This window comes from Devosia sp. (assembly GCF_024707125.1).
GTDB lineage: Bacteria > Pseudomonadota > Alphaproteobacteria > Rhizobiales > Devosiaceae > Devosia.
Genome location: NZ_JANQAH010000007.1, coordinates 452,215 through 567,557, shown reverse-complemented (window position 1 = coordinate 567,557; position 115,343 = coordinate 452,215). Strand labels below are relative to the sequence as shown.

Annotated in this window: 105 protein-coding genes, 1 tRNA gene and 5 pseudogenes (2 of these 111 only partly in view); 55 read left to right on the top strand and 56 right to left on the bottom strand. The window is 59.9% G+C overall.

All coding sequences use genetic code 11. From position 1 onward, the window contains the following. The 15 genes from NVV77_RS08000 to NVV77_RS07930 all read left to right on the top strand — a co-directional run. Nucleotides 1–980: the 3' end of an NADP-dependent malic enzyme gene (locus tag NVV77_RS08000; protein ID WP_295411945.1), read on the top strand. Its footprint begins 1,303 nt before the window's first position; the window shows 980 of its 2,283 coding nt (coding positions 1,304–2,283); its start codon lies beyond the left edge, outside the window; it ends in the stop codon at nt 978–980. After that, complete coding sequence (locus NVV77_RS07995; protein ID WP_295411943.1) at nt 980–1,270, top strand: Dabb family protein; 291 nt, start codon at nt 980–982, stop codon at nt 1,268–1,270. Before NVV77_RS08000 ends, NVV77_RS07995 begins: the two co-directional genes overlap by 1 nt. A gap of 57 nt (nt 1,271–1,327) precedes the next feature. Beyond that, nucleotides 1,328–2,299 (top strand): ribose-phosphate pyrophosphokinase, encoded by a 972-nt coding sequence (locus tag NVV77_RS07990; RefSeq protein ID WP_295411941.1) that lies wholly within the window; start codon nt 1,328–1,330, stop codon nt 2,297–2,299. A 58-nt stretch (nt 2,300–2,357) separates the two neighbouring features. After that, a complete protein-coding gene (locus tag NVV77_RS07985; protein WP_295411939.1) occupies nt 2,358–2,756 on the top strand; it encodes a septum formation initiator family protein in 399 nt (132 codons plus the stop codon). A gap of 116 nt (nt 2,757–2,872) precedes the next feature. Then, nucleotides 2,873–3,892, top strand: coding sequence for a pyruvate dehydrogenase (acetyl-transferring) E1 component subunit alpha (pdhA, locus tag NVV77_RS07980; protein WP_295411937.1), 1,020 nt, complete (start codon nt 2,873–2,875; stop codon nt 3,890–3,892). A gap of 7 nt (nt 3,893–3,899) precedes the next feature. Next, nucleotides 3,900–4,301, top strand: a complete 402-nt coding sequence (locus NVV77_RS07975) for a hypothetical protein (RefSeq protein ID WP_295411936.1) — start codon at nt 3,900–3,902, stop codon at nt 4,299–4,301. Between the two features lies 1 nt (nt 4,302). Then, nucleotides 4,303–5,688, top strand: a complete 1,386-nt coding sequence (locus NVV77_RS07970) for a pyruvate dehydrogenase complex E1 component subunit beta (RefSeq protein WP_295411934.1) — start codon at nt 4,303–4,305, stop codon at nt 5,686–5,688. An 11-nt stretch (nt 5,689–5,699) separates the two neighbouring features. Continuing rightward, complete coding sequence (locus tag NVV77_RS07965) at nt 5,700–7,052, top strand: pyruvate dehydrogenase complex dihydrolipoamide acetyltransferase (protein ID WP_295411932.1); 1,353 nt, start codon at nt 5,700–5,702, stop codon at nt 7,050–7,052. Nucleotides 7,053–7,063: 11 nt separating this feature from the next. Then, complete coding sequence (locus NVV77_RS07960; RefSeq protein WP_295411930.1) at nt 7,064–7,702, top strand: SGNH/GDSL hydrolase family protein; 639 nt, start codon at nt 7,064–7,066, stop codon at nt 7,700–7,702. Nucleotides 7,703–7,725: 23 nt separating this feature from the next. Next, entirely contained in the window at nt 7,726–9,165 is a 1,440-nt protein-coding gene (gene lpdA / locus NVV77_RS07955; protein WP_295411928.1) for a dihydrolipoyl dehydrogenase, read from the top strand. Nucleotides 9,166–9,255: 90 nt separating this feature from the next. Further along, the gene (locus NVV77_RS07950; protein ID WP_295411927.1) at nt 9,256–9,855 is read left to right on the top strand and encodes a Gfo/Idh/MocA family oxidoreductase; all 600 of its coding nucleotides are present in this window, start codon (nt 9,256–9,258) and stop codon (nt 9,853–9,855) included. Between the two features lie 68 nt (nt 9,856–9,923). Further along, entirely contained in the window at nt 9,924–10,295 is a 372-nt protein-coding gene (locus NVV77_RS07945) for a hypothetical protein (protein ID WP_295411925.1), read from the top strand. An 88-nt stretch (nt 10,296–10,383) separates the two neighbouring features. Next, nucleotides 10,384–11,337: a lipoyl synthase gene (gene lipA / locus NVV77_RS07940; RefSeq protein WP_295411923.1), complete on the top strand. Its 954-nt coding sequence runs from the start codon at nt 10,384–10,386 to the stop codon at nt 11,335–11,337. Next, complete coding sequence (locus NVV77_RS07935; RefSeq protein WP_295411922.1) at nt 11,337–11,780, top strand: type II toxin-antitoxin system RatA family toxin; 444 nt, start codon at nt 11,337–11,339, stop codon at nt 11,778–11,780. The genes lipA and NVV77_RS07935 overlap by 1 nt, the downstream gene beginning before the upstream one ends. 111 nt (nt 11,781–11,891) lie before the next feature. Continuing rightward, nucleotides 11,892–12,782, top strand: a complete 891-nt coding sequence (locus NVV77_RS07930; RefSeq protein WP_295411920.1) for an alpha/beta hydrolase-fold protein — start codon at nt 11,892–11,894, stop codon at nt 12,780–12,782. On the opposite strand, the gene NVV77_RS07925 is transcribed toward NVV77_RS07930, so the two are convergent. After that, nucleotides 12,779–13,279: a CinA family protein gene (locus NVV77_RS07925; protein ID WP_295411918.1), complete on the bottom strand. Its 501-nt coding sequence runs from the start codon at nt 13,277–13,279 to the stop codon at nt 12,779–12,781. The genes NVV77_RS07930 and NVV77_RS07925 overlap by 4 nt on opposite strands. Then, the gene (locus NVV77_RS07920; protein WP_295411917.1) at nt 13,280–14,476 is read right to left on the bottom strand and encodes a bifunctional 2-C-methyl-D-erythritol 4-phosphate cytidylyltransferase/2-C-methyl-D-erythritol 2,4-cyclodiphosphate synthase; all 1,197 of its coding nucleotides are present in this window, start codon (nt 14,474–14,476) and stop codon (nt 13,280–13,282) included. It abuts the gene before it with no gap. Nucleotides 14,477–14,649: 173 nt separating this feature from the next. Between NVV77_RS07920 and dusB the strand changes: the two genes are divergently transcribed. From dusB to ntrC, 3 genes are read left to right on the top strand one after another with little or no spacing between them, the layout of a single operon-like run. Continuing rightward, nucleotides 14,650–15,651 (top strand): tRNA dihydrouridine synthase DusB, encoded by a 1,002-nt coding sequence (gene dusB / locus NVV77_RS07915; protein ID WP_295411916.1) that lies wholly within the window; start codon nt 14,650–14,652, stop codon nt 15,649–15,651. Beyond that, nucleotides 15,648–16,778: an ATP-binding protein gene (locus NVV77_RS07910; protein ID WP_295411914.1), complete on the top strand. Its 1,131-nt coding sequence runs from the start codon at nt 15,648–15,650 to the stop codon at nt 16,776–16,778. Before dusB ends, NVV77_RS07910 begins: the two co-directional genes overlap by 4 nt. Next, nucleotides 16,775–18,220 (top strand): nitrogen regulation protein NR(I), encoded by a 1,446-nt coding sequence (gene ntrC / locus NVV77_RS07905; protein ID WP_295411912.1) that lies wholly within the window; start codon nt 16,775–16,777, stop codon nt 18,218–18,220. Before NVV77_RS07910 ends, ntrC begins: the two co-directional genes overlap by 4 nt. Here ntrC and NVV77_RS07900 read toward each other — a convergent pair. Continuing rightward, entirely contained in the window at nt 18,217–19,116 is a 900-nt protein-coding gene (locus NVV77_RS07900; protein WP_295411910.1) for a DMT family transporter, read from the bottom strand. The genes ntrC and NVV77_RS07900 overlap by 4 nt on opposite strands. 241 nt (nt 19,117–19,357) lie before the next feature. On the opposite strand from NVV77_RS07900, the gene NVV77_RS07895 reads away from it, so the two are divergent. The 4 genes from NVV77_RS07895 (at nt 19,358) to hflX (ending at nt 24,881) form a co-directional block, all read left to right on the top strand. Then, nucleotides 19,358–21,688, top strand: a complete 2,331-nt coding sequence (locus NVV77_RS07895; protein ID WP_295411908.1) for a PAS domain-containing sensor histidine kinase — start codon at nt 19,358–19,360, stop codon at nt 21,686–21,688. Then, nucleotides 21,689–23,071: a sigma-54 dependent transcriptional regulator gene (locus NVV77_RS07890; RefSeq protein ID WP_295411905.1), complete on the top strand. Its 1,383-nt coding sequence runs from the start codon at nt 21,689–21,691 to the stop codon at nt 23,069–23,071. Between the two features lie 182 nt (nt 23,072–23,253). Then, nucleotides 23,254–23,505 carry an RNA chaperone Hfq gene (gene hfq, locus NVV77_RS07885; protein ID WP_295411903.1) on the top strand — a complete coding sequence of 84 codons (252 nt, stop codon included), beginning with the start codon at nt 23,254–23,256 and terminating at the stop codon, nt 23,503–23,505. A gap of 8 nt (nt 23,506–23,513) precedes the next feature. Next, nucleotides 23,514–24,881 carry a GTPase HflX gene (hflX, locus tag NVV77_RS07880; protein ID WP_295411902.1) on the top strand — a complete coding sequence of 456 codons (1,368 nt, stop codon included), beginning with the start codon at nt 23,514–23,516 and terminating at the stop codon, nt 24,879–24,881. On the opposite strand, the gene mazG is transcribed toward hflX, so the two are convergent. Continuing rightward, nucleotides 24,882–25,694 (bottom strand): nucleoside triphosphate pyrophosphohydrolase, encoded by an 813-nt coding sequence (gene mazG, locus NVV77_RS07875; RefSeq protein ID WP_295411901.1) that lies wholly within the window; start codon nt 25,692–25,694, stop codon nt 24,882–24,884. A gap of 204 nt (nt 25,695–25,898) precedes the next feature. Between mazG and NVV77_RS07870 the strand changes: the two genes are divergently transcribed. Continuing rightward, nucleotides 25,899–26,519 (top strand): hypothetical protein, encoded by a 621-nt coding sequence (locus NVV77_RS07870; protein ID WP_295411900.1) that lies wholly within the window; start codon nt 25,899–25,901, stop codon nt 26,517–26,519. A gap of 631 nt (nt 26,520–27,150) precedes the next feature. After that, nucleotides 27,151–27,831, top strand: coding sequence for a hypothetical protein (locus NVV77_RS07865; RefSeq protein ID WP_295411899.1), 681 nt, complete (start codon nt 27,151–27,153; stop codon nt 27,829–27,831). Here NVV77_RS07865 and xerC read toward each other — a convergent pair. Next, nucleotides 27,788–28,684: a tyrosine-type recombinase/integrase gene (gene xerC, locus NVV77_RS07860; protein WP_295411898.1), complete on the bottom strand. Its 897-nt coding sequence runs from the start codon at nt 28,682–28,684 to the stop codon at nt 27,788–27,790. The two genes, NVV77_RS07865 and xerC, sit on opposite strands and share 44 nt — an antisense overlap. Then, on the bottom strand, nt 28,681–28,860 hold the full coding sequence (locus tag NVV77_RS07855) for a hypothetical protein (protein ID WP_295411897.1): 180 nt from the start codon (nt 28,858–28,860) through the stop codon (nt 28,681–28,683). Before NVV77_RS07855 ends, xerC begins: the two co-directional genes overlap by 4 nt. Nucleotides 28,861–29,047: 187 nt before the next feature. Between NVV77_RS07855 and NVV77_RS07850 the strand changes: the two genes are divergently transcribed. The 7 genes and pseudogenes from NVV77_RS07850 to NVV77_RS21910 form a co-directional block, all read left to right on the top strand. Beyond that, nucleotides 29,048–29,713: a hypothetical protein gene (locus NVV77_RS07850; RefSeq protein WP_295411896.1), complete on the top strand. Its 666-nt coding sequence runs from the start codon at nt 29,048–29,050 to the stop codon at nt 29,711–29,713. 167 nt (nt 29,714–29,880) lie between these two features. Next, a complete protein-coding gene (locus tag NVV77_RS07845) occupies nt 29,881–30,432 on the top strand; it encodes a TnsA endonuclease N-terminal domain-containing protein (protein ID WP_295411895.1) in 552 nt (183 codons plus the stop codon). A 282-nt stretch (nt 30,433–30,714) separates the two neighbouring features. After that, nucleotides 30,715–33,192, top strand: a complete 2,478-nt coding sequence (locus NVV77_RS07840) for a transposase family protein (protein WP_295411894.1) — start codon at nt 30,715–30,717, stop codon at nt 33,190–33,192. Between the two features lie 405 nt (nt 33,193–33,597). Then, the gene (locus tag NVV77_RS07835) at nt 33,598–34,254 is read left to right on the top strand and encodes a hypothetical protein (protein WP_295411893.1); all 657 of its coding nucleotides are present in this window, start codon (nt 33,598–33,600) and stop codon (nt 34,252–34,254) included. Further along, a pseudogene (locus NVV77_RS21915) lies at nt 34,145–34,639 on the top strand (TniQ family protein); the annotation flags it as partial. The gene NVV77_RS07835 and the pseudogene NVV77_RS21915, both read left to right, overlap by 110 nt. Before the next feature lie 213 nt (nt 34,640–34,852). Then, nucleotides 34,853–35,374, top strand: coding sequence for a hypothetical protein (locus NVV77_RS07830; RefSeq protein WP_295411892.1), 522 nt, complete (start codon nt 34,853–34,855; stop codon nt 35,372–35,374). Nucleotides 35,375–35,455: 81 nt separating this feature from the next. Further along, nucleotides 35,456–35,833: pseudogene (locus NVV77_RS21910) on the top strand (TniQ family protein); the annotation flags it as partial. A gap of 690 nt (nt 35,834–36,523) precedes the next feature. Here the strand turns inward: NVV77_RS21910 and NVV77_RS07825 are convergent. From NVV77_RS07825 to NVV77_RS07810, 4 genes are all read right to left on the bottom strand, one after another. Then, complete coding sequence (locus NVV77_RS07825) at nt 36,524–37,708, bottom strand: hypothetical protein (protein WP_295411891.1); 1,185 nt, start codon at nt 37,706–37,708, stop codon at nt 36,524–36,526. A 64-nt stretch (nt 37,709–37,772) separates the two neighbouring features. Next, nucleotides 37,773–40,340 (bottom strand): S8 family peptidase, encoded by a 2,568-nt coding sequence (locus NVV77_RS07820; RefSeq protein WP_295411890.1) that lies wholly within the window; start codon nt 40,338–40,340, stop codon nt 37,773–37,775. Nucleotides 40,341–40,343: 3 nt separating this feature from the next. Then, a complete protein-coding gene (locus NVV77_RS07815) occupies nt 40,344–41,345 on the bottom strand; it encodes an AAA family ATPase (RefSeq protein WP_295411889.1) in 1,002 nt (333 codons plus the stop codon). Between the two features lie 316 nt (nt 41,346–41,661). Further along, nucleotides 41,662–42,492 carry a hypothetical protein gene (locus NVV77_RS07810; RefSeq protein ID WP_295411888.1) on the bottom strand — a complete coding sequence of 277 codons (831 nt, stop codon included), beginning with the start codon at nt 42,490–42,492 and terminating at the stop codon, nt 41,662–41,664. A gap of 390 nt (nt 42,493–42,882) precedes the next feature. Between NVV77_RS07810 and NVV77_RS07805 the strand changes: the two genes are divergently transcribed. Both NVV77_RS07805 and NVV77_RS07800 read left to right on the top strand, forming a co-directional pair. Next, a complete protein-coding gene (locus NVV77_RS07805; protein ID WP_295411887.1) occupies nt 42,883–43,809 on the top strand; it encodes a cation diffusion facilitator family transporter in 927 nt (308 codons plus the stop codon). A 46-nt stretch (nt 43,810–43,855) separates the two neighbouring features. Further along, nucleotides 43,856–44,059, top strand: coding sequence for a hypothetical protein (locus NVV77_RS07800; protein ID WP_295411886.1), 204 nt, complete (start codon nt 43,856–43,858; stop codon nt 44,057–44,059). On the opposite strand, the gene NVV77_RS07795 is transcribed toward NVV77_RS07800, so the two are convergent. From NVV77_RS07795 to NVV77_RS07760, 8 genes and pseudogenes are all read right to left on the bottom strand, one after another. Next, complete coding sequence (locus tag NVV77_RS07795) at nt 44,049–45,746, bottom strand: penicillin-binding protein 2 (protein ID WP_295411885.1); 1,698 nt, start codon at nt 45,744–45,746, stop codon at nt 44,049–44,051. The two genes, NVV77_RS07800 and NVV77_RS07795, sit on opposite strands and share 11 nt — an antisense overlap. Before the next feature lie 9 nt (nt 45,747–45,755). Beyond that, complete coding sequence (locus NVV77_RS07790; RefSeq protein ID WP_295411884.1) at nt 45,756–46,916, bottom strand: L,D-transpeptidase family protein; 1,161 nt, start codon at nt 46,914–46,916, stop codon at nt 45,756–45,758. Nucleotides 46,917–47,081: 165 nt separating this feature from the next. Further along, on the bottom strand, nt 47,082–47,399 hold the full coding sequence (locus NVV77_RS07785; protein WP_295411883.1) for a hypothetical protein: 318 nt from the start codon (nt 47,397–47,399) through the stop codon (nt 47,082–47,084). A gap of 357 nt (nt 47,400–47,756) precedes the next feature. Further along, complete coding sequence (lspA, locus tag NVV77_RS07780; protein ID WP_295411882.1) at nt 47,757–48,227, bottom strand: signal peptidase II; 471 nt, start codon at nt 48,225–48,227, stop codon at nt 47,757–47,759. 327 nt (nt 48,228–48,554) lie between these two features. Beyond that, a complete protein-coding gene (locus NVV77_RS07775; protein WP_295411881.1) occupies nt 48,555–49,643 on the bottom strand; it encodes an NAD(P)/FAD-dependent oxidoreductase in 1,089 nt (362 codons plus the stop codon). Nucleotides 49,644–49,646: 3 nt separating this feature from the next. Further along, complete coding sequence (locus tag NVV77_RS07770; RefSeq protein WP_295411880.1) at nt 49,647–50,249, bottom strand: SCO family protein; 603 nt, start codon at nt 50,247–50,249, stop codon at nt 49,647–49,649. Next, entirely contained in the window at nt 50,246–50,725 is a 480-nt protein-coding gene (locus NVV77_RS07765) for a copper chaperone PCu(A)C (RefSeq protein WP_295411879.1), read from the bottom strand. Before NVV77_RS07765 ends, NVV77_RS07770 begins: the two co-directional genes overlap by 4 nt. 10 nt (nt 50,726–50,735) lie before the next feature. Beyond that, nucleotides 50,736–52,951, bottom strand: a pseudogene (locus NVV77_RS07760) (heavy metal translocating P-type ATPase). 66 nt (nt 52,952–53,017) lie between these two features. Here NVV77_RS07760 and NVV77_RS07755 point away from each other — a divergent pair. Together NVV77_RS07755 and NVV77_RS07750 are read left to right on the top strand one after the other, a co-directional pair. Continuing rightward, on the top strand, nt 53,018–53,449 hold the full coding sequence (locus NVV77_RS07755; protein ID WP_295411878.1) for a helix-turn-helix domain-containing protein: 432 nt from the start codon (nt 53,018–53,020) through the stop codon (nt 53,447–53,449). A 53-nt stretch (nt 53,450–53,502) separates the two neighbouring features. Next, the gene (locus NVV77_RS07750) at nt 53,503–53,952 is read left to right on the top strand and encodes a hypothetical protein (protein WP_295411877.1); all 450 of its coding nucleotides are present in this window, start codon (nt 53,503–53,505) and stop codon (nt 53,950–53,952) included. 17 nt (nt 53,953–53,969) lie between these two features. Here the strand turns inward: NVV77_RS07750 and NVV77_RS07745 are convergent, their stop codons facing one another. From NVV77_RS07745 to NVV77_RS07735, 3 genes are all read right to left on the bottom strand, one after another. Beyond that, the gene (locus NVV77_RS07745) at nt 53,970–54,749 is read right to left on the bottom strand and encodes a murein L,D-transpeptidase family protein (protein WP_295411876.1); all 780 of its coding nucleotides are present in this window, start codon (nt 54,747–54,749) and stop codon (nt 53,970–53,972) included. A gap of 213 nt (nt 54,750–54,962) precedes the next feature. Then, complete coding sequence (locus NVV77_RS07740; RefSeq protein ID WP_295411875.1) at nt 54,963–55,604, bottom strand: thioredoxin domain-containing protein; 642 nt, start codon at nt 55,602–55,604, stop codon at nt 54,963–54,965. Between the two features lie 2 nt (nt 55,605–55,606). Beyond that, the gene (locus NVV77_RS07735) at nt 55,607–56,035 is read right to left on the bottom strand and encodes a disulfide bond formation protein B (protein WP_295411874.1); all 429 of its coding nucleotides are present in this window, start codon (nt 56,033–56,035) and stop codon (nt 55,607–55,609) included. 194 nt (nt 56,036–56,229) lie between these two features. Between NVV77_RS07735 and NVV77_RS07730 the strand changes: the two genes are divergently transcribed. The 3 genes and pseudogenes from NVV77_RS07730 to NVV77_RS07720 all read left to right on the top strand — a co-directional run bounded on the left by NVV77_RS07730 (nt 56,230) and on the right by NVV77_RS07720 (nt 59,897). Further along, a complete protein-coding gene (locus NVV77_RS07730; RefSeq protein ID WP_295411873.1) occupies nt 56,230–57,369 on the top strand; it encodes a multicopper oxidase domain-containing protein in 1,140 nt (379 codons plus the stop codon). 2 nt (nt 57,370–57,371) lie between these two features. Next, nucleotides 57,372–58,565: a ZIP family metal transporter gene (locus NVV77_RS07725; protein WP_295411872.1), complete on the top strand. Its 1,194-nt coding sequence runs from the start codon at nt 57,372–57,374 to the stop codon at nt 58,563–58,565. 266 nt (nt 58,566–58,831) lie between these two features. Next, a pseudogene (locus tag NVV77_RS07720) lies at nt 58,832–59,897 on the top strand (DMT family transporter). 152 nt (nt 59,898–60,049) lie between these two features. On the opposite strand, the gene NVV77_RS07715 reads toward NVV77_RS07720, so the two are convergent. The 5 genes from NVV77_RS07715 to NVV77_RS07695 all read right to left on the bottom strand — a co-directional run bounded on the left by NVV77_RS07715 (nt 60,050) and on the right by NVV77_RS07695 (nt 66,568). After that, nucleotides 60,050–60,982, bottom strand: coding sequence for a hypothetical protein (locus tag NVV77_RS07715; protein ID WP_295411871.1), 933 nt, complete (start codon nt 60,980–60,982; stop codon nt 60,050–60,052). A gap of 44 nt (nt 60,983–61,026) precedes the next feature. After that, a complete protein-coding gene (locus NVV77_RS07710) occupies nt 61,027–63,036 on the bottom strand; it encodes an AAA family ATPase (RefSeq protein WP_295411870.1) in 2,010 nt (669 codons plus the stop codon). A gap of 375 nt (nt 63,037–63,411) precedes the next feature. Next, complete coding sequence (locus NVV77_RS07705; RefSeq protein WP_295411869.1) at nt 63,412–64,203, bottom strand: metallophosphoesterase; 792 nt, start codon at nt 64,201–64,203, stop codon at nt 63,412–63,414. Nucleotides 64,204–64,304: 101 nt separating this feature from the next. Next, nucleotides 64,305–64,514 carry a hypothetical protein gene (locus NVV77_RS07700; protein ID WP_295411868.1) on the bottom strand — a complete coding sequence of 70 codons (210 nt, stop codon included), beginning with the start codon at nt 64,512–64,514 and terminating at the stop codon, nt 64,305–64,307. Continuing rightward, nucleotides 64,511–66,568, bottom strand: a complete 2,058-nt coding sequence (locus NVV77_RS07695) for an AAA family ATPase (RefSeq protein WP_295411867.1) — start codon at nt 66,566–66,568, stop codon at nt 64,511–64,513. Before NVV77_RS07695 ends, NVV77_RS07700 begins: the two co-directional genes overlap by 4 nt. Before the next feature lie 351 nt (nt 66,569–66,919). Between NVV77_RS07695 and NVV77_RS07690 the strand changes: the two genes are divergently transcribed. After that, on the top strand, nt 66,920–67,870 hold the full coding sequence (locus tag NVV77_RS07690) for a hypothetical protein (RefSeq protein WP_295411866.1): 951 nt from the start codon (nt 66,920–66,922) through the stop codon (nt 67,868–67,870). Between the two features lie 425 nt (nt 67,871–68,295). Here NVV77_RS07690 and NVV77_RS07685 read toward each other — a convergent pair whose 3' ends face one another. After that, entirely contained in the window at nt 68,296–69,048 is a 753-nt protein-coding gene (locus NVV77_RS07685; protein WP_295411865.1) for a hypothetical protein, read from the bottom strand. Between the two features lie 782 nt (nt 69,049–69,830). On the opposite strand from NVV77_RS07685, the gene NVV77_RS07680 reads away from it, so the two are divergent. Further along, nucleotides 69,831–71,054: an MFS transporter gene (locus tag NVV77_RS07680; protein ID WP_295411864.1), complete on the top strand. Its 1,224-nt coding sequence runs from the start codon at nt 69,831–69,833 to the stop codon at nt 71,052–71,054. Nucleotides 71,055–71,063: 9 nt separating this feature from the next. Here the strand turns inward: NVV77_RS07680 and NVV77_RS07675 are convergent, their stop codons facing one another. From NVV77_RS07675 to NVV77_RS07650, 6 genes are all read right to left on the bottom strand, one after another. After that, nucleotides 71,064–72,410 carry an MFS transporter gene (locus tag NVV77_RS07675; RefSeq protein ID WP_295411863.1) on the bottom strand — a complete coding sequence of 449 codons (1,347 nt, stop codon included), beginning with the start codon at nt 72,408–72,410 and terminating at the stop codon, nt 71,064–71,066. Nucleotides 72,411–72,626: 216 nt separating this feature from the next. Further along, nucleotides 72,627–73,715 (bottom strand): ABC transporter ATP-binding protein, encoded by a 1,089-nt coding sequence (locus tag NVV77_RS07670; protein WP_295411862.1) that lies wholly within the window; start codon nt 73,713–73,715, stop codon nt 72,627–72,629. Nucleotides 73,716–73,755: 40 nt separating this feature from the next. Next, nucleotides 73,756–74,586 carry a carbohydrate ABC transporter permease gene (locus tag NVV77_RS07665; RefSeq protein WP_295411861.1) on the bottom strand — a complete coding sequence of 277 codons (831 nt, stop codon included), beginning with the start codon at nt 74,584–74,586 and terminating at the stop codon, nt 73,756–73,758. Then, complete coding sequence (locus tag NVV77_RS07660; RefSeq protein WP_295411860.1) at nt 74,583–75,473, bottom strand: carbohydrate ABC transporter permease; 891 nt, start codon at nt 75,471–75,473, stop codon at nt 74,583–74,585. Before NVV77_RS07660 ends, NVV77_RS07665 begins: the two co-directional genes overlap by 4 nt. A gap of 70 nt (nt 75,474–75,543) precedes the next feature. Beyond that, nucleotides 75,544–76,833: an extracellular solute-binding protein gene (locus NVV77_RS07655; protein WP_295411859.1), complete on the bottom strand. Its 1,290-nt coding sequence runs from the start codon at nt 76,831–76,833 to the stop codon at nt 75,544–75,546. Between the two features lie 59 nt (nt 76,834–76,892). Beyond that, entirely contained in the window at nt 76,893–79,211 is a 2,319-nt protein-coding gene (locus NVV77_RS07650) for an alpha-L-rhamnosidase (protein ID WP_295411858.1), read from the bottom strand. Between the two features lie 193 nt (nt 79,212–79,404). Here NVV77_RS07650 and NVV77_RS07645 point away from each other — a divergent pair, with 193 nt between their 5' ends. From NVV77_RS07645 to NVV77_RS07635, 3 genes are all read left to right on the top strand, one after another. Then, nucleotides 79,405–80,418, top strand: a complete 1,014-nt coding sequence (locus NVV77_RS07645; protein WP_295411857.1) for a LacI family DNA-binding transcriptional regulator — start codon at nt 79,405–79,407, stop codon at nt 80,416–80,418. Nucleotides 80,419–80,685: 267 nt separating this feature from the next. Next, nucleotides 80,686–82,098, top strand: coding sequence for a DEAD/DEAH box helicase (locus tag NVV77_RS07640; RefSeq protein ID WP_295411856.1), 1,413 nt, complete (start codon nt 80,686–80,688; stop codon nt 82,096–82,098). Between the two features lie 125 nt (nt 82,099–82,223). Then, on the top strand, nt 82,224–83,288 hold the full coding sequence (locus tag NVV77_RS07635; RefSeq protein WP_295411855.1) for a GGDEF domain-containing protein: 1,065 nt from the start codon (nt 82,224–82,226) through the stop codon (nt 83,286–83,288). 9 nt (nt 83,289–83,297) lie between these two features. Here the strand turns inward: NVV77_RS07635 and aroA are convergent, their stop codons facing one another. The 10 genes from aroA to NVV77_RS07585 all read right to left on the bottom strand — a co-directional run bounded on the left by aroA (nt 83,298) and on the right by NVV77_RS07585 (nt 92,453). Then, on the bottom strand, nt 83,298–84,575 hold the full coding sequence (aroA, locus tag NVV77_RS07630; protein WP_295411854.1) for a 3-phosphoshikimate 1-carboxyvinyltransferase: 1,278 nt from the start codon (nt 84,573–84,575) through the stop codon (nt 83,298–83,300). A gap of 52 nt (nt 84,576–84,627) precedes the next feature. After that, entirely contained in the window at nt 84,628–85,008 is a 381-nt protein-coding gene (locus NVV77_RS07625; protein ID WP_291417662.1) for an iron-sulfur cluster assembly accessory protein, read from the bottom strand. Nucleotides 85,009–85,017: 9 nt separating this feature from the next. Continuing rightward, nucleotides 85,018–85,437: a VOC family protein gene (locus NVV77_RS07620; protein ID WP_295411853.1), complete on the bottom strand. Its 420-nt coding sequence runs from the start codon at nt 85,435–85,437 to the stop codon at nt 85,018–85,020. Between the two features lies 1 nt (nt 85,438). Next, nucleotides 85,439–85,771: an SUF system Fe-S cluster assembly protein gene (locus NVV77_RS07615; protein ID WP_291406135.1), complete on the bottom strand. Its 333-nt coding sequence runs from the start codon at nt 85,769–85,771 to the stop codon at nt 85,439–85,441. A gap of 70 nt (nt 85,772–85,841) precedes the next feature. Continuing rightward, nucleotides 85,842–87,062: a cysteine desulfurase gene (locus NVV77_RS07610; RefSeq protein ID WP_295411852.1), complete on the bottom strand. Its 1,221-nt coding sequence runs from the start codon at nt 87,060–87,062 to the stop codon at nt 85,842–85,844. A gap of 131 nt (nt 87,063–87,193) precedes the next feature. Further along, complete coding sequence (gene sufD, locus NVV77_RS07605; protein ID WP_295411851.1) at nt 87,194–88,402, bottom strand: Fe-S cluster assembly protein SufD; 1,209 nt, start codon at nt 88,400–88,402, stop codon at nt 87,194–87,196. A 6-nt stretch (nt 88,403–88,408) separates the two neighbouring features. Further along, nucleotides 88,409–89,170, bottom strand: coding sequence for a Fe-S cluster assembly ATPase SufC (sufC, locus tag NVV77_RS07600; protein WP_291411723.1), 762 nt, complete (start codon nt 89,168–89,170; stop codon nt 88,409–88,411). Nucleotides 89,171–89,210: 40 nt separating this feature from the next. Then, a complete protein-coding gene (locus NVV77_RS07595) occupies nt 89,211–89,714 on the bottom strand; it encodes a cupin domain-containing protein (protein ID WP_295411850.1) in 504 nt (167 codons plus the stop codon). 1 nt (nt 89,715) lies between these two features. Next, a complete protein-coding gene (gene sufB, locus NVV77_RS07590; protein WP_295411849.1) occupies nt 89,716–91,245 on the bottom strand; it encodes a Fe-S cluster assembly protein SufB in 1,530 nt (509 codons plus the stop codon). Nucleotides 91,246–91,307: 62 nt separating this feature from the next. Continuing rightward, nucleotides 91,308–92,453, bottom strand: coding sequence for a cysteine desulfurase family protein (locus NVV77_RS07585; protein WP_295411848.1), 1,146 nt, complete (start codon nt 92,451–92,453; stop codon nt 91,308–91,310). Nucleotides 92,454–92,738: 285 nt separating this feature from the next. On the opposite strand from NVV77_RS07585, the gene NVV77_RS07580 reads away from it, so the two are divergent. Together NVV77_RS07580 and tyrS are read left to right on the top strand one after the other, a co-directional pair. Then, nucleotides 92,739–93,401 (top strand): alpha/beta hydrolase, encoded by a 663-nt coding sequence (locus NVV77_RS07580; protein WP_035078631.1) that lies wholly within the window; start codon nt 92,739–92,741, stop codon nt 93,399–93,401. Between the two features lie 174 nt (nt 93,402–93,575). After that, the gene (gene tyrS, locus NVV77_RS07575; RefSeq protein WP_295411847.1) at nt 93,576–94,826 is read left to right on the top strand and encodes a tyrosine--tRNA ligase; all 1,251 of its coding nucleotides are present in this window, start codon (nt 93,576–93,578) and stop codon (nt 94,824–94,826) included. A 54-nt stretch (nt 94,827–94,880) separates the two neighbouring features. Here tyrS and NVV77_RS07570 read toward each other — a convergent pair whose 3' ends face one another. Then, nucleotides 94,881–98,153, bottom strand: coding sequence for an AsmA-like C-terminal region-containing protein (locus NVV77_RS07570; protein ID WP_295411846.1), 3,273 nt, complete (start codon nt 98,151–98,153; stop codon nt 94,881–94,883). A gap of 426 nt (nt 98,154–98,579) precedes the next feature. On the opposite strand from NVV77_RS07570, the gene NVV77_RS07565 reads away from it, so the two are divergent. Both NVV77_RS07565 and NVV77_RS07560 read left to right on the top strand, forming a co-directional pair. Further along, nucleotides 98,580–99,059 (top strand): peroxiredoxin, encoded by a 480-nt coding sequence (locus tag NVV77_RS07565; RefSeq protein WP_295411845.1) that lies wholly within the window; start codon nt 98,580–98,582, stop codon nt 99,057–99,059. Nucleotides 99,060–99,143: 84 nt separating this feature from the next. Beyond that, nucleotides 99,144–100,283, top strand: coding sequence for a M23 family metallopeptidase (locus tag NVV77_RS07560; RefSeq protein WP_295411844.1), 1,140 nt, complete (start codon nt 99,144–99,146; stop codon nt 100,281–100,283). 107 nt (nt 100,284–100,390) lie between these two features. On the opposite strand, the gene prfB is transcribed toward NVV77_RS07560, so the two are convergent. Together prfB and NVV77_RS07550 are read right to left on the bottom strand one after the other, a co-directional pair. Further along, nucleotides 100,391–101,513, bottom strand: a protein-coding gene (gene prfB, locus NVV77_RS07555) for a peptide chain release factor 2 (RefSeq protein ID WP_295411843.1) whose coding sequence is annotated in 2 segments (ribosomal slippage) — nt 100,391–101,443 and nt 101,445–101,513 — 1,122 coding nt in all. Because the reading frame shifts where the segments join, the coding sequence is not laid out codon by codon here. 64 nt (nt 101,514–101,577) lie between these two features. Further along, on the bottom strand, nt 101,578–102,081 hold the full coding sequence (locus NVV77_RS07550; protein ID WP_295411842.1) for a peptide deformylase: 504 nt from the start codon (nt 102,079–102,081) through the stop codon (nt 101,578–101,580). A gap of 64 nt (nt 102,082–102,145) precedes the next feature. Here NVV77_RS07550 and NVV77_RS07545 point away from each other — a divergent pair. Both NVV77_RS07545 and NVV77_RS07540 read left to right on the top strand, forming a co-directional pair. After that, a tRNA-Arg gene (locus NVV77_RS07545) sits at nt 102,146–102,222 on the top strand. 142 nt (nt 102,223–102,364) lie between these two features. Then, nucleotides 102,365–102,541, top strand: a complete 177-nt coding sequence (locus NVV77_RS07540; RefSeq protein WP_295411841.1) for a DUF2934 domain-containing protein — start codon at nt 102,365–102,367, stop codon at nt 102,539–102,541. Nucleotides 102,542–102,608: 67 nt separating this feature from the next. Here the strand turns inward: NVV77_RS07540 and NVV77_RS07535 are convergent, their stop codons facing one another. Next, nucleotides 102,609–102,839, bottom strand: a complete 231-nt coding sequence (locus tag NVV77_RS07535) for a hypothetical protein (RefSeq protein WP_295411840.1) — start codon at nt 102,837–102,839, stop codon at nt 102,609–102,611. A 179-nt stretch (nt 102,840–103,018) separates the two neighbouring features. On the opposite strand from NVV77_RS07535, the gene NVV77_RS07530 reads away from it, so the two are divergent. After that, a complete protein-coding gene (locus tag NVV77_RS07530; RefSeq protein WP_295411839.1) occupies nt 103,019–103,627 on the top strand; it encodes a 5'-methylthioadenosine/S-adenosylhomocysteine nucleosidase in 609 nt (202 codons plus the stop codon). Here the strand turns inward: NVV77_RS07530 and NVV77_RS07525 are convergent. Beyond that, nucleotides 103,617–103,943 carry a hypothetical protein gene (locus NVV77_RS07525; protein ID WP_295411838.1) on the bottom strand — a complete coding sequence of 109 codons (327 nt, stop codon included), beginning with the start codon at nt 103,941–103,943 and terminating at the stop codon, nt 103,617–103,619. The two genes, NVV77_RS07530 and NVV77_RS07525, sit on opposite strands and share 11 nt — an antisense overlap. Nucleotides 103,944–104,059: 116 nt before the next feature. On the opposite strand from NVV77_RS07525, the gene NVV77_RS07520 reads away from it, so the two are divergent. Together NVV77_RS07520 and NVV77_RS07515 are read left to right on the top strand one after the other, a co-directional pair. Next, nucleotides 104,060–104,383 carry a hypothetical protein gene (locus NVV77_RS07520; protein ID WP_295411837.1) on the top strand — a complete coding sequence of 108 codons (324 nt, stop codon included), beginning with the start codon at nt 104,060–104,062 and terminating at the stop codon, nt 104,381–104,383. A gap of 203 nt (nt 104,384–104,586) precedes the next feature. Then, a pseudogene (locus tag NVV77_RS07515) lies at nt 104,587–104,943 on the top strand (cell wall hydrolase); the annotation flags it as partial. Here the strand turns inward: NVV77_RS07515 and NVV77_RS07510 are convergent. The 4 genes from NVV77_RS07510 to NVV77_RS07495 all read right to left on the bottom strand — a co-directional run bounded on the left by NVV77_RS07510 (nt 104,943) and on the right by NVV77_RS07495 (nt 108,250). Beyond that, nucleotides 104,943–105,503 (bottom strand): DUF2076 domain-containing protein, encoded by a 561-nt coding sequence (locus tag NVV77_RS07510; RefSeq protein WP_295411835.1) that lies wholly within the window; start codon nt 105,501–105,503, stop codon nt 104,943–104,945. The pseudogene NVV77_RS07515 and the gene NVV77_RS07510 overlap by 1 nt on opposite strands. Before the next feature lie 80 nt (nt 105,504–105,583). Continuing rightward, complete coding sequence (locus tag NVV77_RS07505) at nt 105,584–105,886, bottom strand: EscU/YscU/HrcU family type III secretion system export apparatus switch protein (RefSeq protein ID WP_295411834.1); 303 nt, start codon at nt 105,884–105,886, stop codon at nt 105,584–105,586. After that, a complete protein-coding gene (locus NVV77_RS07500; RefSeq protein WP_295411833.1) occupies nt 105,883–107,418 on the bottom strand; it encodes a flagellar hook-length control protein FliK in 1,536 nt (511 codons plus the stop codon). The genes NVV77_RS07505 and NVV77_RS07500 overlap by 4 nt, the downstream gene beginning before the upstream one ends. Before the next feature lie 88 nt (nt 107,419–107,506). Next, the gene (locus NVV77_RS07495) at nt 107,507–108,250 is read right to left on the bottom strand and encodes a glycosyltransferase family 2 protein (RefSeq protein ID WP_295411832.1); all 744 of its coding nucleotides are present in this window, start codon (nt 108,248–108,250) and stop codon (nt 107,507–107,509) included. Nucleotides 108,251–108,438: 188 nt separating this feature from the next. On the opposite strand from NVV77_RS07495, the gene NVV77_RS07490 reads away from it, so the two are divergent. Beyond that, nucleotides 108,439–109,194 (top strand): FecR domain-containing protein, encoded by a 756-nt coding sequence (locus tag NVV77_RS07490; protein ID WP_295411831.1) that lies wholly within the window; start codon nt 108,439–108,441, stop codon nt 109,192–109,194. Between the two features lie 76 nt (nt 109,195–109,270). Next, on the top strand, nt 109,271–110,035 hold the full coding sequence (locus tag NVV77_RS07485) for an ion channel (RefSeq protein ID WP_295412274.1): 765 nt from the start codon (nt 109,271–109,273) through the stop codon (nt 110,033–110,035). A 1-nt stretch (nt 110,036) separates the two neighbouring features. Here NVV77_RS07485 and NVV77_RS07480 read toward each other — a convergent pair whose 3' ends face one another. The 4 genes from NVV77_RS07480 to NVV77_RS07465 are packed head-to-tail and all read right to left on the bottom strand — an operon-like array spanning nt 110,037 to nt 115,021. After that, a complete protein-coding gene (locus tag NVV77_RS07480) occupies nt 110,037–112,739 on the bottom strand; it encodes a sensor histidine kinase (RefSeq protein WP_295411830.1) in 2,703 nt (900 codons plus the stop codon). Beyond that, nucleotides 112,740–112,982: a hypothetical protein gene (locus NVV77_RS07475; RefSeq protein WP_295411829.1), complete on the bottom strand. Its 243-nt coding sequence runs from the start codon at nt 112,980–112,982 to the stop codon at nt 112,740–112,742. Beyond that, nucleotides 112,957–113,343 (bottom strand): response regulator, encoded by a 387-nt coding sequence (locus NVV77_RS07470; RefSeq protein ID WP_295411828.1) that lies wholly within the window; start codon nt 113,341–113,343, stop codon nt 112,957–112,959. Before NVV77_RS07470 ends, NVV77_RS07475 begins: the two co-directional genes overlap by 26 nt. Nucleotides 113,344–113,398: 55 nt before the next feature. After that, nucleotides 113,399–115,021: a short-chain fatty acyl-CoA regulator family protein gene (locus tag NVV77_RS07465; protein ID WP_295411827.1), complete on the bottom strand. Its 1,623-nt coding sequence runs from the start codon at nt 115,019–115,021 to the stop codon at nt 113,399–113,401. A 186-nt stretch (nt 115,022–115,207) separates the two neighbouring features. Here NVV77_RS07465 and NVV77_RS07460 point away from each other — a divergent pair, with 186 nt between their 5' ends. Beyond that, nucleotides 115,208–115,343: the 5' end (the start) of a substrate-binding protein gene (locus tag NVV77_RS07460; RefSeq protein WP_295411826.1), read on the top strand. The gene runs 1,223 nt beyond the window's last position; only the first 136 of its 1,359 coding nucleotides appear in the window; the start codon lies at nt 115,208–115,210; its stop codon lies beyond the right edge, outside the window.

Genomic DNA, 115,343 nt, shown 5'->3' with positions numbered 1-115,343 from the left:
AGCCGATCATCGATCGGGCACAGGGCAAGAGCAAGCGCATCGCCTTCGCCGATGGCGAAGACGAACGCGTGCTGCGCGCAACCCAGGTGCTGCTTGAAGAGCGGATTGCCCGCCCGATCCTGATCGGCCGTCCGGCCGTCATCGAGGCGCGTATCGAGCGCTTTGGTCTTGGCATTCAGCCGGGCCGCGATTTCGAGGTGATCAACCCCGAAGACGATCCGCGCTACCGCGACTATGTCAGCCTGTTCCACTCGCTGGTGGGCCGCAATGGCGTGACGCCGGACACGGCCCGCACCATCGTGCGCACCAATACGACGGTGATCGGGGCGCTGGCGGTGAAGCGCGGCGAGGCCGATGCGCTGATCTGTGGTCTCCAGGGCCGCTACATCAAGCATGTCCGCGATATCCGCTCGATCATCGGGCTGCAGGACGGCGTGAGCGATGTTTCGGCGCTTTCCATGCTGATCATGCCGCGCGGTGCCTTCTTCCTCGCCGACACCTATGTGAACCAGAATCCTTCCGCCGACGAGCTGGTCAGCATTTCGTTGCAGGCGCGGGATCACCTCAAGCGCTTCAACATCGAGGCGCGCATGGCGCTCTTGAGCTATTCGAACTTCGGCTCGCGCGATGGCGACAGCGCCTTCAAGATGCGCGAGGTCTATGAGAAGCTTAAAGTCGCCGCACCGGACCTCATTGTCGAAGGTGAAATGCAGGGTGACCTTGCGCTCAATTCTGAGCTGCGCGAGCGTTATGTGCCTGAGACCGCACTGAAGGGCGAAGCCAACCTCTTGATCTTCCCCGATCTCGATGCGGCCAACCTTTCGATGACGCTGCTCAAGGAAATGAACAACGCACTGGCTGTCGGGCCGATCCTGATGGGCACGCGGGCGCCGGCGCATATTCTGGCGCCGTCGGTGACCAGCCGCGGCATCGTCAACATGGCGGCCATTGCCGCCAATGAAGCCATCGGAGCCGAGTGATGATCCGTCACACCGTCGTTTTCTCGCTCCAGCATGCGGCCGGCTCGGAAGCCGAGGCGGCCTTTCTGCGCGATGCTCTGGTGCTGGAAGGCATTCCGGGCGTGCAAAAATTCGAGCGCCTGAAGCAGGTGAGCCCCAAGGCTGACTTTGCCTATGGCTTCTCGATGGAGTTCGCCGATCAGGCCGCCTATGACGGCTACAATGTGCACCCGGACCACGTTGCGTTCGTGCGGGACCGTTGGGTGCAGGAAGTCGCGAAATTTCAGGAGATCGACTACGTTGCGCTCTGAGGCTGCGTAGGCTAAGACCGCCGCATAATCCTTACCGCCAAAAGCCGAGGAAGTTCCATGAACCAGATTGCTGTGTTCAGTGGTAGTGCTCACCCCGAGCTGGCTAAGGAGATATGCGCCGATCTCGGCGTGCCGCTGCTCCCGACGCGGGTCAAACGCTTCTCCAACGACTGTATCGAAGTGCAATTGCAGGCCAATTGCCGCGAGCAGGATGTGTTCCTGGTCCAGACGCTCAGTGCGCCGGTTCAGGAGCACCTGATGGAGCTGCTGCTGATGCTCGACGCGGCACGGGGGGCTTCGGCGGCGCGGATTACGGCGGTCATTCCGCACTATTCCTACGCACGCTCCGACAAGAAGGACGCGCCGCGTATTTCTATCGGCGGGCGTCTGGTTGCCGATCTTCTCAAGACGGCCGGCGCCGATCGCGTGCTGACCATGACGCTGCATTCGCCGCAGGTGCATGGTTTCTTCAGCGTGCCGGTTGATCACCTGCACGCATTGCACGAGCTGGCATCGCATTTCCGCCGGTTTGATCTCAGCAATGCGGTCGTCGTCTCGCCTGATCTTGGCAATGCCAAGACGGCTGCTGCCTTTGCGCGCAGCCTCGGTACGCCGGTTGCTGCGGGCGCCAAGGAGCGGATTACCGATACGCAGGTCCGCATCTCGGCCATCATCGGCGAGGTGCGGGGCAAGGATGTCATCATTCTTGACGACGAAATCGCCAGCGGCGGGTCGATCCTTGAATTGCTGAAGCACCTTCGCGCCAATGGTGCGCGCTCGGTGCGGGTCGCCTGCACGCATGGCATTTTTGGTAGCGACGCGGTTGCGCGTCTGGCCGCTGAACCTGACGTGATCGAAATCGTCTGCACCAATACGCTGCCCAACGCGGCACGGCAGGCCCATGTCAAGCTGACGGTGCTATCGGTGGCGCCGGCCTTGGCCGAGGCCATGCGGCGCATCAATAATGGGGAATCGGTCAGCGCGCTTTTCGAGGAAGGCGCGGCCCCCGAGCGGGTCGCGGCGGAATAGCTAAACCGGGTATTAATGCCTTGTACGGCATAGTGAAGGTCCATAGACCGGTCCGTACATGCCCACCAGACTCAAACGCCCACCATTCTGGCGTCCCTTGGCCCTAGCCGTGACACTCCTGGCTTTTCAGGGCTATCTCGGCTATTCGGCCATAAGCGGTCAGTTCGGCATCGAAGGTCGCGACGAAATTCACGCCGATATTCAGGTGCTCAAGGACCGCTCGTCGGCCCTGCAGGCCGAAATCGACAGTTTTCGTCACCGCAATTCGCTGATGAATCCGCGCCATCTCGATCCTGATATCGTGACGGAGCGGGCGAGGGCCCTGCTCAACATGGCCAATGCGGATGACATTCTGATCATGGTCGATCCGGCGACGGGTAAACCGATTTCCGGTAAATTCCAAGAATTAATCGATGATCAGTTAATCAAAATTATCGAAGCGGATTCAACGCTCTAACACCCATTCCAACACGCTCCTGGAGCAATATTATCCGCGGAGCGCTTGCGCTATAGTGCGAGAAGTGGCCTGATCGGGCCAAGCGGCAAATTCCATTTCTACACCGGGAGCCCCCTATGGCGCGCAAGGCGACGGCCACCAAGGCCAAGACGCAGCCCAATGCCCCTCAGTTCACCAACGAACAGGATCTCGAAGCCTTCCGTGAAATGCTGCTGATCCGGCGTTTCGAGGAAAAGGCCGGCCAGATGTATGGCATGGGTCTGATCGGCGGCTTCTGCCACCTCTATATCGGTCAGGAAGCTGTCGTCACCGGCATCACCATGGCCTCGGAAAAGGGCAAGGATGCCCAGATCACCGGTTATCGTGATCACGGCCATATGCTGGTCATGGGCCTCGACCCCAAGGGCGTGATGGCCGAGCTGACCGGTCGCCAGGGCGGCCTGTCGAAAGGCAAGGGCGGCTCGATGCACATGTTCTCCAACGAGCACCGCTTCTATGGCGGCAACGGCATTGTTGGTGCGCAGGTTTCGCTCGGCACGGGTCTGGCTTTCGCCTCGAAGTACAAGGGTGATGGCTCGGTGAGCCTTGCCTATTTCGGCGACGGCGCGGCCAATCAGGGCCAGGTTTACGAAAGCTTCAACATGGCCAAGCTCTGGAAGCTGCCTGTTGTCTTCGTGATCGAAAACAACAAATACGCCATGGGCACCTCGATCGAGCGCGCCGCGGCAACCACCGATTTCTCCATGCGCGGCGCTTCGTTCGATATTCCGGGCGAGCAGGTCGACGGCATGGACGTTCGCATGGTCTATGATGCCGCCAAGCGCGCCATCGAGCATGCTCGTTCGGGGCAGGGGCCGTACATCCTCGAAATGCTGACCTACCGCTATCGCGGCCACTCCATGTCCGACCCGGCAAAATATCGCTCCAAAGACGAAGTGACGAAGTACCGTCAGGAACGTGATCCCATTGAACAGGTCCGGGCGCGTTTGCTTGAAGCTGGTGTGATCACCGAGGACGATCTCAAGAAAATCGAGACCGACATTCGTGCCATCGTCACGGAAGCGGCGGATTTTGCCACCAATGATCCGGAGCCCGATGCTTCGGAGCTGTGGACCGACATCACGATCGAGGCCTGATCTCACGATGAGCATCCTGCTCGGCGTCATCATGCTGTTTGCACTGCTCTCCGCCGTTCTGGCGGCGGGGCAGGCGATCGCCATCAGCCGTTTGGCCGCGGCGAGCGGCCCGAGCTGGCGCGAATGGCTTTTCGGCTGGTGGCGTTTTGAACGCGTCGCCGGCTGGGCTGGTCTCAGCGGCGAAGTGCAGGCTGCCATCTACAAGCGCGCTGTCATTGCCTGCCTGGTCTTCGTGATCCTTGGCCTCATCCTTAGTGGCTGGGCGGTCAACCAGCGCCAGTCCGCGGCGCCCGTTGCTGCTTCTGCCCCGATAAACGATTGGCGCGTGCTGCCCGCCGCGCAATTTGCCGAACAATTCGACCTTCGCCGCGTGGCCCCCATGCCCGGCACTACCATTCTGGAGAGCTGATATGCCCCAAATCCTCATGCCCGCCCTGTCGCCAACGATGGAAGAGGGCAAGCTCTCCAAGTGGCTGGTCAAGGTCGGTGATACCGTCAAGTCCGGCGACGTGCTGGCCGAAATCGAAACCGACAAGGCGACGATGGAAGTCGAATCCGTCGATGAGGGTGTCGTTCGCGAAATCCTCGTGGCCGAAGGCACCGAAGGCGTGAAGGTGAACACCCCGATCGCGCTGGTTCTGGCCGAAGGCGAAAGCGCTGGCGCTGCTCCGGCTGCCGCCCCTGCCGCCGCGGAAGAGCCCGCGCCGAGCATGGTGCAGGCCGAAGCCCCGGCTGCTGCGCCCGCTGCTGCCGTTCCGGCTGCGCCGAAGTTTGAAGCCCAGGCCGATCCGGATCTGCCGGAAGGCGTCGAAATGGTGGAACTGACGGTTCGCCAAGCGCTCAACGAAGCCATGGCCGAAGAAATGCGCGCCAACCCGGACGTTTTCGTCATGGGTGAAGAAGTCGCCGAATATCAGGGCGCCTATAAGGTGACCCAGGGCCTGCTGCAGGAATTCGGTCCGCAGCGCGTCATCGATACCCCGATCACCGAGCACGGTTTTGCCGGTCTTGCAGTTGGTGCGGCTTTTGCCGGTTTGAAGCCGATCGTCGAATTCATGACCTGGAACTTTGCCATGCAGGCAATCGACCAGATTATCAACTCGGCCGCCAAGCAGCTCTACATGTCCGGTGGCCAGGTGACGGCGCCGATGGTGTTCCGTGGCCCGAACGGCGTTGCCTCGCGCGTTGCCGCCCAGCACAGCCAGGACTATTCGGCATGGTACAGCCATGTTCCGGGCCTGACCGTCATCGCGCCCTATAGCGCGGCCGACGCCAAGGGCCTGCTCAAGGCAGCGATCCGTTCGCCCAACCCGGTTGTGTTCCTCGAAAACGAAATTCTCTACGGTTCGACCGGTCTTGTGCCGAAGGTCGATGACTATGTCCTGCCGATCGGCAAGGCCCGCATCGCCCGCAAGGGTGCCGACGTAACCATCGTCTCCTTCTCCATGGGCATGCGCTACGCCACCCAGGCGACGGAAAAGCTGGTTGCCGCTGGCGTCGACGTGGAGCTGATCGATCTGCGCACGCTGCGCCCGATGGACAGCGATACGGTGATCGAGTCGGTCAAGAAGACCGGCCGCCTCGTGACGGTGGAAGAAGGCTGGCCGCAGGGCGGTATCGGCGCTGAACTCGCTGCCCGCGTCATGGAGCAGGCTTTCGATTATCTCGATGCGCCCGTGCTGCGCGTGACCGGCAAGGACGTTCCCATGCCCTATGCCGCGAACCTCGAAAAGCTGGCACTGCCCAATGTTGACGAAGTGATCGCGGCCGTGAACGCCGTGACCTATCGCTCGTAAGGAGACCCGGTATGCCTATCGATATCACCATGCCGGCGCTCTCTCCCACGATGGAAGAGGGCAAGCTCGCCAAATGGCACGTCAAGGAAGGCGACTCTGTCTCTTCCGGTGACGTGATCGCCGAGATCGAAACCGACAAGGCCACGATGGAAGTCGAGGCCGTGGACGAGGGTAAGATCGGCAAAATTCTCGTGGCCGAAGGCACCGAGAACGTGAAGGTCAACGCCGTCATCGCAGTGCTGCTGCAGGAAGGCGAAGACGCCAGCGCCGTCGCCGCTGCCGCGCCGAAGGCGGAAGCGCCCAAGGCTGCACCGGCTCCTGCTGCCGCTCCAGAAGCGCCGAAGGCCGCTGCTCCTGCGCCGGTCGCGACCAATGCTAATTCCGGCTCCAGCGCTCCGGCTGCTGCGGCCAAAGCGCCGGCAAAGTCCGAAGGCGGCCGCGTGTTCGCTTCGCCGCTTGCCAAGCGTCTCGCCAAGGAAGCTGGCATTGATCTTTCGACCGTTGCCGGCTCGGGTCCGAAGGGCCGCGTCGTCAAATCGGACGTGGAAGCTGCCAAGTCGGGCAAGGGTGTGAGCAAGCCTGCTGCCGGTGCTCCGGCTGCTGCCGCTGCGCCTGCGACCGGTATGAGCAAGAACCAGGTCATGGCGCTCTACGAGGAAGGCTCGTACGAAGTCGTCCCGAATGACGGCATGCGTAAGGTCGTGGCTGCGCGCCTGACCGAAAGCAAGCAGACCGTTCCGCACTTCTACCTGACGCTCGATTGCAAGATCGACGCGCTCATGGCTGCCCGCGAACAGATCAATGCCGCCGCGCCCAAGGGCAAAGACGGCAAGCCGGGCTACAAGCTCTCGGTCAACGACTTCGTCATGAAGGCCTGGGCCGTTGCGCTGCAGCGCGTGCCGACCGCTAACGCGACCTGGGCCGGGGACTCGATCCTCTACCACAAGCGTTCGGATGTGGCCGTTGCCGTCTCCGTGCCGGGTGGTCTCTTCACTCCGGTGGTGAAGTCTTGCGACACCAAGACCCTTCGCGAAATCTCGGAAGAGGTGAAGGATCTGGCGACGCGTGCAAAGTCCAAGAAGCTGGCGCCGCATGAATACCAGGGCGGTTCGTCCTCGGTATCCAACCTCGGCATGTTCGGCATCAAGCACTTTGCCGCGGTGATCAACCCGCCGCATGGCACGATCCTCGCGGTCGGCGCCGGCGAAGAGCGCGTCTATCCCGAGAATGGGCAGATCAAGATCGGCCAGTTCATGACCGTCACCCTGTCCTGCGATCACCGCGCCGTCGACGGTGCGCTCGGTGCGGAACTGCTCGGTGTGTTCAAGGGCCTGATCGAAAATCCGGTGATGATGCTGGCCTAGGGGCAGGGCGCATGAAGACCATCCTCGCCTTTGGCGATAGCCTGACCTTCGGGTATTCACCCGAAGGGAATGGCGTTCGTCACGCCTATGAGGATCGCTGGCCGAGTGTTCTGGAAGCCCGGCTGGGTGGCGCCGCACGCGTGATCGCCGAGGGGCTCAACGGCAGGACCACGGCCTTCGACGATCATACGGCTGCCGCAGACCGCAATGGTGTAAGGGTGCTGCCGACCCTGCTCGACACGCATCACCCGTTGGACCTTGTCATCATCATGCTCGGGTCCAATGACATCAAGACCTTCATGACCGGCTCGGCTTTTGCAGCCGCCGCCGGGATGAAGCGGCTGGCCCAGATTGTGCGCACCTATCCCTATAGCCATGGCGGCGTGCCGCAGGTCCTGCTTGTGGCGCCACCGCATTTGGTGCCCTCGCCGTTGAACGGGCCTCCGGCACTAGTGTCGCCGCGCACCGAGGACGACAAACTTTTCGGTTTCTACTACGAGCGTGCCGCCGCTGAAATCGGCGCTCACTTCTTCGACGCCGCGACGGTGGCTCAGGCCGATCCACGCGACGGCGTGCATCTCGATGCTGCCAATACTCGTGCAATCGGCGAGAGCCTTACCCCGCTCGTCAAACAAATTCTGGGTCTCTGACCCGACTATTTCTGGAGGCCCTTATGGCTGACCAATACGATCTTCTCGTCATCGGCGCCGGTCCCGGCGGTTATGTTGCTGCCATTCGTGGCGCGCAGCTTGGCATGAAGGTGGCCATCGTCGAGCGCGAGCACATGGCTGGCATCTGCTCCAACTGGGGTTGTATCCCGACCAAGGCGCTGCTGCGCTCGGCCGAAATCTACGGCCATATGGGCCATGCCAAGGACTATGGCCTGACCGCTGAAAAGTTCGGCTTCGACATCGACGGCATCGTCAAGCGTTCGCGCGCCATTGCAGCGCAGATGAACAACGGCGTGCAGTTCCTGATGAAGAAGAACAAGATCGACATCATCTGGGGCGAAGCCACGATCACCAAACCAGGTGAGATCAAGGTTGCCGCTTCGAAGAAGCCGATCGTGCAGCCGCAGGGTCCTGTGCCGAAGAACGCACTCGGCGATGGCACCTACAAGGCCAAGAACATCATCATCGCCACCGGCGCGCGTCCGCGCGTGCTGCCGGGCATCGAGCCCGATGGCGACAAGATCTGGACCTATTTCGAAGCGCTGAAGCCTGCCACCATGCCGAAGTCGCTGGTGGTCATGGGTTCGGGTGCCATCGGCATCGAATTCGCCTCGTTCTACCGCTCGCTGGGCGCCGAAGTGACCGTTATCGAACTGCTGCCGCAGATCCTGCCGGTGGAAGATGCCGAGATTTCGGCTCTGGCCCGCAAGCGTTTGGAAAAGCGTGGCATCAAGATTCTGACGGAGGCCAAGGTCGCCAAGGTTGAAAAGACCAAGGATGGCATTGTGGCTCATGTCGAGACCAAGGACGGCAAGACCCAGCAGATCGCTGGCGACAAGCTGATCTCGGCCGTTGGCGTGCAGTGCAATATCGAAGGTCTGGGCCTCGAAACGGTCGGCGTGAAGACCGAGCGCGGCGCCATCGTTATCGATGGCTACGGCAAGACCAATGTCGACGGCATCTGGGCCATCGGCGACGTCGCCGGCCCGCCGATGCTGGCGCACAAGGCCGAGCATGAAGCCGTCATCACGGTCGAAAAGATCGCGGGCCTCAAGGTCCATGGCCTCGAAAAGCTCAAGGTTCCGGGCTGCACCTATTGCGAGCCGCAGGTGGCGAGCGTGGGCCTGACGGAAGCCAAGGCCAAGGAAGCTGGTCGCGAGATCAAGGTCGGCCGTTTCCCCTTCGTGGGCAATGGCAAGGCCATCGCGCTGGGTGAACCCGATGGCCTCGTTAAGACCATTTTCGATGCGAAGACTGGGGAACTCCTCGGCGCTCACATGATTGGTGCTGAGGTGACTGAACTCATCCAGGGTTTCGTCGTGGCGATGAACCTTGAAACCACCGAAGAAGAACTCATCCACACCATCTTCCCGCATCCCACGCTGAGCGAAACGATGAAGGAAAGCGTGCTCGACGCTTACGGGCGCGCGCTGAACATCTGAGCCGGCGGCTCCATTCACGCGACGTCATTCGGGCGCCTGCCCGGGTGACACCGACTGCGGGGCGATACCCAAACCAGAGGAGTTATCCACATGGTCAAGGCAATTCAGATCGGCCTCGGACACTGGGGTTTTAGCTGGACGAAGGAAGTTATCCCCAAAGTTCCCACTGTTGAGATGGTGGGCTATGTGGATACCAGCCTCGACGCGACGGCGCGGGTGCAGACTGAACTTGGGATCGACCCAAAACTCTGCTTTTCGAGCCTCGATGAGGCCGCCAAGCACACGGACGCCGTGCTGGCGATCTGTACGCTGCGCACCGAGGCGCACTATCCGGTGGTCAAGCGCTGCCTGGAACTCGGCTACCATGTGATCGTTGAAAAGCCCTTCACCACGACCATTGCCCAGGGCAAGGAACTGGTCGCCCTCGCCAAGGCGAAGGGTAAGGTGCTGATGGTCAGCCAGAACTATCGCCACCAGCCGGCACCGATTGCGGCGGCCAAGCTGATCGCGGAAGGTAAGTTTGGTGCCATGAACATGGTGTCCATCGACTTCCGCCGCCACGGCCCGAGCCAGGGCTATCGCTATTGGGACATGCCCGATCCGCTCTTGGCTGACATGTCGATCCACCACTTCGACCTGATGCGCTACGTGCTCAATGACGAGCCGGTTCGGCTTTCCTGCCGCACCTGAATCCGCCGGGAAGTCCGTTCCATTTCCATCCGAGCGGCGCGGCGCTGATTGAATTCTCCAAGGGCACGATGGTTTCCTATCGCGCCAGCTGGATGAATTCGGGTCCGGTGACGCCTTGGGCTGGCGAATGGGTGATGGATGCGGCCGAAGGCCAGATCCACTGGACTTCGCGCGATCATTTCCGAGAGAAGACCGGTCCGGATGTCGTTACGCTTCAAAAGCTCGACGAGAAGCCGGCGCCGGTGAAGCTGGACGCTGTGGAATTCCCCGATCGACGCGGGACGCTCAATACCATTGCCGGGGTCATCGCTACCGGCAAGGTGCCCGTTGGCTTCAGCTCAGGCGAGGACAATCTTGGCTCGCTGGCGCTGGTGCAGACCAGCATTCTCTCCGCCTCGCGTGGGGGAGACTGGACCGAGATTTCTGAAGTTTTAGGCTAGCGTTCACGCAAGCCTGCTTATCACTAAGGCCGGGTTGAACCGGCTGCTCTTGGGAGCGATATAGGGGCAAGCCCCAGACAGGACTATCATGGTCACGCTCATCGACAATTCGGTTGCAAAACCGCGCCACCCGGAAAAGGCCAATCGGCCCGACAGCATCGTGCTGCGCAAGCCCGACTGGATCCGCGTCAAGGCGCCAGGTTCGCCCGTCTACAAGGAAACCCAGCAGATCGTGCGCGAGAACAATCTCGTCACGGTGTGCGAGGAAGCCGGATGCCCCAATATCGGCGAGTGCTGGAGCAAGAAGCACGCGACCATGATGATCATGGGCGAGATCTGCACCCGCGCCTGCGCCTTCTGCAATGTGCGCACCGGCATGCCGACCGCGCTCGATCTGCATGAGCCGGAAAATGTCGCCAAGGCTGTGGCAAAGCTCGGCCTTGAGCATGTTGTGATCACCTCGGTGGACCGCGATGACCTGGCCGACGGCGGCGCCCAGCACTTTGCCGACGTCATCCTGGCCATTCGCGCCCACACGCCCAAGACGACGATTGAAATCCTGACGCCGGACTTCCTGCGTAAGGAAGGCGCGCTGGAGATTGTCGTGGCGGCCAAGCCAGACGTCTTCAACCACAATCTCGAAACTGTGCCGTCGAAGTACCTCAAGGTGCGTCCGGGCGCACGCTACTTCCACTCGATCCGCCTGTTGCAGCGGGTCAAGGAGATCGATCCATCGATCTTTACCAAGTCCGGCATCATGGTCGGCCTCGGCGAAGAGCGGAACGAAGTTCTGCAGCTCATGGACGATCTGCGTTCGGCCGAAGTCGACTTCCTGACCATCGGCCAGTACCTGCAGCCGACCAAGAAGCACTATCCGTTGCAGCGCTTCGTGACGCCGGAAGAATTCAAGTCCTACGCCACTGTCGCCAATGCCAAGGGTTTCCTGCTGGTCTCTTCCAGCCCGCTGACGCGCTCGTCGCACCATGCCGGCGAAGATTTCGCCGAGCTCAAGGCTGCACGTCTGGCAAAACTGGGTCACTGATGAAGCGGTTCTTCGAGCGGCATGTGCCGCATCTGCCCCGGCCGATGTTCGACATCGTGTCTGACCTTGAGCGCTACCCACAGTTCATCGCCAACTGCAGGGCGATGGATGTGCGTCCCGATCCAGCGGCTCGGGGGCGGGATGTGCGCCTGGCCAAGATGACGCTGAGTTTTGGGCCGATCACCCAGGCCTATACGAGCCGAGTGACGGTTGATCCGGAGGCGCTGACCATAACGGCCAAAGCCGTGGATGGGCCCTTCGCCTATCTCGATAGCGTCTGGAGCTTTGAACCTGAAGGGCAGGGCACCCGCGTACGCTTCGAGATCGACTTCAAGATCTCCAATCCGCTGATTGCGGCGGTTGCTGAACCCGCCTTCGCGGCCAAGCAGGACGAGATCATGCAGGCCTTTGCCGACGAGGCCGATCGGCGCTTCGGCGGCTGACGCCGGGCGCATTTTCCCAATCTTTCCCAGTTGCAGGCACTTGCGCGCCGCGAGAGCCCGCGGCATCGTGTGGAAATTGAGAAAACCTTTTCGCAATTTCGGGGGGAAGATATGCGATTGGTCGGAATGGGCGCCGTCTTGACGGCGCTGTGGGGCTTTGTTGTGCCCGCGAGCGCTGCCGGCATTGTCGAATACGATCTGGAAGCGCCGAGCCCGACGCTGGGACGAACGATACCCTATGCGGTCTACAAGCCCTTTCCGTTTCCGGCCGAAGGCGAGCGTTGGCCGGTGGTCTATCTGCTGCACGGCCTGACCGGCGCGGATGGCGATTGGTTCACCTGGGGGAATCTTGCGCCCATTCTGGACCGTGCCATCGCGGATGGTCGTATCCCGCCGGTGGTCGTGGTGGCGCCGGGGGCCGGCGACAGCTGGTATGTCGACAATCCCGATCCCGGTGGTCTGGGCCTGATCGACACGGCCTTTGCCGTGGACCTTGTTGCGGCCATCGATGCGAGCCTGCCGACGGCGGCTTGTCGCGAAGGTAGGGCGATCGGTGGTGTGTCGATGGGCGGCGCGGGCGCAATCTTACAGGCGATCAACCATCCGCAGACCTATGTGGCGGCGATGAGCTTTTCGGGGGCTCTGCACCGCCCGATGCAACCCAACGATCCAAGGCGCTGGATTCCTGATCTCTATGGAAATGTCTTCGGAACCCCATTCGACACGGCCAGGTTCAATGCGGCCAATGTGTTCACGAAGGCGAACAGCCTGCGGTCGATGGCTGAAAAGCCGGCCTTCTACCTCGCCATCGGGGACAACGATTTTCCCGATCTCATCGAAGCCAATGCGGGTTTCCACAACCTGCTGGTGACCACGAAGGCAGAGAGCAGCCTCCGGATCGGGCCGGGGCGCCACTATTGGGACAGCTGGCAACAAGCCATCTTGCCGGCGCTGGAATGGCTCGCGCCGCATCTCGACAGCACCTGTGGGGCCGGCCGTTAGTCCTGATCGCTCGTCAGCACCTGCATCACCAGCTCCAGAGCCGCGGCAACTGTTGCCTTGCGCACCTCGTCGCGACCGATGTCGCCAAAACGATGTTCGATGACGACGGTGGCGAGATCAGTCGAGACCGCGACATAGACGAGGCCTATCGGCTTCTTCTCGCTGCCACCATCGGGGCCAGCAATGCCGGTGGCCGAAACGGCGATGTCGACGCGGGCTGTGTTGCGAGCGCCGTCGGCCATGGCGCGAGCGACCTGGTTGCTCACGGCGCCATAGTCGTGGATCAGGCGCTGCGGCACCTGGATCATGCGGGCCTTGGCTGTGTTGGAATAGGTGATAAAGCCGCCATAGAGCGCTGCCGAGGCGCCGGGGATATCGGTGAGGGCGGCGGCGATAAGGCCGCCCGTGCAACTTTCGGCGGTGACGATTGTCTTGTTGCTGTCACGCAGCAGGTCGATGATGCGTTTGCCTATGCTGGGCTGAGGGGATTTGGCCATTTACTCATCCCTCGGTACTTCGACGCTTGCACTTGCCATGGCCACGATACCTTCCTCCCGCCCGGTAAAGCCGAGCCTCTCACTCGTTGTCGCCTTGATCGCCACGCGATCTGGCTTGATCCCCAGAGTCTGGGAAATCACAGTGCACATCGCCGGAACGTGTTTGGCAATCCTCGGTGCTTCGCAAACGATGGTCACATCGAGATTGACAATGCGCCCGCCGCGCTTTGCGACGAGGTCGCCGGCATGTTTGAGGAAGACGGTGGATGCAGCACCGCGCCATTGCATGTCCGTGGGCGGGAAATGGACGCCGATGTCGCCTTCGCCGATTGAGCCCAGGATCGCGTCCGTGAGGGCATGGAGAGCCACGTCGGCGTCCGAATGGCCGACTAGTTTGGCCGTGTGCTCGATGCGCACGCCACCGAGCCATACGGCATCGCCCGGCTCGAAGGGGTGAACGTCAAAGCCGGTGCCGACGCGGGTTTCCATGGCCTTGTCTCCTGAAATATGCCGCTCTGCCCGACGAAAGTCTTCCGGATGCGTGATCTTGAAATTGTTGCGGTCGCCCGCGGTCATGGCGACGCGCAGGCCTGCCCATTCGGCGATTTCGGCGTCGTCAGTGAATTCCCTGCGGACGCTCTCGGCCCGCATGTGGGCGGAGAAAATCTGGCCAAAGCGGAAGCCTTGGGGGGTCTGGGCCGCAAAGAGCGTGCGGCGGTCTTCGGTGGTCAGGACCAATTGCCCGTCCGGTGCGCGCTTGACCGTGTCCGTGAGGGGCAGGGTGGGCAGGGCGCCGTCGTGGGAGGCGAGGGCCGATATGACCGCCTCGATCTGTTCGACGGAGACAAAAGGCCGCGCGGCGTCCTGGATCAGCACAAGGTCAGGTCGCGACGCAGCGATAGCCTTGAGCCCTTCGAGGACCGATGCCTGCCGGCTTGGGCCTCCGGCAACGGGCTCACGCAGCCGCTCATTCTCGAGTCCGAGGGCGGCATAGCGTTCCGCGTGGTCCGCATGAATAACCGGCACAACCACGGAAATGGCCGGGTGCGCGAGGAACGCGTCGACGGTGCGCGCCAAAACTGGGCGCCCGCCGACGCGGCGGTATTGCTTGGGTTCGGCAAAATCCCCTGTTTGCGCACGCTCGCCTTTTCCGGCGGCAACAATGATGGCGGCTATGAATTTTGGACGTGTAGACATATAGGCAGGGGAACTCGGACCGTCATTTGTCTGATTGGTCTAGCCTCCACCTTGGCATGCGGCAAGAGCAGCGCTGGTTCCCACCCAGTGAGGGGGCGCTAACAGTTGCGCACCGCCTCAAAATGATTATTGTGCGGGCACCTTGCTTAAATTGACCATTTCAGGGGCAGTCATTGTCGGGTAATGCCTTTACATTGAGCATTGGCGGGCATGCTGTCCGAAACCGCGCCTTCCTTGCCCCCATGGCTGGAATCACCGACCGGCCCTTCCGCGAGATCGCGGAGCGTCATGGCGCGGGCATGGTCGTGTCCGAAATGATCGCCAGCGCCGCGCTTGGTACTGGCCATGTCGATATGGTCCGGAAACTTCGCCGCGCCGGCGACCTGCCGCATATGGTGCAATTGGCCGGCTGCGAGGCCGGCTGGATGGCCGAAGGCGCGCGCATTGCCGAAGGCGCAGGGGCGGACATCGTCGATATCAATTTCGGCTGCCCGGCCAAGCGCGTGACCAATGGCTATGCCGGTTCGGCGCTCATGCGGGTGCCGGACCAGGCGCTTGCGATTGTCGAGGCGGTTGTTGGTGCCACCAGCTTGCCGGTCACCGTGAAAATGCGGCTCGGCTGGGACGATGACAGCCTCAATGCGCCGCAGGTCGCTCGGATGGCCGTGGATGCCGGTGCGCAGATGATTACCGTGCATGGGCGGACGCGGCAGCAGTTCTACAAGGGCACCGCCCGCTGGGAACTGGTGCGCGCGGTTGTGGAGGCTGTGCCAGTGCCTGTCGTGGTCAATGGTGACATTCTGGACGCCGAGAGCGCCCAAACTGCTCTGGAGCAGTCTGGTGCAGCCGCAGTGATGCTCGGGCGTGGAGCGCAGGGGCGTCCGTGGCGCGTTGGGCAGATCGGTGCGACCCTGGCCGGCGAAACGCCGCAGGAGGCCCCGAAGGGCACAGAGCTCATCACGCTGATCCAATCTCACTACGAAGAGATGCTGGTTGAATACGGCACCGAAGTGGGGTCGCGGGCGGCCCGCAAGCATCTCGACTGGTATGCCGAAGCGGCCAATCTCGAACTCGACAAGCCGACCCGCACGGCCCTTTTGAACAATGATCAACCCGCCGAGGTCATCGACCTTATCGGCCGGGTCTTTTCGCCTGAATGGAGAGTGGCTGCATGAGTGCTGCCATATCGGCCCCCGATACACTGCCTTCCCGCTCGGTCTTGCAGGCGCTGCCGCAGCCGATCATCGTTCTCGATGAACAACGCAAGATCCAGTTCGTGAACTACGCGGCGGAGGCCTTTTTCGGCGCGTCGCTGAGTGTGCTCACGCGCCAGACTCTCGACGACCTCATTGCCTTCGGCTCGCCGATCATTTCGCTGGTCGAGACGGTGGTGCAACGCCGCGCGCCGATGACGGAGTATCGCGTGCGTATCGGCTCGTCCCGTTTTGGGGACGAGCGCATCGCCGACGTTTTTGCGAGCCCACTTTCGGATGTGGATGGGCGTGTAGCCCTGCTGATCCAGGAACGCACCATGGCGGACAAGATCGACCGGCAGATGGTGTCGCGTGGCGCCGCGCGGTCAGTGACCGGCCTCGCCGCCATGCTGGCACATGAGATCAAGAACCCGCTCTCTGGCATTCGCGGTGCGGCGCAGCTGCTTGAGCAGACGGTTTCGAGCGACGAAGTCCCGCTGGCGCGATTGATCCGTGAGGAGACCGACCGCATCGTGGGCCTGATCGACCGCGTGGAAGTGTTTGGCGACGAGCGTCCGATGGAGCGCGAGCCGATCAATATTCACGTCGTGCTCGATCGCGTAAAACTGCTGGCGCGCAATGGCGTGGCGAGGGGTATCACCTTCTTCGAAGAATACGACCCGTCGCTGCCGCCCGTTTTCGGCAATCGCGATCAGCTCATTCAGGTCTTCCTCAACCTCGTTAAGAACGCGGCGGAAGCGCTTGAAAGAACTCAGAAACCGGAAATTCGTCTGTCGACGGCTTTCCGGCCCGGCATCCGCATTAGCGTGGCCGGCGTGGCCGAGCGCATTTCGTTGCCGCTCGAAATTGTCATCGAGGACAATGGGCCGGGCGTGTCGCCCGATACGCTGCCTTTCCTCTTTGATCCCTTCGTGACCACCAAGACCAATGGCTCGGGCCTGGGCCTGGCGCTCGTGGCAAAAATCGTGGGCGACCATGGCGGGGTGATCGACTGCGACAGCCGTCCGGGCCGGACGCGCTTCCGCATTCTGCTACCGGTCGCCAGCGGCGCCTTCCAACAAAGTTCGTATGAGGTATCGACGAAATGAGCCATGTCGTTTTGCTCGCTGACGACGATGCCGCCATCCGCATGGTGCTCAACCAGGCGCTGACCCGCGCCGGCTATGAAGTGCGCCCGACCGGCAACATTTCGACTATGTGGAACTGGGTGAGCCGCGGCGAGGGTGATGTCCTCATCACCGACGTCGCCATGCCCGATGGCAATGCTTTCGAGGTGATGCCGAAAATCAAGAAGCTGCGTCCCGATCTGCCGATGATCGTGATGTCGGCGCAGAACACGTTCATGACGGCGATCCGGGCCTCGGAAGTCGGCGCTTACGAATATCTACCCAAGCCTTTTGACATCACTGAGGTGCTTTCGGTCGTGTCGCGGGCGCTGGCCGATGCCAAGAAGCCGGTCAATGCCGAACGCAAGGTCGAGGAAGCTGGCGATACCATGCCGCTCGTCGGCCGTTCGGCGGCGATGCAGGATATCTATCGTGCCCTCGCGCGGCTGATGCAGACCGACCTTACGGTGATGATCACCGGCGAAAGCGGTACGGGCAAGGAACTGGTGGCGCGGGCGCTCCATGACTTCGGCAAGCGCCGCAATGGGCCATTCGTCGCCATCAACATGGCGGCGATCCCACGCGATCTCATCGAAGCCGAGCTTTTTGGCCACGAGAAGGGCGCGTTCACCGGGGCCAATACCCGCTCTTCAGGCCGCTTCGAGCAGGCCGAAGGTGGCACGCTGTTCCTCGATGAAATCGGCGATATGCCGATGGATGCCCAGACGCGCCTGCTGCGCGTGCTGCAGGAAGGCGAATACACCATGGTCGGTGGCCGCAATGCCATCAAGACCAATGTCCGCATCGTTGCTGCGACGCACCGCGATCTCAGCCAGATGATCCGGCAGGGCCTGTTCCGCGAGGATCTCTATTACCGCCTCAACGTCGTGCCGATCCGCCTGCCGCCGCTGCGCGAGCGTATCGATGATATTTCCGATCTTGTGCAGCACTTCCTGCGGGCGGCAGAGCGCGAGGGTGAGGCGCCAAAGACGCTGTCGTCTGAAGCGATCCGGCTGATGCAGAACTATTCCTGGCCCGGGAATATTCGCGAGCTCGAAAATCTCGTGCGCCGCCTCTCGGCGCTTTATGCCGATGAAAGCATTTCGGCCGAGATCGTCCAGAACGAACTCAATATCGCTGATCGTCCGACGGTCACGGCCGCGACGGGGCCCGTGGATGTTTCGACGGCCGTCGAAAGCCATGTCGGGCAGCTGCTGCGCGAGTATGAGCCGAACTTGCCGCCGGCCGGGCTCTATCAGCGTGTGATCGACCGGGTGGAAGCTCCTCTTATCGCCATGGCACTCAACGCCTGTGGCGGCAATCAGATCAAGGCTGCGGATCTTCTGGGTCTAAACCGCAATACGTTGCGCAAGAAGATCCGCACGCACTCGATCGAGATCGTCAAGCACAGCCGGCGCAACTAGCGCCGCATCTGTTCGCGGCGGGTGCGGTGCTCGGTCCAGGCCAGCATCAATCCGGCCGCGATGACAAGAGCGGCGCCGGCATAGACCGAGGGCAGGGGCGTTTCGCCCCAGAAGAGATAGCCAAAGACGAACGCCCAGATCAGTGCACCATATTCTACGGTCCCGAGGACGCTGGCGGGGACCAGCTTGGCGGATTCGACCAGGATGAATTGGGCCACGCCGCCGATGAGACCAGCGGCGAGAATGAACATCAACTCATATGGCCCCATGCCTTGCCAGAAGGGGATACTGACGATCCCCATGACGACCGCATGGATGAGGTTTTGCGCAAAGACCTGCACGAGCGCGCTGTCGGACTTGGAAATGGTCCGCATGAGGATCATGGCTATGGCCCAGCTCAAGGCGGCGAGCAGGACCATGATCACCGGCAGGCTGAGGGTAAAGCCGCCGGGATTAGCCGCCACGATGACGCCGAAAAAGCCGATCGACGCGGCACCGATACGGGCCAGCGTCAGGCGTTCCTTGAGGAAGATGGCAGCGAGAATGGTGGTGAGCACCGGGGCGAAATAGTAGAGCGTCGTCATCTCGGCGAGCTGCAGGTCGCGGCCGGCGCTATAGTACATGACCCAGGCGGCAAGGGTGAGCAGGCCCCGGCCAAGGATCATGCCGCGATTGGACGATGCCCAGAGTTGTCCGAACATGAAGCTGCGCCCGATGACCATGCACAGCACGACGATGATCACGCCACGCACGAACAGAATCTGGGCGGCCGGCAGCACGTGGATGATGCCCTTGATAAAGGCGTCGTGCACGGCGAACAGCGTATAGGCGAGGATGCCCATAGCCATGCCCTTGAGGCTGGCAGTGTCGGTATTGGTCAGGGAAGGCGTGGTCACGGGAGGCTCGCGGGGCGATTTCGGCCCTCTTTGCCCTTGCCCGGTGCTATTGTCCAGTGACGAACTTTTGCCCCGACCTTTCCCCAGCTGAAGGCGTACTGTCACATTTCGGCAACAATTATCTTGAAGGGTCCGGCGAATTGGGTCAGGCTTTGCGGCCTAAAGCATCACTCGCGTCCTTTTTGCGTTACGCAGTGGTGCCTTTGCTGGAACAGGAAAGCCGGAGAGTACTGAGTATTGCATGACTGAGGCGGTTAGCCGAGACATCGACGCCCCCGCCAAACCCATGGCGAGGACGACTGTAGGACGTTCGCTGTTCTCCGCCGAGGGGAATGGTCCCTTGCGCGTGCTCGGCTTCCTGGTGGTGTTCGCCTCGGTACTCTTGTCCTCCGTGTCGTTCCTCATCCTCTCCGGCACGACCAATATCGAGCCCTCGGCCGAAGTCTGGACCGTGATCTGGGTGGCCACCGGCATTCTGGTGCTGCTGGTTCTGGCGCTGGTGGTGACCGAGGCGGTTCTGCTCGTGCAGGCAAGAATGCAGCGCGTGCCGGGTTCGGCACTGCAGATGCGCATGGTGGCCATGTTCGCGCTTGTGGCAGGTATTCCTGCCATTCTGGTGGCCATCGTGGCGACGATTGCCCTCAACCAGGGTCTCGACCAGTGGTTCTCAGAGCGCACCCGCTCCATGGTGGAAAGCAGCCGTCTCGTGGCGCGTTCCTACATGCTCGAACACGCCCAAGTGCTGCGCGATGACATCATCTGGGTCGCGACCGAGCTCGAGCAATCGCACGCCACCTATGTCGACGATCCCGCGCGCTTCGAACGCATTCTTACGGCCCTGGCGGTAACGCGTTCGCTGCCCTTCACTGCGCTGATCGATGGCGAGGGCACCATGCTGCAACGCGCCCAGATCAACGTCGCCGGTGGCTATCCGCGTCTCCCCGAAGGCATTACGCAGGGCGTCGTTGAAGGCATTCCCACGGCCATTTCGCCCGGCAGTACCAACCTTGTCGGTTCGGTCATCAAGCTGCGCGGCTATGACGACGTCTTCCTCTTCGTGGCGCGTCCAGTGGATGCGGAAGTACTTCAATATATGCGTCTAACCGACGATAATATCACGGAATATCGTCAATACGCATCCAATCGTCTCGTCTTCCAGATCACCTTCACCATCATGTATGTCGGTCTCGTCGTGGTGCTGCTGCTGGCCGCGCTCTGGATCGGCATCGCGCTCGCCAATCGGTTCGTTGACCCGATCCGGAATCTCATGATCGCGTCGCGTCGCGTGAGCGGCGGCGACCTCGATGTACGGGTACCGGTGCAGCAGGGGCGGGGCGACTTCCGCGATCTCTCCAACGGCTTTAACCGCATGACCGAGCAGCTCAAGACGCAGCGCGAAGAGCTGCTGATGGCCAACGAGGTCAATGAGAAGCGCCGTCAGTTCACCGAAGCCGTGGTGGAAGGCGTGTCGGCCGGCATTGTCGGTCTCGACCCCTTTGGCGCCGTTACGCTGGTCAATGCCCGCGCCTGCCAGATGCTGGGCAAGACCGAAGTCGAGATGATGGGCGAGCGTATGGAAGAAATTCTGCCCGAGATCGCGCCGACGATCGAAAAGGCGCGTTCGGCCCGTCGCGGCCAGGTTCGCGACCAGATCCAGTTGGGCAATGAAACCAACCGGCGCATCTACCAGATCCAGCTCACCCGCGAAGGCTCGATCACCGAATCCAAGGGCTATGTGCTGACCTTCGATGACATTACCGATCTCGAATCGGCGCAGCGCACCAGCGCCTGGGCCGACGTGGCACGCCGCATTGCCCATGAAATCAAGAACCCGCTGACGCCAATCCAGCTTTCGGCCGAACGCCTGCGCCGCCGCTATGGCTCCAAGCTCGAAGATGACCGGGAAGTCTTCGACAAGTGCATCAATACGATCGTCCGCCAGGTGGGCGATATCGGGCGCATGGTCGACGAATTTTCCGCCTTTGCCCGCATGCCGGAAGCAGCGCCCGAGCGCGCCGACCTGTCAGATACGATCCGTCAGGCCGTTTTTCTCGAGAGCGTACGCTTGCCGGAAGTTGCCATTGCCACAGAATTGCCCGATGAAGCGATCTATGCCTGGTTCGACACACGACTGGTAGCGCAGTCGCTGACCAATCTGATCAAGAATGCCGTGGAGGCATTCGAGGGGCTGGACGTTGGTTCGGGGTGGCAGCCGGGTATCAAGGTCGAAGCGCATTACGAAGGTAATCATGCCCGCGTGTCGGTTTCCGACAACGGCAAGGGATGGCCCAAGGAGAACCGCCAGCGGTTGCTTGAGCCCTATATGACGACACGGGAAAAGGGGACCGGACTGGGTCTCGCCATTGTTGCCAGGATCATCGAGCAACACGGCGGGATTGTGGAACTGGTCGACGCCGAACCCGACGAACAGGGCAGGGTGGGTGCCTGCGTGACTTTCACGCTACCCCTGCGCGCCCCCCAAACGACAAGTGAAAAGGACGATTCGGTCCAAGTCGAGCCCGAATTGCCCCAAGAGGAGGAGTCGCTGTTGCCAGCGATTGTCCAGAAGTAGATGGCTCTAGATATTCTCATCATCGACGACGAAGACGATATCCGCGACCTCATTGCCGGCATCCTCGAAGATGAAGGCTTTGAGACCCGCCAGGCGCATGACGCCGATAGCGGCCTCAACGAAATCGCCCGCCGCCGGCCCAGCCTGGTTTTCCTCGATATCTGGATGCAGGGATCGCGCCTCGATGGCTTGCAGCTTCTGGACGTTTTCCAGAGCCAGCACCCGGATATGCCCGTGGTCATGATCTCTGGTCACGGCAATGTCGAAACCGCCGTCTCGGCCATTCGCCGCGGCGCGTACGACTATATCGAAAAGCCCTTCAAGATCGACCGGCTGCTGCACGTGACCCAGCGGGCCATGGAAGCGACGCGCCTGCGCAATGAAGTGGCCGAGCTCAAGGAGCGTTCTGCCTCCAAGAGCGCAGACATGGTCGGCAGCTCGCCTTCGCTTCAGCAGGTGCGCGGCCTCATCGACAAGTCGGCACCAACAAATTCACGCATCTTCATCGCCGGCCCGTCGGGCGCTGGCAAGGGACTCGTGGCGCGTCTGATCCACCAACGCAGCCCGCGAAACGATGCGCCCTTCGTTGAGATCAATGCCTCGCTCTATGCGCCCGACGAAGTCTCCGTGGTGCTCTTCGGCCGAGAAGGGCGCGACAAATCCGGCCTGCTGCAGGTTGAAGTTGGCGCGCTGGAGCGCGCCCATGGTGGCACGCTTTACCTCTCCGAAGTCACCACGCTGCCCGCACAGGTGCAGACGGCTCTGCTCCGGACGCTGGTCGAGAATCGCTTCAACCGCGTGGGCGGCGCCCAGGCGGTGCCGATCGACGTGCGCATCATCTCGTCGAGTTCGCAGAACGTTTCCGGGCTGACCGAAACCGGTGAATTCCGTTCCGACCTCTTCCATCGCCTTGCGATTGTGCCTGTACAACTGGTGCCGCTCAAGGAGCGTCGCGAGGACATCCCGCCGCTGGTCAGCGTCTTCATCGAACAGATCTGCCGCATGCATAACTTGCAGCGAATGGCCATCGGCGACGATGCCATCGCCGTTCTGCAGGCGCAGGATTGGCCGGGCAATGCGCGCCAGTTGCGCAATTCCATCGAGCGCCTGCTTATCCTGATGAAGGACCAGCAGCCCGAGGATGGCGTAATCACGGCCAGCATGCTGCCTTCCGACATCGGCGAGGTGCTGCCCACCGTGGGCGACACGGACGCGTCGGCGCACCTGATGAGCCTGCCGCTGCGCGATGCACGCGAAGTCTTTGAACGGCAATATCTTTTGGCTCAGATCGAGCGCTTTGGCGGCAACATTTCGAAGACCGCCGAATTTGTCGGCATGGAGCGCAGCGCGCTGCATCGCAAGATCAAGTCGCTGGGGCTTTGACACTGCTACGAAAATGGCAGTGTGCCATGCATTTGCCGCGGGTAGGCAGGACGGCCGATTTGTGGCATAGTTGATAATGTATGATAATTCCGGGGGACGGGGACTGGGCGGCAGTCTTCACAGTCCGGACGCAAGCGATTGCGACAAAACAGCGACAATAAATGCCGCGGCAAGAGGCCTGAATGCCCAGTGAGAAGCAGCAAAATCTGCAAGATTCCTTCCTCAATCATGTTCGCAAGCAGAAGGTGCCGGTCACGATCTTTCTCGTGAATGGCGTCAAACTGCAGGGTGTGATCACCTGGTTCGACAATTTCTGCCTGCTGCTGCGCCGTGACGCGCAGTCGCAACTGGTCTATAAGCACGCCATCTCGACGATCATGCCGGGCGCGCCGATCCAGCTGTTCGATCCCGAGCAAAACGCCGACCACGACTGACGGACCATATGGACGACTTTGACGACGAGGACGGCCGCCAGCCTGGCGGCCCAAAGCCCTTTATCGACCGGCAAGAGCAGCCGACACGAGTGGGGCTTGTTTGTCCCGATGTGCGTGGAAAGTCGTCCTATCACAGCCTGGAAGCGCGCCAGGCTGAGTTTGAGGGCCTGGCTGGGGCCATCCGACTCGACGTCATCTTTTCCGATGTGGTGAAAGTCCGCGAAATTCGCCCGGCCACCTATCTCGGCGCGGGGCACGTCGAAGCAATCGCCGCCAGGGTGAAGGCTGAAGACATCGAACTCCTGCTGGTCGATGCGGCTCTGTCGCCGATCCAGCAGCGCAATCTCGAGCGCGAAACCAATACCAAGGTGCTCGACCGCACCGCGCTGATCCTCGAAATTTTCGGCGAACGCGCCGCAACCCGCGAAGGCGTGTTGCAGGTCGAACTCGCCCATCTCAATTACCAAAAGGGCCGCCTTGTGCGGTCATGGACCCACCTTGAGCGCCAGCGCGGCAGTGGCGGCACTGGCTTTATGGGTGGTCCGGGCGAAACTCAGATCGAAAGCGACCGCCGGCAGATCACCGATCGTATCGTGCTTCTGGAAGACCGCCTCGACAAGGTCAAGAAGACCCGCGTCCAGCAGCGGCAGCAGCGCATCCGCGCCGCCATCCCCGTGGTGGCGCTGGTCGGCTACACCAATGCCGGCAAGTCGACGCTGTTCAACAAGCTGACCGGGGCAGGGGTCTTTGCCGAAGACCTGCTCTTTGCCACGCTCGATACGACCGTCCGCAAGATCGAACTGCCGCATGGCCGCGAAGTCATGCTCAGCGACACCGTGGGTTTCGTCGCCGACCTGCCGCACGATCTCGTCGCCGCTTTCCGCGCAACGCTGGAAGAGGTCGTCGACGCCGATATCATCCTGCATGTGCGCGACATCGCCAATCCTGATCACTCAGCCCAGGCGCAGGACGTTCTAACCGTTCTCGATGAGCTGGGCGTTTCCTCGGAAACGACGCCGATCATCGAGGTGTGGAACAAGGTCGATCTGCTCGAAGAACCTGCATTGGTTCTCGCCGCGGCGGCACCCGCTGGCAAGGTGCTGGCGAGCATGCCTGTCTCCGCTCATACGGGGCAGGGCATCGAGGATCTCCTCAACCTCGTCGAGCGTTCTCTCGGTGAGCAGAGCCGCACCTATCACGTCCACATACCCCATAGCGCCGGCAGCGATATCGGCTGGCTCCACTCGCATGTGGAAGTTGTTTCCCGCGACGAGCCGACCGAAAAAGGCATGGACTACGTTGTTCGTGTCGATCCACGCCACAAGACGGCGTTTCTTGAACGCTTCAACGGCCGGATTGCGCTGTCCGACCTCTAGCTACTTGCCCTTGTCGGCGGCGCGGATTTCGTTCCAGTAGCCATCAAGACGTTCGAGCCCGGCATCCTTGGGCTCGATCCCGTCTTCGCGGCTGCGGGCCTCGACGTAGTGAAACCGGCGGGTGAACTTGGCATTGGCATCGCGCAAGGCGGCTTCGGCATCGACGCCCGCGTGACGCGCCAGATTGGCGACGGCAAACAGCAGGTCACCGATTTCCTCATGCGTTGCCGCGCTGTCGCCGGACCGCTGCGCCTCGCCCACCTCGGCGACTTCCTCCTCGACCTTGGCCATCACCGAAGCAAAGTCGGGCCAGTCGAAACCGACCTTGGCGGCCTTTTTGGTCAGTTTTTCGGCACGCGCCAGGGCAGGGAGCACCTGTGGCACATCGTCGATGGCGGAGGTCGCTGTATTTCCCTTGCGTGCGGCCTTGGCGGCGCGCTCCTGCACCTTGATGGCCTCCCAATTGACCTGGGCACCGGCGGCGCTGTCGGCAGTAATGTCGCCGAAGACGTGGGGATGCCGGCGGATCAGCTTCTCGGTGATGGCGTAGATGACGTCGCCAATATCGAAATGGCCTGCCTCCTTGGCCATTTGTGCATGGAAGATCGGCTGCAGCAGGAGGTCGCCGAGTTCTTCTTTCAGGTCATGAAAGTCCTCGCGCTCGATGGCGTCAGCGACCTCATAGGCCTCTTCGATCGTGTAGTGGCGGATCGTCGAAAAGTCCTGTTCGAGGTCCCAGGGGCAGCCCCCATCGGGGTCGCGCAGCGCCGACATGATTTCGATGAGGCGGGAAATGTCGCGCGAAGGTTGCATAGGAGCGGTCCGTGAATCGTTTGCGCCACCATAGCAAAGCACGGCGACCAGGGGGGAAGTCTGGGCGGGGCCGGGGGAGCAAACTCAGAAACGTGACAACGGACCCCGCTGGCGCGGTGCTATAACGTCGCCGGCCCAGTTGGAGAGGATACCCCGAAGTCACACTCGTCAAAATCGAAACTGGGCAAACAAGGAGGACTGAGAATGAAGCCAATTGCCTTGGCTGCATCAGCAGCACTACTTTTGGCCGGCACGCCGGCTACCTTTGCCCAGGACGCGATGAGTTTCTTCGTGACCAGTGTCGGACTGGGAGATGGCGCCAATCTGGGCGGGCTCGAGGGCGCCGATGCCCATTGCCAGCAGCTCGCGGAAGCTGCCGGCGCCACGGGCCAGTGGCACGCCTATTTGAGTGCCGAAGGCGTGAATGCGCGAGATCGGATCGGTTCGGGCCCATGGACGAACGTGAAGGGTGAGGTCGTCGCCAACTCGCTCGATGAACTGCACGGCGACAGCAACAACATCACCAAGGCCACGGCGCTTACCGAAACCGGTGGTACGGTCGCCGGGCGAGGCGATGAACCAAACCAGCATGACATTCTGACCGGTTCAAACGCCGATGGCACACTTTCTTCCGGCAACACCTGCGGCGACTGGACCCTGAACGGCGAGGGAACCGCCATGGTCGGTCACCATGATCGGATGGGTCCGGAAGATCTTGCCACCGGGAAATCCTGGAACGCGGCTCATCCATCCCGCGGCTGTGGCCAGGAAGCGCTGATCGGGACCGGCGGCAACGGCTACTTCTATTGCTTCCGTGTCGAATAGGCGCCTGCGCCTCACTGATCGGTTCCGTTGGGGCCGATCAGTTTTCGCCCAGGCGATGTGCAAAGGAGGCAGAAAACCGCACAGATATAATTCGCATAATATACATTATGGAACTTTTATGTGTGAGAAAGCGCGCCAAACCGGGCTTTGAGTGTCTTCCACCCTATAAGCTGTCCTTTTACGTGCAAAGCTGTCCTCGGTTGAAATCGGAGATACAAGCGTCTTTTGCGGAGCGTAACCGTCGGCATCGGTTGTAGCTGGCTCGTCGCCCTTTTGGGTCGTCGATGTCATTGGCTTGATGTGTGCAGCCCACGAAGTGTTAATCCTCACTGTGGGAATAGGCATTCCGGTCACTCATTTTCCCTGCGTGTCGATGAATACGGATTTGTTCTCAATCTGGCGGTCTGCTGTCGCCTCAGGCGCTCTGCGTGAAAGCCGTTTTATTTTTCGGACCCTTCAGCCATGGATTGAATCCAATGGCCTGCAGGTCGCTACGCTGGATCGTGTAACTCACGAGCGACATCTGGCTGCTATGGCGGCGTCGGGAACGAGCAATCGAACGCTAACAGGGTACGATCTGGACCTTCGGCGGTATCTCCGTTGGGCTGTTCAGGAGGGACATCTTCCCTCCATGCCGTTCGACGACCGCCCTGTTGCGCGCATTGCGCAGCGAACACATGTTCCCAAGCCAAAAATCTCCGTCGAAGAGTTGATGCTCCTTTTGGACCTATTGATTGCGGATGCGGGAAATCCGGGCATCAGCCGTAAGCTGCGCTTCGTCCGCGGTCGGTCTGCAGCCGAGCTAGCGTTGTCTTACTACTGTGGACTTCAGCCGAAGGCGTATGCTGACGTAACGACGGCCATATTCGGGTTTCTGGAGTACGAAGGTGCCCAGAAGACGTGGCCGGATAAGCTCTTGCGAGCCCTAGCAGTCTACAGAGACTTGCGAATGATTTTGCCAGGGAATGAGCTATTCATTCCCTATGCGAAGGGCTTTATGGCCGAGGTGAGCGACGGTCCCGGAGTTTCGGACACAGTAGACGAAGCGTCGATGGTTGCGTCAAGACGTGGCAGGACGTCCTCAGCACTGGAAACAGCGGCTAGCCACTTTGGGCTTTCTCGACCGAGCCGTTTTCGACCTATTGAGGTCCTGAAACTCCGGCGTGCGACCTTGCATAGTATTCCGATACTCGAAATTCCTGGCCTTCCCAAGCCGGCCAAACTGCTTCAGGCGGCCGTTCCGACCGATTTCTTTTCTGTCGAGCAAGTCATTGCGCTTGGACACCTGCATCCGCGAACGAGCTGGCGTTAGCCAAATGCCGTTCAAGCGCCTTAAGCCTTTTTAAGCCCAACACATAGGCCACCAGCCTGGGGTCTGCACCGGCATTGATCAGGTGAGCTGCGAAAGCAGCTCTGAGTGCATCCAAGGTCATTACTGGCCCTTCCCTACCCATGATTGACGCGGCCCAGGCAGAAATGTGGGCATTGAGGGCATGTTCGCCCAAGCTGGGATATGGAAATAGCTTCTCGGTCGTGTCCCAATTTGCTGCAGCCGCAGCTAGCTGCCATTCCTGAATTGCGTCCAGTGCCTGCGGAGTAATTGGAACATTGCGAACACCAGATTTTCCAGTGACTACCAGAAAACCTTCTTCAGCAGTGTCCAACACATTAGGGGACATCGCCCGGACTTCGGCCTCAGCCACACCTGACGAATAGACCAACTCTATCACAGCTAGGCATCGGAAGTGCCGCGCTCGCTTGTCGAGGGTCTTCGATTGTCTGGCAAGGGCGTAGCCCGTCTCGAAGACGTGGCGCAGTTTTTCAGCTGGAAAAATGTAGTCCGTTTCTTTGGGCTTGATCTTTGGCGTCCAACTCGTGGTCGGATTTGCTGAAGCGCCTTGGCCTAGGAAATGAAACTCGTAGAGGTGCCGTATCGCCACCTCGCATCCCAGATGGTAATTGTGGCCATATTTTTCAGGGAGATCTCCGAGAAAGGCATCAAATTGGGTAGGCGTCGCGTCCATGAAGTGGATATCGCGATCACCGAGCCAAGCAATGAATCTTCGGGCTTTCTTTTCCTTCTCCCCGAGTTCTCTCCCCTGGTGAATTTCACGTACAGAGCGAGCCCACTCGTCCACCGCTGAGTCATTGCTCCTTTCGGTCACTGTTGTTCTGCCTTGCCCGTAGACAAGAGCTTCTCACGAAGCATCTCTTCAACAAGGAGATAGGCGTGCGTGTCGAGTTCCGCTGCTCGCACCTTGAGAGCACGAGCAATTTCAGGAGCGATGTAAAGCAGCATTGGTTGCCGCCCATCACGGCGGCCAAGCTTCTCAGTTTTCATCGAAATTCTCAATTTAGATCGCAGTTCCGAGCCCAATATACATCAAAACTGTTCCAGATAGCTAGATATCTCAGATAGCTAGCTATCTTGACTCGCTTTTTTACGGGTACTAGTGTGATTGCAGGTCGATGCAGCCGACCTATTCACCACAACACGCCAAGTCCAGTGGGCTTTGGAGAGGTGTGAAATGCTCGAGCTGTCCAATATCGACGTGCAGCTTAGCCGTTACCCCGGCTTTAGCTGCTTTAAGACCTACCGCTCCATAAAGTATGAGCGGCGCTGGTTTAGACAAGCACTTGTCGTGGCGGCGCTGGATCCGCTAGTCCTGAGAATGGGCCCCTGCCCCATCGACTTGGCTCAATTACCTCGAGGGGTAGAGTTCGCATTTTGGGTGCAAACGCCGAATGATAGCCGGCTTATTGCCCTCCCGTCAGGCGCGCTTGATGCTCGGGAGATTAGCCGTAAAATCGGAGTTGAGGTGCAAACGAGGGTCGAACTCACCACCAGCAAGGCGGCAAAGTTCGCTGGAATGATATGGACCTGCAAGCGCCAGGCGGTTCCTGTCGCGGAACATTACGCCCTGCTCGACATGGTTCACCAGCACGGTGACTCGATTGCCTTAAATAAGCTGGCTGGTCCCATCTCCACGAACGATCCTGGCCGTGTTGACGCGATTTTTTCGCTAATTTCCAATGGGTATCTGGAGACAGATGTCAGACGAGGCTTTCGTCCTGACGCTGTCATCCAATTGGGTCCGTTGGCTAAGGAACGTGGAAACTATGCCGGTGGGTACAGTGACAAGATGGGCGACCAGCTGGAGCTATTCCCCATCAGCGCGGACGTGCACCTCTAGATCGATAAAATTCGATGGATTTATCGAGCGCTGTCGCAACCTCTCTTGACTACGACGGCGTCTAGAAATTGAGCATATTCAAGGATTTCCGACGCTCTGTATGTATCCAGTTGTCTCTGACGGGACGACGGCTCGTGCCCGGTTTCGGTCATGTTGAGGTTACGGTAATGCCCGTCCTGGCGTCAAAAGCGTTCGCAAACATTTTCGACGAGAATGGAGCGCGCATATACTTCAACGGTAAGGTTGAGACCGCTAGGCGCCAGAAGCGCAAGGGCGCCATTCTCCGCGGTACCGAACTGCGTGAAGTGCGGATTCGAGGCAAGGACATCTATACTGGCCTGATGCCGTTGACCCTTCGTGGCGCCGATGGAAACATTCAGAACAAGATGCTCGGCTTTGAAAGTTTGACCGAAGGTGACTTTTGGTCGGTAGTCAACTTTTCTGAAGAGCAACTGACCACTGCGTACGCTCAGCCGGCAAAGCTTCCCATCTTCATGTTCGGCCGCCAGCGACACTGGATTCCCGACGGACTCTTAGAATTTCAGAACGGCAAAAGGCGCCTGGTCGAGGTGAAGCCCCTTGAGGTAGTTGCGATCGATCCAACACGAGATCCAGAGCGCTCACGTTGGGTGGCGGAGTGGTACGGCGCAATCAAGCAGGCGGCTGAGACATCTGGGTTCGAGTTCGAACTCTACACGGACAAAAGAAATCCGATCTGAGCCACGCTTCTATAATTCAAAGATGATGGCTCGTGCTCTAGGCGCGCAAATCCCAAAAGACGCCATGCATTGGGCAATCCTCGCGCTCGAGGGACTTCCGGAAGATGCTTCCGTTGAGATCCTATCAGCGCGACTGGGTGGATATCGTCGAAGTGCTCTTCTGATTGCCTGCCTGCTCGACCATGGCGGCATCATCAGGATCGATCGCACTACGCCTTTTCGCAAGAAATCGGCATTCACGGTCTGCAAGTCCCCTGCCCGGCCATCCTCGTGGAGACTGTCATGACAATCCGCCTCACACCGCCGAATAAACGTGTCGGTGCCTATGTCCGGATCCGCGGGGAAAGGCACATGGTAGTTTCAAGCGAGGGCAATGGTCGTCGGACATTCTTGCATATTGGGCTCGAGAAAAAATTCGAACTAAGTGCCAGTGAGCAAAAGGAACTTGAAATTCGGGAGGAGCTCACCTCCGACGAAGATTTTGAATGCCAACTGCCGGCCATCCAAGAGGCGCTGGATACGGATTGGGACAGCTTCACCGAGCAAGAGCGAGAGTCCGCACTCTATAAGAAGAAGTTCATGGTGAGGATGGACCAAATCCCTGCCAGCGCTAGGCGTTCAAAGAAGCCTCTCGACGATGCAGCGAATGAAGTTCAGGCCGCTATCGATCCCTCTAAGTCAGCCCCCTCGGCTCGATCCCTGAAGCGCTGGCATTTCCGCTGGATTACCTCCGGCAAAGATGCTCGGGCGCTGGCGGACATGAACTGGAAGAAGGGAAATCGACCCATCGATGATCCTCACGCTTGGATGGATGAGATCATCGTTCAGCACATCGAAAAGTACATGATGCGGCCCCCATACAGCTCGGCCGCTTTCGCCGGTCGGCTTGCCGACGCTGCCATTCTCCGGAAGTCCGAGGCCGAAAACCTTCCACTTCGAGAAAGAGTGAATCTCGTCAAGCGGAACGTCGGCGCAAACCGAATATACGAGCTCCTGGAGCGCCTCGGCTATTACGACCGCCTGATCAACAAACTTGGCCGAAAGGAAGCAAGGCGCAAGGTGAGTTCAGTAGCGCTTGGGCCACAGGGCGACCACGCGCTACACGAAGTAGAAGTCGATCACACTCAGCTAGACATTATGGTCTTCGACGCCAACGGTGACGTGAGACGACCTTGGCTCACGGTGCTCATCGATCGATACTCTCGCATGATCCTTGGCTATTTTATTACCTTTGATCCACCCTCGTGGGTCTCGGTTATGATGGCGCTCAGGATGGCAGTAATGCCGAAAGTCCGGCTTCTTGCCGAGATGGACTATAATTTCATGTACGAATGGGACTGCTATGGTTGTCCGGACAACCTGTACATGGATCGCGGCGCCGAATTCCTCTCCTACTCAATGAGGGCAGCGGCTGAACGGTTGAATATCAGACTTGTCGACCTTCCTCGCGCATCGGGATATTTGAAAGGGAAAGTTGAGCGCTGGTTCAATGTCCACAACCAAGGTCTGATCCACGCTCTGCCCGGTTACACCGGCCGGAACCCGACCAAAAGAATGAAAGAGAGCGCCAAGCCGAAGCTGGAATTGGAACAGCTTCAGATCCTGGTTACCGCCTTCATCGTTGATGTCTACAACCAGAAGATTCACGGCACCACCAAACAGGCACCTGCAGAGCGCTTTTCTGCGTCTTTCAATCAAGGCCTGTTTCACAAGTATCCACCACGCCCTGGCCTCTTGGGACCGGCTACGGACAAGGCTCGGCCGGCGGTGCTAACGAGGACAGGCATCAGGTTCGACAATCTCGTATATCAGTCCGACGAGCTATACGCGATGTACCAGCGGCGTGGTGGGAACTGCGACGTTATCGTCAAGCAGGACATGGCTAATGCCGGAAGAATCCTGGTTTTCGACGCTGGTCATGTGCCGTGGGTCGTAGCTTATCTGGTGGGCAAATATGCCGGCCAGAAAATGACCGTCGTCGAGCTCAATGAGTACATGGACGCGGATTCGCATATTGGCGACATGACGCCGGAAGAAAAATTGAAAAAGGCCCAGGCCATAGGCGGCCTCCAAGCGGAACTGGACAAGTACCGAGACAAGGTCAAGTTCCAAGCGTCGAGGCCCCCGACCAAAGCCTCCGAACACATCACGCCAGGCGAATATGAGCCAGACGTGGGCGGGTCGAGCCTTCGAGGCTTTGATCCAACCACTCCGGCAGAGGCCCACACGCATGGCGTTGAGGGATCATTTGCTGCTCCGACGACGATCGACGGCGTCTTCCGTGCTCTCGCTCGAGAGGAAGATCCAGAAGATGAAAACGCTGATTTGGAGACCTGGATGAAGGACCTCGAAGGCGGTGTTACGGGCATTGATTTGACATACAAAGTGACCGGAATTTCACAAGGCGCTGCGGTTGAAGAAGCCCAAAAGCGATCTGCACCCAAGTCTGCCGATGTTCAAAACATGACCACCTCGGATGATCCAACTGAAATTTTGGACAAGAAGCATAAACGGACCGGCCCTAGCACTAACATAGACTTGTCCGTTCAGAGCGACTCGTTGCTAGCGCCCCAGCAACGCGCCGCCAATACGCTCGGCTCAGATACCGCCGGCGAGCCTTCGAGCGTGCCTGCCAATTCTTCGTCGCCAGATCACCTGACACAGGGAGCTGTACCGCCTCGCCAGGACGAGGATGCAGCGGCGGTTCCACGATCTGAACAGGCTCCAAGGTCGGATGGCGTCTCTCGAAAGCGACTATGATGGATATTGATTTCTGGGATAAGTTCGAACTCCGCGAGAAAGCTATTGGCATCGGCGGAGCTGTCGTCGCCACGGCATCCCATCGAGCTATTGGTGCAAGGATATCTCTGGCACTTGATAGCTTTCGAACTAGACCGAACGGCATGGTTGGTTTGATCTATGGCGAATCCCAAATCGGCAAGACACTGGCTTGCGAGGCCTTCCTTGAAAGCTACGCAGAATCGGTAGGTGGCGAGTATAAAAGCTACTCTCCCACGATAACCGAGGGAGACGAACAGGATGACCTGGCTTCGGCCAGCTATGTGAGCGTCCCTGGGGGGAGGTCGGACCACAAGCCCGTTGTTATGATCCAGGTGGGGGGCGGCTCCCACCTTCAAGGGACTACTGAAGGACACAATCCACGCGGTGACCAAGGAGCCGGCACCGAGAACTGCCACGGGCCCTGCCCTTGTCAATCTGCTGGCCAAGCACCTTAGAGGGCAGCAAACCCATCTCATTATCTTTGACGATGGGCACTATTTGACCCATGCAATGAACCGGCCGGATCAAAACTCGGCACAAGGACTCCTTGCTAGCATCTGTAAGACTACGAAAACCGAGGTGATGGTGGTCGGCCAGCAGCTGGCGAAGAATCTTATTGTGAGCGACGTTCTCAAAGACCTCAAAGAACAGGTCTATGAGGTGATGTCACTGCCACCTCCTCCCCGGCCGGAGGACTGTGAAGATGATGCGGAAGAGCCGCCGTTTATGAGCTTCCTCCGGAAGCTGGTGGCGGAGTTAGATTTTGGTGGACCAACCGACTTACTAGAGTGGCGCGTAGCCATTCGGATTCACTCGTACGCTCGTGGACGGCCGGGGCTGGTGAGCGCGCTCTTACAGCTTGGCGCAAAATATGCGGTCGCTCACAAGGCCGGGATGGTCGACATGAACATCCTATACCTGACACTCCGTGATGCCATGGGAGTTGCGCACGAAGACAACGTTTTCCGGACAACCGGGAATGAGCCAGCGCTGGTGGAGTACCCTGGCGTATTCTCGCTTGAGCCTCGATACAATGTCTGATGCCTCGAAGCCATTGTGGAGACCGCCGCTTAGAATCGATCCACGGGAGGGAGAGACACTCAACGCTTTCCTTCTAAGGTTTTGCGATACCAATGGCTGGCCATCGATGGTGAGCTTTTGCAAGGCCATCGGATCATCAGCGCCTCAAATTAGAAGTGGCACTGACATTGATTTGTTGGCCACTGCCGTACAGATCTCGCCCGACGTACTCAGGGACATGGCGCTCCAGCGGTCACACAAAACCGTAGTGGGGTTCGGGTCATACCGATTGCCTTGGTCTTCACTGATATCTCGGCGGCGCAGGGTATGCCCCGCCTGCATTTCAGAAGAAGGTTACATGCAGTGGTGGTGGGAATTCGACATTTTCTCTTCTTGCTCCGTCCACCACCTGGAACTTGTGGATGAGTGTGGATGTGGGTCTACGCTCACGTGGGACGACGCGTCGCTCGGTTGCTGTAAAGCCTGCTCGCGGCAAGGAGATGATCGGGACCTCCCCCGCCGGCTACGCCGACCTGCAGGTTTTGAACTTTGGTGCCTGGAGCAGATTGGAGTTGCGAGGCCTCATTTACGACCCCACTCGCTGTTTCACGCAGTCGGTTTGCGTGAGGCCGTGATCTTGGTTGAGGCCTTGGCGGTGCTATTGGCCCTTGGCTATTCGCCTCACCGTCCGATGTTGTTCCAACAGCTTGATCGGCGCCAGGCTCGACGAGAAGAAGCTTTTGACATCCTCGACAATGGTACTCTCGATCGTATCGTGTTGGAGTGTTACGACGGTTTCAAAAAGCACACGGGTCGAACACTCCCGGAAGAACCACTCGACCTATTAGGCTGGTTCGGAGATGAGTTCAGTTTCTTGCTGCCGCTCTATGTGGAATTCTCGCGGGCTCTAAAGGAGAGTCTGACGCACTATCTCAGAGTTCCCGTAACCGATCTGCAACGAATGGACTATGTGCCTGTAGCGCCTGTGGCAAACTCCTTCGGTCTGCCATCCAAGGTCGTCGTTGATCACCTAAAGCTTTCGGATGCGATCGATTGCTTGTTGGAGCATGAGGCCGGATTGCTCATCAGACACGATATGCTTCATCGAGTCAGGAGCGCCGCGGAAACGATCGCGAAATAGTCGCGTCAAGTGGGCTAAACCACTCAAATGCAAAGGAAAATGGAGACGTATCTGTGACAATAGTGCCTTAAAGCAGGTGTCATGGATACCGATAATAACCACGACCGAGCGGATTTGGGAGCCGGCAGAGTTGCAGAGCTTCACGCTCATAAAATGCCGACGTTTCCCAAGATTCAGCCTCACTCCGGTGAATCATGCGCTGGCTTCTTAATGCGTCTGGGGGAGGCCTTTGGATGGGAGACGTTAGCCGGTACGGCAGCGCGTTTGGGCGTGACCGTTGGTGACCTTAGGTGGGGACCACGTCAACGCAAGGGAAACTCTGCTAGGCTGTGTGGTCACCAACTGCCACTAAAGGTCATAGACCTTCATCGGAGGCGCATATGCCCATGTTGCCTGCAAGAGGAACGTTTCCTTCGAGAATGGTGGGAAATTAATATCTTTTCCACCTGCCCCACGCACGGCGTCGTGCTCGAGGAATCTTGCTCATGTGGTAAGCGCTACAAATGGGATGACACTCGTCTAGGCCAATGTCCGGACTGCAAAGATGACATCAGAGAAATGTCCTCTTCCCAGGTTGAGTGTACCCGGCTGGAGCTATGGCTGGCGAGACGTTTGGGCATTTTGTCAGCCGGCGATGAACCCATAGAGCTTGAAAACCAAAAGCTCGGCTTTGCGCTTCGGTTAATCGAGAACGTTGGGCTGATGTCGATGTTTGGATTCAGCAAGTTCGCCCCAGGATCCGCAGATTCAGTCGATGAGAGAAATGGGGCAATGGAACTCGGATTGGAGGCTCTCTCCTCTAGTGGCCTGGAGTCGATTGTGAGAGCATCTGTGGCGTCGTTCAAGCAGGCACCAGGGGATAGAGTAATCAGACGGTCACTTGACGGCCTTGGTTGGTTTGGGGAATGGCTTGTCGATGAAGATTTGCCCCCATCGCATCCATTCGCCATACGAATTGCTGAAGCACTGAAGATTGCTTGGGGTTCGCAGATCGCAGACCCTCACGCCAGCCTTGTCCTCGCAGAACGTCTTGGGGTTCCTGTCGACATTGCCATCGATATGGTCAGCCTTCACCTGGAGAGGTCAGGCCTAGGGCGATCAGAGCCCTGCCGCTATAGGCAAAGTACATGGAGCAGTCGCGGCTCCGCGTTATGGCTTCTTTTCCATGACGGGAGGCAAACATTGCCAAAACTCATCAGTTACGCGGATGATGCCATTGTTGGGGAGCCGACGGGCCAAGCCAGATGTCGGAAATTGGGTAAGCCTACGGCTTCCCACCATGCAGGCGACGTACCTGATCCGGAACAGCTCTGGGCGTAGATTCGATGGTCTACAGTAGACGTCGCCGTCAATTAGAGAGTTAGCAGATCCGTCACCCATGGCAGAACCACCCCCATCACCACAGACAAGGTCAGGGCGCCGGTCCGTCAGGTCGATGCTTGGAATGTAGAAAGATGTGGTGTCCGGCGTCGCGAGCGCGATGGAAAAGAGCTGCTTGAACTGGGACGACGTGATGCTAGTCCCTTCGACCAACGAAAAAGGGCCAAACCTGACACAGTAGAGGATGATTGCGGCGCAAACTGCTTGGATGCATCGCTCGACGGATGCATCATTAAAGTGAGAGTCCCGATCGTGCTTGGTCTTATTGTACGCGTCGTACCACGGCAGCGATTGTGTGGGGTTCTGGGCCGACCAAGACGCAAATGGCCTTATTGGTGCAAGTGACGCGAATGGCGTCAGGGTGACTTCGTACTCGGCGGGGAAGAGCGGCTCCTTGAGCCTTACATAGTCCGTGGTTTTTAGACTGCGACCGCCATTTCCCGTGAGGCCGGCGTCGCGCGCGTGCCGCTGCCAATAGTTCTCCACTTCGGTAGCCGCCAGGATCAGGAGCTCGCGGCTCTTATGACCGAAACTCTGTAGCCCTTGCGCTGTTGGTTGCACGTATAGGAATAGGTCGTAAAGACGCTCGAGGAGCAAGTGAAGAGCTTGTTCTGCGGAGAGCCTATCGGCGTCGGTAACGCCTAAGGCCTGATTGACCTGCGCTGTGTAGTAAAGCCCTGGCCGCCAAACTCCCTGGACAGCATGACCCGGCTGGCGTTGCATCGGGCGAAGATCCTGTCCTGCAAAGGTCGTCGTCGCCCAGGCGTTTAGGTCAGCGTCCGTTCTCTCCGAAACCGTCAATCCGCTGCTAAGGCCAAAAAGGCCGGCATTGGCGCCGTAAATCGAGACTAAGGAATTCCCGGATCGATAGGCGTAGCTTAGGGGCTGGCGCTGATGAATGTTCGCCACCCAGCCAGGAATTGTCGTCGCCAAATTCTCAAACGTTATCGCCAAGGCGCGCCATCCGTATTGTCAAGTGGAGGCTGCGGCAAAGCCTCGGCCAACTCTGGCAACAGCCTTAGGTGCTTCTGGCTGCAATCTCGGCAGCGGTCTGGGCAGCAATGTGGGCGTCAACCGCAGCGGTGACTTCTGAATAGAGATCAACGCTATGATCCTCTGCTGTCAGCGAAATCAGCAATGCGTAACGGCCGCGGTCTTCGTACCGCTGTTGCCCCATGTGAGATTTCCACCACCCCCCAACGGGATGAACTGCTAGATGATCATGGAGTGAAAGATCAATGGCGTGCCCACGCCAAAGATCGCAGTGCAGCGACCCCGCCTGAACCGCCTTTGGACCGAGAAGCCAATAGCTTGGCTCCTTTACGCCGCCGCCGTCACCCTCAGCGTATTCGTCCTCGTACAAGCTTTGTCGGGCCTGGAACTGCTCGGGGGTTTCTCCGCGCTTCTTGAGCGCAAAGCGCAACCCATAAGACCGGTACGTGTCGGGCCTGGTGGCTGCCCTGCCGGTAAGGTTTGGCTCGATATAATAAGACAAGGTGACCTTCATGGTGACGATGGCATTTTCCATGCCCTCGAGGACATCACGTGGCCACGGCAGGTCATAGAAGTGTATCTCGTTGAAAACGGGCGCGCCCTTCCCCATCGCATACGGCTGGATGTCGGCCTGCGCCATCAGCGTCACATCGCTCTTAGCAGACGCTATGGCTCTCGCCAGGTTGGGCACACCGTAACCCACGTCGCGCAGAAGAGACTGTTTGGCCGCCTTGCTGCCGGTCTTCCCGGTGCGCCAGTGCGCGCCTGTCCCGATAAACTTCGACCTGATGGGTTCTGGCCACTCGGCCGACTGTACGATCAACGCCCGGTAAGTTTCCGGCCACAATCCGGGCAGCGCCGCCTTCAACTGTCCCACAAAATTGCCGGCGACGGCGGTAGCAGCGCTGGTCGCCCAAAATGGCACAAGTGGCTCGTTTACGATGTCGGCTCCGGTGGCGAGAAGCGACACGGCTTCATGCCAATCGCAGTAATCTGCTAAATCCACCACCATGTTCCCGGCTTCGAAAAGGACCTCGGGTTTGATCGGCGTCAGGTCCGTCGGCAGCGTTTGGGAACCGCAACTGAACGGACTTTTGTGGTTCGCACCAACGAGCGGGGTGAGACTTATATCGTCGACTGGGCCCACGTCTTTCGCCGTATATCCACCGATCGAGAGCGCGTTCCAACTTTGCGCCGGGTCCTCCAGAGACTGGTGGGTCAGCACCTGGGACTTCATTCCACCGGCACGATTTCCAGTGGCAACCATGAACATTCGTTTCGGCAAATCTTTTGCCTCTACATTTTCCTGATGGTCGCCGGGCATAGATCCACTGACGATCTGGTCTATTGCACCGCTCCAGCTCGATGGGCCGCTGGGAGGAAACTCGGCCGTCGATACCGCCATGCAGAACGAGCGAACAGTCTCAGGCCGCTCGATTTCCGCGATGGCGACTGCCGCCTGGGTGATAACTCCATACTTTGGAGGTTCGGTGGGTGGGAAACCCATGGGTGGGAGGAATTTTACGGACTCGACGGTGTGGGTCAATACCGACTCCGACGTACCATTCATTGGCCAAAAGAGGTCACCGTGCAGCACAGTTCCTGCCATCGGTGTACCATGGCCTCCATGGGGATGGTGGTCATCGGTGCCCCAGTCGTCATCGACTGTCCACGCGCCGGCTAGCCCTGGCTGAATGAGGGGATGGGCTGCGTTGATACCTGAGTCCAGGACGCAAACCGTGGGAAACGTCGCATTTGGGACAACCAGACGTCTCGCCAGGTCATCGACCCATTCATGCTGCGTTGTCAGGCCGCCTAGCTCCAAAAAAGGCGCGATGTTGCCGGTCGCTTTCCGAACCTCGGAGACCAGACCAGGAATGCGTTGCAAGAAGGTTACCAGTGCGCCAGCGCTAGCCCTGATATAGGCTACGCTCATTTCCGGAAAATTCTGGCGTTGGTCGTGAACGACGAGATTAGCGACCCTCGCGGCAGAACAGACGGCCGGCGCGTGGCTCTTTGGGCTAATCCATACTTCCCACCAGAACGGGGCTTGCTCCGTGAAGTCTATAGCGCCCAGGAATAAGCTATGGGCGGGCGCTGGCCGCACGTCATCGATCGGTTCGAACAGGTCGACCTCGGGCCGCTTCCGATTTCCTACGACAGGTGCGCCATAGGCCAGGATCCGGCCTCTTAGGAACTGTCTTGCCTCGTCTGGCACAAAAACCAGAGCGGTTTCACTTCTGTCCTCGTTTCGCGAAGACTGAAGGACCTTGATGTTTTGAGCGGTGAAGTCGAGGTTCGGCGTCTTTGCAGGACCCTTGCGGTCACTGTCCGGAGCTGTGGTCTCGATCTCGACGTTTACACCCTTTACGTGGCCCGGAATTTCGACCCGCTCATCTACAGCTGGCGGCGGGATCGCGCCCAGCGCTGCCGCCAGTTGCTGAATTAGGAACGCCGAGTGCTGCACGGGGTCCTTTTTCAGATCGGGCTCGTCTCTCGCCGATGAAGGATAGACATACTGAGCGGACGTGAGAAAACGCTCAATGCGGACATGAGGATAGTCGTGTGAACTAAAATCGTCGTCCTGCGCCATTCACTACCGGATAGAGGTAAAACGACTCCGGAATGACTGCCGATCGTGAAGAGACGATTTGAGCGCCTCCACTGACAAACTCGAACTGCCTTCCAGAATCGCATCTTTGATGACCGAATCTGCTGCTCTAACGAGTTCGCCTTGACTTAAGCCATCTGTCAATGGAGCGACTTCCAGCCATTGACTTGTTTTGAGCTTAAATTTGCCCAGTCGTTGGTTCAGGATTTTTCTAGCGGCTTCAGCATCCGGCATGTCATATTCGATGATTTCGTCAAATCGGCGCGCCAAAGCCTTGTCCAGTATTTCCGGATGGTTTGTGGCGGCGATGACAAGACTGTCGGTGCTGTTAGGTTCTTCCATGAAGGTGAGAACCGAATTCAATACGCGCCGGATCTCACCCACATCGTTCGTGTCGCTGCGACGCGACCCGATCGCGTCGAACTCGTCGAGGAGGTATACTCCGCGCGTCTGATTGACCTGGTCAAATAGCAGACGCAGCTTTGTAGCCGTCTCCCCGAAAAAACGACTGAATACAGAGTCCAGCCGAACGACGAATAGCGGTAGGTGTAGTTCGCCGGCGAGTGCCGATGCCGTCATCGTCTTGCCGGTGCCCGGTGGGCCGACGAGAAGGAGATGGGTAGCCGGCGATTGGCCATGGTCGCGCAGTGTCGCCCTTTCCTTCTGCTGCCTCACGAGCTTGGTGAGGCGCAGCCGAACGCCTTCGGAAAGGACCATGCCCGACAGATGGGTCTTGGGATAACTGGAGCTTACTATCTCCTGAAGCTCACCCCGCGGACGCGCCAATGGAATTACCGACTGGCCTCGCTCCTGAACAGACCGCCCTTTTTGGCGGGCCGACTGGACCAGTTGCTTGAGCTTCTCAGCATCACTGGCATTGCCCTGACGAGCTTCCTGGGCAGCAATCTGAAGGGCGATCGTGAGGAACTGCTCCTCGTTGCCGGCAACATGAGAGTTGAGGAGGGCGATGAACTGTTTTGCTGACATTTCGAACTCTCCTTTCTCAGATGCCTGCTGGATTAATACGACGAGCTAGGCAGCGGCGAACCCTAACCTACCTTTATAGCCAAGTTTGGATGCTCGCCTGAGTCAACCCAATGCGGCTTTTGCCAGTGCCAGATACCGTATTTATTTCGCTGCAACAGCGTGCAGAGGAATCACTTAGGAAAACAATAACGATGGAACAAACAAGGAACAAGATCAGCCTAAGTCAGAGCAGGTTTTGGAAAGACATGGTCACGGCCATCGGGGTGGCGTGGCGATCGCGGCCTGGTACCAATTTTGACCGAGCCGCTGGACGACTTTAGGGTTGCGCTGTCGCCGTCTGATCGATCAGCAAGACCGTTAGTGTCTGTGCCCTCGTCGTGTCCATCTCCGCCATGATAGCGGACATTTTGCGAGGTGATATGCTCGATGCGATTTTGAGAAGAACCTCGTTGGGAAGTCCGCTCATGACGGCTGCGGCGTCCTTAGGTTTCATATTCTGGTAAAGCGAGACCATCTCGTCGATTTTCTGCTGGCTTTGCCGATCTCGTGTGCCGGCGAGTTCGTTGATACCGGCCTCCAATTCCGTGAGCTTTGCAATACGCTCGGCGATGCGCTTTTCGGCTGCGTCGAGGAGGAGTGCCTGCTTGTCGAGACTGGCTTTCTGGTCTTCCAGTGACTTATTACGCTCTCCCAGCCGTAGAAGCAGGGCGTCTGCTGTTGCGGAACCGGTGTCAGTCGATGTCAATGGCACTACCCCCGACGACGTCATCATCATCGGCACCGCATCGACCCGCTCGACACATTCCTTTTCTGCGCCAGCCTCGGCAACCTTAGGCGTTGCGATCTTCTCTCCGTCGGCAGGCAATTCCAGTGCGAGCGAACAGCGATCCGGCGACAGCGCTGCTGCGCCCACGATTGAGTTCGTCTCGGCGCCCTCGATTAGACCCGCCTCAGGATCGGAAAGCGCAAGTGTCGGCGTAGCGTCCTCGATAACCGGTGCTGCATCTCCGAGGGTGGAACCGCCAATCGAAACGGCAGCCCCCTCCCCGCCCTCGGCTCCAGAGCCAGCCTTTTGAACCGCCAGCACCGGCGCCGAGAAGACCAAGAGCACCAAAACGGCAAGAGATACCTTCTGCGTCACGAACATAAACTTTGCATCCCTAGAAACCTTTGGAGGCAGAATGCAGCATCTGAACTGACGGCTATGTAATCCGATAGATAGAACTTTATCTTTCCTGCCGCAGCTTCCCCAGACAAGCCGAGAAGAAGCCACCATCCGCTCAGCTCAACATCGAGATTAGATCCATTATCGGGTCTGCCCAATGACCGAGCACGCCAAGCTTGGTCAGTTGACATGTTGCTAGATGACAATTTTCGGCCCTCGAGCCTGGATGGTGTCTAGTTCATGACTACTATGGGGCGTGTCGCACTGATGTCGGCCTTCTCACGCACGACAGCGGAAGCGAATTCTCGGGCGTCGTGTTGAGTGCTACGATGACAGCGAGTATGCGCAAAAGCTACAAACGGAATGGGTCTAATGTCTGAGAGCGAGGCTCACACAGAACGCGGTCACGACCATGATCATAGCCATGCGAAAGCGGTGACAAGCGGCAACGAGCGTCGCATGATGTTTGTCTTGGTTTTTACCGCAGGCTATGCGCTGGTGCAGGCTGTCGGTGGATGGTTCTCTGGCTCTCTCGCTCTGATCGCCGACTCCGGCCACATGGTCTCTGACGCCGCGGCGCTGCTCTTGGCTGTGATTGCATACCGCGTGGCCCGGCGGCCGGCAGATAGCACGCGCACCTATGGATTTCATCGTGTTCGCGTTCTGGCGGCTTTGGCCAACGGCGCGTCGCTACTCCTCCTCGTCGCCTGGATCATTTGGGAGGCCATTGGCCGCATCAACGCACCGCATGAGGTTTTGGCAGGCCCGATGCTGATCGTCGCGATCATCGGGTTGATGGTCAACCTCGCGGGCGCTTGGATTCTCTCGCGAGGCGCCAAAGGCGACAACAATCTGAAGGGGGCGTTCCTGCACGTCATTGGCGACCTGCTGGGGTCAGTGGGCGCTATTGCGGCGGCTATCGGCATCATGCTGACCGGTTGGACTTTACTTGATCCTATCCTGTCGGTTCTCGTGGCAGGCCTCGTCGTACGCTCATCCTGGTCGCTGGTACGAGACTCCCTGCGGGTCTTGCTTCAGGCGGTGCCCCGAGGGATCGACGCGCGCCACGCCGAAAAAGAGCTTGCAGACCTGGTGGAGATCGACGACGCCGGCCATTTTCACGCCTGGACACTGACGGATGATACGGTTGTGGCAACTGTTCACGTCATCCCAAAAGGCAACGTTGACCCTCTTCTGTTGCCCGACCTTGTGTCCAAGTGGCTAAAATCCCGGTACAACATAGACCATGTTACCGTTCAGGTAGACCGCCCGGGTACGACCTGGACCAACGGGCTTTAGCGACGCGCATCGCCGAACGCAGTCACCATTTGTTTGGGCCGTGCAGGTGCCCAACCAGCTTCTGGTCCTCATTCAGGTGGCATTGAGTCTTCAGCTATTATTCGCCGTTTTTTCGTCGGTGATGTTACCGCTGACCTGCCCAAGCCTGCAGGGCCGGTGGCTCTCCAGGGTTGGTGCTCTGGCGGAATTTATCGCCCTCTTCATTGCCAGCCTCAACGTGAATCTACTCACCGACTTTTTCACTGGCTAAGTCCCGCCGGGGTCATATCCGTGTCCAGCGCCTCCGCGAAATCCGGTGCAATGCCCAGCATAGGAGCGACCCGCTGGATAATGCGCCCCGACATCGTGCCAGCGTTCCAGCCGGCGGTTGTTCCAGACTGCGGATTTTCTGCCTTCGGTTCGTCCACCATGATGATCATGGCATAACGCGGGTTATCCATCGGAAACACCGAGGCGAAGAAGTTAGTGACCTTGCTGGACGAATAGCGACCGTCGACAACCTTCTCCGCAGTGCCGGTCTTTCCACCGGGTCGATACCCCAGCGCCGCCTTGTTCATCTGCGAGCCTGAGCCTTCAAGCGCGTTGAGCCGCATGAGATAACGCATCACATGGCTCGTCTCCCCGCTGAGGACAGGTCTATATAATTCTTCCGCATTGGCTAGGTCGCGCTTGTAGAGGGTTGGCGGCACGTAGTTCCCGCCATTAGCGATTGTGGAATACGCGACCACCATATGCAGCATTGAAACTGAGAGGCCATGGCCAAACGATGCAGTCGCTGCCTCAACTTCTGAGAACGCACTCTTGACCGAAGGCAGGCGCATTTCAGGCAGCTCAAATGGCACGCGCTGATCAAGACCCATCGCGGAAAGATATGACCGGAAGTTCTCATTACCCATCGCCTGCATGACGCGAATGGTGCCGATATTGGAGGAGTATTTGTAGACCTCGGGGAGAGACATTATCCTGTTTTTCCCACGGAAGTCGGTGATCGTATAGCGGCCGAAACGGACCCCGAAACGGGCATCGAACTGGTCGGTCAGGCTTACGGCACCCGCGTCGAGTGCGCCAGCGATCGTAACGGTCTTGAAGATCGAACCCACTTCGAAAATGCCTGAGGTCACCCGGTTGAATGTGTCCTTGACCAGCGCCGAAGCAGGATCATTCGGGTTGAAATCCGGCAGCGATGCCAGGGCGACGATCTCGCCCGAGTAGATATCCATCATGACGCCGGCAGCGGCGATCGCTTGATAGCGCGTCATGGCGTCCTCCAGTTCGCTGTACATGGCGTGCTGAACGCGCATGTCAACGCCAAGCTCGACAGGTGTGAGCGCATTGCCCCTTGCCGGGCCCAGCTCCTGCAGGAGGGCGACTGCCTCCGTATCCATTTGTCGTTCGATCCCGGCAATGCCTTGGTTGTCGACATTGGTAGAGCCAAGGATATGGGAGGCCTCGTTCATTGCTGGATAAAAGCGCTTGGACTCCGTAATGAAGTCAATACCCGGAATGCCAAGCCTCATGATCTGGTCTTCAATGGCAGGCGTCAGTTCCCGCCTGATCCAGACGAAGCCGCGATCCCCCGTCAGCCTGTTGCGAAGCCAGGCTTCGTCGAGGTCGGGGAGCACAGTCCGCAGCTTCTGGACCGCCTCCTCGATGTCGACGATGCGTCGAGGTTCGGCAAACAGTGAAGGCACGCGGATATCCAGCGCCATCTCGAGCCCATTGCGGTCGAGGATGGGCGGGCGGGTAGCCGTTATCGCGTCGCGCGTCTGGCCCTCGATGCTTTGATCCGTTTCGACCATTCCAAGCTGAATGAGCCTACCGCCAACGGCGACGAAGCCGATGACGATTGCTGCCACCATCCAACGGATACGATTGCTCGTGATGCTGCCGCGCTGCTTGCGGGCACCATCGATTGAAATCACCTCTGAGGCGAACATGGTTTTGCCTCAGGTTTCGAAGGTCACTTTGCCGGCCATGTCGAATTCGTAGACATCGTCCCGGAAACTGACGACACCGTCACGGTTCGCCCAAGCGGAGATATACGTGGTGTGGATTTCGACCGGATTGCGGACGTCGACATCCTTGCGCTCACCTGTGGCGAACACATTTCCGACCTCCCCGCTGGCCCAGCCAGAGGTGTCGCGCAGAACCCATGATACGAAGTCCTGCACTTGGTCCACGCGAACGCAGCCTGAGGACAGGAAACGGGCATTGTCGCCGAACAGGCCTTTGGTCGGGGTATCGTGCAGATAGACCGCATGCGGGTTGTGGAAATTGATCTTCACATTGCCCATGGAATTGAGCGGGCCGGGATCCTGACGGAAGCGGTAATTCACGGCTTCTTCGGTCTGCCAATTGATGGAGCTGGGCTGCACCTCCTGGCCGTTGCCGTCGAGAATCCTGATCTTCTGCTCGGTGAGGTAATTCGGGTTCTCGTTCATATATTTGATGAGATCCCGCCGGATGATCGAGACCGGCACATTCCAGAACGGGTTGAAATTGATCTGGTGGATACGGCTCTTGAGGATCGGCGTTTGTCGGTCGATGCGCCCTACCACAGCCGTGTGACGCCGCTGAACCATCCCGCCTTCGACAACCTCGATGAACGCGGCAGGTATGTTCACCACCACATAGCGGTCGGCCAAAGCTGGGGCCATTGCCTGAACCCTCAGAAGGTTGAGGCGGAGCTGATGCAGACGCGCCTCCGCAGGAACGTTGAGCGCGTACCATGTCGGCTCATCGACCTGACCACTCACCTGTAGGCCATGTCGAGCTTGGAACCGGCGGAGGGCGGCATCTGTCGGGCCATCGAAGGCTTCGTCAACCTGATCCACCATGGCCATGTCGGCCGAAGACAGAAGTCGACGCTTGAGCTGAACGACACCATCGCGCCGCACGCCCATTGTTACGCCATAGGTCTCCTGCGGCACCTGTTCCCAACCACCGGCCATCACGAAGGGTTCGTATTGCGCGATCGCCATCTGCAGGTTGTTGGCGGTATCGTAGGACAGGATGGGCTCGACTGTTTCGATCGCTCGAATTGCGGCGGCACTGTTGGCCTCAAGCTCGGCGTCAGTGAGCGCTCTCCCTGGTTCATCATGCTCCAAAGGGACTGGGCTTGTGCCGGGGCGATTTGCGATAGCCCGGCGGCTCCTGCCGAGAGGAGCTGAAGGAAATGTCTGCGTTTCATGGCCTGATCGGATGGTTCAGTACAAAAAGGCGGGCGCCGAGGCGGTCAGAACCGCTGTCGGTACCCGATTGAGGACTAAGGATCAGATGAAGCGAGGAGGCCGCAGGAGCTTGTCGTACAGGGAGAGTTGGATATCGGCGTTCCGAGCAACAGCAGCGGCTACCCGCAGCGTGCTGGCCACGAAATCGAGGGTGTCCTCGAATAAGGCAACCGCTTGGCTTGCCTGACAGCAAGTGACGCAATGGTCGATATCGATCGCGGTATGGGCGTCATCGGTCGCGAGCTGGTGCTCTTGAATGCAAGGTTCCCCCAACGGCGCCGACGCCATCGCCTGATGCGAAGCCAAGGCAAAGGCGAGCAACGCCAGCAGCGTTAGCAGCAGTCGCTGACCAACCTTCACCCCGAACCGCCTCCCTCACGCAGACGCCAAATCGAGCACAACGAATGTACCAAAAATTAGGCAACAATTGGAGACCCTACAGTTTACGGGTTATGATTTGGTAACCCGCCGCAACAGGTGAGCGGCGACAAACTCGGCGTCTTTACTCACCCCAATGACAAGGGCGGACTCCCGGTTTCGCAGCCAAGGCAGGCCGACGGAATAGAGGCATTGAACTGGCGCCCCCCATCATGCGAGACCGGTCCCCGAGCACCCATTGCACCAGGCAGCTAAAGGAACGACCAATCGGTGCGATACCCCAGCGCCCAAAAGCCCCCCGCCCCCGCGAAGAGCGGTTTGAGCCTTGCTGGACCGTGATTATGTGACGCCGCGTGATAACCTGATGTGGTTGACCAGGGCACCGCCGAACAAAGCGACCACGCCGACTCCAATCCATAGGTCAGCGAAGTTGTTGGTAAAGATAGGTGAAATGGGGGCTCCCCAGCCGAGAAAGTCCGTGACTGAGCCAAAAATGCTGCGGTCCACGAAGTTTCCAAGGGCGCCTGCGATGATGAAGGCCAAGGCCAGCACTTCTCGACGGGATCGGGTTCGATACAGCCAGACCGAAAATGCGAAAATGAGCGACGCCGTGACAATGGCGACCAGAGCCGGAACAGCAGAGAACATGCCGAAAGACACACCGGCATTCTCAACCAGCCGGACCGAAAGGAATGGCGCAATCGGTATCGGCGAATCCAGAGTATCGAGATTGGTTCTGATACCCGCCTTTGCCGCCAGGTCCACTGCGATCAGCCCCGGTATCAGATAGAGCGAAACAGTTAGCTTCATTTTCGGATCAACCCATACATCTGCGGCTTGGCTACGACCTATAGCTACTAGAGGATCAAGCGTGCTGGTGATCACGGAGTCGCGAGAAACCTGGCTGTACCAATTGGCCGAGCTTCAACCGAATGTCCGCCAGGATCACTGCCACGAGACCGAAGGTTGCACCCGTCAGACAGCCAGTGCGCTTCGCCAGTGCGAACCCTGCCGGGAAGCTGGAGCATGGGCTTCGCGAACTTAGCATGAGCCACGAATGTCAACATTGGTCTGGATTGCCGCGAACTTCCGGCTTCATTTGAGGCGGCGTTGAACTGGAGTTTCTTCGACCTTGCGCTATGTGGTGGAGGGACGCCGGTTCTTCGTTTCAAGGTAGGAACCAAGCGTCCTCATCAGATGAGCGGCGTCGTCGCTAACACCCATCACCAGTCCAGAAGCGCGGTTGCTTTGCCACGGAAGGCCAAGGAAGAAGAGGCCCGGTACCGGCGAAACACCTTGGTCGTGCAATAGCTTTCCCGGCGGATCGAAAGCCTCCCAGATACTGAGGAATGACCAATCCGGTTTGTATCCGAGCGCCCAGACTATCCCGCCTGGCCGCACGAAAGTGCCGTCGTCGAAGAAGACCATATTTTCCTCCGCACCGACAGCCCTCCCCTTGATCTCTACGCCCATCGCGTCGAGGGCGCGCAAGCTGCGGTTTCGATCCGGAAAGGGATCGGTCTTTCGCATGAAGCGCCCGAAAACCGAGGCGCCTGACGCCCGAACCAGCCCAGTGACGTCCAGCCACCACCAGAGGCTACGGCCAAAGATGCACTCGGGTAAGAGCCGTCGCGGCCGGCCGGTGGCTAGGACGACCTTGCGCCGACCGACGGCAATCGCTGCTATGTCCCGGCCACTCGCACCATCGCCAACGATCAGCAAAGGATCGTTCGGAGTTGCGGTGCCGTTTCCGAAAGCTTCAGCCGCGATGTGAGGTATCTCCAGCCCGTTCGCCCAGCGCGGAACGACGGGGTCTTTGAAAGCCCCGCAGGCAACAACGATTGTGGCAGCATGGATTGTCTCGAAGCCGTCACCAGACACTGCAAAACCGCCGTCGGGTTTCCGGACGACCGAGGTGACCGTAGCCCCGCCAATGACAGGCATCCCATGCCGGCGTGCAAACGCCTCAAGGTAGTCACCAAACTCGTCCTTGTCGGGATATCCGTCCGGGTCGCCTTCCATCGCCATACCGGCAAGGGCGCTGTATCGCCGCGGCGTAAACAGGGTCAGCCCAAGATACCTGTTTCTCCAGCTATCCCCGATGCGGTCATTGGCATCGAGCAGCACAAAGTCGGCACCAGCGTTAGCGAGAAGACGACCCATCGCCAGCCCGGCTTGTCCGGCGCCTACCACCACTACATCGCGAACAGCGGGGCTGCTGACCATGAGCTACTCGATAAGCCGACGGAGTTTCGCCAAACGCGTCTCGACTGGCTCCTCCCCATCCAATGTCCCGAAGAAGTAGCCGTCGGCGTCAGCCAGTTGCACATTGGCACTGTGCTCCATCGTGTAGTCCCCACCATCGAGGGGGATTTTCTCGAAGTAGACGTAGCGAGCTGTCGCCATGGCACTCACGGCTTCAAGCTCTCCGGTCACTCCAACGATGCGCTGGTCGAAATAGGCGACATAATCCTTCATTACCTCGACCGTATCGCGCTCAGGGTCCACGGACACGAAGACCACGTTGAGCTTGTCGGCATCGGGGCCTAGGGCATCAAGCAGTTGAGACATCTCTGCCAGGGTCGTCGGGCAAACCTCCGGGCACTGGGTGAAGCCGTAGAACCAAGCGGAAGGCTTCCCGAGAAAATCTGACTGGGTAACTTCGGCCCCGTCATGGTTTGTAAGCTTAAAGGGTGTCGAATAGAAAGCGACACCCTGATCGAGGGATCTTTCTCGTGGAACGACGGTAAAATAGGTCGCAGCAACCGCCGCTACGGCGACGAGTGCCCAAAGGACGATCCTGACGTTGTGAAGAATGCCGGACTTCTTCACTGGGGGTGTTCTCCATGGCCAGGTGCAAGATCAGTCGAGCGCTCTTCGACCTTGAAGGTGATATCGATCCTCCCCGCTTTCTCGAAAATCAGGGTCGCGGGCAGTTCGTCGCCCGCTGCGTAGCGCTTGTCCGGTTGCACGAACATGGCATGAGTGCCGTTGTCACCGAGCCAGACAATTTCCCCTGCGGGCAATGGCAGCCCATCGGTCATCGGCTGCATACGGGCAATACCGTCGGTCACGGTAGAGCGGTGCAGTTCTACCTTCTCGGCTGCCGGGGTCTCAATGCCGACAAGTCGATCGTCTTCGGCCCCTTGATTGTGCAGGGTCACATATCCACCAAGCACTCGAGCGCCGGGAGGTGCCTCTTGGATCATCGGATGGTCGATGTACATTGTGCCAGAGGTGAAGTCGTGGGCCCCCGCCGCGAGGGGAGATGCCATCGCAATCGCGAGAATCGCCAGCAGCCTTTTCATAGTCTTTTCCTTAGCTCTCGCCACGCCAACCGAGGAGGCGCATAGCATTGATCGTTACCAGCACCGTCGCGCCGGTATCTGCCAGAATAGCGGGCCACAGGCCGGTTATGCCAAGCACCGTCGTCACCAGAAACACCGCCTTCAGCCCCAGTGCCAAGGTGATGTTCTGACCAATATTGGCCATCGTCGATTTGGATAGCGATATGAGATTAGCGACGTCTGTGACCCGGCCATGGAGGATGGCCGCATCCGCCGTTTCAAGCGCGACTTCAGTCCCTCCCCCATGGCAACGCCGATGTCAGCGGCTGCAAGGGCCGGCGCATCGTTGATGCCATCGCCGATCTTGGCCACGACCTCGCCGCTGGCCTGCAGCTCGCGAACGATTTTCTGCTTGTCCTCTGGCAAAAGTCCAGCCCTGACATCCATTCCCAAAGATGCCCCGATCGCTTTGGCTGTGCGTTCGTTGTCGCCGGTCAGCATGATCGTGCCGATACCCATGTTGCGGAGGGCCGCGACACCCTTGATGGCATCGGCACGAGGTTCGTCGCGGATGGCAAAAATGCCCGCAAGCGTATCTCCCACGAGAAGCACAGACACCGTCTTGCCCTCGTCGTTGAAGGCATCGATCCGAGAGAGGATTTCTGCAGGTATCGCCACGCGCTCGCCCGCCGTTTTGGGCGACGCAAGAAAGACCGTTTCACCTCCGACGCTTCCGGTGACGCCCTTGCCGGGGACTGCGGCTATGTCGAAAGCTGGTGGTATCGGCGCCTTTTCCGCCTTGGCCTTTTCAACGATCGCCAAGGCGAGTGGATGGTTCGAGCCTGTCTCGATGGCCGCCGCCATGGACAGCAGCTTGCTCTCGCTGCGGTCAATGCCGACGATATCGGTGACCTTCGGCTTGCCTTCCGTCAGGGTACCGGTCTTGTCCATTGCCACCATGGTGACTTTGCGGAACTGCTCCAGCACCGCACCGCCTTTGAGAAGCAGACCGCGACGAGCGCCCGATGACAAGGAGGCGGCGATGGCCGCGGGGGTGGAGATGACGAGCGCACAGGGACAGCCGATCAGTAGGATGGCGAGGCCCTTGTAGACCCACTCATCCCACGATTGCCCGAACAGCAAGGGCGGTACGATTGCCACAAGTGCGCCCACGACCAACACGCCAGGCGTGTAGTATTTCGAGAACCCGTCAATGAAGCGTTCGGTAGGGGCTTTGCTCTCCTGCGCCTCCTCAACGAGAGCGATCACGCGAGCGATCGTATTGTCGGTGGCGCTGGCGGTGACCTTGATTTTGAGAGCGACGTCGGTGTTGATTGTGCCAGCGAAGACTGCATCACCGGGCCCCTTCGACTTCGGCACGCTCTCTCCGGTGACGGGCGCTTCGTCAATGGCACTGCGCCCTTCCACAATTTCACCGTCTGCGGGAATGCGATCGCCTGGGCGAACGAGCACCACTGCCTTCAATGCCAGATCTGCAGCCTGGACTTCCTTGACCCCCTCGTCCTCGACCAGCAGCGCAGTGCGAGGAACTAGATTGGCGAGGTTCTTGATGCTGGCCCGCGCTCGCTGGGCCGCCACACCTTCGAGCAGTTCTCCGATGAGGAACAGCAGCACGACGGTAGCTGCCTCCTCGGTGGCGCCGATGATGACGGCACCAATCGCCGCGATCGACATGAGGGTTTCGATGGAAAACGGGGTTCCGGCCATTGCGCCCGCTACGGCCCGACGGGCGATCGGTACCAAGCCAGCGAGCAACGCTACCAAGAAGGCCCAATGCCCGATCTCGGGCACCACTTGGCCCACGATATAGGCCGCAAGAAGGGCCGCCCCGCAACCGAGCGTCATCGTAGCCTTTTTGGTCCGCCACCACGGCACGCCTTCCTCAAGATCGTCAGCATGGGAATGCAATTGCCCGCTGGACGATCCCTTGCCGCCGTGATCATGGTCATGGTCATTGTGATCGTGACCCTTGAGCTCGCTCTTTGTCGCCGCCTTTTCTGGACCCACCAGCGCCTTCGTCGGATAGCCGAGATTGGAAACGCGGCGGGCGATGTCAGCCAGATCAATGGGTTGGGAATGCTTGACCGACATGGTGCCGGCGACGACGGACACGGACACGTCCTCGACCCCAGAAATCCTGCGTACTGCCGTGTCCACTTTGGTGGCGCAGCTGGCACAATCCATGCCTTCGACACGGAAGCGTATGGTGTTCGAATCTGGTTGCATGTCACCGACTCCTTGCGTATTCGGCATTCTTGCTACAACCTCTAGCCACTATAGGAGCAAGCGAAATTGAGTCACGGGATCGCGATCGGTAGGGTTTCCGAATCCAGCGGCGTGAAGGTGCCGACTATCCGCTACTACGAGCAAATCGGGCTTCTTGCTGCGCCACCCCGTACGGAGGGCGGCCGACGCACCTATGACCGCAAGGACGTGGAGCGCCTGAGCTTCATCCGCCATTCCCGTGAGCTCGGCTTCGATATTGGCGAAATCCAGACGCTGCTGACCTTACAGGATCGCCCGGATCAGTCCTGCGCCGATGCGGACACCATCGCGAAGGCCCGCCTCGCCGACGTCAGGCAGAAGATAGCGAGTCTAACCGCACTGCAGAACGAGCTGGAGCGCATGGTAGAGGGATGCAGCCATGGACGGGTCGAGACTTGCCAAGTGATCGAAATCCTGGCGGACCATGGCAAGTGTCGCCATCACCAGCACTGCGACTGAGTGCGACGAGAAGCGACATGGTCTTGTCACCGCCACCGAGGTCAAAAGGAGGGATGAAATTTGTCCTCCCAATTATGATCGGCGCTCTTTTGGCGCCGTCGGCTGCCGCCATGAACAACCTTCCCGTGGAGATCGTCGACGGCGTATCAGTCGAGGCCGCGTGGGTGCGCGCCATCCCCGGCGACACCATGTCGGAGGTTTTTCTGGTGGTGAACAACACCACCGAGAGCCCCGTAAGTGTTTCCGGAGTGCGGTACGCGGGTAACAATGCCGGGATGCTAGTCTCTTCGTCCGGCGAAGCACTTGGTACAATCACAATTCCGGTGCATGCCGAGCTCTATATGACGGAGGGTGGTGTTCGAGTCCTGGTCGAGGGACGCTTTGACGTGAGCAATGCGCCCATTCTGCAGCTCGAGCTTTCGGGCGCGCCGACGGGGCCATTTCGCGCCTCAATTCTTGAGGTTGACCAGCCCCTGCCCGACCACCACGACTACGTGCACTAAGGCAGTCCGATACCTTTTTACAAGGTCGACATAGCTGGTGAGGGCCCTGGTGGACATGGCCCCAAAGGGTCAAGCGGCGCAGCGCCCGGTACAGTCCTGTTGAAGACGTAACGCTTCTCGCAGACGTCCCACAGAGGCGGCCGACGCGTAGTCTCGAAAAGGTCGCTTCCAACTTTCAGGTCCCGCCAGAAAGCGATATGCGGGCTGGCGGCATTCGCAGTCAGATTTGGCTCGGTCATGCGGAAAGGCAGCAGCTGTATCTGGAACGAGCCGTTGCCTCGGAAGGTCTCGCGCGCCAGCGCATATATCTCCTTTATTCCGTCATCCGTCATGGCGTAGCAACCCACCGACAGGCAGTCGCCGTGCACCATGAGATAGCTACCGGTGCGGTTCCAAGCCTGGTCGAATTTGTTGGGGAAGCCGACATTGAACGACAGGTAGTAATTGGATTTGGGGTTCATCAGCGCCGGCGTGACGTCATAGAAGCCCTCCGGTGACTGATAGTCACCTTCCTTGACCTTCGGCCCCAAAGCGCCTGACCATTTACAGATCGGATATGTCTTGAGCAGCTCGAAATCACCGGTGGTGGTCCTCTTCCAGACTTCAAGCTCCGAACTTTGTTTGAAGACGCGGATCACCATGGGCTCGGTCGGCGATGAGCCGATGGCGGCGAGCTTGTCGACCAACGCTTTGGGCAGCGGAACGTTGTGACGGTTGTCGCCGACGAACTGGCTGCATGCGCTCAATGCCAATGCAGCCATAAACAGGAGCGCTGCGCGCAGAAAGACGGTCGCCATAGCTGGCCTCCAGTGTGAGCGCTGAGGCTACTAGCCTCGGAGTTACCGTGGCGTAACCCGCCATGGTGCGCTCGGTCGTTTCGCGAGATTATCTCCTGATCGTGATCGTGATCGTGATCGAGCAAATAAGCGGCCGCCTTCCCCTGTTTGGCGAGGCGAAAGTGTTGCGATGGCTGTGTGCCGCTTGTCCTTCCACAAGGAATAGGTTTCCCGTCAGTCGGCCTTGGCGACTTCGGCGCTAACGAGATCAGCAAGCTGCTGTGGCCCAAAGTCGACCAGCTCCTGCCCGTTCACGTAAAATGTCGGGGTTTGCTTGATTCCGAGCGTTTCGAGATCGCTTTTTTCTTGGCTGATCCTCGCTGTCACATCTTCGCCCTGGGCGTCTACCTGAGCCTTCTGAAGATCCAGCCCAGCTGCGGCTGAGGCCTGCCAGGCCAGCTCAAGGTTGGGCGAACCGTGCGCTGCCCAGGCGGGCTGTGCTGCAAGCATTGCCTCCAAAACGGGGATAAGCATGTTTTGTTTGCGCGCCGCTTCAAGGATGCGCACCGCCTCCTCGGAGCCTTCATGCAGTGGCGCATAGCGCAGAACCAATCGCACCTTTCCAGGGTAGCGGTCCATGATCTGCTTCACGATCGGGTAAAAAGCCCGGCAAGCCTCGCAGCTGGGGTCGAACCACTCGACAATGGTTACTGGTGCGTGCTGCTCCCCGACGACGATCGAATCGAAACGGACCAGACTGCTGGTCTCGACGGTCGTCGCCTGGGGAGAGGTTGATCGCGAATAGACCAAGGTTGCGACGACAAAGACGGCAACCGCGACGGTCGCGGTGGCAATAAGGAGAAGACGTCGGTTCAAGATCAGGATCTCCGAAGGGCTAGGACAAGCAGGAAAACAATCGCTGCAAAAGTCAGAAGCGAGAGGACTGGTAGCGGCAAGATGCCGAAAATTGTCATGGCAGCGTCGGAACAGGACGGTCCGTTGGCGGTGCAGGGCTGTATGGACTCTGGGATGAAGCCGTAAAACAGCGCGGTGTGATAGGCCGCAATGAGGGCCCCGGAGACCGCAAGGGGAAGCGAATAGAATGGTCCATTCTTATCCCCGAAATAGATACCGACACCCAAGATCGCTGGGAGCGGGAACATCGCGATGCGCTGATACCAGCAGAGCACACATGGCGTTTGCCCCATCACTTCGCCGATAAATAAGGCCCCAAGCGTCGCAACGAGCGCCAGCACCCATGCCGTGAAGAGCCAGGTCCAACTTCTTGCATCCGCTTTCGTAGGCATCGTCGCTCCTATTGCTGGCGATGAGTCTTACGACCTCTAGCCGCTCTAGGAGCAAGAGGTTTTTCGTCTCACACGCCACTACGAAGATTCACTCCGGCAGCAGGCCGTCATAAGCCTAGATGCAATTCATTCCCACTTGCAAAAGCTACGCATTCACGATCTAGTTGCGAACCAATTGCAATAAAGGTGAATGCATGAGCCCGGATGAGCCAACCGATATGGTCACGCGTCGAGGTCTTTTGCTCGGCGGTATCGCGGCGGCGGGAGGAACGGCGTTATTGGCCACTTCTGTGGGCGCCCAGCCTATGGCTGGTCACGAAATGCCCCCCTCATCAGAGAGTTCGCCTCAACCTTCAAATCCCTATTCGGCACCCGGTGCTCATGACGGCGCGCATGGACAGATGATGACCGTGGGGTCGGTGGATCCTCAGCGCAACGGTTTCGATCCGTCGACCATGCTGACGGACTGGGATTTCGGCACTCTGTCTGAGGGCGAAGACGGCAGGCCGCTACGTACCTTCGAGGTCGAAGCCATCGACAAGGAGATTGAAATCGCCCCTGGCGTTATGTTCCCCGCCTGGACGTTCAACGGCAGAGTTCCGGGGCCCGCATTGAGAGCCAAGGAGGGTGAGCGCCTGCGGATCATCTTCCGCAATTACGGCTCGCATCCGCACTCCATGCATTTTCACGGCATTCATTCTTGGCGCATGGATGGGGTGCCTGGTGCCGGACTGATCAATCCCGGCGAGGAGTTCATCTACGAATTCGACGCGAAGCCTTTCGGCTGCCATCTCTATCATTGTCATGCCCTGCCGTTGAAACGGCACATGCACAAGGGCATGTACGGCGCCTTCGTCATCGATCCCGATCCTGAACTGCATCCCGAACTGGCCGAGGTCGCCCGCTCTCGGCTCCATGGTACACCTGAAAACGCAAGGTGGCAGGAACTGGTCATGGTGATGAATGCGTTCGACACCAATTTTGACAATGAGAACGAGTTATACGCGGTCAACACGGTTGCTCATGCCTATTCGAACCGGCCAATTCGCATTGAGAAATCACGACCAGTTCGGATCTACTTGGTGAACGTGACCGAGTTTGATCCCATCAACTCCTTCCATCTCCACGCAAATTTCTTCGACTACTACGACACCGGCACGACGCTTACACCTACCCTAAAGACCGTGGACCTAATCATGCAATGCCAGGCGCAACGAGGAATCCTCGAGTTCAACTACGCCAATCACGAAGCCGGTCAGTACATGTTTCACGCCCATCAAGCCGAGTTCACCGAGCTGGGCTGGATGGGAATGTTCGACGTGGTGGAGCAATAAAAATGAACGAAGTAGCCCCCCAATCGGCCATTTCCACCTCCGATCGAATCCGGCGCTTTTTGTGGCTGTTGGCGCCCCTGCTCGTCCTCGCGATCACGATAGCCTGGATTGCTGCAGCCGACCCGCTCAAAAACTTCAACAACGGCGCGCCTCCCGTTGAGGCGGTTACCTTCGAACGCACTGTTCTCAATAGCGCCGGCATGCAGTTTCAGATCCGAGCCGGCGGCTCGGAAGCGATGACCGTCGCCCAGGTGCAGGTTGATGACGCCTACTGGATGTTTACCATGACACCTGCCGGTCCACTGGCCCGCGGCTCGACCGCCTGGATCAGCATTGCCTATCCTTGGGTCCTCGGTGAAGCGCATCGGATCAAGATCGTCACGCAAACGGGCACCACCTTCGAGCACGAGATCGCCGTAGCGGTGCCGACTCCGGAAGCGACGCAGGGGCAATTGCAACAACAGGCAATCGTCGGTGCCATTGTCGGAATTCTGCCAGTGGCGATCGGCTTGATGTTCTACCCCGCGATGCGAGGTATCGGCGCCACAGGAATGAGCTTCGTCCTGGCCCTTACCGTGGGCTTGCTGACCTTCTTGCTCGTGGACATGACATTTGAGGCGCTGGAGCTTGCAGCGGAGGCGGCAGCCATATTTCAAGGCCAGGCGATGGTTCTGCTGGCTGCGCTGTCCACCTTCCTGTTGCTGATGGCAATTGGCAGGCGCGCCGGGCGCCCCGAAGGCATTGCCCTTGCTTCCTACATCGCCATTGGGATCGGCTTGCATAACTTCGGTGAAGGTCTGGCAATAGGCGCCGCGTTCGCCGCTGGATCCGCAGGCTTAGGTACCTTTCTCGTGCTGGGTTTCGCAATCCACAACGTAACGGAAGGCATTGGAATTGCTGCGCCGATGGTCCGGAATAGACCCTCCCTCTGGGTCTTCGTCGCGTTGACACTCCTCGCCGGGGCGCCGGCCGTTTTAGGCATGTGGCTTGGCAGTTTATCCTATGCACCACAGTGGTCAGCATTGGCGCTTGGTGTTGGAGCTGGTGCAATCCTTCAGGTCATGGTTGAGGTAACGTCTTACTTCCTTCGCACCACTCGCCAGGAAGGGAAATACTGGCTGACTCTTCCAGTGCTCAGTGGCTTCCTCATCGGCGTCGCGTTCATGTACGTTACAGCTGCCCTCATAAAGGTCTAGATGGCGTTGCGTGTGGCGTTGCCTTTAGTGGCGGCTTCAGACTTTCCCCGGCTCCAGGGCATAGCTTTTAGCGCGTATCAAACGGAGGCGGCTTTTGGGCACAGCAAGAGAGAAGGCTTAGGTCCAAAAAGCGTTCGATGCGCGCCCCTGCTCGGATTTGGGGTGGGAGGCGGATTGGCAGCGAATGAGCGGATGAGAGTTGAAGCGGACTGCCTCTAGCCGCGACCCTCCGTTGGCACGTCCCCGAAATTGCGCTAACTTGAGGAATGACCAAGACTTCGCTTCTTTGGCCGGGAGTGCCCTTAGCACTAGGCTCGGCAGTCCTCTTCGGCGCTTCAGCACCGCTTTCCAAGCTTCTGATCGGCTCCGTCGATCCATGGCTGCTCGCAGGTATCCTATACCTCGGTGCTGGCGTCGGCCCGGCCATCGTGCACGTGGGTCGTCCGCTGATCGGCCTGCAGTCTCCGGAGGCATCTCTGAAGCGCGGTGATCTGCCTTGGCTGGCGGCGGTGATCCTGTTCGGCGGCATGCTGGGACCGATGTTCCTCATGCTCGGGCTATCCCAAACGAGCGCAGCATCCGGATCTTTATTGTTGAACCTCGAGAGCCTGGCCACGATGGCCATCGCCTGGATCGTGTTCCGCGAGAACGTCGACCGCCGGCTGATCCTTGGTGCCGCAGCCATCCTCGCTGGAGCCGTCCTGCTATCGTGGACGGGTACGGGCCTCAGCCTCGATACCGGCAGCCTGTTTATCGCGGCGGCATGCCTGAGCTGGGGTATCGACAACAACCTAACCCGCAAGTTGTCGTCCGCCGACCCGGTGCAGATCGCCATGATCAAGGGTTTGGTCGCCGGATCGACGAACCTTGTGCTCGCGCTTTCGCTGGGTGCCAGCCTGCCCGGCGTCGGCCTGATCGGAGCCGGTGCCGTCGTCGGCTTCCTCGGGTGTCGGTGTCAGCCTCGTCATGTTCATGCTCGGGCTGCGACACCTAGGCACGGCGAGGACGGGCGCCTATTTCTCCCTCGCGCCTTTCATCGGCTCGGTGCTTGCGATCGCGATCTTCCGGGACGCCATCACTTGGCAGCTGGTGGGCGCCGGGACACTGATGGCGATCGGACTGTACCTGCACCTGGCCGAACGGCACGACCACGAACATGACCATGAAGCGCTCGAGCACGACCATGCTCATACCCATGACGAGCACCACCACCACACCCACGAAGGCCCGATAACGGAACCGCACTCGCACTGGCACCGGCACGAACCGTTGCGGCACAAGCACCCACACTATCCCGACCTTCACCATCGCCACGGGCACAGCCACGGCTAGTGTTCAACTTGCTCGTCGCCCTCTAGCGGGCACGGCTGCTTACGGCAACTTCTTGGCGACTGCCGATGTCCTGTATGGGGTCGGAAGCTAACCGACAACAATGGTTGATCACAACGTTGAAAGCCGAAGGCGGAAACCTCGTTGAGGATCTACTAACCTCCCGTCAGAAGCTCCTCTGGACTCAAGGTCCACGAATCAATGTCCTGGTCGATAATGCCCCAGTTGGCCTCAAGCTCTGGCAGATCAATGGAAGCGACCGCGGGGAGGTCAAGTGCCTCAAACTGGTCACCCTGGTAAACGGCGAGCGTCGCGACGCCGGAATCCGCAAACCAAAGCCCGATACGGTCGCTGAGCTCCTTTAGAGCCTTCAGGACTTCCCTCGCGTCGCGCATGTCGAACTGCTCTAGGCCTTTACCTAGGCGGCTCTCGGCGTTACCGGCATGGGCAATGTGCGTGGAGGTGTGCTCGCTGATCTCGTCAAGTTGGGCCAGACGGCTTTCAAACAGGTCAAAAACCATAGGGTCGATCAGGTCTAGCTCGGTCCGGTCGGCCGGTTTGACCCCGCTCAAATAGTCGAAATCCCTGTGAGCAAAATCACTTTGCATAAGTGCAGGGTCACCCCAGATCGGCATTCCATTGGCAGCCTTCAACGTTTCCCAGTTTACTTGCTGCAATTTTTCGAGGTCGTAGCGAGCCATCCGAAGCTTCTCGACGTAGACACGGCGGGTGAGCTTAGGCTGAACAGCCTTGATGTCACTAAGGATTGCCCGGAGCGAATTCACCCCCCGAGGTCCCCGTATCGGCCCATCGTCCAAGAGCTTCCGGGCACCCAGGAGCAAACTGGACCAATATCCTTTCGCTAAGAGATTGAAGAGCATCTGGTTGAGAGTAGCGGCGTCGTCTTGCGGATTGTTCGCCCGTTGCCGTTGATTGGCCAGATAAACTATGCTGATCGCGGTGCGAAATGCGGCATAGTCCCAGAGCATGTCGTCCATGATTGTCTGGATACCTGTTACCTCGTCTTTGAAAGCAGACTTCCAATCCGCCAAGCGTGCAGCCAAGGCTGCGTCGGCCTGTTTCCCCAATTTGCCCCTCCTATCGTGGCTGCGTCCCGATCAGAACTCCCAAACTATTTCAGCGAGGAATTTATCGCCGCCAAAAGCTTGGTCCAACCGGAACGTTCCGCTTCGGACAGATCGGCCGAGCCGTGCTCCCTGGTCCAGCGCATGTAGGCCTTCGCGAGCTTGTACTTCGAGAATGCAGAGCCGCCTTTTGTAGCAAGAATGTCAACCAAGGGTGATGTCGGAGATGCAGCAGCCTCAGCGGTGACATCAATTCCGAGTTCCTTCGCAGAGATCGCGATGAGGGTGTCTCGAAGCAGGTCCTCGATCTCAGCCTTTGGAATTTTCGGGGCAGTGTAGTCGGCAGTCCGCAGAATGCGCTTCGCTCCAAGCCGGTGTACGAGGATTTCCTGGCTGGCTGCCTGATCGCCAGCATTGTCCGAGTCCAAAAGCGCTGCAACCTTCAGATTGTGCGCCGTCAGAATTGTGGCGAAATAGACCACCTTGCTGGCAGTATTGCTGGGCACGATCGCGATCTTTTCACTCAAACCTGTGAGGCCATCGGCAACGAACATTTGTGATGTCGCCTCAACATACCAATAGTCTGTAAGTCCCTCGCAGATCAGATTTCTCTGGCTCGCAAACAGGCTCTGAGCCAGATCGTAGCCGAGGGCTTCCTGCAGCGGGAGTAAAGCAGCAGGATCACTTGAGGTAACCGATGTGTGAACTTTGGTCCCAACCTCGCGATCGGTCATCTCCACGACACGCACGATATCAAGCTCGTCAGGACCAACGAGAAATGGTGAGTGCGTGGTGTAGATGGTCGGGTTCTTGGTGGCGAGACGGCTGATGGTGTTGCGGAAATCTCGCTGCTTAATCGCGTGCAAGCTGACGCCAGGCTCGTCCAAGAGGAGAATTGAATTGGCATGTTCCCCTTCGGCTTCGGAGAAGAAGACAACGAAGAACGAAACCAGCCACTGGAACCCCTCAGAACGTTGGTCCAACTCGACCTCAACGCCGACACTGTCTTCGACGACAACCTTGAGATACTGGCCATCGGCTATCAAGCGCAGCTTACTGGCCTCACCCTTCCCCTCGTCAGGATTCCAGATTTCCTTGATCTCACGTGACAACCGCACGCTGGCGGCATTGAGCTGATAGTTTCGACTATCCAACTGTTCACGCACACGATCTAGACCCGCTTGATCGTGGGAGGCCGGCGAACTCACTTTTCCTAAATCGGACAGCTGCCGAGCGGTGAACCCCAGGAGCTTCAGGAGACAGCTGTTTCCATAGTCGTATTGCTCGTCGTCGAGGTCGTTGTTCTCGAGCCGGGCGGCCAGATGCTCGAGGTGGATGTTCGGCCGAACGCGAAAGATGTTGCTGAACAGTATGAACTTGGGCACTCGCTTGTACAGCTCAGCACACGCCTGTTGATAGGCCCTATAGACTTCGATCTTCGCGATCAGGTCCTCGTGTCTCTTGGTTTCGCGAGCGTCATCCTCGTCCACCAAGGCAATGTTGTTCTCGAGCCAAGAGATCAGCGAGGTCGCAGGCGTGCCGGTGACCGAAGTGTAGTCCGCCCAGCCGCTAACTAGCTGGGTCAAAGCGGCTGTCGCGGGCTTTGCGATATCGCCGCGATCCATGTGCGCCGCCATGCGCGCCAGATCAATCTTGAAATCTTTGTAGTACGGTGTCGCCGGTGCTGACGTGCAATGATATCGCAAAGCGTCATCGAGGTATCGCGTAACGACAAAAACGTTGCCCGCGCTGCCAAAGCCATCGGGCAACAATGCCAGATCGTCGGAATCGAGCGCAAATTGACCGATAACAACCTTGACGCTTCCGGGCTTCACCTTTCCGGTTGCGATGTCGTTGTACAGAGCCCGCGGGTAGTCTCTCAGCGGATTCAAGGGGCGAACCGTCGCGGGGGGCTTTAACCTCTGGAGAGCCTGTAGCACCGCCGTTTTGCCCGCCTCGTTCGGGCCCACCAGGATGGTCTTGATCCCCTCGATCTCGAATTCGCCGGTGTCTCGAATGCTGCGATAATTCTGGACCTGCGCCTTAAACAGCTTCACGTCTCTTCCCCCAATCGTCCTATCGATTTCGTCACGCTATTTCCTGCGCGTTCGACACCCTCGGAATTCTCGAAACCAAACGCAAAGATGTGGTCTGCTGATGAGCAAATCAATCGGGTTACTCAATAAGTTTTCTGCGTCGAGCTCGACTAGAGGATGCGGCCATTGTCAGGCGCTTCTTACTCGCCCTCCTATACACCTAGGACTAGCTCAGCTTCGCATCCAACCATTTTCTGGCGACGATACCCTTGCTCGCAACGGCGTTCTCTGGTCGTTCCGACGCAGTCGTCGTGACGGGCTCACTCCTCGCACACGCCACCGTAATTATTTGGAGCCATCTCGATCGTCAGCATAATCCGGCAAAGTCAGGACCCGCTATATTTCAACGATAAGGCCCGGATCGTATCCGGCCACTCTCTCGTGCCGGTACCCCTTTGGATTACACCTAACCTTGGTAACCCCGATACTGTAGTTGAAGGACGAGTGCGTGTGACCATGAATCCAGAGGTTCGGCTGGTTGCGCATGATGACGTCGCTCAAATCCGAGACGAATGCGGCGGTTACTGGATCCTTGGCGAATTCTGGTGCTATCGATAGCGGGTGCGGAGCGTGATGGCTAACCACCACTCGAGGGCCGATATGGCTCGCTAGCACCTGATCTAGCCAATACCGGGATTGGAAATGTTGCATTCGGGCCAGATGGGGTGTCCACGTTTCAGATGAGTTCTCCCTGGTCCTGATGAGACGAAAATCGTTAAGCCCGCGGCCGGCCTCAGCCATAGCATTCTCTCTCTTCGCCAGATCGTCTCCGGCGAGAATTGCGAAGTCAGACCACAACGTCGTTCCCGCGAATAGAACGCCATCAATGGTCACTGCGGCATCGTCGAGGAGATCAATGTCGAACTGGATCGCGGCAATTCTGGCCCTCTCACGATCTCGCTCCATGGTGCTCTCGAGGTTGTAGAATTCATGGTTGCCCATGACGAAGACCACCTGCATGTGCGGTCTGATGTGCTGGGCCAACCAACACACGCTGGCGACTGGATCGGATTCGACGATGTCGCCAGCGCAGATGCAAAGGTCCGCTTCCGGTATTGTGGGAAAAACCTGTTGGATGGGGTGGTCGACGTTAGGGATATGGGTATCGCTAAAAATCCAGCCTCTCATGGCAAAGCTCCGCCTTACCCTACAGGACAGGGGTGAAATTCGTGGTGGTGGGGTGGATTTAGAAGTGGGCAGGAGGGCGAACTCCCCTGCCCGATCAACAGCTATCGTGTAGGCAGGGTGACGCCGAAGCGCTTGCGCAATCTGGCGAATTCGACACGCCGATTGAGGACCTTCGCGATTTCGCCGAGGACATCGTCGGCATCGAGATCGTGCTGCGCCGAGAAGTTATCTGCCGCATCTAGAAGGCGATCGACCTCCTCCCGTGCGTGACCGCCGAGCACACCCGCAGAGTATCCAATGAAGCTGCTCATTCTGCTGCCTCGTTCGTTGCCACGGTAGCCGTCGAGGTAAAACCGTCGACAATGTCATTCACCTCGTCGCCGGACAGGTAGCGACGCGCGCAGAGTTCATCGGCCAGGCGCAGCAAGACACCCTGGTTTTCTTTCAGGATGGTCGCAGCCCGCTGTTCGGCGGCCTCCAAGCGCTTGCCGATCGCGCTCAACAATGCTCCGCCGGAATAGAGACGGTCAGCCGGCTGCCCGAGGACAAAGGCAGGGCCAAAAACGCCCAAGCCGTATTGGATTTCAAGCTTGCGCGCCAATTCCGTCGCACGCGCCAAGTCTGACGAAGTGCCGTTTCCTGCCCCGATGCTTGCACTCCCGAGCACGAGGATTTCCGCAGCGCGACCCGCCAGCGCAACGACGATATGACGTTCGACCTCCGATGCTGTCATCGTTCCGCGAATTTCTGCCTGCAGCTCGGCTTCACCGCCGTTTGCGTGAAGGGAGACCCCCACTACATCCCCAGCGCCGAGGAGAAGCGATGCCAGCACATGGCCGGCTTCATGCAGCGCGACGCGCCCGAGATGGTCTTCTAGAAGTGCATGTCGCCCGTTCCAGATTTGGGCAAGAAGATCGTCAACCTCAATATCGCGGCGAGCACGTCGGGCTGCCGCCCTGCCGCGACGAACCCAGGCCTCGACGTCGGCGCCGGTGGCACCACGTGACGCCATGGCTATTGGCATCAGGTCGACATCAGCGAGAACTGCCTCACCGAGGTGAAATCTGAAGATTTTCGCCAGCGAAGCCAGGTCGGGCTTTTCCAATTCGATGTGGTGATCAAGCCGACCTGCCCTGACAATTGCTGGGTCGATCCGATCTGGATGGTTGGTCGCTGCGACTACCACGACGCCTTCCCTGTCCTCGACGCCAGCCAGACATTCGAGCAGCAAATTGACGATCTGGCTCCAGTATTCGACATACTCGCCGCTGATCGTCGAGCGATTGCTGATGCCGTCAATTTCATCGATGAAAAGAACGGCGGGTGCCGCACGCTTGGCCTGGCCAAAGACGTCTCGGATGGCCTGCAGGGTGCCGGACAAATAGCTCGCAGCGTTCCAATCTGCGACGGACGTCGCAATCAGTGGTACATTAGCTGACTTCGCCAGTGCCTTGGCGAACTGCGTTTTTCCAACGCCAGGAGGACCACTGAGCAGCAGGCCGCTATGGTCCACATCAGACCAGGCAAGGCGCCCTGCCCGGTACTCAGTGATGTCGTGGATGAGCTCGAGCCCCCAGTCCTTCGCCTCTCCATATCCCGCCAACTGTTCAAGCGCGGGGCCATCAATGTCGACGTTCGTCTTCTTGCCGACCATTTCAGCGAGGCGCTCAAGGCACAGTTCGGGCGTCAGGTCTCTGTGGATGGCCAAGGACAGGTCAGTGTAGTCGATATTCCGGAGCAACTGGTCATCGATCTCGCCGCCATATGCGGTACCTGTGATTGCTTCCAAGACCAAGCTGAGGGACCACCGGTCGATTGGTGGGATCGACAGCTCGTACTGCATCATGCGCATGAGGCTGCTCGGCAACTGCTTCTTCGGCGAAGGGGCGATGCCGACGATCGGCCAGCTCCGGCTTCGGGCCTCGATCACCTCGCTATTGCCGCGGCTGGGCATGTGCGATTTTTCGGAGCCATCTCGTGCAACAACGTGTCGGCGATTTGGAGCCGCGGGCAAAATGCATGCGGTGACGACGTCGCTGATCTGCTCAACCATGTCTGATGTGCGCGTGTTGATTACAACGACAGGACACTCCTTGCGCAGAAGACGCGCCAGTCCCTTGTGCTGAGCGATTTCACGGGCAATCAGAACGGCGGCCATTGCCACGTCCGCACGCATTTGTGGGGAGGACTTGCCCTCGTCCGCGTCCAGGTCGTCGAGGACCGTATCAACCAGATTGTTGTGAACGTGATTGCCCCGCAGCATGCTTCTCTTCATCTTGATGCCTTCGGCCTGAGCCAGGGAGTCCAGGTAGGCGCGCGCGAGGATGTCAGCCTGCGCTTGGTCGTGGGCGGATGTCTCTTGCATCACGTCCTCCATAGCTAGCCGCTGCTGGCCACGGAGTGTCGCGGTCAGTTCAAAGCGGCGGGATTTTCTGGGAGGTCACGTGCTGCATACGTGAGCGATTGTTAAAAAGAACAAATAGAGAACATTGTCAAGCAGCAATGTAGCTGGGAAAAGTTGTGTTTCCGCCTGACCCGAAGTCTGGTTAGGGGGCGCTTGCTTCCGAATGGGTTTACTGATTGGAGGGCGTGGTCATTTGAGACTTCAAGAGACCCCTTGAGCGGGCTCCATCCAAATCACTCACACTCATGATTTTTTTGGGTTTTTGGATTAGATCGTTTGGACCTTTCATAGTTTCGGGAGACAATAATCTGAATGGGCGACTACGACATCGTCATTAAACGTGCACTCAGGCAAGGTTCGGATCAGTTGTGCCATTTTCTAGAGATTCCGACCTCGGGGGATTTGGACACGCAAGCCGTGTATGAGCATGAGCGGCGTGCAGACCTTCTGCGCATTTCAGAAGACAAAAAAAGTACACATCAGGTCGAATTCCAAACGCGGCACGACCCGCTTATGCCGTTTCGGATGCTCGAGTATTTTACCACGATTGTTCGAACCGAGGGCCAAGTCCGCTACGGAGACAACTTTCGCTCAAAGAGCACGCGAAACGCATTGCGCGAGATAAACCTTCACCAAACGGTTTTGCACCTGACGGGCGGCGCGGGTCAGCGCCAGTTTCTTCGATCTAGCAACCCGTTTGGTATGGGTACAGTACATCGCTACCGCAATCGGTATTTATCCGAGATACCCTACAATCAATTCCGCCATTCCGATGGCGCGCTCGATATCATTTTGAGTCTGTTTTCCGAAGACGCGGCACACTTTGATCCAGTGCTAATTGTCCACGACACCATAGAGGCACTTGAAGCAAAATTCGGCAGTGAACTCACATCTGACAAGAAGATCGCATACAGAAATCTTTATGTCCTATCCACTCTACGAGGCTTATCCCTCATCGTTCTTGAAAGGTACCATCAATTGGAGTTGACAATAGACATTGTAAACGAGGCAAATGTTGTAAAAACCAACCATCAGCTTCTGAAAGATGCCCAAGACGCCTTTCGCCAGGCCAAACTTTCGCGTCTGAAAAGCCTCATCGAGCAGATCACTCACGGACCCATTGAGCGAACTCTCGACGAACGGCTCCAGGAAGCGTCCTTCTTAACCCTTGAGGACCTGCACGATGATCTGACTATTCATGGACCGGAAGTGGCCATCGCGGCGTTTTTGGACAAACGACATGCCTTAGGTCCAACGCGCTAAATGGGGCCATCTGACGGCCTCCACATGGCCCGTTCATCAAAGCCTGAGATGCCACAATTTGATGCTCTTGGGATCATCATCGCCGAATCTCCGCAAGCTGGATCTATATGTTCATATGACGCTAGGCTTGCGACCGCGTCCGGATATCACAGCTATCGATGGCGAAGTTGGTGCGTTTCTGGCAGCAGGAGGAACGGTAGAAGAGCTTCGCGGCATTCTGGGAGCGTGCACGATGGCGAAGTCTCTGTCGCAGGCCCCATCCGTCAGACTTAAAGCCGCCGCCAGTTTGCGCCCTCCTATTTGGGATTCAGATGAGCTGGGCGCTGGCAAACAAGGAGTGGCAAGGCGAGGGGTGCCCCGCCTGCAACGGTGGCAACTGCCAAAGCCATTGGCGAGCTCGAAGGAATTCAGCGTCGCCTCCTAACTTAGGTAGTGGGTTCAAAGTTCACCAATCCTGTCTCAACCAACAGGGCCTGAGAAAGAGCGAGAAGCTTGCTCTCATCAGCATTAAGTTTGTCGCCGGAAAGCGAGCCATGGATATCGCTGGCGAGCCAAGCAGCCATAATCATATAGCTGGTCTGCAGAGCGTAGAGATTGCGGGACAGTTCACCTCGATAAACAGGGAGTAACGAGGGCGCTCGCTCCTCCCCGATTTCGATCACAACGAAATTCTTGAGGAGTTCTGCCTGCGACACGTGCGCCGCCCCACTCAGGTCACCGTAGACGCGCCCCATATCGCGAAGAACGCCAATAGTGGCATGCGGTGTTTTCGCATCCTTCCGGCGCCCTGCGGTGTATTCCTCGACTGCGGCGATGATCTCATGCTGTTGGCGCAATAGCGTCGCTGCTTGAGGGTAAAGCCCCTCGACAATGGCCGTTTCAGCAAGTGGAATACCTTGCAGGAAGTGGGCGATTAAAGTGGCCTGCCCCTGAGCATCCACCCTTTCCTTTGGGATCGGCTTTCCTGCCACTCGGGAAAGAAAATTGACCAGCGCACTATAGGCTGACGCGTGCGCCTGGCTCAAATCCGCCCAGTCATCCTCTTTCTTGAACAGATCGCGATTTCCCTGCGATTGCTCCGCATGCTGTCCACGGTAGATCGCAACGGGGCCAAGTGTTTTTTCTCCGATCGATCCCATCTTCGACATCCAATCCTTGCCGATGGCCCAATCACCCATTTTCTCTCCCCCCGTCGTCATAAATCATAGAGCGCCCAGGCTAGGCACCCGTAAAGGATCACATTGGCAGTAGCACCAACGGCCCCCAGTTTCGCATGAAAGATAGCCTACAATCCCACAGGCGCACGGGTACCAAACTCAGATTCCAACCCATGTCCCTCCGGTGCAATCGATAAACGCCGATTTCGTCGTTGGCAGGCTCGTTACAACCGTGGGGTACTTATCTGCTCCATGAGACAACAACGCCCGATCACCAAATTACTTCCCTTGGTGCCTGACGAGTCGCTGGGCGGCTAGCCGCTGCTGGCGATGGAGCGTCGGGGTCAGCTTGCAACGGCGATTTTTGGGGAGGTCACGTGCGGCATACGTGAGTACAGCAAAATAAGAACAAATAAAGAACTTCGTCACGCAGCGATCGCTGTGGTCGAGCTGCCGCCTAGCCTCTTGGCGCTGTTCCGCGCCTAGATGATAGAACTCGAAAGGTAATATTGGAGAGAGTCGATGACAGCTTTTGACGTGCAGAATTCCCTGCGAGGACAACTATTGACCAGAGGCGATGACAACTAATGGGGTAAACCACTACAGAGTTCTGGGCGTCTTAGCGCGGGAGAGTGACAGCTTATGAGGTAAGAGACATTGAGCCGCAACAATATCAACTGCCAAGGCAGCGTGGATAAGTTTGTGCGCCCATCCGGGGTCATCCTCACGAATTTTCCTTGCGCGTGTTGAAATCCGGGCGTCTCGTTCGTCGCGAAGGCATATTCCCTGAGGAGGACCTTCGAATGGAACGGCACTATGGTTGGGTCATTGTCGCAGCCGGCGCAGTGATCACTTGTTTGGCGATGGGCGCGATGTTCGCCCTGCCTGTCTACCTTCAGCCCATCGCGGAAGAAACCGGCTGGACCCGCGCTGGCATTTCCGGCGCCATGACGGTGGGTTTCATCGTCATGGGTATTGCCGGTTTTCTTTGGGGCACGCTGACCGACCGCATCGGCGCGCGGCCGGTGGTTCTGGTCGCGGCCGTCCTGCTTGGGCTTGGTCTCTTTATTGCCAGCCGCGCCAATGATCTTCTGGTGTTCCAGTTTGCCTATGGCGGGCTAGTTGGCGCCTCTGGTGGCGCTTTCTTCGCCCCCTTGATCGCAACCACGCTTGGCTGGTTCGACAAGCATCGGAGCCTGGCGGTCTCGCTCGTCTCGCTCGGCGGCGGTATCGCCCCGATGACGATCACGCCGCTGGCGACAGTGTTGATCGCTAACTATGGCTGGCGCAATGCCATGATGATGACAGCGATTGCTGCTGCAGCGCTCATCATTCCGGCGGCTTTCCTGATCCGCCGCGCACCCGCGGTCATGGCCGAAGCGCCGTCACCGGGCAGCGATATTGCCCCGGCCGAGCCTCAGCCGACCAATATGGGCGCGATCTTCCGCACGCCTCAGTTCTTCATCCTGGCCGGCGTCTTTTTCCTCTGCTGCGCCGCGCATTCAGGCCCGATCTTCCATACGGTTAGTTATGCCATGCTCTGCGGCGCCTCGGCGCTGGCCGCGGCCAGCATCTATAGCGTCGAAGGTTTTGCTGGGCTTTTCGGCCGCGTCATCTTTGGCGTCCTGGCCGACAGGATCGGCGTCAAACGCGTCATCGTCATTGGTCTCGCGATGCAAGCCATTGGAATTTATAGCTATATCTATGTCAGCGAGCTGCCGCATTTCTATATGCTGGCTGTGGTGCTGGGCCTCGTCTATGGCGGCGTGATGCCGCTCTATTCAGTGCTGGCGCGTGATTATTTCGGGCCCAATGTCATGGGCACCGTGCTCGGCGGTATCACCATGACTTCGTCCATCGGCATGGCTTTTGGGCCGGTTGGCGGCGGTTGGCTGTTCGATACTTTCGGTGACTACCACTGGCTCTACGTGGCTTCGGCGGCCGTCGGCCTCGCCGCTGCGGCGCTTGCCTTGGCTTTCCCGCCCAAGAGCACAAAGGAAACGCCGGCAGAAGCACTGCCGGCGTAATTGAGGCGATCAGGCGGGGCTGGCGACTGCCGCTCCGCCATCTTCATCATCATCCTTGTTGGCAGCGTAGGCTGCAGACAATTCCCGATAGTAGCGGGAATTGAACGCCAGGATGGTGACGAACAGGCCCAAAAACCCGGCCACGGTGAAGACCAGGGCAATCCCGCGCGCCGGGCCGGTGCCGAACCAGGAGCCAATAGACTGGGCCCCTGCCCCATCCGTCATGAACGGAATCACCACGAACTGCGTCAGTGGCCCGATCAGGAATGCCGTCAGTGGTGACGCAGCTTGTTCGACCGATTGCGCAAAGCCGAAAACGCGGCCCTGGCGCTCGAGCGGCACCACCTTCTGCAGCGTCGTATGTTCCGCAGCCTCGGCATAGGGGCCAAGGAGCATCCAGACGAAACACCCGGCCGCCAGCAGCCAGAAGGACGATTGCACGGTGAAGACGCAGCAGACGGCCCAGGTGATGACATTGACCATCATCAGCGTGCGAAGCGGGTTCTTGCCCAGACCCAGCTTCGAAATGACGATGCCGCTGAAAATGAACGCCGTCGACAACACGCCGAAGGTCAGGCCCCAGACCTCCACCGACACCAGCGACAGGCCATAGGCATCGAGCAGCGCCATGAAGACGCCGCCGAGGAAATTGTTGAAGGTGGCGAAGAAGATAAGGGCGAAAAGTCCGGGAACGGCGGCAATGACCCGAATGGTGCCGGCCACATCGACGCGTTTTGGCTCGGACGGTACCTCGGGATCATGGGGCGCCCTGCCCTCATCGAGCGGGACGATACTGAGGTGGATGAAAACCAGCACCGTCGCGACGAGCGACATCAGCATCACACCCAGCATGCCAGTATAGGCAACGAGAAAGCCCGAAATCACCGAGGTCGTCAGGAAGCCGATGCCCGAAACCATGCCGACGAGACCATTGGCCTTGTCGCGGTCGTTCTCGGGGATGAGGATGGTCACAAGCGTCGGCAGCGCGATCGAGCGGATATTGCCGGCGATGACGCCCAGCATTACCGTGACGATGAAGAGCCAGAGATATGGGCCGTAGGGGTTCGTGAAGGCGCCCTCGGGCTCGAACAGCACCATTGCGAGGCCGGCCATGTAGCACAGCCCGGAAACGACGCTCGACCCAAGCATGGCGAGCTTTTTGGAGTTGTGGTCGACGATCGAGCCGAACCAGATACCGAAGGCAGCAGTGAAGACAAGAAAGATGCCGGCGATCATGCCGGTGGCGAAAACGGACTGGGTTTCGATGAAAACCCAAAAGGTTACGGCGAACCAGACGGTGAAATTCGTGACATTGGCCACGAGATTGTTCGCCAGAATTTGGTGAAAGGGACGCATTGCTTAGTCCTCTTGGAGATCAGGTCCTTCTGCCGGTTGGGCACTCTCCTCCCTCCCGGCCATGGCGGCAAGTCGAAACGGGCTTAGCGCGCACCTGTGACAGGTTCTGTCAGCGAAGCGCGTGACACGACGAATGGTTCACCGGCATTTCGACACGCCAAAGAAAAAGGGCCCCGGCAATGCCGGAGCCCAGTCGGGAGGAAACTCTTGTGCGTCTTAGCTGAGCGGCGCCAGCAGCGACTTGCCGTCCTTGTCGAAGAGAATGGCCTTGGCCGGTTCGGCCGCAAGCGCCAGGCTTTCGCCAACGCGCAGCGGCTGGTCGCCTTCGAGCACGGCAAGCCAGGCTGCGCCGGAGGACAGTTCAAGGTTGACGATGGTCTCGTTCCCCAGCCGTTCGACAAGGCTCACGCGGCCCACAATGGCGCCATTGTTGGCCGGAACGAGGTCATGAGGACGAATGCCCAGGGTCAGCTTGTCGCCGACCTTGACGCCCGCGGACGTCGCCGGAACGCGCAGGCTCGCCACATCCTTGCTGGAGACGGTGATCGAGTCACCATCGACGACTTCGACGGTGACCTCCACAAAGTTCATCTTCGGTGAGCCGATGAAGCCGGCGACGAAGAGATTGGTCGGGCGCTGATAGAGCTCGATCGGGCTGCCGACCTGCTGCACGACACCGGCGTCCAGAACCACGATCTTGTCGGCCAGGGTCATGGCTTCGACCTGGTCGTGGGTCACGTAAATCATCGTCGCGCCGAGGTCGGCATGGAGCTTGGCGATCTCCATGCGCGTGTCGACACGGAGTGCCGCATCAAGGTTGGACAGCGGCTCGTCGAAGAGGAAGACTTCCGGTTTGCGCACGATGGCGCGGCCGATGGCGACGCGCTGACGCTGGCCGCCGGAGAGCTGACCTGGCTTGCGATCGAGCAGGTGTTCCATCTTCAGGATGCGAGCGGCTTCCCGGATTTTCTGATCCCGGACATCCTTCGGCGTTTTGGCGAGCTTCAGGCCAAAGCCGACATTGTCGTAGACCGTCATATGCGGATAGAGCGCATAGGACTGAAACACCATGGCGATGGAGCGATCACGCGGCTCGACCGCATTGCAGAGCTTGTCGCCGATATAGAGTTCGCCGCCGGTGATGTCTTCGAGGCCCGCGATCATGCGCAGCAAGGTAGACTTGCCGCAGCCCGAGGGGCCGACGAAGACGACGAACTCGCCGTCTTCGATGGTCAGGTCCACGCCCTTGATGACCTCGACCTTGCCATAGGTCTTTTGGATATTCTTGAGTTCCAAGCCAGCCATGGGTCAGATCTCCTCGCTGAGAATTTTGGTTGCCATCGCCCTACCCCTTGACCGCGCCGGCCGTCATGCCGGCGACGATCTGCCGATTGAAGAACATGAAGACGATGAGCGGCGGGATGGTGATGAGCAGGATATTGGTGAAGAGCAGGTTGTAGGCCGTGCTGAACTGGCTCTGGAAATTGTAGAGCGTCAGCTGCACGGTCGCGTTCTGGTTGCCCGGCAGATAGTAGAGCGGGTTGGTGAAGTCGTTGAAGATGCCGACGGACTGCACCACGATATTGGTCACCGTCACCGGCCAGAGCAGCGGCAGGATGATCCGGAAGAACACATCGAGCGGACGCGCCCCGTCGATCACCGCAGCCTCATCCAGCTCGCGCGGAATGGTGGCAATGAAGGCACGGTAGAGAATGATCGAGAATGGCAGGTTGTAGGCCACCTGGATCAGGATCATGCCATGCAGCGTGCCGAACAGTTTTAGCCCTTGCAGCAGCCAGATCGTCGGCACCACCGCGGGCGGGATCATCAGGCCCGCAAGGATCAGGAACTCGATCGTGCCGTTCCACTTGGTCTTGCGACGGGCCAGCACGAAGCCAACCATAGCCGCGAGGACGATCAGCAGCGTGACACTGACCACGGTGATCAGCGAGGAATTGATGAAGGCCGTGATCATCATCCAGTTGCGGGTCTTGATCACCTCATAGAGGTTTTCAAAGAGGTGGAAGCCGTTCGGCCAGGAGAAATCGCGCAGAGCTGACTGCTGCTTGTCCTTGAAGGCCATCAGGATGATGAACAGGAACGGGATGACGAAGACCACGAAGGTGGCCGCGATGGCGGCAATACCGCCAATGATGGAGGCGCGCGACTTCTTCATTCGTGGCCCTGCTTGCGATTGAGGAACATGGTCAGCGGCACGACGAGCACGGCAATGAGGATGAAGAGCACCACATTGCCTGCGGTCGAGAGGCCATAGAAACCAGCCTGGTACTGCTTGTAGATCACCGAGGCGACGGTGTCGGACGCAAAGCCCGGGCCGCCCTTGGTCATCGCCCAGATCAGGTCGAACGTGCGCAGGCCACCGATGAAGGAGAGCGTGATTACCGTCGCGGTCGCTGGACGGCTGAGCGGCAGCGTCACATAGAAGAAGTTCTGCAGCTTGGTGGCGCCATCGATGCGGGCGGCTTCGTAATAGTCCTTGGGGATGGCGACGAGACCGGCAATGTAGATGACGGTGGCAAGCCCCACGCCCTTCCAGACGTCGACAAGGGCAACCGAGAACAGCGCCAACTTGGGATCGACGAGCCAGCCCGGCCCCTGAATGCCGATCATCGCCAGGGTCTGGTTGATCATGCCCAGGGTCGGATGCATCAGGACGGTAAAGGTCATGCCAACGCCGATGGTCGACACCAGCACCGGGAAGAAGATCACAGAACGCAGATAGCCGCGCGCCATGATCTGGCTGGTGAGCATCACGGCCAGCATCATCCCGATGACGACCTTCAGGCCCGAGGTGATCACGGCATAGATGACCGTGTTGACGAGGCCCTGGATGAGGAACGGTTCGCGGAAAAACTGAGCGAAATTGTCGAGGCCGATGAAGGTGGCATCGAAGAGCGTCCAACGCGTCAGGCTGAAATAGAGCGACGCAAAGGTCGGCGCCAGGAACAGCACGGAATAGACTACCGCAGCCGGCGCATAGAACCAGCCAGGGTAAAGGGACCTACGCTGCATTTTCAGCGCAGGAACAGCTGATGCTGTCATGGGGAACCTCGCAATGCGTTGCGGCTCCGGAGGGTTGGGCCCTCCGGAGCCTAAGCAGGGTCAGGGACGATTACCAGCCGGCAAGGCCGAGCTGCTGTGCCTGCTTGCGCACGTCTTCGTCGTAGAGAGCGGCGCCGTCAGCGGCCTGGCGGATACCCGAACCGACTTCAACGGTGATCTGCTCGAGAGCTGGGCCCTTGATCGGCGAAAGGAACTCGAGAGCCGGACCGTTATGGCCGCCTTCCTGGAAGTAGGGCAGCATGTCGGCAACGGCCGGCGGCACGTCGGCAGGCAGTTCGCAACCGGCGATCATGTAGGGACCGGTGGCGCCCACGGCTTCGTTGCGGATGTCGCAGCCTTCGGGCGAACCGATGAAGCCGACGAAGTCCTTGGCCAGATCCGGAGCAGCCGTGGTCTTGGCGATATAAACCGAGTCCGGCATCCACGTGGTCAGGCCATTGGTTGCGGCATCATCACCCGGCTGGGCGAAGAAGCCGACGTCCTGCAGATGGTCCGGCACGGTTTCAGCGATAGCGCCGATACCGAAGGTCAGCATCGGGTAGTGAGCGCCTTCGCCGGTCGCAACCATGCGGATGCCATCGGGATAGGTCGCAGCGCCGAAGTCGGCATTGAGGAAGCCAGCTTCGTAGACTTCCTGCAGCTTTTCGAAGCCACGAACCGCAGCCGGCGTGGTGGCGAACTTGGCCTCGCCCGCGGTGAACTTCTCGGCAAAATCCGGCACTTCCGTGAGGACGTTGTAGAAGTCGGCCAGGACGAACAGCTGGGAGGTCCAGGTTTCGCCATAGGTCTGGATCACGGCAGTCTTGCCGGCAGCCTTGATCTTTTCGTTGTTGGCCATGAACTCGTCCCAGGTCTTGGGAATTTCGAGGCCAAGTTCTTCATAGATCGGCTTGTTGTAGAAGATGCCGCCGCCCATGGCCGGAGCGAAGGGCGTGCCATAGACTTCGCCGCCAGCCGAAACGACCGACTTGAAGCTGTCCTGAATGCCAGCCTGCCACGGTTCATTGGTAACCGGGAGGAGGTTCTGGACCGGGTTGATCGCCTGGAACAGCGAACCCGAATTGTAGAAGAACACGTCGGCCATGGCGCCAGTCGCGAGACGGGTCTTGACGATGTTGTCGCCTTCACCGCCACCGGGGCGCACTTCGATGTCGATGGTGACGTCAGGGTTCTTCGCGGTATAGGCGGCCACCCATGCTTCAGCGACGGCGACCGACTGCGGGCCGTTGTCGATGAGGAACGACAGGTAGCCCGACTGCTGGGCGTTGACGGCATTGGCCGTCATCATCAGGCCGAGCAGGCTGGCGCCGGTCAGGGCGAAAAGTTTGGTCTTGGTCATAGTCTACCTCCCTGGGAGGCCCGCATTTTGCGGGCCCTGGTTAAGTCGAGATACGCGCCTTACGGCGTGTTGGCGTTCACCAGCGACTTCTGGCGCTCCTCGCGCTTCGGTGCTGTGTAGTTGAAGGTCACGACGTGCTTGCCGGCCGAGAGGGCTGTGTCCTGACCTGCAGTGAAGGGCTGGCCGTCGAGCTTGGCGTCGCGATAGGTGGAAGCGAGGCGCAGAACGCCACGGCTTGCCGCCGGCACTTCGATTTCGTAGCGGACGGCTTCACCGGTGATGGTCCACTCGGCGCGGATCTTGCCGGCCGGGCTGTCGTGATCGGCCTTGACCGGCGACAGTTCGGGCAGGATCAGCGGTTCAAAGATCACGGTCTTGAACGCCGGGTCCTTCTCGTCCGGCCGGAAGCCGGCAACCCCTTCCAGCAGCCATTGGCAAACAGCGCCGTAGGCATAGTGGTTGTAGGAGTTCATCTGCGGATTGTAGATCGAGCCGTCGGCCTGGATCGCATCCCAGCGTTCCCAGATCGTCGTCGCGCCCATCTTTACCTGATAGAGCCAGCCCGGGACTTCTTCCTGCAGGAAGACTGCGCTGGCGAGGCCCCATTCACCGATCTTGATCAACGCCGGCAGCAGTGCCGGGGTGCCGATGAAGCCGGTGCCGATACGGCCTTCGGCACGAGCGATGGTGTTCTTGAAGTAGCCCTTGGCGGCTTCGTACTTGTCGGCCGGGATCAGGTCGTGAACGATGGCCAGCGCATAGGAAGTCTGGTCGTCATAGGCCAGACGGCCGGAGACGGTGATGAACTCGCTCTGGAAGGCGGTCTTCACGTCGGCTGCCATCTTGCCAAGGCGCTGGGCTGTCGCGGCGTCACCGACGATACCGGCAATGTCGGCCACCTGCTTGGCGGCGATATAGAGGTAGATCGTCGCGGCAGCATCGTCGCCAATGGTCGGCAGCGGCTTGGCGCTCGGACCCTTGGGCTGCAGCCAATCGCCGAACGAGAAGCCACGGGCACCCCATTCGCGCGGCGGCGAAACGATCGGGCCGTCGCTAATCGACCAGACGAAGTCGACCCATTTGACCATGTTGGGCAGCACTTCCTTGAGGAAGTCCTTGTCGCCGTAGTGCAGATAAACCTGCCACGGCACCTGGTAGATGGCATCGCCCCAGCCGGTCGAGCCGTAAAAGCCCGGATAGTGTTCCGGCTGCATGCGGGTCGGATCGGGGCAAACGTGCGGAACAGCGCCGTCTTCGCGCTGGTCGACCATCAGGTCGCGCACCCACTTGTGGAAGAAGCCCTGCACTTCGCCGAGATATGCAGCGGTGCCGGCAAAAACCTGCGCGTCGCCGGTCCAGCCCAGACGCTCGTCGCGCTGCGGGCAGTCGGTCGGCACTTCGATGAAGTTGCCGCGTTGGCTCCAGAGCGTGTTGAGGAACAGACGGTTCACCAGCTGGTTGCCCGAGGTGAAGGTCGCCTTCTGCTCGGTCACCGAGCTGATCGGGATCGACTTGATGTCGACAAGCTTGGCGTCGCCTTCAATGGCAACGCGTGCATAGCGGAAGCCCTGGAAGGTGAAGTGCGGACGGTAGGTCTCGGTCCCCTGCCCGCTGAGGACATAGGTGATCGTCGCTTCCGCCGTGCGGTAATTGACGTTGTAGAAATTGCCGTCCTTGTCGAGGACTTCGGCGTGCTCGACGGTCACCTTGGCGCCGGCGGAACCGGAAACCGAGATGGCGACGTAGCCACCAACGTTCTGGGCGAAATCGAAAACCGTACGGCCCTCGGCGTCGGTCCAGGTCTTGACCGCGGTCAGCGCGTCAAGCTCACGCACCGGCGTCGTTTCGTGGGCGACGAGGCGGGCGTGGTCGAATTCAATCGCAGCGGTCGCACCCGAAACGGTCGGTGCAATGCGGGCGTCAAAAGTTTCGCCGAAATAGATGCCCGACTTGCGGATTGGCAGTTCGCCGCTTTCCCACGAAGCATCGGTCACGAGGATCGGATCGGCGTCCCCTGCCCGGCCGCGCAGTTCCACCAGCGCGGCGATCTCGCTGCCCCAGGTGTTGTAGATTGGGAATTTGCCCCACATCAGCTGCGAGCGCAGCCAGCCGTCGCCCAGCCAGATCTCGATGCGGTTTTCACCGGCAACGAGCAGCGAGCCCACGTCATAGGTCTGGTAGCTCAGGCGCGCATCATAGGCCGTCCAGCCCGGCGTCAGCACATCGTTGCCGACGCGCTTGCCGTTGATGAAGGCGACGTAGAGGCCGAGGGCCGTAATGTCGAGGATTTCAGCGCCGGAAACGCTGTCGAGATTGAAGGTCTTCGCAACGAAGGTTGCCGGAGTGCCGACACCCTTGTCAGCGAGCGGACGAACCATCTTGGCAGTCCAAGCGCGTGTGGAAGCTCGTGAGCTGGAAGCCAGCTCTGCCGCGGTTTCATTCAGCACGTGGTAGTCTCCTCAGGCCGCTTGGTGCGGCTGTAAACTGTTCTACGTGTAGCGTTCTACATTTTTGCGATCTTCGCAATAGGCTTTTTTTAGAATAGGTGCGAAGACTGAGGCGGAGGACGTGATGACCAAGAAAGCCCCGGCGAGAACGCCGCGCATTACAATTCGCGAAGTTGCCAGCGATGCCGGGGTGTCGGTTGCAGCTGTTTCCAAAGTGCTGCGAGACGCTTACGGCGTCAGCGACGCCCTGCGCGCCAAGGTCCAGGCGTCGATGGACAAGCTCAACTATCGCCCCCTGGCGTCGGCCCGAGGTCTTCGTGGTCGCACCTATACGCTCGGGCTTGTTTTCCCCGACCTGCGCAACCCATTCTTCGCCGACATCTTTGCTGGCGTGAACTCGGCTCTAGAGCGTACCCGATACCAAGCCATGCAAGGGGTTAGCGTCTCGGCCTCATCGCTCGTCGAGGCCATGATCGACCGTCAGATGGATGGCCTCGTCCTCATCGGACCCAACGAGACCAATGAGCGACTGAACGATATCGCCGACCGTGTCCCGCTTGTGGCGATCGGCCACCACGACCTCACCGACGCGCGCTTCGACACGGTCAACAACGACGATCAGCTGGGTGGCCGCCTCGCCGTCCGCCATCTCTGCCAGAACGGCCACAAGAAGATCGCCATGCTCAGTCTCGCGGCGCCGGTTTCGACGGTGATCAATCAGCGCGAGCTCGGGTATCGACTGGAGATGACCGAGCAAGGCCTCGGCGGCTCGATCAACATTGTTCGCGCGCCCCAGGTGCTTCGCGAAGTCCAACTGATCCTCCGTCGCCTTCTCGAAGGCAAGGATCGGCCGGACGCCATTTTCTGCTGGACCGACCTCATGGCCTTCGAAGCCATCAGCGTTGCGGTCGAACTAGGCCTCTCAATCCCCGAAGATGTTGCCATTGTCGGCTATGACAACACCGTCTTTTGCGAATTCTCGCAAAACCGTCTCACCAGCATCGACCAGTCCGGCGAAGTGCTAGGTTTACAAGCAACTCGCCTGCTCATTGAGCGCATTGATGGCCGTTCTCATTCCGAACACTTCGTGGTTACCCCGCGTGTGGTGGCGCGGGCCAGCTCCGCAAAGGCCGGCTAAGGCGCTGCATCCAGCCGAAAACGGGCAAGACCGTTGACACGCAAGGGCTTTGCGCTATGGTCCGCGCCGCAAGGTTTGCCGGATTGCCTGTTTTTTCTCTTGCGTCTTCTCTGCCCGGCGACGGGCCCGCGCAGAAAAACAAGTACCCGACGCTCCATTCGACATTGGGTCTAGGGCCACAGCCCCAAAGCACGGGCCTTGCACATGATTTCCGCGGTGCGCCGTACCGAACATTTCGGTTCGCTCAGCCACCCGGACGACCCACGAGTGGAATCTCTGACGTTGACCGACGATTTTTCTGGCCTTGGCCTTTCGAGCAAAGTTACCGACGCTGTTGCAGCGGCCGGCTACACGCGACCCACTGAAATCCAGTCGCAAGCCATTCCGCACCTTCTGCAGAAGAAGGACCTGATCGGCATCGCTCAGACCGGCACCGGCAAGACGGCATCCTTCGTGCTGCCCATGCTCACCCTGCTTGAGGCCGGCCGCGCCCGTGCCCGCATGCCGCGCACGCTCATTCTCGAACCGACGCGCGAACTCGCTGCCCAGGTTTCCGAGAACTTTGAAAAATACGGCAAAAACCATCGCCTCTCGATGGCGCTGATCATCGGCGGCGTGTCCTTCGAGGACCAGAACAAGAAGCTCGATCGCGGCGTCGACGTGCTGATCGCCACGCCTGGCCGTCTCCTTGACCAGTTCGATCGCGGCAAGATCCTGCTTACTGGCGTTGAAATTCTCGTCATCGACGAAGCCGACCGCATGCTCGACATGGGTTTCATCGACGACATCGAAAAAATCTGCTCGCGCCTGCCGCCGCGCCGCCAGACCATGCTGTTCTCGGCGACCATGGACCCGCAGATCGAGCGCTTGACCAAGCGTTTCCTCAAGGATCCGGTGCATGTGCAGGTCTCCCGCACAGCGTCCACGGCCGACACGATCGACCAGAAACTGGTGAAAGTCTCGTCGCGACCGGACCAGAAGCGCGCCATGCTGCGCGCCCGCGTCGATGCCGCCGAAGGTCTGACCAACGCGATCATCTTCTGCAACCGCAAGCGCGACGTGGCGACCCTCGCCCGCTCGCTGGAGCGCCACGGCTATAGCGCCGGTGCGCTCCATGGCGACATGGACCAGAAGAGCCGCATGGAAACGCTGGACGCATTCAAGTCCGGCAATCTCACCCTGCTCGTCGCCAGCGACGTCGCTGCCCGCGGCCTCGATATTCCGGCCGTGAGCCATGTGTTCAATTTTGACGTGCCCGTTCACGCCGAAGACTACGTGCACCGCATTGGCCGCACCGGCCGCGCCGGACGTTCGGGCACTGCCTATACTTTCGTTGGCCCGGGCGACGAGAAGCATCTCGATGCCATTCTCAAGTTGATCCAGAAGCCGATCGACTGGCTCGACGTGGCGCCTGTTGCCTCAAGCCAGAATGAAGACGAGGAAGCGCCGGCACGGCCCTCCCGCACGTCTTCGCGGCGGAAGGCTTCGACACGCCCGAGCGAGCCGCAAACTGTTGAGGCTGCCCCACAAAAGGCTCCAGCCCGCAACTCCAGGCGCAAGGCCAAGGACACCCCGGCGCCGGTTTCGGATATCGTGCCTGATTCGCCATTTGGCGACGCTGGACCTATTCCGGCCTTCTTGCTTCGGCCGACACGTACTGCCGAACAGGAATCTGAGTAAAATACTGCCAGTTTATGAAAAATTGTCGGTCGACACAGAGTGTTGCCTGCCGTTATGACTTGTAAATGACTTCAAAGTAAAACTGCATTTGCCGGTGGTCGGCGCAACGGGTCGCGGGGAAGGCTGTGTCGGATCACGAGTTCAAGCGAGCGCTCGGCTATGCCAATTCGGCGCTCGACCTCCTCAAGAAAAGCAGCATCCCGCCCTACCCGCAGTTCTATGAGCTGCTGTACACCTATGCGACTGGCGTCAATCCGACGTTGAACCATCGGATCAACGCCATTTTCGCGTCGGGCGAGTCGCCCTCGGCGAGCCTGGCCGAAACGCTCTACAACGAATTCCTGAAATCCGACGTCAACGACCGCATGTCGACCGTCTCCGAGCGCATGCAGGCGCGCATCGAGGCGGTGCATTCGGCCATCGACCACGCCATGACGACGGCCAATGCCTATTCCGGTTCGCTGCAGTCGGCACAGGGCGATCTCGAACGCGAAATCGGTCCGGAGGCGCTGAGCGTCCTGGCCGCACGCCTGCTGGCCGAAACGCGCCGCATGCAGGACACCAACCGCATGCTCGAGCAGAAGCTCGAGGCCTCGCGCGATGACATTGCTGCCCTGCAGCGTGACCTCGACGACGTTCGCCGCGAGTCGCTGCTCGATCCGCTGACCAAGATTGCCAACCGCAAGAGCTTTGACGAGGGGCTCCGTTCCGCCATTGCCGAGGCGCGCCAGACCGGCAATCCGCTTTGCCTCATCTTGATGGATATCGACCACTTCAAGAGCTTTAACGACACCTACGGCCACCAGACCGGTGACCAGGTGCTGCGGCTTGTGGCCATGACCATCAAGTCCAATATCAAGGGGCGCGATCTGGCAGCCCGCTATGGCGGCGAGGAATTCGTCGCCATCCTGCCCAATACCGATCTCAAGGGCGCGACCATCGTCGCCGAGAACGTGCGCCAGGCCATCCATGGCAAGGAATTGCTGAAGCGTTCCACCAATGAGAAGCTCGGCCGCATCACGGCTTCCTTCGGCATCGCGGCTTTCCACCCGGCCGACACGGCCGGCTCGCTCATCGAGCGCGCTGACCGCTGCCTCTATGCGGCAAAGCACGCCGGCCGCAATCGCGTCCTGACCGAAGAAAGCCTCGCCGAAATCAGCGAGACCCGCGGCGGCGTCACCGCCGCCTGATCCGACCGCTCAGGCGGTCGGAACCAGCTCGACGCCAAGCGAAGCCAGCATCTCCCAATAGTCCGGATAGGTCTTGCCGGTGCAGGCCGGATCAAGAATCGTCACGCCGCCAACGCGCAGCGCCGCTAGTGCAAAGCTCATGGCAATGCGGTGATCGTGATAGGTCTCGATGCGCGAGGTGACATTGCGCTGCGATGCTTCGAGTAGAGCCGGATCGGACGCAACCAGAAGGTCGTCGCCCTCTTCCTTCGCAAGACCCGGCCGGATGCGGTTCAATTCATTGGCGACAGCACGAATGCGGTCCGTTTCCTTGACGCGCAGGTTGGCAATGCCAACGAAACGCACCGGCTGATTGTTAAAGACCGCGACCACGGCCATGGTCGGCACTGCGTCCTGCATCTGCGAGCCGTCGATAACGGCAGGCATATTGGGGAACTGCGCGATAACCGCCTGCGCCGACGCGTCCGGCTGGGTGAAAGCATCGGCCGCCACCCCAAGGTCGATCTTGCCGCCAGTCAGCGCCTCGATGCCCCAGAGATAGGTTGCTGCGGAAGCGTCAGGCTCGACGTGGAAGTCGGTCGCGACATAGCCGGTCGGCTGCACTTGCCAGGTGCCCGGCGAAGTCTCTTCAACCTGGGCACCGAATGAACGCATTGCCGCCAGCGTCAGATCGACATAGCCGCGGGCACCAATGTCCTTGCCAGCCAGCGCGACCTCGATCGGCCCATCGCCAAACGGTGCAGCCATCAGGAGCGCTGAAACATACTGGCTGGAGAGCGAAGCATCGATCTCCACCCTCCCCTTCCCGAAGCGGCCGGTGCCGCGAATGGTCACTGGCGGGCAACCCGTCGGCGCTTCCGCATCGATTCCGAGCGAGCGCAGTGCATCCACCAGCGCCTTGATCGGGCGCAGGCGCATATCCTCGTCGCCATCGACCACCACAGTGCCATCTATGGTCGCGACTGCGGCTGTAAGGAAGCGCGTTGCCGTGCCGGCATTGCCGAGAAAGAGCGGCGCGTCTGGAGCCGTCAGCTTGCCGCTGCTTGTCACCAAAAAGCTCGTCGCATCAGGTTCTTCGACAGTGACGCCCATCTGGCGCAGGGCCTGCGCCATCAGCACGGTGTCCTTGCTCTTGAGCGCACCGGTCAGTCGGCTTGTGCCCTTGGCCAAAGCGGCCAGCAGTAAAGCGCGATTGGTAATGGATTTACTGCCGGGGGGCGAAACGCGACCCGAAAGCGGACGACCAGGAGGGATGATGGTGTAGGCAGGCGGGAGCGTTTTCGGCATGATGCCGTGGTGTTAGGACAAAGCGTTCCCTGACGCAATCACTGACATAAGGTCAGGCGGTAGCGCGCGCCTCGGCGATCGCTTTCAGGTCCGCGGCCTTGAGCGTAACGCTCTCGCCGCAGCCGCAAGCGCCGGTCTGGTTCGGGTTCTTGAAGGTGAAGCCCGAGCTCATCTTGCTCTGTTCAAAATCCATGACTGTGCCGAGCAGGTACATGGTCGCCTTGGGATCGACCCAGACATCGACGCCGCGATCAGTGACGTGGTCGTCGCCCTTCAGCGGCTCGCTGACATAGTCCATTGTATAGGCGACACCGGCACAGCCGGCATTCTTGATGCCGACGCGCAGGCCGATGACCGGCTTGTCGGAATCTTCCATGATTTCCTTGATGCGTTCGGCTGCCGCATCGGACAGCGACATGATCTTGAAGGCCATGGGTCGTTCCTAAAAGTTCTTCCAGACACCGCGGGTCACGAGTTCGACCACAAGACGATCCGGATCTCGGAAATAGAGGCTGCGGCCGCCACTCGGCCAAACAACCTCGCTCTCTAACTCTATATGTAAGCCCTGAAGGAAGGTTTTCCAATCTTCATAGGCTTCCAACTCAATGCCGAAGGCGAAATGCTGTTCCCCGCCACCGTCATGGGGCGGAATGAAACCGCCGCCGAGCGGAATCGGCTTCAACGTCGCGCCCTGCTTGAAGAGGAGCAGCACTTGCCCCTCCTTCACCACCAGAGGCTGGATGCGCTCGTCGCCGCCCATGGGCTCGAAACCAAAGATCCGGACATAAAAGTCGCGGCTCCGCTTGACGTCCGTGACGTAAAGCGCGGTTTCGACCAGCCCCTGAAGCGGCGGCCGGTTCATCTCACCACCAGTTGAGCGCAACCTGGGCTTCTTCGCTCATGCGCGAAGCGTCCCAAGGCGGATCAAACACCATGTTGACCTTGACGTCCTGGATGCCCTCAACGCCGCGGGCGGCATTCTCGACCCAGGCCGGCATTTCGCCGGCGACCGGGCAACCCGGCGCGGTCAGCGTCATGTCAATGGTCAGGTTGCGGTCATCGTCGAGGTCGACCTTGTAGATCAGGCCAAGCTCATAGATGTCCACGGGGATTTCCGGATCATAGACGGTCTTTAGCGCGCCAATCAGGTCGGAGGTGATGCGCTCCACTTCGCCATCGCCCAGGCTCTCGGGCATGGTCGGCTGGATGCGCACATCGATCTGTTCGTCAGCTGCTGGTGTGGTGTCTTCGTTCATCATCTGTCTCTCAGGCGAAAAATTTACGGGCGCGCTCAATGCCATCCACGAGCGCGTCAACATCGTCCTTGCCGTTATATAGGGCGAGGGATGCCCGGCAGGTAGAGGTGACGCCAAATCGCTTCAGCAACGGCTGCGCGCAATGGGTGCCGGCACGGACTGCAATGCCGTAGCGGTCGAGAATGGTGGCGACATCGTGGGCATGGGCGCCCGCGATCTCGAAGGAGAAAATGCCGCCCTTGCCCGGCGCGGTGCCGATCAGACGCAGGGAATTGATGCGGCTGAGTTTTTCGTGCGCATAGGCGGCGACGTCATGCTCGTGCGCGGCGATTTCGTCGCGGCCGAGTTCTTCCATATAGGTCAGCGCCGCACCAAGCCCGATGGCCTGGACGATGGGCGGCGTGCCGGCCTCAAAACGATGCGGCGGCTCGTTATAGGTGACGTTGTCGAGGGTGACCGTATCGATCATCTCGCCGCCGCCCTGATAGGGCTGCATTTCTGCAAGCAGGTCGTACTTGCCGTAGAGCACGCCAATGCCGGTCGGCCCATAGAGCTTATGGCCTGTCATGATGTAGAAATCGGCGTCGAGATCCCTAACGTCGACCTTGGTGTGGACCGCGCCCTGCGAGCCGTCCACCAGCACCGGAATGCCGCGAGCGTGAGCAATTTCAACGATTTGCTTGATCGGCGTGACTGTGCCGAGGACGTTCGACATATGCGTAACGGCAACGATACGCGTCTTGTCCGTCAGCGTCGCCTCGAAGGCGTCGATGTCAAAGCTGCCATCGTCTCGGACGTCGACCCACTTGATGACGGCGCCCTTGCGCTCTCGATGGAAATGCCAAGGCACGATATTGGAGTGGTGCTCCATGATCGTGGTGACGATCTCGTCCCCTGCCCCGATGCGCGGCCCGGCGAAGGACTGCGCGACGAGGTTGATCGCCTCGGTGGCCGAGCGGGTGAAGATGATTTCTTCGATCCGGCCAGCGTTGAGGAAGCGCCGCACGTTTTCGCGGCCGGCCTCATAGGCGTCGGTGGCGCGGTTGGCGAGCGTGTGCAAGCCTCTGTGAACATTGGCATATTCGTGCCGGAAGGCATAATCCATCCGGTCGAGCACCTGCACCGGCTTCTGGGCCGAGGCGCCGCTATCGAGATAGACCAGGCGATGGCCGTGGATCACTTCCGACAGGATCGGGAAGTCGGCGCGCACTTTTTCGAGGTCGAGGGTCATGACTTCAAACTTTCACCGCGTCATTCCCGCGTAAGCGGGAATCTATTCTTCGTCGGTTACGTCATCCAGAGAGTGGATTCCCGCTTTCGCGGGAATGACACCGTGATTGGATGGGGTCGCGGAGCGGCCCCTTACTTCCCCAGCAGCCAGCCGTCGACGATGCTCTGCAGGGCTTCGTTCAGCGCTTCATCTTCAATCGGATCAATGAGTTCGGCGATGAAACCGCGCACCAGCATGGTCTCCGCCTCGGCCTTGGGAATACCGCGGCTGAGGAGATAGAACAGGCTGTCCTCGTCGAGCTTGCCGCAGGTGGAACCATGGCCGCAGACGACGTCGTCGGCATAGATTTCGAGTTCGGGCTTCGAGAGGATTTCAGCATCGTCCGACAGCATCAGGCCCTGATGCATGAACTTTGCGTCGGTCTTCTGCGCGTCGCGGGCGACGATCAGCTTGCCCTGCACCACGGCTTTCGAGCGGCCGCGGGTGATGGATTTGAACAGCGGCTGGGAGGAAGTGTGCGGCACGGCGTGCAGCGTTTCCATAGTGATATCAGAGTGTTGACCCTCTGACACCAGGTTGAGGCCCGTCACATCCGCATGCGCGCCCTCGCCGTCCATCTTCGGGAAGAGGTGGGTGCGCGCGAGGCCGGCGCCGGCATGGATGACCAGCGTACGGAGCTGTGCGCCGTCGTTGAGGTGGTACTCGTTGGTCGCGAAATGCGAGGTAGCGCGGCCACTTAGGTCGATGGTGACGTGGGTCACGATGGCATTCTTGCCCAGCGCGAGATAGGTCGCGTGGTTGCCGACGTGAGCCGCGTCCGAGCCAGAGAAAGTTTCGAGGATGACGACTGAGGAGTCGTCAGCGACGAAAATCTTGGTCGCGTCGGCAACATGGCCGGCTTCGCCCTCGATGCGATGGTCGATCTGGACCACCTGCTCGATTGCGCCCTTGAGGTCGAGACTAAGAGTGTCTTTTGCTAGCGCATTGCTAACACTGACAATGACGTCATCGCGGTTCGTGAGAACGCCGCCGTGGGTCTTGCCCACTTTGACGCCTTCCGGTGCCGTAGCAGCGCCGAGGACGGCACCATTGACGATCGACAGGGCGTAGGCGCCCGGAACGCGCAGAGCGGTGCCAGTGGCCTCATTGGCCGCTTGCGCCAGCGGCGGGATGGCCCGCAGCAGGGTCTTGAGGTCGGTATAGTGATAGGCCTCGACGCGACGGGTCGGGAGGCCGGCCACAGTGACGCGCTCGGCGGTCTGGTCGGCGCCGGCAGCCTTGAGCTGGGCGATCAGGGATTCCTCGGCGGCGCCGAGGCGGACAGGAAAGGTCTGACGCATGGTTGGTTACGCCGCCTGACCGTCATAGTCGGCATAGCCCTTGGCTTCGAGCTGAAGCGCCAGGTCCTTGTCGCCGCTTTCGACGATCTTGCCATCCGAGAACACGTGCACGACGTCCGGCACGATGTGGTTGAGGAGGCGCTGGTAGTGGGTGATGACCAGCATGGAGCGCTTGCCGTCGCGGAGCGCGTTGACGCCTTTGGAAACAACCTGCAGCGCGTCGATGTCGAGACCGGAATCGGTTTCGTCGAGCACGGCCAGCGAGGGCTTGAGGAGCGCCATCTGCATGATCTCGGCGCGCTTCTTTTCGCCGCCGGAGAAACCGACATTGAGCGGGCGCTTGAGCATGTCGCTGTCAACATTGAGCTGGGCACCGGCTTCCTTGACGGCGCGCATGAATTCGGGCGTCGTCAGTTCGCCTTCGCCGCGAGCCTTGCGCTGGGCATTGATGGCGGCCTTGAGGAAGGTCATGGTCGCAACGCCCGGGATTTCGATCGGGTACTGGAAGGCGAGGAAGAGGCCCGCTGCGGCGCGTTCGTGCGGTTCCATCTCGAGGATGTTCTCGCCGTTGAGCAGGATTTCGCCCTCGGTGACCTCATAGTCTTCCTTGCCGGCGAGCACATAGCTCAGCGTCGACTTGCCCGAGCCATTGCGGCCCATGATGGCATGGACTTCGCCCTGCGGGATGACGAGGTTCACACCCTTGAGGATTTCGCGTTCCTCGATGCGGGCGTGCAGGTTGCGGATTTCAAGAACGGGAGTGGTCATTTTCTTCTCTCCAATTGCGGAAGGGATAGCTGGCAGCGCCTCAGGCGCCCGGCTCGCCATCCCAGTAATCAAGGTTATTCTGGCCTTCGCGGCCACAGTGGCGGAGGCGACGATCGGCCGAAGAGCGGCTCGTCACCTGGAATTTGCCCGAGTCAGGGTACTCGCAGACTTCGGTATCGGCATTGTTGGCGATGCCCAGATATTTCAGCGTCACCGATCCGGTATTGAGGATCTGGTGGGCAGTGTCCGGGCCGCCGGTCGGCGCGCCAAGCACGTCGCCAGCCTTGAACGAATAGCGCTCGGTGCCGAAGCGATAGGTCCCCTCACCTTCCAGCACGATGAAGAGTTCTTCTTCGACGTGATGGTTGTGGAAGGGGCAGCTCGACTTGCCGGGCGGCACTTCGTTGTAGCTGATGCCGAGCGCGCGCAGACCCAGAAGCTTGCCGAACGAAGTGTCGGCAGACTTGTAAAGCGTGCCCTGCTCCCAGGCGTCGAGCGCCAGGGAGGCAAGGGAAACAACCGGGTTGCGCGTTTCCGTCGTCATGTTAGCCGACTGATCCTTCGAGGCTGATCGAGATCAGCTTCTGGGTTTCGACCATGAATTCCATCGGCAGGTGCTGCAGCACGTCGCGGACGAAACCATTGACGATCAGCGCCACAGCTTCTTCCTCGTTGAGGCCGCGCTGGAGGCAATAGAACATCTGGTCGTCGGAAATCTTCGACGTCGTCGCTTCGTGCTCGAAGACGGCGGTGCCGTTGCGGCTCTCGATATAGGGAACCGTGTGGGCGCCGCACTTGTCGCCGATGAGCAGCGAGTCGCACTGGGTGAAGTTGCGGGCATTCTTGGCCTTGGCATGCGCCGAAACCTGGCCGCGATAGGTATTGTCCGAGAAGCCGGCCGCGATACCCTTGGAGATGATGCGGCTGGACGTGTTCTTGCCCAGGTGGATCATCTTGGTGCCGCTATCGACCTGCTGGTAGCCGTTCGAAATGGCGATCGAGTAGAACTCGCCACGCGAACCGTCGCCGCGCAGGATGCAGCTCGGATACTTCCAGGTGATGGCCGAACCGGTTTCGACCTGGGTCCAGGAAATGTGCGAATTGACGCCGCGGCAATCGCCACGCTTGGTGACGAAATTGTAGATGCCGCCCTTGCCGTCCTTGTCGCCCGGATACCAGTTCTGGACGGTGGAGTACTTGATTTCGGCATTGTCGAGGGCGACCAGCTCGACGACGGCAGCGTGAAGCTGGTTTTCGTCGCGCGAGGGTGCGGTGCAGCCTTCGAGGTAGGAGACGTAGCTGTCGTTGTCGGCGATGATCAGCGTGCGCTCGAACTGGCCGGTCTTCTTCTCGTTGATGCGGAAATAGGTCGACAGCTCCATCGGGCAGCGAACGCCCTTGGGGATGTAGACAAAGGACCCATCGGTGAAGACGGCGGAGTTCAGCGTCGCATAGTAGTTGTCCGAAACCGGAACCACGGTGCCGAGATACTGCTTCACCAGTTCCGGGTATTCGCGAACCGCTTCCGAGATCGAGCAGAAGATGATGCCGACCTTGGCCAGCTCTTCGCGGAAGGTGGTGACGACCGAAACCGAGTCGAACACGGCGTCCACGGCGACATTGGCACCAAAGGGCGTACCGGTCGGTTCGCCCGCGCCTTCGACTCCGGCGAGGATCGCCTGTTCCTTCAGCGGAATGCCGAGCTTGGCATAGGTCTTGAGCAGTTCAGGATCGACTTCATCAAGGCTCTTGGGGCCCTTGAAGTTCTTCGGCGCGGAATAGTAGCTGATCGCCTGGAAGTCGATCTTGGGATAGTGCACCTTGGCCCAGTTCGGCTCTTCGAGCGTCTGCCAGCGGCGGAAGGCGTCAAGACGCCATTCCAGCATCCATTCCGGCTCATCCTTCTTGGCAGAGATGAAGCGGACGGTGTCCTCGGTGAGGCCAACCGGGGCAACATCGGACTCGATATCGGTCTCGAAGCCGTATTTGTATTTGTCGACGTCGAGCGCCAAAACCTGTTCGACCGTTTCCCGGTCGATTTCTTCCTTTAGCGTCGGAATATCGTAGTCCGCCATCAGGCTCTCCTTTTCGTCCCTCGGCGGTTCAAGGCCGCCGCGAACACTACTTATCTCTGCGGCTAGGCCGCTTTCCCGGTCCGCTTGTGGCGGGCGAGGATCGTTTCAAAACCGGCCAGGAACGCCTCGGCATCTTCTGCCTTGGAATTCCAGCCGAAACTCACGCGCAGCGCGCAATCGGCAAGGTCGCGCTCGACACCCATGGCGAGCAGCACATGGCTGGCGCCAACCTTGCCCGAAGAACAGGCCGAGCCGGCCGAAACCGATAGCCCAGCCAGATCGAGCGCCATCATCGCCGTGGCATTCCGGATGCCCGGTACGGCGAAATTGACCACATTGCCGACGCGCTCGGCACTTTCGCCGAAGATCACGACGTCTGGGGCCATGGCCCGAAGCCCGTCTTCCACGCGCTTGGTCAGCGCAGCGGCGGCTTCCATATTCATACGCTCGGCTGCAGCCGCAGCGCCGAAGGCACTGATCAGCGCCGCCGATTCCGTACCGCCACGACGCCCCTGCTCCTGCCCGCCGCCGGGAATGAGCCGCACCGTATCGGCATGGCCCTTGACCAACAGCGCGCCGATACCGGCCGGCGCCCCGATCTTGTGGCCGCTGATAGCCACCATATCGGCAGCCGAAGCGGCAAAATCCAGATCGAGCTTGCCCAGAGCCTGCACTGCATCAATGACCAGGGTATGGCGCGTTGGGCCGACGAGAACGGAAATCGGCCCAATGGGCTGGATGACGCCGGTCTCGTTGTTTACCCAATGAACGGCGACGAGCAGCGTGATGTTCTCTTCATCCGCGCGCAGCAAAGCAGCGCGAAGTTGATCCAGATCAACACGGCCATCGGCAGAAACAGGGATTGTCCAAACAGGCAGGCCCGTGGCGTCGGCCGCTTTGGCGACCGCAGCATGCTCCCCCGCACTGATCGCCACGGCGCCTGCTGCAAAAGTGCGTGCACCGCCAACGATAGCCTGGGTCAGGGCTTCTGTCGCCGAACCGGTAAAGACGACCTGACGTGTCTCAGCGCCAGTAAGGCGCGCGACTTGGCTGCGGCCAGTCTCGATGAGATCGCGCAGCTTGCGGCCATGGGCGTGAACAGAGGACGGATTGCCCGTCAAATCGAGCGCAGCATAGAGCGCCGCGCGCGCTTCTGGCCGAAGCGGCGCGGTGGCATTGTGATCGAGATAGATGCTCTCTTTCGCCATCTGCCTTCTTTGGGGCTGCGTGCCCGACATACCTTCCATGCTGGGATCGGGACGCCTGAGCATCCCGCAAACCAAACACTTCTTGAAATTTGCCGCCCAACTTCATTACAAGGGGCGCTCAACAAGGCCGCTTGCGGCCTAAAACCGAATTTCGAACCATTCTAAACTGGTTTTTTCGACCCATGTTTTAGGGAGGCTCCCGCGCTTAGTCAAGCCGCGCGGAGAGCAATCCTGAATAGTCGGATCAACTTAGTGACAGAGCCGAAAAAGGCCGGAAAAGACACCATGCCTGAAGTTATCTTCAATGGCCCCGAGGGCCGCCTCGAAGGCCGTTACCAGCCGGGCAAGGAACCGAACGCGCCGATCGCCATCGTGCTGCATCCGCATCCGCAGTTCGGCGGGACGATGAACAATCAGATCGTCTACAACCTCTTCTATATGTTCGCCGAGCGCGGCTTCTCGGTGCTGCGCTTCAATTCGCGCGGCGTCGGCCGCTCGCAGGGCGTGTTCGACCACGGCATTGGCGAGCTCTCGGACGCCGCCGCGGCGCTCGACTGGCTGCAGATCATCAACCGCGAATCCCGCGGCTGCTGGATCGCCGGCTTCTCGTTTGGCGCCTGGATCGGCATGCAGTTGCTCATGCGCCGTCCGGAAGTCGAAGGTTTTATCTCGGTGTCGCCGCCGGAAAACCTCTACGACTTCTCGTTCCTGGCCCCCTGCCCGTCTTCGGGCCTGATCATCCATGGCGACAAGGACCGCGTGGCTCCGCCAACGTCGGTGCAGAAGCTCGTGGACAAGCTCAAGACCCAGAAGGGCATCACCATCGACCAGCAGATCGTCGAGGGTGCTAACCACTTCTATGAAGGCAAAATCGACGAACTGACGACCCGGTGTGCCGAATATCTCGACCGTCGCCGTCAGGAGATCGCGGACGGCGGCGGGCGCTAATTCGAGCGCACATTTGAGGCGATCGTCCTCACCCACGGAGTTGCTTCTTTCACCACGTCATTCCCGCGAAAGCGGGAATCTCAATCACCTAGACGGAGATCCCCGCTTTCGCGGGGATGACGCGGTGGATGGAAGTTGGGCTCCGGCTTAATTCCAGATGCAGATCGCACCAAAATGACCAAGTACAAATCCGACTTCCTACGCGTCCTCGATGAGCGCGGCTTCATTCATCAGATCTCCGATCCCGAGGGCCTCGACCAACTCGCGGCGACCTCCAAGATCACCGGCTATGTCGGCTATGACGCGACGGCCACGTCGATCCATATCGGCAATCTGATCACCGTCACCATGCTCTACTGGCTGCAGGAAACCGGGCACCAGGCGATCAGCCTGATGGGCGGCGGCACCTCCATGGTCGGCGATCCTTCGTTCCGCGATGACCAGCGCAAGCTGCTCACGGTCGAGCAGATCGAAACCAATATCGCCAGCATCAAGCGCGTCTATGGCAATATTCTCAACTATGAAGGCTCCAACCCGGCCATCATGGTGAACAATGCCGATTGGCTGTTGAAGCTCAACTACATCGAATTCCTGCGCGATGTTGGCCGTCACTTCTCGGTCAACCGCATGCTTTCGTTCGATTCGGTGAAGCTACGCCTCGATCGCGAGCAGTCGCTGAGCTTCCTCGAATTCAACTACATGATCATGCAGGGCTACGACTTCACCGAACTCAACCGGCGCTATGGCACCGTGTTGCAGATGGGTGGATCGGACCAGTGGGGCAACATCATCAATGGTGTGGACCTCTCCCATCGCATGGGCGGGCCGCAGCTTTATGCGCTGACGACCCCACTGCTCACCAAGTCGTCTGGTGAGAAAATGGGCAAGTCGGCCTCCGGGGCCGTCTGGCTCAATGGCGATCTCTTCTCGCCCTATGATTTCTGGCAGTATTTCCGGAACACCGAAGACGCCGACGTGGTGAAATTCCTCAAGATTTTCACCCGCCTGCCGATTTCGGAAATCGAACGCATCGGTGCGCTCGGCGGCAATGAGATCAACGAAGCCAAGAAGATTCTCGCCACCGAAGTGACCGCCATCGTTCATGGCCGTGACGCTGCCATCCAGGCGGCGGCCACGGCTTTGGCGACGTTTGAATCGGGCGCCATCGATCTTTCGTTGCCGACTGCGGAAGTGACGCATGCCGAACTCAACTCCGGCATCGGCATTCTCAATGCGCTGGTGACGGCCGGTCTTGCCGCCTCGAACGGTGAAGCCCGCCGCCACATCGCCTCGGGCGCCGTGAAGGTCAACGACGCGAGCGTTGACGACGATAAGCTGAGCCTTGGCGATAATGCGCTGTTGCCGGAAGGCGTGATCAAGCTGTCCGTCGGCAAGAAGCGTCACGCGCTGATCAAGCCGGTCTGAGCTCACCGATATCGAGAAGAACCAAAGGCGTCGCACTCCGGTGCGGCGCTTTTTTTATTCCGGCGGCAGTTCTCGTGCGCGGAACTCGAACAGTTCGCGGAACGCACCAGGCACCAGCAGCGACAGCGGGTTGATCTGGAACTGCGGATTATCCAAGGGGCCGCGGACCGCAAAGGTGACCCCGACAAGCCCTTCGCCATCGCGACCGCCGAGCAGCGGCCCGAGCAGCGGGATTTGCTGGAAGGCGTTGTTGAGGCCAAAGAGCGGCACATAGGTGCCGGTCAGGTCATAGGTGCGGTTGTTGGTATAGATGTATCCGCGCATGGTGCCGCCCACCGTATCGCCGGAGAGAACGCCGCGAGTCACCTCCACGCGATCGCTGCGGCGGATGAAGTCGGCCTCGGCGGCGTCGAAGTCGAGCCGGTTGCTGCGGGCGATGGCGGCGCGGGAGTCCGAGTGATTGCCGAGAATCTGTGCGACATTGGCTTCATCGACGATGGCAAAATTGCGCATCAGCAATCGCCCGCCCTCTGCATCGGCATTGCGATCGGTGGTCAGCACCAGGCTGCCGCTGCCGCCGGCAAGCTGGGAATAGACGCCGACGAAACGGAGCAGCGTTCCGGCATCGTTGAACGCGACCGAGAGCGTGCGGCCGTTGGGTGCCGGATTGGTCGTGACGGACAGGCCATTGCCCTCGCCAAATTGCGCAGAGACCGTCGCGCTTCTGAGATCGGAACCGCGTAGGGCGAGGTTCAGATCGACGTTGAACGCCGTGGTCGCATAAAAGCCGATGGCGCGATCGAGCTGCACGTCGAGATTGATCGCCTGGTTGATCTGTGTCGTCTGGACGCCACCACTGCCTTCGCCGAGGCTGAAGAAGCGGCTGAGCAAGGGTTTCAGATCAAGCTGCGCCCCGCGGATCTGCACGTCAAAGCCGTTGCCATTGGGTTTGAGGCTCAGCTGCGCGCTATCTCCCGAACTGAGGGCGACCTTGTCGAACTCGGCCAGCACGAGGCCATCCGTCGCGTGATAGTCGATCTTGCCTGAGAGTTGCACCGCGCCAAAGCCGAGGCTGATCTCGGTGAGATGCGTCACCTCGCCGTCCATTTTCACGGTGGCGGTCAGACTGCCCGGCGTGCCTGCCGCCTTGCTGATGCCCAGATCCTTGATCGTGAGACCCGCATCGAGGAGGTCGACGGACATCTTCATTGTCCCGTCCGCGGCCGGCTCGGCCACAAAACGCACCTTGCCCGACAGGAATTGCGAGGCATCGAAGCCGAGCTTGGCGAGATCGGCTACCGCAACGGTTGAGCCGAGCTGGAAAACCGGCGCGGTCGTCGGCGTGCCTGTGATCGCGAGGTCTGCCGCCATGCCGTCGATTTCGGCAGTGCCGCCGAGCTGGTAGCTGTCCTGCGTTGCCGAAAAGGTCAGCTGGCCGTTGCCGATCGTGCGGTCCTGGATTGGCGCGCTGCTGGCGAAATCGGTGACGGTCCCATTCGCCGCGTAGTCGATATCCATCTCCTTGCCCGTCTCCTCCGCGGGCAGGCCGATGGTGGCGACGAGGCCAAGGTCGATATTGCCGGTGATGGCGGTCAGGTCGACGGGCAGCTCGATCTGGTCCAGCGCTTCGGGTTGAAGTTGCTCGGCCAGCGACAGCAAGGCCGGGATGGGCGCACCAAGGCTGCCCGAGACTTCGAAAATGCTCTCTTCGGGGTTGGAGGTTTCGAAGATCATGGCCGGCCGGCGGACGGCAATAGTGCCTTCGTCGGTGTCGATATTGCCGCCATCGGCAGAGATCGTCGTCTTGGTGCCGGTGACCTGCAAGCGCGTCAGGCCATCGAGAGCAATCGGGTCCATGGCCTCGGTCGCACGGATAACGACGTCGTCGCCGACGATGTTGATGTCCATGGCATCCTTCGGCATGGCCTTGGCGGTGCCGTCGATCGACAGCGTGCCGACGGGAAAATCGAACTCCAGCCGCCCTTCGACTACGTGGCCGCCGGTGACATTGGCTACAAACCAGTCGCGGCTGTCCCCACCCATGAAATAGGGCCAGATGCGCTTTACGTCGTCGGCCGTGACGCCTTTGCCGGCCACGGTCATGTCGACGCCAAAGCCGGTCTGCAGCATGTCCATGCGCCCGGTCGTCTCGATGACGGCGTCGCCCTTCCTGGCAACGAACCGATCTATGCCGACCGCACCATAGAGCGGCGCGGACCAGCCGGAAAAATCCATCGTGTCGAACGGCTCTTCGGGCGCGGCCATGTCGTTGGGGTGCAGCGCCACATCGGTGGCGCGGATCGAAATGCCGATGGTCGGGCCATAGGTCTCGTCTAGGCCCATGGCGAAAATGCCGGAAAGACGCGCCTTGCTCTGGCCGATCTGGATGGCGGAATCGGCAAGCCGGAATTGCCCGAGCTCAGGCTTCCAGGCGATCTCCATGATCGAACTGGCGACGGGGAAATAATCCTTGCCGATGCGCAGGTCGATGCCGGTCAGGTCGATACGGAATATGCCATCGACCAGCTTGCCCCCAGCCGGCTCGAAACCGATGTCGATAGAGAGTGCGCCCGTGCCCCGCATCGCTGCCATGCTGGTCGCATCGTCGATGAAAGGCAGCATGGCGGCAAAGTCGATATTGATGGCATCGACCTTGAGCCGCGAGGTGCCGTCTTCCTCGACCACGCGGTCGATGGTGCCGGTTACCGTCCGTCCGCCAATCCTCGCGGAGAATTCGCCCGTCGTCTGCCGCCCATCAGCCGAGGGGCCAACTTCAAGTTCGACATCGTCGAACCTTCGATAAAGGCCGTAGACGGAATCGGTCATGTCTATGGTGGCGTCGCGGACGACGAGCTTGGAAAAGCGCCCCTGCTCGGTCATCTCGACGAAATCGTCGATCGCCACTTCCATGGCTTCGAGATTGTAGACCAGCCAGTCATTGTCCGAGCGCAGCTTGGTGCCGTCGGTACCCAGGTTCAGCCCCTCGGCGCCGATACCGACCGGCGAATAGGCCTGTTCACCCTCCAGCACGCGCAGCGTCGGCACGCCGCCTTCGGGGTCTTCGACAATTTCCATGCGCGCCAGGCGCGGGCCATGCAGATCCTGCACGAGCTGCAGGTGCGGTCCCACTACGGTGATCGAGGCGCCGGGCTGGCCCATCAGCGCCCGCAGCGGCGAAAAGCCAACCTCCAGCGCCTCCATGGCAATCCGCGAACCGGAAAGCGTGTCGGTCAGCACAACAGGCGAAAACTGCACGACCGGCCAGAAGCCATTCTCCACGGCAATGGCCAGATCGCCCATTTCGAGTTTCGATGTGGGCGGCAGCATTGATTGCACAAAGCCGCGCGTCGCATCGCCTGAAAACGGCAGGCGGATCGGCGTTATGAGGAGAACAAGATAGAGAACCAGCAGGATGGCCGCGGGGACGCCAAGAACCCAGCCGAGGATTCTCCGTTTCCGGCGTCGTGGTGCAACGGGAGGAGCAGGCGGCGGTGATGGCGCGGGCTGATCTGCCGAAATTGTCACTCGCTCACGTCTATCCAGATCAAGGTCACCCGAAGGTGTATTGAGATTCAAATGACGACGGCCAGCAATCGCAGTTAATTGGCTCGCCCCGAAATGTACCTCAACACATCTTAAGCAGTGCTAATTCGTCACAGAATCATTCGCCCGCGTGGCTGCAATGCCCAATGATACCGGCTGGATTGTGGCGCTGACACCCTCTAATGCTTTGCTTCCAAAGGCGAGTCGATCATGACGCATTTGAAACCGGGCGACCCTGCCCCAGACTTCACCCTGCCCCGTGACGACGGCAGTAGCTTCACCCTATCCGCCCAGCGCGGCAAGCGGGTGGTGATCTACTTCTATCCGGAAGACGATTCCGGTGGCTGCACCGACGAAAACATCGAGTTTTCGGACCTTTCGCCTGAATTTGCCGCGCATGGCGCCGTGCTGGTCGGCATTTCGCCCGACGAGATACCGAGCCATCAGAAATTCCGCGCCAAATATGGGCTAAAGGTCCCGCTGGCCGCCGACCCCGACCATCTCGCCATCGAGGGTTTTGGGCTCTGGCAGATGAAGAAGCTCTATGGCCGCGAATTCATGGGGCTGATCCGCACCAGCTTCATCATCGGCGCCGATGGTAGGGTTGAGCGCGTCATCAGGGCCACACGCATCAAGGGCCACGCCGCCAAGATGCTTGCTGCACTTGAGGAACTCGACCCGGCTAAGTGAAGTCACTGACGACTTTCGGATTTTCTTAACCACACTCGCTCATAGTCTGCTTACCATAAGTGTTCGCAGCGTGAGGAAAGCAAGGTGGTCACCAGGGCCGGGTTCGCAGACCGCAAGCGCCAGGGCAAGCCGCCGATGCGGGGTATTCATCCCGGCATTTTCTACGGCATGTTCGCCCTGCTCTTTGCCGGCAACGTCTTTGCCGGCACCGCTCTCTACCTCTCGCCTGATATTGCCCGCCTGCTCAATGGCCGCACCGAGGAAGTCATCGGCGCCTATGAGGACCGGATCGCGCAGATGCGCGTCGAGATCGACCGTCTGCACTCGCGCAGTTTTGCCCAGACCGGCGATATCAACCTGCAATTGCAGGAATTGTCCCAGCAGCAGGAAATGCTGTTCGAGCAGCATCAGCTCGTAAAGGTACTGGTCGAAAAGGCTGATTCTCTTGGCATTGCTGCCGCTGACCTGCCTCTGGGTGATGTCACCAGCACTGCGTCTCTGGCCAGCATGACAGGCAATCCCGATGTCGACGCCACGGCCATCAGCCTTGAGCGCATGATGGGTGAAACGCAGATGGCGATGCACGGTATCGCCGCCGTCGCCTCCACCCGCGCCGACGAAATCGCAACGGAAATGCGCCAGCTGGGCATTCCCTTCGCCCTGCCCGAGACAGACACCAACGCCGTGGGCGGCCCCTTGCTGCCGGCGACGGATGAACTCAACGGCACGCCCATGCTCGACGACGCCAACGCCGTCATGTCGGCCCTGCTGCGCTACAAGGCTGCGCGCGAAAGCCTCGACACTGCGCCGGTTCACATGCCGATCACAGGCAATTTCCGGCAGAGCTCCAATTTCGGCAATCGCAAGGACCCGTTCACGGGTTCTCGTGCCTTCCACTCAGGCATGGATTTTGCTGCGCCGAGCGGCACGACGGTGATGAGCGCTGCGGCTGGTGTCGTGAGCTATGTCGGCACCAAGTCGGGCTATGGCATGGTGGTGGAAGTGACGCATGACAACGGTCTTGTCACGCGCTACGCGCATCTGAGCGGCTATCTGGCCCGTGAAGGTCAGGCGGTGAATACTGGCACGCCAATCGCCAAGGTGGGTTCGACCGGCCGCTCGACCGGACCGCACCTGCACTTTGAAATCCGCAAGTCGGACGAGGCGATCAATCCCAAGGCGTTTCTGGATGCTGGGAAGAGATTGGGTGCGGTGATCGGGTAGTTGCCCCGAAGCCGTCACCCTCGGGCTTGACCCGAGGGCTCTGCACTTTGCTGCACCAACGCCAAGTGAAGTGTCCTCGGGTCGAGCCCGAGGATGACGTTTGGTGGTTAGTCTGCCGCCACATCCGTGGCCACGCCGACGCGCTGCGCGAGGGCGGCTTCCATGAACTCGTCGAGATCGCCATCGAGCACGACAGAAGGCTGGCCGCTTTCGACGCCGGTCCGCAGGTCCTTCACCATCTGATATGGCTGCAGGACATAGGAACGGATCTGGTGGCCCCAGCCGATATCGGTCTTGTTGGCCGCCTGGGCGTTCGCCGCTTCTTCGCGCTTCTGCAATTCCATCTCGTAGAGACGGGATTTCAGCATGGCCATGGCCGTTGCACGGTTCTTGTGCTGGCTGCGTTCCTGCTGGCACGCCACGATGATGCCCGAGGGCACGTGGGTGATGCGGATGGCCGAGTCCGTGGTGTTCACGTGCTGGCCGCCAGCGCCCGAAGCGCGATAGGTGTCGACCTTGAGGTCGGCTTCGCGGATTTCGATCTCGATGGAATCGTCGACCACCGGATAGACCCAGCAGCTCGAAAAGCTGGTGTGGCGACGCGCGGCCGAGTCATAGGGGCTGATGCGGACGAGACGATGCACGCCGCTTTCGGTCTTGAGCCAGCCATAGGCATTGTGGCCCTTGATCTGGATGGTCGCAGACTTGATGCCGGCTTCTTCGCCATCGTGCATTTCCAGCACGTCGACCTTGAACTTACGACGCTCGGCCCAGCGGGTGTACATGCGCAAAAGCATGTTCGCCCAATCCTGGCTCTCGGTGCCACCGGCGCCGGAGTGGATTTCGACATAGCAGTCGTTGGAATCGACTTCGCCGGACAGCAGCGTTTCGATCTGCTGGCGACGGGCTGCCTGCTTGAGCTCGAGAAGCGCATTCTCGGCATCGCGCACGATATCGGCGTCGCCCTCGGCTTCGCCGAGTTCGATCAGTTCGATATTGTCGGAAATGCCGGATTCAAACTCGCGCACGGCTTTGACCGCAACGTCGAGTTCGTCGCGTTCGCGCATGGTCACGCGGGCCTTTTCCGGATCATTCCAGAATTCGGGAGATTCAGTTTGCGCCGTTAGCGCATCGAGACGGAGTTGTGCAGTATCCCAGTCAAAGATGCCTCCTCAGCAGGGTCAAAACCTGCTCGATTTCGGCAACGGCCTTTTCAATTTCCGCGCGCATCAAAAGTTCCTTTTCGAAAGTGCGCCCCGTTTAGCGGAGCGACGCCCGGGGATCAACCTTTGCGTCAGCGGCGGCCGAGCTTGGCAAAGCGCCGAATGGCCGCCTCACGCTTCAGCCGCGAGATTTTCGTGAGGAAGAACACGCCATTGACCTGGTCGATCTCGTGCTGCGCCACGCGGGCGGGAAAACCCGAAAGGGCAAGTTCCTGCCCCTGCCCTGCCTCGTCGTCGAAGGCGATCACAGCGGAGTGCGCACGCAGCACATCGACCTCGATGCCTGGCATGGAGACCGAGCCTTCCGGGCCAATTTCCTGCGGTCCGTCGGTGGAAACCACGCGCGGATTGTAGAGCACGCGGTAGTCGCGCGTTGAGGGATCGCCAAGGCTCACCACGGCGACCGGCGCCACGACGCCGATGTGAACGGCGGCGAGACCGTAGGCCCGCGCCTCCTCTGCCGCAGCCAATAGGCGTCGGCCGATATCGAGCAGACCGGCGTCCACAGGCCGGGCGGAAGCCGTCTCGTTGAGCTTGGTATCGGGATAGAAAATGAAGGGGTTTGTCTCAGTCAAATCAGCATCCTCGGGCCGGCCATCTTGCATGTTATGGCCTTGGCTGGTAGGTCCAATTCCGGCTGGTCTCGTAGCTCAGCAGGATAGAGCACCGGATTCCTAATCCGGGGGTCATGGGTTCGAATCCCGTCGAGATCACCAGTTCTGCCGGCCCCTATTGGGCCCACGATTCTCCCGCGCACTGCCAGTTTTACAGCGATCTCAAGCGCTTGCGCATGCGTAACAGGGCATTAACCAAAACCCATCACGCTCGCTTCTGGTTACGCTTGAAGTGGAGAGCACCATGCAGGACGAAATCCAGCGCCGCGCCTATCATCTCTGGGAGGCCGATGGTTGTCCCGAAGGCCAGGACCAGAACTACTGGTTCAAGGCCGTGGCGGAAATTGCCGCCGATGCAGCCAAGACCATCAAGCCGGCGCGCAAACGCGCAGCACCGCGCGCCAAGAAGGTCGCGGCTTGAACGCCGTCAGGTTGTCGGGACGGAAATAGCCGCAGGAGTGGTCAACCGCCGCTCCTGCATTGCCTGGCTACCAGATACGTGGCCAGTAGACGTCATCGGCATAGTCGGCGGGGATCGGCGAAAGCCGGCCGATGGCCTGGGCGGCGTATTCGATCTGCATGGCAAGGTGGCGGATATTGTCGGGCACCGGTGTTCCGGTGACGAATTCGCGAACGCGCCATTCTTCGATCTTGAGCGACTTGAGACGGCGGCGAGCTTCCCGCTGCACATCTTCGACGTCCGCGGAAGGCCGCGCCATAACCCTTTCGGGCACCGCTTCCGTCCACTCCCGTGACCCATTGATGACTGCGAACCGCACGATACGCCTGCCTTCCCGCTCCCCAAACGCCGGGAGCATGGTTCAATATGTCATCATTCCGTTACATAACCGGTAACGACCAGTACTTGAGCGGCATGGCAGCCATGCTAGTTTGAAGCATGACCATCCTTTATCTCATGGCTGCAAAAGCCGAATTCGGCCCGCATCTGGCCGCCCGTATCCAGCCCGTGATGATTGGCATTGGCCCGGTCGAGGCTGCGGTTTCAACCACCAGAGCGCTCATGGAACGGCGCGACAGCCTGCCAAAGCTGGTCGTTTGCCTCGGCTCCGGCGGATCCAACCGGCTGGAGCAACTTGGGGTCTATCAGGCCATCTCCGTGTCCTATCGCGACATGGATGCCTCGGCCCTGGGTTTTCCGCGTGGCGTGACGCCCCTCACGGACTTGCCGCCGACTCTTGATCTGGTGCCAGCAATCGCCGGCCTCGTGCCCGCCACGCTTTCGACCGGCGGCAATGTCGTGACGGGCGCGGCCTATGACACCGTGGCGGAAGACATGGTCGATATGGAGACTTTTGCCGTCAAGCGCGCCTGCCAGGCTTTTGGCGTGCCGCTCCTCGGCCTGCGCGGCATCTCTGATGGCGCCGAAACGGTCAGCCGCATTGAGGACTGGACGCAATATCTGCACATCGTCGACGAGCGGCTTGCCGAGGCCGTCGACCTCGTTAAGGCCGCCTATGCTGCGGGTGAAATCGACCTCACGCCTTAGGCGTGTTCTTGCGGTCCCTGCGCTTGCGCTGCCAGGTGGTCCAGTAGCGGCTGCCGCGCAGGATCGCCAGGTTCACCGGGCTCTGCAGGAAAATCAGGTCAACCGCGAGCAGCAGCAGGCCAAGCGGCAACATCCAGATGCCGAGTACCGGCAAAAAGCTGAAAATGCCACCGAGCACCAGCAGGATGCCAAGCGGAATGCGCACCCAGCGGGCTTCCGGGCGGCGCAGGCGCGCCAGCCAATTGCCCGCCATGCTTGGAATCTTGCGCTCGAGCTTGTCGAACAGTCGATTGAGGCGTTGTGCGTGCTTGCTCATGTCGAAACCATCCGGCTCCCTAGCGTTCGGCCCGTTGTCGCGGGGTCGAAGTCATTGATTGTGTACGGAACTTGTGTCCGGCGAATGGCGTTGCGCCCGTAACCAGGGAGTAAACCATGCATCTTGAAGATTTGTTCACGGCCCGCCGCCGCCGTCACGATCCGCTCGACGTCCTCGCCGACCAGATCAACGAACTGCGCCGCCAGACGAGACATATCAGCCGCACCCTGTCGCACAATGCCGGCGATGTCGCAGGCGATCTCGGTGACACGCTCTCGGGCTGGAGCCACGACGCGGCCCGTCAGGGCGCGTGGCTTGCGGGTGTCGCCAGCCGCAAGGCGGTTCAGGGCGCCCGCGCCGTTCAGCGCGATCCCGTGCCCATCATCGCGGTGCTCGGAACGGCTGTTTTGCTGGCCAGTCTCATTGCTCGTCGGCGCTAGCAATCTCTTAACCTTCCTTCTGAGGTTTTCTTTAAGGCTGTCGGCGCATTTTCGGACCAAGCCGCAACTCGGCAACACTCCGGAGATGCACCGTGGCCCAACTTGCCCGCCTCGCCCTCAAAATCTCGGCTCTCGCCGTTGTCGCCACCAGCCTTGCCGGCTGCAGTTTTCTTGGCATCAATTTCGGCATGGCGCAGCTGAGCGACAAGGAATGCCTGATGCGGGCCATGTATTTCGAATCCAACCGCTCCAGCTCCGACGGCATGCTCGCCGTTGGCACCGTGGTGATGAACCGCCTTTCCGACTCCCGCTATCCCAAGTCTGTCTGCGGCGTCGTCGGCCAGAAAAACCAGTTCGCTCAGGGCGTCCTCACCAAGCCGATGACCGATAGTGGCGCCGTGCTGGCTTCGCAGGTGGCCGATCAGGTCCTGCGCGGCGCCCGCCATCCGGGTGTCCAAAATGCCCAGCATTTCCATACGGCAGGCCTGCGCTTCCCCTACGACAACATGTTCTATGTGCTCGAAGCCGGCGGCAACGAATTTTACGAGAAGCGGACCCGCTAAAAGTCACCGCCAATATCGAAGTCGCTACCACCCCAGTCGCCGCCACCATCGTCGAGGCCGGGATCTTCTGGTGCTGGCTCTGGAGGCACTTCGGGCTCGGCTGCATTGGCGTCGCCCGTGAACAGGCCCGCAAGAACGCTGCCGAGCAGCAACCCGCCGGTGACGCCAAGCGCCGTCTGCGCGGCTCCTGCCAGAAAACCGCCACCACCGGACGCTCGACGCCGGTCGTACTGCTCTCCGTCTTCGTCACTCTGGCCCCACGGACCGCGCTGCGGCGCGCGTGGCGTCGTTGGCCGGTCATTGCCAAAGATACCGCCCAGAAATCCGCCCTGGTTATGTCGCGCTTCTGCAGCTTCGATGCGCTGCTGTGCTTCGCGCAAAGCCGCTTCCTGCACGATAACGGTCTGAGCCATGTAATAGGCCGCAGCCGGGTTTTCGGAGAGACGCTGGCGAATGAGGCGTTCAGCATCCACGTCGCGCGGAGCGCTGTTGCGCTCGACGTTGTGCAGCCGCTCGAACAGATCGTCGATGGCGCGTTCGTCTTCGGGTCTGATCATGATGGTCTCCCTCGTCTGCGATTGGACATGGGAAGACTTTCGCCGCGATGCAATGGCGCAAGGCCATGGTCACACGGATTTCACTGCGGCTCGGGTTCGTCCGGCTTCCTGCCGCTGGTCTGGCTTTGCCGCAGCACAAAGCCGATGACGGCAGCTACCGCCTCATAGAGTTCGACTGGAATGGTATCGTCCACTTCGACATGGCTCAGCGCCTCGGCCAGTACGGGATTGGCCTCGATGACAATGTCGTTTTCGCTCGCTATGGCCAGAATCTGCTCGGCAATCAGTCCCCTGCCCTTGGCGACGATGCGGGGTGCCTGATCGGTCGCCTTGTCATATTGCAGCGCCACGGCCAGCGGCGTCACCTTCGGCTCGTCCGTCATCGCTTGGCATCCACGAAGTGGCCGGACGCTGCGGGGGCATGCACCTCGCCGGGCGCCCCGTGGCGAACGACGAGCGCACCGGGCCTGACGCCGACGGATTCAAGGCTCGCGCGCAATTCCTCGATATTCTCCGAAAAGGCCTTGGCCGTTTCGTCCCGATCAGCCCAGAGCATGATCCCGGTCGTCTGCCCGCGCAGCGAGACCTGCGCGCCGACTTCTCCCAGGTCGGGAAGATTGACCGCAAAGCGCACCTGCCAACCCCGATCCTCGGGGCGATTAGCGTCGCCCCCACCATCGTGGTGGATTTGCAGCTGCAGCACCGCCTGATGCTGGCCGACCGCAATGGGCAGGTCCATGTTCCATTGGCTTTCGCTGCCCCGCTGCGCCTCGGGCAAGGACGCGTGCTGGTGCAGGCGCAGCCGCGACAGCGCGCCTTCGGTGCGCTCGAGCAGCAATCGCCCGAGGTCTTCGGCGTCATCTGGCAAATCCAGTTGCGGCACTTCGGGCAGCTTCGCCCGCGGCAACACATGCCGCAGAGGCGGCGGTATCTGCGAAATCTGCGAGATCTGTGGCTGACTGCCGAGCCACTGGGCGAGCCCCTGCCGCATGGCCAGCAGACCCGACTTGGCATCCGTACCCGCGGCCGCCGGAGAGCCCTGTGCCAGCATGGCCTCCTGAAAAATGCCGGAACTGCGCAGCGCCGCCTTCAGCGCGCCAGCATCGATCTTGCCATCTCGTGCCGTCAACTGGTTGTCGAGAATTTGCCGCGCCGCCTTCAGCACCGGTTCGGGCAAGCCGGACCGGCCAATGGAAGCCGCAAGCAGGCCGGTGAGGGCGCCAATGCTGCCCTGGCCTGGCAAAGCCTGTTGCACCATCTGTGCCAAGGCTGCGGCCTGAGGCCCCGGCAGTGAGCCTTGCACAGGGGCCGCGGTCGGCGACGAGCCGGTCGGATTGGAACCAAGCCCGGCCATGCCATAGGGTGTCGCACCCTGGCGCTGGAGTGCGGGGCCCGACGGCGGCACCGTTGCAGCAGGCGGAGCGATGATCGGACCGCCAGCCTGCGTCGATGGCGCGGGCGTAGCGGTTGACGCAGCTACTGGCGCGGCGATGCCTGCGGCCAGCCCTGTGGCCCCCACCAGTGGCGCAGCGGCACCTGCGGCAGCCCCAGCCACTCCGGCGGGCGGCCCATAGGTGAGCGGACCTTGCGGGATTGCTGGGCGTTGCGAAATCTCGACGCTGGTCGCCGGAGATTGCTGCGGCACGACGGAGGACGGTGGCCGACTGTCGATCAGCGCCAGTCGCAAATGCCCTTCGCCCTGCTGCACGCCCAGCGTCAGCAAGGAACCGACCGGCAAAGTGCTGGGCAAAGTGAGCGACATCGCCTGCCGACCAACCTGGACCAGGGTTGCTCCACCCAGTCCCGGGCCAAGCACCCGTCCTTCGACCGTCTGCCCCGGCGCCAATGCAAGCGCCCGCAGCATCGAACGGGCCTCAGCCTGCGATACAACGGGAAAATGCGAGACAATCGTCATGCACAGAGCGTCCCGGCCGCATCATGCGGCCAGAATCGATCCTATGGGTGATTCCTGAAAATGTGGAGAGCTACCGAAAAACCGGCGATCAATCCTTGCGAACGTCTTTGTATTCCATCGTCGCCGGCTTGCCGCGGAAGGTGACCCAGAAGAAATTCAGCGTATAGGTCCCCGCGGTCCGGAACACGCCTTCCTTTTCGAGGCGACGGCCCGAAGTCTTCATCTTGAGCGCATAGGTCCACTTGACCCCGCCGACGCGCGACAGGCGCACGGCCACGTCGGTATCTTCGCCGAAGAATTCGATGGAGCGATCATAGCCGCCGACATCTACCCAAGCCTGGCGCTTGAAGACGAAATTGCCGCCCTGCACAACCGAGCCGACGCGCAGAACGAAGCGGTTGAGGAGATAAATGAGATAGGTCAGGCCATAAAAGGCCGAGATCAGCGCGCGGTTATGCGGCGCCATGTCGTAATAAATATAGGGACCGCTGAGGCAGACGAGCTTGGAATCCTTGGAGAATTCCTGCATCACCGTCGTCAGCCAGCCTTCCGGCACAATGGTATCGCTATCGATATTGGCGATCAGGTCATAGCCTTCGCTGGCGGCAAAGCCGGCATCGCGGGCGTTGACCAGGCCCTTCTTGGGCTCATCCACCACGCGCACGCCGGCAAAGCTGCGGGCAATCTCCCCAGTGCGATCGGTGGAAGCGTTGTTGACCACGATCACCTCGGCCGGCACGCCGGAGCGCTTGATTTCGGCCAGCACCGATTCAATGCATTTTCCGACCAACGCCTCTTCGTTATAGGCGGGGATGACGAATGCCAGCTTCATTGGTTTCCTTCTGCCGGGTCGGCCGACGCTTGGGTGGCGCTGCTCATAGCGCGACACGCACGCGCGAGCAACCTTCAGCCCCCGTTCAGGCTGGATGGCTAAGTTTCCAACAGGTTCGCCGATTGCTATAGTGAGCTATAGCGGGAAGTCCCGGCGTGTTTGAAAGTTGTTCCGGCGTGGAGAACGTCATGCGTCGACTTGTCTTGAATGCAGCCGTTCTCTTTTGCAGCGGCCTCATGTTTGCCAGTGCTGCTCATTCGGCGGAAGGTCGCGCTGTTGGCGTTGATCCCGATGCCGTTGCGCGCTTCTCCGGAACCGACCGGATACTGGCCGTTGGAGCCGATATTTCGCTGGGCGAACAGGTGGTTACCGGTCCTTCGGGACAGGTCCAGATCATTTTTTCCGATCAGACACGGCTCGTGGTTGGCCCCGGTAGTGCCCTCACGATCGAGTCCTACCTTTTCAACGGCAATACTGCCGACAAATTCGCCATCAATGCGCTGGCCGGCAGCTTTCGGTTCATTTCGGGCCACAGCCCGAAATCGGCCTATTCAATCAATACGCCAACGGCCTCCATCGCTGTGCGCGGCACCAAATTCGATTTCAATGTGAGCCGCCGCCGCACCGATCTGATGCTCTACGAAGGCGCGGTGCTGCTCTGCTCGGTCTCCGGCCAATGCCAGGAACTGATCGCCCGCTGCGATCTCGGCACCGTCGATGCCAGCGTGGCCGCCTTGATCAGGCATCCCGATCCCACCCACCCGCAACTGAGCGCAGCTTTCCGCTACGCCCGCTTCCAGACCCCGCTGCTGAGCGAATTCCGCGTCAGCGGCGCCGGCAAATGCGCGGAACCGCCAGAGGCAGAAGGCGTGCCCGGCTCGCTCTCGCCCTCGAACGGCGGGTCAAATACTCCGCGCACCCCTCCCACGCGCTTCCAGAACTAGGCGTGGCATTGCAAGGTAACAGGCTCTGAGCGCATCCAAACCGGAAACGACCGATCCATCGGCCCAGCCACGTTGGCTGGCGCGGCTGCGCAGGCGGCTGCGTCTGCTCTATCATTCCCAGGCGCCATTCGCCCTGCGCTTCCAGGCGGCGGTGCTGATCGTTGACCTGGCGATCATTGCCTTCTTCATCGCTAGTCCGCTGCTGAAGGGGCGCGATTACTTTCTCTGGATCGACTATTCGATCGCAGCCATCGTGTTCATCGAACTCGTCGCCCGCGCACTCGCCTCGACCAATATCCTGCGCTGGCTGCGCCAGTTGCCTGTCATCATCGACATCTTCATCCTGATCACGCTCCTGGCGCCGACCTGGCTGTTCAACCTTGGCTTCCTGCGCATCCTGCGCCTCTGGACGATGAGCAAATCCACCATCATCTGGCGGCCACTCCACAAGCACAGGCTCGGCGCCTACAAGGAGACCATCCAGGCGGTTCTCAACCTCCTGGTTTTCGTCTTCGTGGTGACGGGCTTTGTCTATACCGCCTTCGTCAGCGAGGAATCCGGCATCGCGGGCTATGTCGACGCGCTCTATTTCACCGTCACCACCATGACCACGACCGGCTTCGGCGACATCACGCTGCCGGGCACCTTCGGCAAGCTCGTCTCCATTGCGGTCATGCTGATGGGCATCTCGCTCTTCGTACGCCTCGCCCAGCTGATTTTCCGCCCGGCCAAGGTGCATTTCCCCTGCCCGCAATGCGGTCTCGCCAAGCATGAGCCCGACGCGGTGCACTGCAAGGCCTGCGGGCATATCCTGAACATTCCGGACGAAGGCAGTATCTAGCCTATCCCCGGATCACCGGCAGGCGCAGCCTGAAGCAGGCGCCGGGCAAGGGACTTGGCGCGAGGTCCAGCGTACCCTTCATGCGCTTGACGATCTGGCGGCTGATGGCCAACCCCAGCCCGGCGCCAGTCTGGTCGATCGCCCCTCTTTGTCCTCGCGAGAATTTTTCGAAGATCAGCTTCCGCTCGCCCTTGCCGATGCCGGGGCCATTGTCTGCCACTTCCACAATGAAATTGCCGGACCTGAGCGCCGAACTGATCCGCACGACCGGCTCTGCCGCATCGTTGTATTTCACGGCATTGGAGATGAGATTGATGAACACCTGGCAGAGGCGATCCGGGTCGCCCTCGACCATGGTGCGCCCTGCGCGGTCGCCATGATCCACCCGCATCCCCTTCTGCCGCAACAGGGCGTCGCAAACAGCAAGCGCGCGATCGAGGGCTGCATCGGCATCGACAGGCCCGCTTTGCCAATTGCGCTCCCCACGTTCCAGTGCCGAGAGATCGAGGATTTCATCGAGCAGTTTCGTCAGCCGCAGGCTTTCCTGATGAATGGTCGAAACAAAGCGCTGGCGCTGCTTGTCGTCTAGCGCGTGACCATCGAGCAGGATTTCCGAAAAGGAGCGAATGGAGGTCATCGGTGTGCGGACTTCGTGGCTCACCTGGCTCAAAAACTCGTCCTTCTGGCTGTCGAGCTCGCGCAGTTGGGTATTCGCATCTTCGAGTTTTTGCGCCGTGAGCCGCAGCTCGGCCGAGGTCTTTTCCAGCTCCTGCGAGTAGACGATGACCTGCTGCGTCTCGTCGGCCATCTGCATCATCTCTTCGAGCGAAACGTCGCTGCCGGCGACGACTTTCGAGAGCATGACATGGGCCGAGGCCGCCCCGATGGAGCCGGCCAGCTCGCGCTCCAGCCGCCCCACGAATTCCGGCGTTGGCTCAAAACCGATTGGATCGACTCCGCTGTCGCGTGCCGCGGATTCGAACAGGGCGGCCGCCCGCTGCTCGCCCAGCACGCGTTCGGCGACAAAGTAGAGATCGTTCGCGGTCGCCGAACCCGGCAGGAAATTGCGCTGCGGCAGGTTGGGGCGACGGAACACATCGACAAAGGCCGTGGCTTGAATCCGCTCCAACGCCGATGGCGAGGTGACCAGCGAGCCAAGGGTGAGCGTCAGGATATTGACCGAAAGGCTCCAGAACGCGGCATGGGCCAGCGGGTCCCAGCCTTCGAGCCCGAACATGGCCTCAGGCCGCAACCAGGAAATGCCCCATGGCCCTTCCTGCAGCAGCAGCGAAACGGCCGGCGAGACGGAATCGAAGGAGGGCAGGAAGCAGCACCAGGCCCAGATGACGAAGCCGAGGAAGATCGCCATCGAGACCGCCTTCAGCGAGGCATCCTTCCAGAAAATAGCGGCTAGCAGAGCCGGGAAGAATTGGGCAATGGCGGTGAAGGAAATCAGGCCGATCGGTGCCAGCGCGTCGGAATCGCGGGTGAAGAAGAAGTAGAAAAATCCCAGCGACAGGATCAGCATGATGGAGAAGCGCCGCGCCACCAGCAGCACGCGGCTCACCCCCTGCCCGTCCCCGTATTGCGGCGGACTGAAGCGCAGCACCAGCGGCATGATGATGTGGTTCGACACCATGATCGAGAGCGCGATGGACTCGAGAATGATCATCGACGTCGCCGACGAAAAGCCGCCGATAAAGGCGAACAGCGCCAATCCGTTTTGCCCGGCCGCCAGCGGCAGGGTCAGCGCGAACATGTCGGGATTGGAGCCCTCAGGCATCACCGTCAGCCCATAGATGGCGATGGGCAGGATGAAGATGCTCATCAGCAGCATGTAGGCCGGAAAGGCCCAGCCGGCGATGCGCAGGTGGTTCTCGTCCGAGTTCTCGACCACCGTCACCTGGAACTGGCGCGGCAGGCAGACAATGGCGGCAATGGACAGCGCCAGGGTTGTCAGCCAGCGGCTGTCGAAACTGGTTGAAGTGTCCATGACAATGCCCTTGGCCGCAGCCTGGCTGAAAATCCCCTCAAACCCGCCGCCGATGAAGACGACGAAGACACCCACCGCCACCAGCGCCGTCAGCTTTACGACGGCTTCGAAGGCGATAGCAGCGACAACGCCATGATGCTGCTCCTTGGCGTCGACATGTCGCGTGCCGAAGAGGATCGTGAACAGCGCCATGCCCGCAGCTACGCCCAGCGCCAGCCCGACATCGTCAATCCCCTTCAGGCTGCCTTGCCCGAACTCGGAGGAGCCAGCGACGGCCTGGATGGATGAGGTAACCGCCTTCAACTGCAGCGCGATATAGGGCGCGATGCCGATCACGGCGATGCAAGTGACCAGCACGCCGAGCCGGCTCGACTTGCCGAAGCGCGACGACAACAGGTCGGCTACCGACGTGATGCGATAGAGATGGCTGATGCGCACAAGGCGCCGAAGCAGGAAGTACCAGCCGACGAAAACGATCGTCGGGCCGAGGTAAATCGTCAGAAATTCCAAGCCACTACGGGCAGCATTTCCCACGGCACCGTAAAAGGTCCAGCTGGTGCAATAGACCGATATGGATAGCGTATAGACCGCCGGAGAATTGAGCCAGGATTTCGGTTTCGCCCGTGCCCGCCGGTCGCCAAAATAGGCCAGCACGAAGAGCAGGCCGACATAGGCCACAGCGGTCGCAATGACGAAGTCGGCCGACAGCATCTAGCCTTCGCCCTCCTCGCCATTGGTCGGCCGCTCCCGCGGCACCCAACTTGTCAGCGCACCGGTCGCGACAATCAGCGCCAGCCAGACCCCGAACAGATAGAAAACGATCTGCGGCACGCCGAAGACGGTGAAATCGTGATTGAACAGGTGCACCAGCGGCGGCACGAGCAGCAGCAAGCCTGCCACCGTCAGCAGGAACATGCCGCCGACGATTTTACGCCGGTCCGGCGGCATCTTCACCCAGAAGGCTGCGCACCGCGCCCACCACCTCGGCATTCGAATAGGGTTTCGTCACGAAGCCATTGGCGCCCAACTCTTCGGCAATACGCCGATCCTGCTGCTGGCCCTTGGCCGTCAGGATCAGCACCGGCAGCTTTTCCGTGTCCGCATCGGCCCGCAGGTGTTTCAAGATGTCAAAACCGCTGCGCTTGGGCAGCATGACATCGAGCACCAGCATGCGCGGTTTTAGCCGGCGCACGCCTTCTAGCACCGCATCGCCATCGGTCACCGAGCTAATGCTCCATCCGGCACGCCGAAGGATGAAATCCAGCGATTCCAGAATAGACGGCTCGTCCTCGGCAATCAGGATATCAATAGCCAAATCTCCCCCCAGTGCCCGCGGTCTCCCCTCCGCAGACGCGCACACTAAAACTCAATCAGCCGGAATCGCCAAGGCCGAATTCTTGCGGGATCAGCGGCAGGCGTGTCACCGAGCGCGGTCCATCGGGCGTCAGCATCTCTTCTTGCCGCGCCGGACAGTCTCGCCGCGTGCAGAGCCGACAGGTCGGACCGACCGGCACATCGGCCCCGTGATCGTCGAGATCGAGCCCCGAAGCATAGACCGTCCGATCAGCATGCAGCACGTCGCAGGCAAGCATTATGGAGATGTGGGTCGCCGGCTCACGATAGGAGCCTGGCCGCCTTTGCAGCGACCGCGCGAGGAACAGGTAACGCGAGCCATCCGAAAACCGCACCACCTGTCGCAGCAGCGTTTCCGGCTGCCTGAATGCCCCATAGATGGACCAGAGCGGACAGGCATGCCCCGAATTGGGCAGCAGCAGGCCCGGCAGCGGGAAATGCTTGGTCAGGCGCCCTGCCGGGTCGGAGCGCAGGAACCCAAACGGTATCCCCTCCTCGCCCGGCCTGCGCAGGGACACCAGCCGATGGGCCACCTGCTCGAAGCTACCGTTGAAGATCTGCCGCAACTGATCGATGTCGTAGGCCAGTGCCTCAGCCTCGGCGAGAAACCGCGAATAGGGAAAGACGATAGCCCCCGCCAGGTAAGACCCCATGGCTCGCGCCGCCAACCGCCGCGTCGTCGGGCTGGTCAGCGTCGCCGCATCGAGCGTTTCGCGCATCACATCGGCGGCCGTCAGTTCTCCCAGCAATCGCGCCAGCTGAAACTGCCGCGTGGCGAGGGTTGTTGACCCCTGTAGCCACATGACCCGCTCCTCCGCAGCAAACCGATACTGCCCCGGGAAATCCTCTACGCCCGACGAACCACCGATCTGCGTCCGCACCCCAAAGCGCCGCTCCAGTTCTTCGACCAGCAGTGCAGGCCCGAAACTTCCCTTCGCATCGAGTTCGCCCCGCAAATCCTCCGCCACCCGCTCAAACTGCGGAAAATAGTTCTGCTGCTCGATGATGAGATCATCGATCTCGCGCATGGCCGACACATTGCCGGCCACCCGGCTGCTGCTGTCGAACTGGCCGATCAGACTGCGCGCCACATCGCTCAGGGCTCGCGCCTCGCGCCCGATGGCGCCGAGGAACTGTTTCCGTTCCGCCTCATCAAGATCAGGCACATCTTCCAGAATTTCGGCGCTTGAGCGCACGGCCGTGATCCCCGAAAGGATCTGATGCAGCAACTGGCTCAGCAGCGGATCAGAGCGCAGCCGGTCGGCATAGTTGTCGGCGCTCGCCACCGCATTGGCATAGGCCCGGTGCAGCCGGGCAATCGCCCCGGCACTTGCCGGATACTGCGCCACCAATTGACGCCTTTCGTCGGGCTGGAAATCGAGCGACTCGACCACTGGATCGGCATAGGCCTCTTCAAGGTCCTGCAGCAGCTTCTGCTCGTCGTCACCCGTCAGGTCGGCAGTCTCGATCTGCAAATGATGGGCTACGCGCTGCAGCAGTGCCCCGCCGATGTCGCGCTTGTTGTTCTCGATCAGGTTCAGATAGCTCGGCGAAATGCCGACCAGACGCGCCAGCGCGGCCTGGGAAATCTTCAGCGATTTCCTGCGGTTGGAGATGCGAAACCCGATGGGCGCCCGCATTGCCGTTCCCTCCCCGAAACTGCACTTGCAAACGAATTTACTAGATCGCCTCCGATCTAGAACAACAATTTACAGAATTATCGTTGAATTACAATGGGATATTGCCGTCGTTTTCAAATCCGGCAAATATCGGGCAGCGCTGAGGCTCCGGCGATGTACCGGCTGCCCACGCATAGGAGGAGATCAATGACTATTTTGAAGCGTGGCTTGTCGCGCCGCCGTGTCCTGCAGACCGGCATGGCCGGCATCATCGGTTCGGGCGTCGCCCCTCTCGTTTTCACCAAGGGCGCTTGGGCCCAGGAATTCTGCAATAACCCGACCG

Coding starts and splice junctions, on each gene's coding strand:
- NVV77_RS07950 (WP_295411927.1), top strand. CDS start 9,256: ATGGTCAAGGCAATTCAGATCGGCCTCGGACACTGGGGTTTTAGCTGG.
- NVV77_RS07520 (WP_295411837.1), top strand. CDS start 104,060: ATGCATCTTGAAGATTTGTTCACGGCCCGCCGCCGCCGTCACGATCCG.
- NVV77_RS07795 (WP_295411885.1), bottom strand. CDS start 45,746: ATGTTCGCCTCAGAGGTGATTTCAATCGATGGTGCCCGCAAGCAGCGC.
- NVV77_RS07570 (WP_295411846.1), bottom strand. CDS start 98,153: ATGCTGCCGCCCACATCGAAACTCGAAATGGGCGATCTGGCCATTGCC.
- NVV77_RS07690 (WP_295411866.1), top strand. CDS start 66,920: ATGGGCGACTACGACATCGTCATTAAACGTGCACTCAGGCAAGGTTCG.
- NVV77_RS07920 (WP_295411917.1), bottom strand. CDS start 14,476: ATGTCTACACGTCCAAAATTCATAGCCGCCATCATTGTTGCCGCCGGA.
- NVV77_RS07775 (WP_295411881.1), bottom strand. CDS start 49,643: ATGGTCAGCAGCCCCGCTGTTCGCGATGTAGTGGTGGTAGGCGCCGGA.
- mazG (WP_295411901.1), bottom strand. CDS start 25,694: ATGCAACCTTCGCGCGACATTTCCCGCCTCATCGAAATCATGTCGGCG.
- lipA (WP_295411923.1), top strand. CDS start 10,384: ATGGTCACGCTCATCGACAATTCGGTTGCAAAACCGCGCCACCCGGAA.
- NVV77_RS07615 (WP_291406135.1), bottom strand. CDS start 85,771: ATGCCCGAGAGCCTGGGCGATGGCGAAGTGGAGCGCATCACCTCCGAC.
- aroA (WP_295411854.1), bottom strand. CDS start 84,575: ATGCCGAAAACGCTCCCGCCTGCCTACACCATCATCCCTCCTGGTCGT.
- pdhA (WP_295411937.1), top strand. CDS start 2,873: ATGGCGCGCAAGGCGACGGCCACCAAGGCCAAGACGCAGCCCAATGCC.
- NVV77_RS07465 (WP_295411827.1), bottom strand. CDS start 115,021: ATGCGGGCGCCCATCGGGTTTCGCATCTCCAACCGCAGGAAATCGCTG.
- NVV77_RS07535 (WP_295411840.1), bottom strand. CDS start 102,839: ATGGCGCGGCCTTCCGCGGACGTCGAAGATGTGCAGCGGGAAGCTCGC.
- NVV77_RS07970 (WP_295411934.1), top strand. CDS start 4,303: ATGCCCCAAATCCTCATGCCCGCCCTGTCGCCAACGATGGAAGAGGGC.
- NVV77_RS07540 (WP_295411841.1), top strand. CDS start 102,365: ATGCAGGACGAAATCCAGCGCCGCGCCTATCATCTCTGGGAGGCCGAT.
- tyrS (WP_295411847.1), top strand. CDS start 93,576: ATGACCAAGTACAAATCCGACTTCCTACGCGTCCTCGATGAGCGCGGC.
- hfq (WP_295411903.1), top strand. CDS start 23,254: ATGCCCAGTGAGAAGCAGCAAAATCTGCAAGATTCCTTCCTCAATCAT.
- NVV77_RS07680 (WP_295411864.1), top strand. CDS start 69,831: ATGGAACGGCACTATGGTTGGGTCATTGTCGCAGCCGGCGCAGTGATC.
- NVV77_RS07810 (WP_295411888.1), bottom strand. CDS start 42,492: ATGTTCGTGACGCAGAAGGTATCTCTTGCCGTTTTGGTGCTCTTGGTC.
- ntrC (WP_295411912.1), top strand. CDS start 16,775: ATGAGCCATGTCGTTTTGCTCGCTGACGACGATGCCGCCATCCGCATG.
- NVV77_RS07580 (WP_035078631.1), top strand. CDS start 92,739: ATGCCTGAAGTTATCTTCAATGGCCCCGAGGGCCGCCTCGAAGGCCGT.
- NVV77_RS07670 (WP_295411862.1), bottom strand. CDS start 73,715: ATGGCTGGCTTGGAACTCAAGAATATCCAAAAGACCTATGGCAAGGTC.
- NVV77_RS07865 (WP_295411899.1), top strand. CDS start 27,151: ATGCCGTTCGACGACCGCCCTGTTGCGCGCATTGCGCAGCGAACACAT.
- NVV77_RS07625 (WP_291417662.1), bottom strand. CDS start 85,008: ATGGCCTTCAAGATCATGTCGCTGTCCGATGCGGCAGCCGAACGCATC.
- sufB (WP_295411849.1), bottom strand. CDS start 91,245: ATGGCGGACTACGATATTCCGACGCTAAAGGAAGAAATCGACCGGGAA.
- NVV77_RS07645 (WP_295411857.1), top strand. CDS start 79,405: ATGACCAAGAAAGCCCCGGCGAGAACGCCGCGCATTACAATTCGCGAA.
- NVV77_RS07620 (WP_295411853.1), bottom strand. CDS start 85,437: ATGAACCGGCCGCCGCTTCAGGGGCTGGTCGAAACCGCGCTTTACGTC.
- NVV77_RS07705 (WP_295411869.1), bottom strand. CDS start 64,203: ATGAGAGGCTGGATTTTTAGCGATACCCATATCCCTAACGTCGACCAC.
- NVV77_RS07870 (WP_295411900.1), top strand. CDS start 25,899: ATGAAGCCAATTGCCTTGGCTGCATCAGCAGCACTACTTTTGGCCGGC.
- NVV77_RS07945 (WP_295411925.1), top strand. CDS start 9,924: ATGGTTTCCTATCGCGCCAGCTGGATGAATTCGGGTCCGGTGACGCCT.
- NVV77_RS07495 (WP_295411832.1), bottom strand. CDS start 108,250: ATGAAGCTGGCATTCGTCATCCCCGCCTATAACGAAGAGGCGTTGGTC.
- NVV77_RS07750 (WP_295411877.1), top strand. CDS start 53,503: ATGAAATTTGTCCTCCCAATTATGATCGGCGCTCTTTTGGCGCCGTCG.
- NVV77_RS07730 (WP_295411873.1), top strand. CDS start 56,230: ATGAGCCCGGATGAGCCAACCGATATGGTCACGCGTCGAGGTCTTTTG.
- NVV77_RS07490 (WP_295411831.1), top strand. CDS start 108,439: ATGCGTCGACTTGTCTTGAATGCAGCCGTTCTCTTTTGCAGCGGCCTC.
- NVV77_RS07925 (WP_295411918.1), bottom strand. CDS start 13,279: ATGGCCAAATCCCCTCAGCCCAGCATAGGCAAACGCATCATCGACCTG.
- hflX (WP_295411902.1), top strand. CDS start 23,514: ATGGACGACTTTGACGACGAGGACGGCCGCCAGCCTGGCGGCCCAAAG.
- NVV77_RS07665 (WP_295411861.1), bottom strand. CDS start 74,586: ATGAAGAAGTCGCGCGCCTCCATCATTGGCGGTATTGCCGCCATCGCG.
- NVV77_RS07500 (WP_295411833.1), bottom strand. CDS start 107,418: ATGACGATTGTCTCGCATTTTCCCGTTGTATCGCAGGCTGAGGCCCGT.
- NVV77_RS07565 (WP_295411845.1), top strand. CDS start 98,580: ATGACGCATTTGAAACCGGGCGACCCTGCCCCAGACTTCACCCTGCCC.
- sufC (WP_291411723.1), bottom strand. CDS start 89,170: ATGACCACTCCCGTTCTTGAAATCCGCAACCTGCACGCCCGCATCGAG.
- NVV77_RS07855 (WP_295411897.1), bottom strand. CDS start 28,860: ATGAAAACTGAGAAGCTTGGCCGCCGTGATGGGCGGCAACCAATGCTG.
- NVV77_RS07935 (WP_295411922.1), top strand. CDS start 11,337: ATGAAGCGGTTCTTCGAGCGGCATGTGCCGCATCTGCCCCGGCCGATG.
- NVV77_RS07960 (WP_295411930.1), top strand. CDS start 7,064: ATGAAGACCATCCTCGCCTTTGGCGATAGCCTGACCTTCGGGTATTCA.
- NVV77_RS07890 (WP_295411905.1), top strand. CDS start 21,689: ATGGCTCTAGATATTCTCATCATCGACGACGAAGACGATATCCGCGAC.
- NVV77_RS07695 (WP_295411867.1), bottom strand. CDS start 66,568: ATGCAAGAGACATCCGCCCACGACCAAGCGCAGGCTGACATCCTCGCG.
- NVV77_RS07585 (WP_295411848.1), bottom strand. CDS start 92,453: ATGGCGAAAGAGAGCATCTATCTCGATCACAATGCCACCGCGCCGCTT.
- NVV77_RS07675 (WP_295411863.1), bottom strand. CDS start 72,410: ATGCGTCCCTTTCACCAAATTCTGGCGAACAATCTCGTGGCCAATGTC.
- NVV77_RS07815 (WP_295411889.1), bottom strand. CDS start 41,345: ATGTCAGCAAAACAGTTCATCGCCCTCCTCAACTCTCATGTTGCCGGC.
- NVV77_RS07660 (WP_295411860.1), bottom strand. CDS start 75,473: ATGACAGCATCAGCTGTTCCTGCGCTGAAAATGCAGCGTAGGTCCCTT.
- NVV77_RS07595 (WP_295411850.1), bottom strand. CDS start 89,714: ATGACGACGGAAACGCGCAACCCGGTTGTTTCCCTTGCCTCCCTGGCG.
- NVV77_RS07805 (WP_295411887.1), top strand. CDS start 42,883: ATGTCTGAGAGCGAGGCTCACACAGAACGCGGTCACGACCATGATCAT.
- NVV77_RS07895 (WP_295411908.1), top strand. CDS start 19,358: ATGACTGAGGCGGTTAGCCGAGACATCGACGCCCCCGCCAAACCCATG.
- NVV77_RS07840 (WP_295411894.1), top strand. CDS start 30,715: ATGACAATCCGCCTCACACCGCCGAATAAACGTGTCGGTGCCTATGTC.
- NVV77_RS07745 (WP_295411876.1), bottom strand. CDS start 54,749: ATGGCGACCGTCTTTCTGCGCGCAGCGCTCCTGTTTATGGCTGCATTG.
- NVV77_RS07700 (WP_295411868.1), bottom strand. CDS start 64,514: ATGAGCAGCTTCATTGGATACTCTGCGGGTGTGCTCGGCGGTCACGCA.
- lspA (WP_295411882.1), bottom strand. CDS start 48,227: ATGAAGCTAACTGTTTCGCTCTATCTGATACCGGGGCTGATCGCAGTG.
- NVV77_RS07930 (WP_295411920.1), top strand. CDS start 11,892: ATGCGATTGGTCGGAATGGGCGCCGTCTTGACGGCGCTGTGGGGCTTT.
- NVV77_RS07845 (WP_295411895.1), top strand. CDS start 29,881: ATGCCCGTCCTGGCGTCAAAAGCGTTCGCAAACATTTTCGACGAGAAT.
- NVV77_RS07965 (WP_295411932.1), top strand. CDS start 5,700: ATGCCTATCGATATCACCATGCCGGCGCTCTCTCCCACGATGGAAGAG.
- NVV77_RS07610 (WP_295411852.1), bottom strand. CDS start 87,062: ATGACCCTCGACCTCGAAAAAGTGCGCGCCGACTTCCCGATCCTGTCG.
- NVV77_RS07525 (WP_295411838.1), bottom strand. CDS start 103,943: ATGAGCAAGCACGCACAACGCCTCAATCGACTGTTCGACAAGCTCGAG.
- NVV77_RS07850 (WP_295411896.1), top strand. CDS start 29,048: ATGCTCGAGCTGTCCAATATCGACGTGCAGCTTAGCCGTTACCCCGGC.
- NVV77_RS07510 (WP_295411835.1), bottom strand. CDS start 105,503: ATGATCAGACCCGAAGACGAACGCGCCATCGACGATCTGTTCGAGCGG.
- NVV77_RS07975 (WP_295411936.1), top strand. CDS start 3,900: ATGAGCATCCTGCTCGGCGTCATCATGCTGTTTGCACTGCTCTCCGCC.
- NVV77_RS07655 (WP_295411859.1), bottom strand. CDS start 76,833: ATGACCAAGACCAAACTTTTCGCCCTGACCGGCGCCAGCCTGCTCGGC.
- NVV77_RS07820 (WP_295411890.1), bottom strand. CDS start 40,340: ATGGCGCAGGACGACGATTTTAGTTCACACGACTATCCTCATGTCCGC.
- NVV77_RS07725 (WP_295411872.1), top strand. CDS start 57,372: ATGAACGAAGTAGCCCCCCAATCGGCCATTTCCACCTCCGATCGAATC.
- NVV77_RS07505 (WP_295411834.1), bottom strand. CDS start 105,886: ATGACGGACGAGCCGAAGGTGACGCCGCTGGCCGTGGCGCTGCAATAT.
- NVV77_RS07480 (WP_295411830.1), bottom strand. CDS start 112,739: ATGCTGTCGGCCGACTTCGTCATTGCGACCGCTGTGGCCTATGTCGGC.
- NVV77_RS07735 (WP_295411874.1), bottom strand. CDS start 56,035: ATGCCTACGAAAGCGGATGCAAGAAGTTGGACCTGGCTCTTCACGGCA.
- NVV77_RS07990 (WP_295411941.1), top strand. CDS start 1,328: ATGAACCAGATTGCTGTGTTCAGTGGTAGTGCTCACCCCGAGCTGGCT.
- NVV77_RS07685 (WP_295411865.1), bottom strand. CDS start 69,048: ATGGGTGATTGGGCCATCGGCAAGGATTGGATGTCGAAGATGGGATCG.
- NVV77_RS07910 (WP_295411914.1), top strand. CDS start 15,648: ATGAGTGCTGCCATATCGGCCCCCGATACACTGCCTTCCCGCTCGGTC.
- NVV77_RS07530 (WP_295411839.1), top strand. CDS start 103,019: ATGACCATCCTTTATCTCATGGCTGCAAAAGCCGAATTCGGCCCGCAT.
- NVV77_RS07995 (WP_295411943.1), top strand. CDS start 980: ATGATCCGTCACACCGTCGTTTTCTCGCTCCAGCATGCGGCCGGCTCG.
- NVV77_RS07765 (WP_295411879.1), bottom strand. CDS start 50,725: ATGAAAAGGCTGCTGGCGATTCTCGCGATTGCGATGGCATCTCCCCTC.
- NVV77_RS07650 (WP_295411858.1), bottom strand. CDS start 79,211: ATGGTTCGTCCGCTCGCTGACAAGGGTGTCGGCACTCCGGCAACCTTC.
- NVV77_RS07985 (WP_295411939.1), top strand. CDS start 2,358: ATGCCCACCAGACTCAAACGCCCACCATTCTGGCGTCCCTTGGCCCTA.
- lpdA (WP_295411928.1), top strand. CDS start 7,726: ATGGCTGACCAATACGATCTTCTCGTCATCGGCGCCGGTCCCGGCGGT.
- sufD (WP_295411851.1), bottom strand. CDS start 88,402: ATGCGTCAGACCTTTCCTGTCCGCCTCGGCGCCGCCGAGGAATCCCTG.